We start from the raw sequence: 114,005 nt of genomic DNA, 5'->3' as shown, positions 1-114,005 counted from the left end.
GGTGCTCCGCGACCGCTCGGACGTGGTCGCGTACGCGGCGTACCGGATGCCCGCCACCTTCGAGGCGGTACGGTCCGCCCTCGACGCGCTCCGCGAGGCCGCCCCCGACTGGGCGCCCGCCACGCACACCGACGTCGGCGGCGGCACCGGGGCGGCGAGCTGGGCCGTCGCGGGGGAGTGGGAGGGCCACCGCACCACCGTCCTGGACTGGGCCGAGCCCGCGCTCGCCCTCGGCCGTGAACTGGCCGCCGCCTCCGGAGCGCCCGCCCTGCGCACGGCGGACTGGCGGCGGGCCCGCATCGGCGAGGACCTCGATCTCGCCCCGGCGGACCTGGTCACGATCTCCTACGTGCTCAACGAGCTGACCGGCCCGGCCCGCACCGCCCTCGTCGACGCCGCCGCCCGGGCCGGACAGGCCATCGTGGTCGTCGAGGCCGGCACCCCCGGCGGCTACGCCCGGATCATCGAGGCCCGCGAACGCCTGATCGCCGCCGGGCTCACCGTCGCCGCGCCCTGCCCGCACAGCGCCGCCTGCCCCATCGAGCCGGGCACCGACTGGTGCCACTTCTCGGCCCGGGTCAGCCGCTCCTCGCTGCACCGGCAGGTGAAGGGCGGCTCACTGGCGTACGAGGACGAGAAGTTCAGCTACGTCGTCGCCACCCGGTTCGCGCCGCTGCCCGCGGCGGCCCGGGTCGTCCGCAGGCCCCAGATCCGCAAGGGGCAGGTGCTCCTCGACCTCTGCACCCGCGACGAGGGCCTGCGCCGGGACACGGTCACCAAGCGGCACGGGGCCCTGTACCGCGCCGCCCGGGACACCGACTGGGGCGACCCCTGGCCGCCCCCGGAGGACGCCGACTAGCCGCGCAGCTCCTGCGTGCAGCACTTCACGCTGCCCCCGCCCTTCAGCAGCTCGCTCAGGTCCATCGGCACCGGCTCGAAGCCGCGTGCCCGGAGCGGATCGAACAGCCCCGTCGCGGCCTGTGGCAGCAGGACGTGGAGCCCGTCGCTCACGGCGTTCAGGCCGAGCGCCGCCGCGTCCGCCTCCCCGGCGATCAGCGCGTCCGGGAAGAGCCGCGCCAGGACCGCCCGGCTGCCCGGCGAGAACGCCTGCGGGTAGTACATGACCTCGTCGGCCGCGTCGTCCAGCACGCACAGGGCCGTGTCCAGGTGGTAGTAGCGCGGGTCCACGAGGTCGAGGCCGATCACGGGCCGCCCGAAGAACTCCTGCGCCTCCGCGTGCGACAGCGGCGACGACCGGAAACCCCGGCCCGCCAGCACATAGGACCCGGTCACCGCGAAGTCGCCCTCGCCCTCGTTGACGTGGTCCGGCTCGTGGACCTCGGTGAAGCCGTGGCCGAGGAACCAGTCCCGGTGGGCGGCCGCCTCCCCGGACCGTTCCTGGTACGCGAAGCGGGCGCCCAGCACCCGGCCGTCGATCACCGTGGCCCCGTTCGCCGCGAAGACCATGTCCGGCAGGTCCGGGTGCGGCTCCAGCAGGTCGACGGTGTGGCCGAGGGCGCGGTAGCGGTCGCGCAGGTCCTCCCACTGGGTCTGCGCCAGCGGCAGGTCGACCGGCTTGGAGGGGTCCATCCACGGATTGATGGAATACGTCACCCTGAAGTGGGCAGGCGCACACATCAGATAGTGCCGGGGCGTGGCTGCACGAGTCATCGGGGCTCCCCACGGATCGTCGCGGCGGCTGGTGGCCGCTGCGGCCGGTGCGTCGCACGGGTGTGTGCGTGAGCCCATGGTGCGCCGTCCGGGCCCCCGGCGCTGTGGTCCGAACGGGTGGTTCGCGCGGACGTGGACCCCGGGGCCTGTCGTCACTGGTCACGACATGTGCTCTTTCGTGACAAAGCGTGTGATAGTGCCCCCCGTGCGGCATCGGCCGTCCCACCCCGCTTCCGGACTCTGGCCACCCGAGGCGCAGGATGGTGGGACCATGGGCAGGGGCAACGCAAAGGCAAGGGGATAGATGGGCGCCGATTTCGGCCGTAGTCGCGGCTCAGAGAGCAAGATTTCCCAGTGGCTGCGGCGACGACCCAAACCGCAGCAGCGCGAGGTCGACGACACCGCGCGGGAGGCGCTGCTCCTGGCCGTCGCCGAGGCCGGAATGCCGATCGCGCCCGCCGCCCACCCGGTCGGCTACCGATGTTCGTGCGAACGCATCGGCTGTCCCACCCCGGCCCGCCATCCGCTCTCCTTCGCCTGGCAGACGCAGTCCACCACCGACCGGGCCCAGATCGAGCGCTGGGCCCGCAGCCAGCCGCAGGCCAACTTCATCACCGCGACCGGCATGATCCACGACGTCCTCGACGTCCCGCTGGCGGCCGGTGAGCAGGCCCTCGAACGGCTCCTCGCGGCCGGGGTCGAGGTGGGGCCCGTGGCCCGCTCCGGCGACGACCGGATGCTGTTCTTCACCGCGACGCGCGGCACCCCGGAGGACGAGGACGAGTGGTGGCCGTGCGAGCTGGACTGCCATCCCGAGACGATGGACGAGCACCCGGGCCTGCGCTGGCACTGCCGCGGCAGCTACGTCCTGCTGCCCCCGGCCCAGCTCCCCGGTGAGCTGGACGTCGCCTGGCTGCGCGGCCCGGAGCACCCGCTGCCCGACCCGCTGACGCTCCTGGAGACCCTGACGGACGCCTGCGCGCGGTTCGTCGGCTCCGAGGGCCAGAGCGAGGTCGACCACGAATCGGTGGCCTGGCCGCTGCGCCGGTGACCGGAGGCCGTACCGCCGCTACGAGCCCTTCGCCGAGGTCAGCCCGGGCAGCCGGCTGAGCACGGTCACCCTGCCCGTGCCGGCGCCCTTCTTCGGCACGTACACCAACTGGCTGGATACCCGCTCCTTGGTCAGCGTGCTCTTCACCTCGCCGGTGAGCAGCGCCTCCACATCGGGATCGACCGCCGGGCGCAGCCCCTGCGCGGCGGTCTGCCGTTCGAAGTGCCTGCTGCTGAAGAAGACCAGCGCCCCGCCGTCCTTGGTGGCCACCCCCAGCGGGGCGTACGCGCCGCCGTCCAGCGGCTGGTCGGCGTACTGGTACGAGAACCCGGCCCGCCGGGTGTTCTGCCGCGCCTCCCGCCACTCCGAGGTCGCCGCCCCCGGCGCGAACACGTCCGGGGCGCCGCTCTGGAGGTACTGCGTGTAGCGCGTGCCGAGATCGCGCGGGGCCACGACCAGCCCCGGTCCGTCCGCCGCGACCGGGACGGCGTCCTCGGCGAGGGCGGGCAGCCGGTCCTCGGCGACGACCGACAGATAGGCGGCCTTCCAGCCCGCGTCGGGGCCGGCCTTCGTGAACGCGAGCAGCCAGCGGCCGTTCCGCCCGCCCTCGTCCGCGTCGCGGTTGGACTCCGTGTCGGCGAGGAACCAGCGCGGCCAGCCCGCCTTCTCGGGGATGACGAAACGGGCATCGGTCAGCTTCAGCGGCTGGTGCCGGGAGTTGCCGGAGGGCGCTATCCGGTGCCGGGCCTTCAGCCCCGCCTGGTTGACGGCGCCGAGCGAGCCCGTCACCACGTCCGCGTCCAGCGCCGGATCGTAGGCCTTGTCGGCAGCGTTGTACGCGGCGGTGAAGTCCTTCAGCGCCCGGGCGGCCTCAGCCCGCGTCGCCCCCGGTACGACTGCCCGCTCGCCGTGCACCGTCACGCACCCGCTCGCCGTCAGGCTCAGCACCGTCGCCACCGCGAGCCCCGTCGCCCGCCGCACCGGCCCCAGACTTCTCATCCGCTGCTTTCCGCGCCTTCTGATCCGTCGCCACTGACCGTCCGAACCCTACCGGGGACAGGAACAGCGCGAGGGCCGGGACCAGATACAGCGCCCAGACGGTGAGTTGGAGGACGGTGGGGTCCGGCTGGAAGTTGAACGTGCCCTTCAGCAGCGTCCCGTACCAGCTGTCCGGCGGAATCGTGGAGCTGATGTCGAACGCCCGGTTCTGCAGACCGCCCAGGAACTCCGCCTCCTGGAGGTCGTGCACGCCGTACGCCAGCACGCCCGCGGCGACGACCACCAGCATCCCGCCGGTCCAGGTGAAGAACTTCGCCAGGTTGATCTTCAGCGCGCCCCGGTAGAACAGCCAGCCCAGCACGACCGCCGTGACGATGCCGAGCAGCGCGCCGATCATCGGATGCCAGCCGTCGTCCGCCGCGTGCACCGCCCGCCACACGAACAGCGAGGTCTCCAGGCCCTCCCGGCCGACCGCGAGCAGCGCGGTCGCGACGAGCGCGCCGGTGCCCATGGCGAGCGCCGCGTCCAGCTTGCCGTGCAGCTCCGCCTTGAGGTGGCGGGCGGTCCGCCGCATCCAGAAGACCATCCACGTCACCAGGCCCACCGAGACGATGGAGAGCGAACCGCCCAGCGCCTCCTGGGCCTTGAACGTCATCTCCTGCGAGCCGAACTCAAGACCGGCGCCGAAGCCCAGGCTGACGACGACCGCGATCGACACGCCGATCCAGATCGGCACCAGCTTGTCGCGGTTGCCGGTCTTCACCAGGTACGCGATGAGAATGCAGACGACCAGGCTGGCCTCAAGGCCCTCACGCAGCCCGATCAGGAAGTTGCTGAACACGTCTCGGTTCCCTTTCCGCTTCGAGTCCCGTTACGAGAACAGCGCCCGGCCCCACCAGTCGTCCTTGTCGCGGACGCCCGGCGGGACGGCGAAATGCGCCGAACCCACGTGCTGGATGTACTCGTTGAGTGCGTCGTGTGCCGCCAGGCGCCGTTGCAGGGGGATGAACGCCTTGCGGGTGTCGCGCTGGTAGGCCAGGAAGAACAGCCCCGCGTCGAGCCGGCCGAGGCCGTCGGTGCCGTCCGTGAAGGAGTAGCCCCGGCGCAGGATCGTCGCCCCGTCGTTGCTGTCCGGGTGGGCGAGGCGCACGTGCGCGGTCGGCAGCATCGCCTTCAGGAACGGCTCGTCGCGCTCCTTCGACCTGCCGACCGGCGCGCCCTCGCCCTTGTCGCGGCCGAAGACGTCCTCCTGCTCCTGGAGCGGGGCGCGGTCCCAGGTCTCGATGTGCATCCGGATGCGCCGGGCCACCAGGTACGAGCCCCCGGTCATCCACGCGGGCCCGTCCCCGGCACCGGCCCACACATGGCGGTCCAGGGCGGCGGTGTCGGTGCCGGAGATGTTCCGGGTGCCGTCCTTGAAGCCCATCATGTTGCGCGGGGTCTGGGCGTCCGGCGTGGTCGAGGAGGTCTTGCCGAAGCCCAGCTGCGACCAGCGGATCGCGGCGCGGCCCATGCCGATCCTGGCGAGGTTGCGGATGGCGTGCACGGCCACCTGCGGGTCGTCCGCGCACGCCTGGACGCACAGGTCGCCGCCGCTGCGGGCCTTGTCGATGTTGTCGCCGGGGAACTTCGGCAGGTCCACCAGCGCCCCGGGCCGCTGCCCGTCGAGGCCGAACCGGTCCTTCGCGAACAGCGAGGGCCCGAAGCCGATGGTCAGCGTCAGCCGGGACGGCCTCAGCCCCAGCGCCTCGCCGGTGTCGTCCGGTGGCGCCTCGGGCAGACCCCCGTACGCCCCGTCGCCGACCGCGTGCCCGGCGGTCATCCGCTCGGCCGCCCGGGTCCACTCCTTGAGCAGCGCGACCAGTTCGGCCCGGTCCTTCGTCGTGACGTCGAACGCGGCGAAGTGCAGCCGGTCCTGGACCGCGGTGGCGATCCCGGCCTGGTGCGCGCCGTGGAAGGGCACCGCGGCGCCGCTGTCCGCGGCCGTCGCCGGGCCGTCGTCACCGGACCGGGCCGCGGCGACGCCCACCCCGGCCGCGGCGGCGCCGAGCGCGAGCCCGGCACCGCCCCAGCCCAGCAGTGCGCGGCGCGACGGGGCGGTGCCGCCGGCGGGTGTCTCGCGGGTCTCGTCGCTCATCCCGAGCCTCTTTCCGGCCGGTTACTTCGTGACCGCGGCGGCCAGCTTGGACAGCGGCTCGGCCAGTGCGTTGACCGCGTCCGACAGCTCCTTGCGGTCCGCCTTGCCGACCTTCTCGTAGGAGGTGAAGTCGTACGAGGCGGGGTCCTCGCGGTACTGCTCAAGCAGCTTGTTCAGCTCGGCGAACCGCTTGTCCAGGGTGGCGGTGAGCGCGGAGTCGTTCTTCGACGCGATCGGCTTCAGCAGCTTGTACGACTGCTCGGCGCCCTCGACGTTGGCCTTGAAGTCGACCAGGTCGGTGTGGCTGTAGCGCTCCTCCTCACCGGTGACCTTGCCGGTGGCGACCTCGTCGAGGAGTTCCTTCGCGCCGTTGGCCATCGAGGTCGGGGTGATGTCGGCGGTGCCGACGCGCTTCTGCCAGTCGGCCAGGTCCTTGTAGAGGGCCGGGGCGAGGGCCTTCTCCTCGGCGCCCAGCTTCTTGTCCTGCCACAGCGCCTTCTCCAGGCGGTGCCAGCCGGTCCACTTCTGGCCGTCCTCCAGGCCGTCCTCCCGCACGTCGACCTTCGGGTCGATGTCGCCGAAGGACTCGGCGACCGGCTCGGTGCGCTCCCAGCCGACGCGGGAGTTCGCGTACGCCTTCTTCGCGGCCTCGATGTCCCCGGCGGCGACGGCGTCCGTGAAGACCTTGACCTTCGGCAGGGTCTCGTCGGCCTGCGCCTGGACGTAGGTGCGGTAAGCGGCGACGGCCTTGTCCATCTCCGGGCTGCGCTTGGCCGCCTTGCCGCCGCTGACCTCGATCTTCTGCCGGATGCCGTGGCCCTTCATACCGGGCTTGCAGGCGATCTCGTACGAACCGGCCTTGATCTCGGCCGTGATGGTGGCCTTGGTGCCGGGGCCGATGTTCTCGCGCTCGGCGACGATGCGGTCGTCCGGGAAGAGGACGTAGACCTCGGTGACCTTGGAGCCCTTGTTCTGCACGGCCAGCTCGATGTGCCCGGCCGGGAGCTTCTTCTTCGAAACCTCGCAGGAGTCGTCCTTGGCGACCACCTGCACCGCCCCCTCGCCCTTGCCGTCGCTCTTCTCGGCGCAGCCCGTGACGGCGGTCAGAGCCGCCGCGGTGGCGGCGGCGGTGACGACGGAGAGACGAACGGCTCGCATCGGGGCTCCACTTGAGGATGAAGGAAAAAGAGGAAAAGGACCGGACAAAGCCAGGTGAGGCGGACCTAACTTAGCCGAGGCTTATCTGTCCGATACCCGCCTGTGCAGTGATTCAGCTCTCACTGGGCAGGCCCGGAAACGAGGCGATCACGAGCGACCCATGGGCGTACCTCGTATAGGTAATGTACGGGTCAAGTCCCGGTGGAGGTGTCCCCTTGGGGGCGGATACCGCCGAGCGGACGGCGACCCGGCGTCCGGGCGGATGCTTGAATGCGGGCGTGAGCGACTTCGACGTACCCGCCGGCACCGACATCCTCCGCGTGTTCTGCGGTCCCGACGGGCTGCACGGCAACGCCCTCGGTGTCGTACGCGACGGGCGCCGCTTCCCCGGCCGCGCGGACCGGCAGGCGCTCGCCGGGAAGCTCGGCTTCAGCGAGACCGTGTTCGTGGACGACCCCGAGCGTGGCCGGCTCGACATCTACACCCCGGGGCTCCGGCTGCCGTTCGCCGGGCACCCCGTCGTCGGCGCCGCCTGGCTGCTCGACGTGGAGGTCCTGGAGCTGGAGGTGGGCGACGTGTTCGCCCGCCACGACGGGGAGTTCTGCTGGATCACCGCCCGCCCGGAGTGGGCGCCGCCGCGCACCCTGAAGCAGTACGCCTCGGCCGCCGAGGTCGACGCGCTCCCGGCACCGCCGCCCGGTGAGGGCTGGCTCTACGCCTGGGCGTGGGAGGAGGAGGCGGCGGGGCGGGTCAGGGCGCGGGCGTTCCCGCGCCGGGACGACGGCATCACCGAGGACGAGGCGACGGGAGCCGCGGCCCTGTTGCTGAGCGCGCACCTCGGGCGCGCGCTCAACATCGCACAGGGCCGCGGCTCCCAGATCCTCACGGCGCCCGCGCCGGACGGCACGGTGGAGATCGGCGGCAGGGTCGTCCTGGCCCACCACGGATAACGGGGATCCTCCGGTCCGGGCAGCCGCCTGCGCGCAGGCGCCTTCCGTCAGGCGTGCTCGTCCGGGGCGGCCGAGATGCGGTCGAGCAGTTCGGTCAGCAGGGCGCGTTCGCCCGCCGTGAGGGCGCCGGTCCGGGGGAGGAGGGCCTGGAGTGCCACGGCGGCCGCGGCCGGGCCGGGGGGCGGGGAGGTGGGCGCCTCGGTGGTGATCGCGGCGATGACGGCTTCCCTGGCCAGGTGGGAGACGCTCATGTCCCGCCGGTCCTCGGGGGTGGCGATGAGCGAGAGGGTGGTGCCGCCGCCCACGGCGTGCACCAGGTGGGTGGCGCGCGCCTCGTCGATCCGCAGGCGTCCGGCCTCGGCGATCCGGTGGATGTGCGCGGCCAGGATCTCCAGCGCCGCGACGGAGGCGGGGGACGGGGTGCCCGGGCTGGGCTGGGCGTACATCAGCGTGTACAGGGCCGGGTTGGCCAGGCCGAACTCCGTGTTGAAGTTCCAGCCCCTGCGCAGGTCCTCCACCGGGTCGCCGGTGAGTTCCAGTGCGGCCTTGTCGCCGACGTGGCTCGCGAAGCCGTGGGCGGCGACCGCGTCGAGCAGCCCCTGCTTGTCGCCGAAGAGCCGGTAGATGGTGGGTGCCTGGACGCCGGCCGCGGCGCCCACGGCCCGGGTCGACACCGCCTCGCGCCCTTGCTCCGCGAGCAGCCGGGTGGCGGCGGCGATGATCCGCCGGCGGTTGCTCTCGGCGGGGGCGGGGTGCTCGGTCTCCATGGTTACCGATGATAACGGATCCGTGTTAGCGCTTTGCGTTATCGACGCTACCGTGCAATCGTTAGCGATGGAAACGGTGAGTGGCCGGCGACCGGCCGGCGCACCGGGTCCGTGTCCTCGGCCATGCCCACTTCGGAGGTTCCCGTGATCGTCGTTACCGCCCCCACCGGCCGGATCGGCCGCCAAGTGCTCGATGCGCTGCTCGACGGCGGTGAGAAGGTGCGGGTGATCGCCCGCGACCCCGCGAGGATCGCCCCGGAGGCGCGCGAGCGCGCCGAGGTGGTGCAGGGCTCCCACGGGGACCCGCGGGTGCTGAGTCAGGCATTCGAGGGGGCCGACGCCGTCCTGTGGCTGGTCCCGCCCGACCCCCGCGCCGAGGACATCCGGGAGCACTACCTCGGCTTCACCCGCCCGGCCCGCGAGGCGCTGCGGGCGAGGGGCGTGCGACGGGTCGTCGGCATCAGCAGCCTGGGCCGCGGCTACGGGGCGCATGCCGGGCAGCTGTCCGCCGCGTTCGCGATGGACGAGATGATCGAGAGCACCGGGGTCGGCTACCGCGCCCTGGCCATGCCGTTCTTCATGGAGAACCTGCTCCACCAGGCCGGCGCGCTGAGGGCCGGGGGCGTGCTGTCCGTGCCGGTCGCCCCGGACCGCGAGCTGCCGCTCGTGGCCACCCGCGACATCGCCGCGGTGGCCGCCCGCCTCCTCGCCGACGCTTCCTGGTCGGGGCAGGAGACGGTCCCGCTCATCGGCCCCGACTCCTTGACGCCCGTCGGGATGGCCCGGGTCCTGTCCGAGGTCCTGGAGCGCCCGGTCCGCTTCGAGCGGCCCGACGGCGAGGAGTACAAGGCGGCCCTGACGGGGTACGGCATGCACGATGCCTGGGCGCAGGGCCTGCTCGACATGGCCGCCGCCCAGGACGACGGCATCTACGAGCCCGAGTGGCGGGCCCTGACCGCCCCGGCCCCCACCGGCTTCCGCCAGTGGTGCCGGGAGGTGCTCCTGCCCGCCGCGGAGGCTACGGCAGCGTGAGGATGTCCGCGCCGGTCTCCGTCACCACGAGCGTGTGCTCGAACTGCGCGGTGCGCTTGCGGTCCTTCGTCACCACGGTCCAGCCGTCGTCCCACATGTCGTAGTCGTGGCTGCCGAGGGTCAGCATCGGCTCGATGGTGAACGTCATGCCGGGCCGCATCACCGTCGTCGCGTGCGGGCTGTCGTAGTGCGGCACGATCAGCCCGGAGTGGAACGAGGAGTTGATCCCGTGTCCGGTGAAGTCCCGCACCACGCCGTACCCGAAGCGCTTCGCGTACGACTCGATGACCCGCCCGATGACGTTGATCTGACGCCCCGGCTTCACGGCCTTGATCGCGCGCCGCAGCGACTCCTCGGTGCGCTCGACGAGCAGCCGCGACTCCTCGTCCACCTCGCCGCAGAGGTACGTCGCGTTGTTGTCGCCGTGCACCCCGTTGATGTACGCGGTCACGTCGAGGTTCACGATGTCGCCGTCGCGCAGCACGGTGGAGTCCGGGATGCCGTGGCAGATCACCTCGTTGAGCGACGTGCACAGCGACTTGGGGAAGCCGCGGTAGCCCAGCGTCGACGGGTAGGCGCCGTGGTCGCACATGAACTCGTGGGCGACGCGGTCGAGTTCGTCCGTGGTGACACCCGGGGCGATGTGCTTGGCGGCCTCGGCCATCGCCTGCGCGGCGATGCGTCCCGCGATGCGCATGCGCTCGATGGTGTCGGTGTCCTGCACCTCCGGACCTGTGTACGGCGTCGGAGCCGGCTTGCCCACATACTCGGGACGCCGGATGTTTCCGGGCACGGAACGGACGGGAGTGATCTCCCCTGGTACGAGCAGCGACTGGCCAGACATGCCAGCGAGTCTAACCAGCGTGTCCGGGGCACCATGGCACAGAGGAAAGGAACCGATGATGGCCCTGTTCAAGAAGCGCACGGTCGGCAAGCCGGGCGAGTGGTTCTACTGCCTGGAGCACAAGAAGGTCGAGGAAGGCCCCGACTGCCCGGCCAAGGACCGCTTCGGCCCGTACGCCTCCCGGCAGGAGGCGCAGCACGCGATGGAGACCGCCCAGGAACGGAACCTGGAGTGGGACACGGACCCCAAGTGGCACGACCGCAAGGGCCCGGACGAGGACGGCCGGGCGGGCTGACGGCCCGGTGCGGGCCCGGGGGCCCCGCGCCCCCGGCCTCAGGCCGCCGGTTCCACGTCCAGGCCGTCCGCGCGCTGGGCGCGCCTGCGCAGCGCGTCCTCGTCCGTCGCCGAGTCGTACGTGAGGAGCTTCGGGAGCGCCGCCGCCAGCAGCGCCACCGACGCGACGCAGGCCACGCCCCCGGTCCAGATCGCGGGCCGGGTCCCGGTCCAGCCCGCCATCCCGCCCGCCCGGACCTGACCGAGCTGCGGTCCGACGCTGTACGAGAGCACCTCGATGCCCGCGAGACGGCCCCGCAGCTCCTCCGGGATCGTCTGGTTCCAGATGGTCGACCGGCCGAGACCGCTGAGCATGTCGCCCGCCCCGGCGAACCCGAGGCACACCAGCACCAGCCACACGTTCCCGAACCAGCCGGCCGCCGCGATCGACAGCCCCCAGACGGCGGCGCCGAACACGACGAACAGCCCGTGCCGGCGCACCCGCGAGGTCCACCCGCTGGTCAGGCCCAGCACCAGCGAGCCGACCGAGCCCGCCGCGTACATCAGGCCCAGCGACCAGTCGGCGTCCAGCTCGTCCGCGAGGAACGGGAAGACCGTGTTGGGGAACGCGAAGAACATCGCGGCCATGTCGATCGCGTATGTCCCGAGCAGCACCGGCCGGCTCCAGGCGTAGCGGGCGCCCTCCACGATGCCGCGCAGCGACGGCTTCCGCCCCTCCTCGGCGGGCGGCGCGGGGGAGAGCCTGCGGCACATCAGCACCGAGGCGGCGAAGGTGACCACCGTGATGGAGTACGCCGTGGCGTGCCCGGCGTAGGCCACCACCAGACCGGCCAGCGACGGGCCCATGATCGCCCCGGCCTGCCAGCGCAGCGAGTTCAGCGCGGCGGCCGCCGGAAGCTGGTCGTGCGGCACGATCCGGGCCATCAGCGAGTCCAGCGCGGGCCGCTGGAGCCCGGCGAGCGCGGAGACCCCGCCCGCCACCACATACAGCGGCCACAGCATCGGGTCGGGCAGGGCCGCGTTCACCAGCAGGATCACCGCGAGCAGCCCGAGCCCGGCCTCGGTGGCCAGGATGATCTTCCGCCGGTCGGCGGCGTCGGCGAGCGCGCCCCCGTACAGACCGCACAGGACGAGCGGCACCAGCTCCACCGCGCCCATCGCGCCGACGGCGAGCGGGGAGCCGGTGAGGTCCTTGATCTGGAGCGGCAGCGCGATGAGCGCCATGAAGCTGCCGAAGTAGGTGACGATGCCCTGCACCCACAGCAACCGGAAGTCGGCCGACGACCGCCAGGGCGAGAGGTCGGGGAGGAGCGCGGCCAGCCTGGCGGCGAGGGAGGAGCGAGAGGTCACGAGGAGACATGGTCCGTCGTGATACGTGGAGCGTGCAAACGGGTTTCCCGCGGGCCGGGCCCGCTCACCAGCGCGGCGGAGGCGGTGCCGTCAGCTGGTCGGCCAGCCGGGACAGGCGGTCGCGGAACGTGCGCCGCCCGCCGCGCGGCACGGGGGCGCCGTTCTCCCCGGCGGCGGCGCTGACCAGGTGCTGGACCGTGTCCAGGTCCACGTCGTCGCCGTCCGTCACGGACAGCGCCTCATGGGCGAGCCCGCGCACCTGCGGGTCGCCGTTGTCCAGAGAGAGCACCGTCGCCCCGGCGCGCCGGGCGTCGTGCACCCGCTCCAGCAGCCCCTCGCCGGGCCGGTCCGGCGTCACCACGAGCAGCGTCTCGCCGCGCCCGGCCGCCTCGATCCGGCCGAGGCCGACCGCGAGGTGCGCCGGGTCGCCGGGCTCCACCCGGTGGCGCACCAGGGTGGGGCGGAGTTCGGGCAGCCCGGACCAGGTGGACTCGTCCACCAGATGGGCGGCGAGGTGCCAGGGCTCGTACACCTCGGTCCCCACCAGCAGCAGCCCGCCGCCGTGCGGGACCACGGAGGAGCGGAGCGCACCGGCGAACCGCCGGGCGGCGGCGGGCCACTGGGTCCTGGCGAGCACTTCACGCAGCAGCGCCACACGTACGGCATCCATGGCCCGGCATCCTGCACCATGTGGGGGCCCCGGCACCGGCGAAAGGCCGCAGCGCCATCCGTACGGGTGGCGGCCCGGCCCCACCGGCCCGGGCCGTACCTGGCAGTAGTGTCGGGGCCATGACTACGAATGACAACGGCAGCGCGCCCAAGCCCCCCGCCAAGGACCCCTGGGACCTGCCCGACGTGTCCGGCCTGACCGTCGGCGTGCTCGGCGGCACCGGACCGCAGGGACGCGGCCTGGCGTACCGCTTCGCGCGCGCCGGGCAGCAGGTGATCATCGGCTCCCGCGCCGCGGACCGCGCGGAGGCGGCGGCCGCGGAGCTGGGGAACGGCGTCCGGGGCGCGGACAACGCGACGTGCGCGCGGGAGAGCGACGTGGTGATCGTGGCGGTGCCGTGGGACGGGCACGCCAAGACGCTGGAGTCGCTGCGCGAGGAGCTGGCCGGGAAGATCGTCGTCGACTGCGTCAACCCGCTCGGCTTCGACAAGAAGGGCGCCTACGCCCTGAAGCCGGAGGAGGGGAGCGCCGCCGAGCAGGCCGCCGCCCTGCTGCCGGACTCGCGCGTCACGGCCGCCTTCCACCACCTCTCGGCGGTCCTCCTCCAGGACGAGACGATCGACGAGATCGACACCGACGTCCTCGTGCTGGGCGAGGCCCGGGCCGACACGGATGTCGTCCAGGCGCTGGCGGGCCGCATCGCGGGCATGCGCGGCATCTTCGCGGGCCGCCTGCGCAACGCCCACCAGGTCGAGTCGCTGGTCGCCAACCTGATCTCGGTCAACCGCCGCTACAAGGCGCACGCCGGACTCCGCACGACGGACGTCTGAGCCGGACCCGGACCGGCCGGGGGCATGGGGGACACTGGAGGGGACCGCGCATCACCCCCGACAGGAGCCACCCATGCCCCGCCTCGCCCTCTACGCCCTCGTCGTCTGCGTCCTGGCCCTCGCCGCGGCCGTGACGGCCTTCGTCCAGGGCAGCGTGCTCATCGGCGTCGTCTGGGTCCTGCTGGTCGGTCTGTCCTCGAACATGGCCTGGTACTACCTGCGCCGCCGCCGCGCGGAGTCCGCGGACCGGAGCGCCTAACCGGGGACCGCGCACCGCGGGTCCGCCTCCTGCCAGAAGCGGTACGCGTCCAGGCCGCAGTCGCTCCACCAGCCGTGCACGCCCAGGCCGCCCAGCAGGGCGTAGACCGCGTCGAAGAAGGCCCGGTTCAGCTCGGGCACCCACAGCAGGGCGAAGACCGCGATCAGGCCGAACGGGGCGAACGGCTCGACCGCGCGACGGGCCGAGCGCGAGAGCCACGGCTCGATGACCCCGTAGCCGTCCAGCCCCGGGACGGGCAGGAAGTTCAGGATGGCGGCCGTCACCTGGAGCAGCGCCAGGAACGCCAGCGCGTTCCGGAAGGCGGGCGGCACCCCGTCCAGGGCGTCCAGCCAGAACGGCGCGGTGCACACGACGGCGAACAGGACGTTGGTCAGCGGCCCGGCCGCCGAGATCAGACTGTGCCGCCACCGGCCGCGGATCCGGCCCCGCTCGATGAACACCGCACCACCGGGCAGCCCGATCCCGCCCATGATCACGAACAGCACCGGCAGCACGATGCTCAGCAGCGCGTGCGTGTAGGCGAGCGGGTTCAGCGTCAGGTATCCCTTGGCCCCGATGGAGATGTCGCCGCTGTGCAGCGCCGTCCTCGCGTGCGCGTACTCGTGCAGACAGAGCGACACGACCCACGCCCCGGTCACGAACAGGAACGTCGCGAACCCCGGCTGTGCCGCGAAGTCCGTCCACACCCCCCACCCGGCCACGGCCGTCACGGCGGCGATCCCGAGAAAAACCGGACTGATCCGCTGCTGCGCTGCGCTCGCCATGGGCCAGAGCGTAGCCGTCCCCCTCGGACGGAACGCCCCTGCTAGCGTCGCCCCACGTGAACGACAACGTATACGTGGGCAACGCCGGCAAGGACGCCGCACTCGACCGGGGATGGATCCTCGGGCACTTCAAGGACGCGGGCGATCCCCGGCACAGCGAGGACGTCGAGATCAAGTGGGGCGTCCACCCGGTGGGCGACGAGCGGGCGCAGTGGGTGCGCGGGGAGAGCAGGACCGCGCTGCTCGTGCTCATCAGCGGGCGGTTCCGGGTGGAGCTGCCCGGGCGCAGCGTGCTCCTGGAGGAGCAGGGCGACTACGTGGTGTGGGGCGTCGGCGTCGACCACTCCTGGGTCGCCGAGGAGGAGTCCGTGGTGCTCACCGTCCGCTGGCCGTCCGTACCGGGTTACGCGGTCGGGCCGAAGGCCGCCGCGACGCCGGAGGGCTGACCCTGACACGGGGGAAACGGTTCGCTTCCCGCCCCGGGACCGGAAAGGGTGGGGGCCATGACGAGCAGGGGCAGGGGTGGGGCGGCTGTGCGGACACCGGGGCCGGTCGCGGAGAATGGCCGCGTGCGCTACGGCATCCTCGGTCCCACCCAGGCACTCCGCGACGACGGCACGGCCCTGTCCGTCGGCGGGGCGCGGCTGCGCGCGCTGCTCACCGTGCTGGCACTGCGGCCCGGCCGGACGGTCCCGGTCGCCGTGCTCGTGGACGAGGTGTGGGACGGCGAACCGCCCGCCGACGCGGCAGGCGCGCTCCAGGCACTGGTCGGGCGGCTGCGGCGGGCCATCGGGCACGACGCCGTCGCCTCCGCGGAGAGCGGCTACCGGCTGGCCGCCGAGCCGGAGGACGTCGACCTGTTCCGCTTCGAACGGCTCGCCGGCGAAGGCGCGAGGGCCCTCGCGGAGGGCGACCCGGCCCGTACGACGGCCCTCCTGAGCGACGCCCTCGCCCTCTGGCGCGGCCCCGCCCTCGCCGACCTCCCCGACCGGCACGCCGCCGCCGCACGCTGGAACGCCCGCCGGCTCGACGCCCGCCGGGTCCGGCTCGCCGCTGAGCTGGCCCTCGGCCGGGCGGGCGACGTGCTGCCGGAGCTGACCGCGCTCTGCGGCGAACACCCCCTGGACGAACCCCTCCAGGCGCTCCGCCTGCGCGCCCTGCGCGACGCCGGACGGACCGCCCAGGCGCTCGCCGCGTACGAGGAGGTCCGCACCCTCATCGCCGACCGCCTCGGCACCGACCCCGGCCCCGAGCTGACCGCCCTGTACGCCGAGCTGCTGCGGCAGGAGCCCCCGGCCCCCGCGAAGGAGGCCGCGCCCCTGGGCAACCTCCGCGCCCGGCTCACCAGCTTCGTCGGCCGCGAGCGCGACATGGCGGCCCTGCGCGACGACCTGTCCCGGGGGCGGCTCGTCACCCTGCTCGGCCCCGGCGGCGCGGGCAAGACCCGGCTCTCGCAGGAGGTCGCCGACACCGTCGACCCCGGCACCTGGCCGGACGGCATCTGGCTCGCCGAGCTGGCCCCCGTGGACGACCCGGAGGCCGTGCCGGAGGCGGTGCTCGCCGCGCTCGGGGCCCGGGAGACCGTGCTCAGCGGGGCCGGTTCCGGGGAGTTCCGGGCCGCCGAGCGGGCCTCCGGCGACGAGCGCGCGGCCGGTGAGTCGCTGGCCCGGCTCACCGAATACTGCTCGCGCCGCCGCATGCTGCTCCTCCTCGACAACTGCGAGCACGTCATCGAGGCCGCCGCCGCCCTCGCCGACCATCTGCTCGCCCACTGCCCCCGGCTCACCGTCCTCGCGACCAGCCGGGAACCCCTCGGCGTGCCGGGCGAGGCGGTCCGGCCGGTCGACCCGCTGCCCGACCCGACCGCGCTGCGGCTGCTCGCGGAGCGCGGTGCCGCGGCCCGCCCCGGCTTCCGGGTGGACGCGGACGAGGCGACGGCGGCGGCCACCGCCGAGATCTGCCGCCGGCTGGACGGCCTGCCGCTCGCCATCGAGCTCGCCGCGGCCCGGCTGCGGATGCTCACACCGCAGCAGATCGCGGACCGGCTGGACGACCGTTTCCGCCTGCTGACCAGCGGCAGCCGGACCGTGCTGCCCCGGCAGCAGACCCTGCGCGCGGTCGTGGACTGGTCCTGGGAGCTGCTGGACGAGGACGAGCGTGTCACCCTGCGCCGCCTCGCCGTCTTCGCGGGCGGCTGCACCCTGGAGGCCGCCGAGGCGGTCTGCGCCGACCCGGCCGGCCGCTCCGGCGAGGTGGCCCTCGTCCTCGGCTCGCTCGTGGACAAGTCGCTCGTGGTCGCCGCCCCGGCGGACGACGGCCGGATGCGCTACCGGCTCCTGGAGACCGTCGGCGAGTACGCGGCGGAGCGCCTGGAGGAGTCCGGCGAGCGGGACGCCGTCGAGCACCGGCACCTGGTGTTCTACCGCGAGCTGGCCCGTACGACCGACCCGTTGCTGCGCGGCTCCGGACAGCTCGCCGCGATCCGGCTCCTGCAACGCGAGTACGAGAACCTGCGCACCGCGCTGCGCCACGCCGTCGCCGCCCGCGACGAGCAGGAGGCCCTGTGCATGGTGCTGTCCCTGTCCTGGTACTGGCAGATCCGCAACCTGCGCGGCGACGCCCTGCACTGGGCCGACGCGGCCGCCGCCCTCGGCCCCGACCCGTTCGCGGAGCCCGTACGGCCCGCGCCCTCCATCCACGAGCGCTGCACGGACGCGCCGCCGCCCATGCGCCAGGAACTGCTGGAGGAGGCGCGGCGGCAGGTGACCCTGGTCCAGCTGGTCAGCATGGACCACGCGATGGACGAGTGGACGAACGAGGCGAGCATGGCCCGGCTGCGGGCCATCGTCGCCACCTACCGGGCGGGCCAGCCGCAGACCTGCCGCAGCCCCGCCTCGCTCTGGTTCTACGCCGTAATGCTCACCGGCGGCGTCGCCGACCTGCGCCACCTGCTGGACGAAACGGTGCGCGGCGCGCGGGAGTTCGGTTACGAGTGGGAGCTGGCCGCCGCCCTCCAGATGCGGGCCAACGTGCTGGCCAACCGTCCCGACTGGGCCGGGGAGGCCCACCGGGACGCCGACGAGAGCCTGGCGGTCTTCAGCAGGCTCGGCGACGACTGGGGCATCGCCGAGGCGATCTCCTCGCGCGGCGAGGCCAACGAGAAGCAGGGCGAGTACGCGCAGGCGGCCGAGGATTTCCAGGCCGCGATCCGCTCGGCCGAGAAGCTGGGCGCCCTCTCCCAGGTCTCCGTGCTCCGCATCCGCTACGCCTCCGTGCTCACCGAGCTCGGCCGGGGCGCGGAGGGCGAGGCGATCATGCGCGAGGTGCTGGCCGACGAGCGGCAGACCGGCCACGAGGCCAGACCGGCGGCCCGGCTGTTCCTGGCGATGTGGCTGGGCCGGTGCGGCCGGACCGCCGAGGCGCGCGAGCAGTTCACCCGCCTCCAGGAGGAGTTCGCGTCCGAGACCATGGCGGTGTTCGAGGGTTTCGTCCTCGGCGGCCTGGCCTGGCTGGACAACCAGGACGGCGAGTACGCCCGCGCGCTGGAGCGGAGCCGGCGGTCCCTGAAGGGCGTACGGGACCCGCTGACGCAGATGGTCGCGCCGCAGATGGCAGTGATCAACCTGGTCATCGTGGCCTGGGCGCTCGGCGGGCTCGGCGGCGCCGAGCGGGCCGGAATCGCGGCGCGGCTGCTGGGCGCCGGCCGGGTGCACCTGCCCGAGGGCCACTTCATGAACGCGATGGAACGCGAGAACCTGGCCCGCGCCGAGGCGCTGGTCCGGGGCCGGCTCGGGGACGCCGCCTACGAGGCCGCGTACGCCGAGGGCGGCGGCCTCTCCCTGGAGGAGGCCGCCGCCCTCGTGGACGTGGTTCCCGAGCGGAACGCGTGACGTCAGGACTTCTTGCGGAACTTGGAGACCGCGAGCGGGGCCACGGCCGCCGTGATGACCACGGCCCAGCCGAGCGTCAGCCAGACCGAGTGGCCGAGCGAGGTCCCCATCATGAGGCCGCGCGCCGCGTCCGCCAGGTTCGACAGCGGGTTGTAGTCGGTGAAGGACTGGAGCCAGCCGGGCATCGTCGTCGGCGGGGCGAAGATCGAGGAACCGAACTGGAGCGGCATCATGACCAGCATGCCCATGCCCTGAACCGCCTGCGGGGTCTTCATCGCCAGGCCGAGCAGGATGAAGATCCACATGATCGCGGCGCCGAACGCGGCCGACAGGCCGATCGCCCCGAGCAGGCCGAGCACCGAGCCGTGGAGCTCCATGCCGAGGGCGAAGCCCATGCCCAGCAGGATGAGGGTGGCGACCATCATCCGGGCGAGTTCGACCACGATCTTGGCGATGAGCACCGAGGAGCGCGCGATCGGCATCGTACGGAAGCGGTCCATGACCCCCTTGCGGAAGTCGTCGTTGACACCGCTGCCGACGGCCATGGCGATGTTCATGCCCATCATCGCCATCAGGCCGGGGATCAGGTAGTTCAGGTACTCCTGCCGGCCGCCGCCCATGCTGCCGCCGACCGAGCCGCCGAAGACGTACACGAAGAGCAGCACGAAGATGACGGGCATCAGCAGCGCGTCGAACATCGACTCCGGATCCTTCTTGATCTGGAGCAGATTGCGCCGGACCAGGGCCCCGATGTGGCGCAGGTTGTTCCGCAGTCCGATGGAGCCCTCGTCGTGGAGCTTCGTGGCCGGCGCGGAGACGGACGTGTCGGTGGGGGTGGGCGTCAGGGTCGTCGTGCTCATGCCGCGACCTCCTCGGGAGTCGTGTCGGTGACGGTGGCCTTGTCGCCGGTGATGGCGAGGAACACCTCGTCCAGGCTGGGCAGCGCGGTGGCGACGTGGGCCAGCGAGAAGCCCCGGGTGCCGAGCAGCCCGATGACGGCGGTCAGCTGTTCGTCGCTGAGGATCGGTACGTAGAGCAGGCCCTCGTCCGGGACGGCCTGCGCGCCCGCGACACCGTCGAGGCCGGTCTCCCGCAGCGCCTGCGCCATCGGAGCCAGCTCGGCCGGGTCCGAGGGGCGGATCTGCAGGGTGCGGCCGCCGACCTTGGCCTTGAGCTCGTTCACACCGCCGCGGGCGATGATCCGGCCCTTGTCGATGACGGTCAGCTCGTTGGCCAGCTGTTCGGCCTCTTCCATGTACTGGGTGGTGAGGAGCACGGTCGCCCCCTCCGCGACCATGCGCTGCACCTCGTCCCAGACCTCGTTGCGGGTCCGGGGGTCGAGCCCCGTCGTGGGCTCGTCCAGATAGAGGACGGCCGGGCTGCCGATCATGGAGGCGGCCAGGTCGAGCCGGCGGCGCATCCCGCCGGAGTACTCCATCGCGGCCTTCTTCGCCGCGTCGGTGAGCGAGAAGCGCTCCAGCAGCTCGTCGGCCCGGGCCCGCGCCTTCTTGCGGGGCAGGTCGAGCAGCCGCCCGATCATGTAGAGGTTCTCCCAGCCGGACAGCTTCTCGTCGACCGAGGCGTACTGGCCGGTGAGGCCGATGGTGCGGCGGAGTGCACGGGGCTGCTTCACCACGTCGAAGCCGGCGACGACCGCGGTCCCGGCGTCGGGCGTGATGAGCGTGGAGAGGCAGCGTACGAGGGTGGTCTTGCCGGCGCCGTTGGGGCCGAGCACGCCGAGGACGGTGCCCTCGCGCACATCGAGGTCCACGCCGTCCAGGGCCTTGGTCTCGCCGTAGTGCTTGACCAGTCCCCGCACCTCTACGGCGTTCCCGCCGTTCCCACCGTTCCTGGGGGTCTTGTCGATTCGCGTCATGCCGACTATCAGACCAGCCGCCACCGACAGGCCGCCGACAGCCGGCCGACAGCTTGCTCGGCCCCGCCGACAACGGCCGACAGCCCGCCGATGGGGGAAGTCGGCGGGCTGTCGTCGTTACCGGTGGTGGTCGTTGGGGTGCGCCTGCGCCCGGCGCCCCCGCGGCCTCAGTGGAAGGTGTGCTCCGGGGCCGGGAACGTGCCGCCGACGACCTCCTCCGCGTACGCCTTCGCGGCGTCGCCGAGGATCTGCCTCAGGTCGGCGTACTGCTTGGTGAAGCGCGGGACCTTGCCGCCGGTCAGCCCGACCATGTCGGTGTAGACCAGCACCTGGGCGTCGGTCTCCGGGCCGGCGCCGATCCCGATGGTCGGGATGTGCAGGGTGCGGGTGACCTCGGCGGCCAGCTCGGCCGGTACGAGCTCCAGGACGACGGCGAACGCGCCCGCGTCCTGCACGGCCTTGGCGTCGCGCAGCATCTGCTGGGCGGCCTCCTCGCCCCGGCCCTGGACCCGGTAGCCCATGGCGTTCACGGACTGCGGGGTGAGGCCGATGTGGGCCATGACCGGGATTCCGGCGTCGACCAGCAGCTTGATCTGCTCGTGGCTGCGCTCGCCGCCCTCCAGCTTCACCGCGCCGACACCGGACTCCTTGATGAGCCGGGTGGCGTTGCGCAGGGCCTGGACCGGGCTCTCCTGGTACGCCCCGAAAGGCAGGTCGGCGACGATCAGGGCGCGCTTGGTGCCCCGGACGACGGCGGCGGACAGGATGGCGATCTCGTCCATCGTGACGGGCACGGTGGTCTCGTAGCCGAGGTGGCAGTTGCCCATGGAGTCGCCGACGAGCATGACCGGGATGCCGGCCTCGTCGAAGACGGACGCGGTCATCGCGTCGTAGGCGGTGAGCATGGGCCACTTCTCGCCGCGCGCGGTGGCGGCGGCGATGTCGTGGACGGTGACCCGGCGGTTGCTCTTGCCCCCGTACAGCGCCTTGCCGCTGTCGGAGGGGGCACCCGCGGGGGTGGCGGACTGATTCTGCGCAGCCTGAAGCGACATGGCAGGTGGCTCCTTCGTCATCTCGAGGCGCCCTGACGGCGTCCCCGGACCGCTTCCATGGTGGCATCCCGGAGCCGGTCGCGGGAAGTGGGCCGCGCGCCGGTCCCGGAGGACGGGCCGCCGGTAAAGAATTTACAATACGAGACGGTCTCGTATCGGAATGCGTCTAGGCTGCTCCTCATGTCCACACCCTCCGGCGCTCCCGCCGTGTCCCAGATACCGGAGGCGGTCCACCGCCGCCGCTGGGCGATTCTCGTGGTCCTGATGTTCAGCCTGCTCATCGTGGTGCTGGACAACTCGATCCTGAACGTCGCCGTCAAGACGATCGCCTCCCCTTCGCCCACCGGCATCGGCGCCACCCAGAGCGAGCTGGAGTGGGCGATCAACTCCTACACGCTCGTCTTCGCCGGCCTGCTCTTCACCGCCGGCCTGCTGGGCGACCGGCTGGGCCGCAAGAAGATCCTGCTCTTCGGCATCACCCTCTTCGGCATCGGCTCCGCCCTCGCCGCCCTGTCCGACTCGCCCGGCCAGCTCATCGCTTGGCGCGCCCTGATGGGCTTCGGCGCCGCCTTCGTCATGCCGGCCACGCTCGCCGTCCTGATGAACGTCTTCGAGCGCGACGAGCAGCCCAAGGCGATCGGCATCTGGGCCGGCAGCGTCGGCCTCGGCATCGCGATCGGCCCGATCACCGGCGGCCTGCTCCTCGAACACTTCTGGTGGGGCTCGATCTTCCTGGTCAACGTCCCCGTGGTGATCGTCGCCCTGGTCGCTATGGTCCTGCTGGTGCCGGACTCGAAGGACCCGCGCCCCGGACGGCTCGACCCGCTCGGCGTGGTGCTCTCCATCATCGGCCTGGTGCTGCTCGTGTACGGCATCATCCGGGGCGGCGAGCTCGCCGACTTCACCGACTTCTCCGTCCTCCTCCCCGTCGTCGGCGGCCTCGCCGTCCTGGTGGTCTTCGTCCTCCACGAGAAGCGCAGCGCCAGCCCGGCGATCGACATCTCGTACTTCAGGAAGCCCGCGTTCTCCGCCGCCGTCGCAGCGATCGCGCTGGTCTTCTTCGCGCTGATGGGCGTCACCTTCTTCTCCGCCTTCTACATGCAGAGCGTCCGCGGCTGGAGCGCCCTCCAGTCCGGGCTGCTGATCCTGCCGCTGGCCGTGGCCCAGATGATCTTCGCGCCCCGCGCCCGGATCGTCGTCGCCCGCTTCGGCGCCCGCGCCGTCTGCACGGCGGGCATGCTGGCCGTCGCCCTCGGCCTGGCCGCCTTCGCCCTCTTCGACGCCGACACGCCCGTCTGGCTGATGTGCGTCGTCTTCTTCGTCCAGGGCACCGGCATGGCCCACGTCATGCCCCCGGTGACCGTCGCGGTGATGCAGGCCCTGCCGCGCGAGAAGGCCGGCTCCGGCTCGGCCGTCAACAACACCTTCCGCCAGGTCGGCGGCGCGCTCGGGATCGCCGTGCTCGGCTCGGTGCTGTCCACCGTCTACCGGGGCGACATCGAGAACCACCTCGGCGCGCTGCCCTCCGGAGCCCGGGACGCGGCGGGGGAGTCCATCGAGGCCACGCTCGCCATCGCGGAGAAGCTGGGCCCCAAGGGTGCCCCGCTGGTCACCGCCGCGCACGACGCCTTCATGAGCGCCATGCACATCACGGCCCTCGGCTCGGCCGCCGTGGCCCTCGTCGGCACGCTCGTCGTGGCCCTGTGGCTGCCGGGCCGCGAGCCGGACGCGCCCCGGCCCGTACGCGAGGAGGAGCGCCCCGCCACGGCGGGCGCCGAACGATGACGTCCGGCTGAGCCGTCCGGGTGAGCCGGGCCGTGTCACGCGGCCCGGCTCACCCGCGGGGCCCGGCCCCCTGCCGCGTCGGCGAGAATCGGAGGCGGCGAAAGGTGGTTTCACGTGCAGGCTCAGGCACCGGACGAGCGGTCCGGCGAGGTTCCCGGCCCCCCGGGAACCGGGGACGACTCCGAGCCGCGCCGGGGAAGGCCGCGCAGCGCCGCCGCCGAGGCGGCCATCCTGGACGCCGTCGTGGAGCTCCTGGAGGCCGGTGAACCCCTCGCCGCGCTCTCCATCGAGCGCATCGCCCGCACCGCCGGGGTCGGCAAGGCCACCATCTACCGGCGCTGGGCCGGCAAGGAGGAGCTCTTCGTCGACGTGCTCCGCGCCATCGAGCCCCCGGAACCCGAGGTCTCCGGCACCGGCGGCCTGGCCGACCTGCGCGTCCTGCTGGAGTCGATGCGCAGACGCGGCCTCGCCCAGCGCTCCTCCGTACTGCTGCACAACGTGTTCGCGCAGATGAAGAGCCACCCCAAGCTCTGGCACGAGTACCAGTGCACCGTGATAGCCCCCCGCCGCCTCGCCATGGTCGCCGCCGTCCGGCGCGCCGTCGAGGCCGGCGAACTGCGGGACGACACGGACGTGGAGCTGATGGACGACCTGTTCCTCGGCCCCATGCTCGTACGCACCATCCACCGGCCCGACGCGCCGCTGCCCGAGGATCTCGCCGACCGCATCATCGCCCTGGTGATGGAGGGCCTGGCACCCCGGCGCGGACGGATGTGATCGTTACGTCACAGAGCACCGCCATTCGCCGCTCCTCCGGAACTGCCCGAACCGCCTCCCACGTCCTTGTGGCAGTACGACCGCCACAGGCGGCAGGAAAGGCATCGCGTATCCCCTAGGGTCGGGGACGCGGCGATGTGTACGGCAAGGCAGTGAGGACAGCGCGATGGTGCAGGCGTACAGGGCGGACACGGGGAACGGTGTGGGACCGCAGCGCTCCGGCTCCCGCTTCCGGGACCTGCGCGACAGATTCGCCCGGCGCCTGAGGGACCGGGGCACCTGGCGGCGCGGGATCGTGCTGGCCTGCTGCTCGCTCCTGCTGACCCTCGTGATGGCCTTCCACGCCCGGATCCCCAACACCATCGGGAACCTGGGCAGCCTCTCCGAGACGTTCCTGCCCTGGATCGGCGTGTTCTTCCCGGTGCTGCTCGTGCTCGGCCTGCTCCGCCGCTCGGGCACCGCGCTGGTGGCGCTGCTGCTGCCGGTCGTGGTCTGGCTCAACATCTTCGGCGGCCTGTTCACGGACAAGTCGGGCGCCGGCGGCGATCTCACCGTCGCCACGCACAACGTCAACGCGGACAACCCCGACCCGGCCGCCACCGCCGACCAGGTCGCGGGCTCCGGCGCGGATGTCGTCGCCCTCCAGGAGCTGCCCGCCGGCAAGGTGGCGGCCTACGAGAAGGCGCTCGCCGGCCGCTTCCGGTACCACTCGGTGCAGGGCACCGTGGGCCTCTGGAGCAAGTACCCGCTGAGCGACACCCGTCCCGTGGACCTCAAGATGGGCTGGGTCCGTGCGATGCGGACCACCGTCGCGACGCCGGAGGGCCCCCTCGCGGTCTACGTGGCGCACCTGCCGTCCGTACGCGTCAAGCTCCACGCCGGTTTCACCGCCAACCAGCGCGACCAGAGCGCCGACGCCCTCGGCAAGGCCATCTCGCACGAACCGCTCGCCCGCGTCGCCCTCCTCGGCGACCTCAACGGCACGATGAACGACCGCGCGCTCAAGGCGGTCACCTCGCAGATGCGCTCCACCCAGGGCGCGGCCGGCGACGGCTTCGGGTTCAGCTGGCCGGCGAAGTTCCCGATGGCGCGGATCGACCAGATCATGGTCAAGGGCGTCGAGCCGATGTCCTCCTGGACGCTCCCGGCCACCGGCAGCGACCATCTCCCGATCGCCGCCCGCGTCAAACTCTGACGCAACAAGCCGTTTACCGGATGGCACCACTTCTCTGAGAGACTTTGTTTCGTACGGGAACAAGGTCGCCGGCGACGGAGCCGGTCCGCCGCCGTGCGCCCCGCCGACCGGCGGACCGCGCGGGCGTGCGTACGACCACGTCCCCTCCTGCTCCCTCCGCGTGTCCGCAGACCCCGACCGGGTCCCGCCGGGCTGCGGCGGGGGCCCTGAAGCGGAAAGGTCTCTCCTCATGCCCCTGGCCCTGCTCGCGCTGGCCGTGAGCGCCTTCGGCATCGGCACCACCGAGTTCGTGATGATGGGCCTGCTGCCCGACGTCGCGGACGACCTCGGCACCTCCGTCCCCACCGCCGGCTACCTCGTGTCGGCGTACGCGATCGGTGTGGTGATCGGCGCCCCGCTGCTCACCGCCGTCGGCTCCCGCGTCCCGCGCAAGCGGATGCTCCTGCTCCTGATGGCCCTCTTCACCGTCGGCAACCTCGCCTCCGCGCTCGCCCCAGGCTTCGGCTGGCTGATCGCGGGCCGCCTCCTGGCCGGTCTGCCGCACGGCGCGTTCTTCGGCGTCGGGGCCGTCGTCGCCTCCCGCCTCGTGCCCGAGGGGCGCCGGGCGCGGGCCGTCGCGACGATGTTCCTCGGACTGACGGTCGCCAACATCGTCGGCGTACCCGCCGCGACCCTGCTCGGCCAGCACCTCGGCTGGCGGGCCACGTTCCTGGTCGTCGCGGCCATCGGCGTCTGCGCGATGGCGGCCCTGGCCCGGCTGGTCCCGCAGATCCCCGTCGAGGCCCGGCAGAACGTGCGCCACGAGCTGCGGGCGCTCGGCAACCGGCAGGTCCTGCTCGGCCTCCTCACCGCCGTCTTCGGCTTCGCCGGCGTGTTCGCCGTCTACTCCTACCTCTCGGCGATGACCACGAAGGCCATGGGCTTCGGCGAGTCCGCGGTGACGCCGGTGCTCGCGCTCTTCGGCATCGGCATGACGCTGGGCGCGCTGGCGGCGGGCCCGCTCACGGACCGGGCCCTGCGCCCGACGCTGTACGGCTCGCTGGGCGCCCTCGCCGTCGTCCTGGCGGTCTTCCCGCTGGCGGCCCAGGTGAAGTGGGCGGCCCTGCTGATGGTGGTGCTGCTGGGCGCGGTGGGCTTCATGACGACCACGCCGCTCCAGATCCTGGTGATGAACAAGGCGAAGGACGCCCCCACCCTGGCGTCGGCCTCCAACCACTCCGCGTTCAACCTGGCCAACGCGGGCGGCGCGTGGCTGGGCGGCGCGGCGATCGCGGCGGGCTGGGGCTGGACGTCCCCCGCGCTGGTGGGCGCGGTGCTGGCCCTGGCGGGCCTGGCGATCGCGGTCACGGCGGGCGCGTTGGACCGCGAGGGCGGCGCGTCGAAGGTGGTGGCGAAATCAGCCCGTCCCGCGCTTGAGGACAGGACCCCGGCCGGAACGGGCCGCAACTGACCAGCGGCGACCGGCCAAAACGTGCCGGTCCGGCGCCTGGGGACAGGACTCCGGCCGGAACGGGCCGCAACTGACCAGCGGCGACCGGCCAAAACAAGCCCGTCCGGGGCTGGGGGACAAACCCCCAGCCCCGGACGGGCTCACGTATCGGAGATCCGCGGGCTTCAGACCGCCTCGCGCCACCGATTCGTGATCGGCAGCCGGCGGTCCTTCCCGAACCCCTTCGGCGAGATCTTCGTCCCCGGCGGATACTGCCGCCGCTTGTACTCCGCCGTATCCACCATCCGCAGCGTCTTCGCCACCAGCGCCCGGTCGAACCCGGCCGCGACGATCGCTTCGAGCCCCTGGTCCCGGTCCACGTACAGCTCAAGGATGCGGTCGAGCACGTCGTAGTCCGGCAGCGAGTCCGTGTCCACCTGGCCCGGCCGCAGCTCGGCGCTCGGCGGCTTCGTGATGGACGCCTCCGGGATCGGCGGGGTCTGCCCGCGCTCCTCGGCGGCCCGGTTGCGCCACTTCGCGAGCCGGAACACCGAGGTCTTGTACACGTCCTTGATCGGCCCGTACGCCCCGACGGAGTCCCCGTACAGCGTGGAGTACCCGACGGCCAGCTCCGACTTGTTGCCGGGGGCCAGCACGATCTGGCCCTCCTGGTTGGAGATGGCCATCAGCATCGTGCCGCGCAGCCGCGACTGGAGGTTCTCCTCGGCGAGCCCGGTGAGCCCCAGCGAACCCATGTACGCGTCGAACATCGGCTCGATCGGCACGGTCCGGAAGTTGAGCCCGGTGCGCCGCGCCAGCTCGGCGGCGTCGCCCTTGGAGTGGTCCGAGGAGTACTTGGACGGCATCGAGACCCCGTACACCTGCTGCGCGCCCAGCGCGTCGCAGGCGATCGCGGCGACGAGTGCCGAGTCGATGCCACCGGAGAGGCCGATGAGCACGCTGTTGAAGCCGTTCTTCGCGGCGTAGGCGCGCAGGCCGACCACGAGGGCCGTGTACAGCTCCTCGTCGTCGTCCAGCCGGTCCGCGTAACCCCCGGCCAGCTCCGCCTCGTACGGCGGCAGCGGCTCCTCGGAGAGGACCACGTGGTCGATCCGCAGCCCGTCGGCGACCACGCCGGACGGCGCCTCGGCCGGGGCGGCGGGCAGCTCCAGGTCCAGGATCACGCTGCCCTCGGCGAACTGCGGGGCGCGGGCGATGACCTCGCCCTCCCGGTCGACCACGATCGAGTCACCGTCGAAGACCAGCTCGTCCTGGCCGCCGATCATCGCGAGGTAGGCGGTCGTGCAGCCGGCCTCACGGGCCCGCTTGCGGACCAGTTCCAGCCGGGTGTCGTCCTTGTCCCGCTCGTACGGCGAGGCGTTGACCGACAGCAGCAGTCCGGCCCCGGCGGCGCGCGCGGCCGGGACGCGGCCGCCGTCCTGCCACAGGTCCTCGCAGATCGCGAGGGCGATGTCGACGCCGTGCACCCGTACGACCGGCATCGAGTCGCCCGGCACGAAGTACCGGAACTCGTCGAAGACGCCGTAGTTCGGCAGGTGGTGTTTGGCGAAGTTCAGGGCGATCCCGCCGCGGTGCAGCACCGCGGCCGCGTTGCGCGGGGACCCGGCGGGCTGGCCGTAGCGCTCCGCCGCGAACTCCGAGCGGTCGAGGTATCCGACGAGGACCGGGATCTCCCCGAAGCCCTCCGCGTCGAGGCGGGCGGCGAGCGCGCGCAGCGCCGCACGCGACGCCTCGACGAAGGACGACCGCAGGGCCAGGTCCTCGACGGGGTAGCCGGTCAGCACCATCTCGGGGAACGCCACGAAATGGGCGCCCTGTTCGGCGGAGTGCCGGGTCCAGTGGACGATCGCCTCGGCGTTGCCGGCGAGGTCGCCGACGGTCGAGTCGATCTGATTCAGTGCGAGGCGTAGTTGAGGCACGCGCCCCACTCTAATCGTCTGACTGACGCGATGTCCCGGCGGGCCGTGCGAAAGGGCGATGCGCGGGACCGGTCAGCCGGCGGCGGTCCGCGCGTAGACCTGCTCCGCCCAGTCGGCGATCTGGTCGTCGGACAGGTGCCGGGCGAGATCCGCCTCGCTGATCATGCCGACCAGCTTCTTGTTCTCGACGACGGGGAGCCGGCGGATCTGATGACTCCGCATCTCCTCCAGCACCGCTTCCACGTCCGCGTCCGCGTCGATCCAGCGGGGCGTGCCCTGGGCGAGGTCGCCCGCGGTGACCTTGGACGGGTCCCGGCCCTCCGCCACACAGCCGACCACGATGTCGCGGTCCGTGAGGATGCCGATCATCCGGTCCTTCTCGCCGTCGGCCGAGATGGGCAGCGCGCCGACGTGGTGCTCGCGCATCATCTGGGCGGCGCGGTCGAGCGTCTCGTGCGCCGGAATCCAGGTGGCGCCGGTGTGCATGATGTCCTTGGCGGTGGTCATGGGGGATTCCTCCTGCGTACCGAGGGGCAGCCGTACGTACATCCCCGAGCGGACCCATCGTCATGGGTCCGTTCGGGGGACGCGACCGCTATAGCCCATTCGGGTGTATTTGCGGTACGGGGGAACTTTCGGGGCGCTCCGTATCGAAGTCCCCGCTCACGAGCCGTCGAGGCCGCCCGTGCAGGCGGCGCCCGGCTCGGGGGTCTGCGGCCCCTGCACGTAGTGCGCGAAGAACTGCGCCACGCGCGGGTCGTCCGCGCCGTCGACGGTGACCTGCTTGCCCCAGGCGCTCAGCATGATGGCCCCGGCCTGGTCCTTGTAGGGGCTCATGAGCGAGTACGGCGTCCTGGAGACCCGGTCGGCGAGCTTCTGGACGTCGGCGGCGGGGGCGTCGTCGGTGTACGTCACCCAGACCGAGCCGTGCTCCAGGGCGTGCACGGCGTTCACGTCCGGGATCGCCTTCTTGTAGACCTCGCCGTCGCAGTTCATCCAGGCCGGGTTGTGGTCCCCGCCGACCGGGGGCTTCATCGGGTAGTCGACGGCGTCGGTCACATGGTTGCGGGTGAGCTTCTTCGCGTCCCAGGACTTCTCGCCCTTGATCGGCCCGGTGGCCAGGTTCTCGTCCGTCTCCCCGGCGGAGGGCGTGCCGCCCTTCCCGTCGGCGGTCATCGAACTGTCCGTGCCGTCGGAGTCCGACTTGTCGAGGATCGTGTACGAACCGAAGGCGACGAGCCCCGCGACGACGACGGCGCCGAGGCTCACGGCCAGGATCCGGTTGCGCCGGTCCCGCGCGCGGTCGGCGTTGCGCATCTGCTCTATTCGGGCCCTGCGGTCGTAGCTCATGTCGTGTGTGGTCCTTCTGCGAAGGGGGACGGGGACCGGGCGGCTCGGGGTGGGCGACGGGGCGGTTTCCGCCCGTGCACACCACGGGCGCCGATCGTAGTGGGTGGCCGAGTGCTCCAAGTCACGTCGGGTGCGTAATCTGGGGGAAATCCGGGGTCGCGATACTGGAGTCTCTCCCCAACCCCGGGAGGTGGAGCACGGACCGTTTGAACTGCGAGGATGTGGCCATGGACAAGCAGCAGGAATTCGTCCTCAGGACCCTTGAGGAGCGCGACATCCGGTTCGTACGGCTGTGGTTCACCGATGTCCTCGGGTACCTGAAGTCCGTGGCGGTCGCCCCGGCCGAGCTGGAACAGGCCTTTGACGAGGGCATCGGCTTCGACGGCTCAGCGATCGAGGGGTTCGCGCGGGTCTACGAGTCGGACATGATCGCCAAGCCGGATCCGGGGACGTTCCAGATCCTTCCGTGGCGCGCGGAGGCGCCGGGCACGGCCCGGATGTTCTGCGACATCCTGATGCCTGACGGCTCACCGTCCTTCGCGGACCCGCGTTTCGTGCTCAAGCGCATCCTGGCCAAGACCTCGGACCTGGGCTTCACCTTCTACACCCACCCGGAGATCGAGTTCTTCCTGCTGAAGGACAAGCCGGTCGACGGGACCCGGCCCACCCCGGCCGACAGCTCCGGCTATTTCGACCACACCCCGCAGAACGTCGGCATGGACTTCCGCCGCCAGGCGATCACGATGCTCGAATCCATGGGCATCTCGGTCGAGTTCAGCCACCACGAGGGCGCGCCGGGCCAGCAGGAGATCGACCTGCGGTACGCGGACGCGCTGTCGACGGCCGACAACATCATGACGTTCCGCCTGGTCATGAAGCAGGTGGCGCTGGAGCAGGGCGTGCAGGCGACGTTCATGCCGAAGCCGTTCTCGGAGTACCCCGGCTCGGGCATGCACACCCACCTCTCCCTCTTCGAGGGCGACCGCAACGCGTTCTACGAGTCGGGCGCGGAGTACCAGCTGTCCAAGGTCGGCCGCTCCTTCATCGCGGGCCTCCTCCGCCACGCCGCCGAGATCTCCGCCGTCACCAACCAGTGGGTCAACTCCTACAAGCGCATCTGGGGCGGCTCCTCCCGCGCCGCGGGCGCCGGCGGCGAGGCCCCCTCGTACATCTGCTGGGGCCACAACAACCGCTCCGCGCTGATCCGCGTCCCGATGTACAAGCCCGGCAAGACCGGCTCGGCCCGCGTCGAGGTCCGCTCCATCGATTCCGGCGCCAACCCGTACCTGACGTACGCGGTCCTCCTCGCCGCGGGCCTCAAGGGCATCGAGGAGGGCTACGAACTCCCCGCCGGTGCCGACGACGACGTCTGGGCCCTCTCCGACTCGGAACGCCGCGCGATGGGCATCGAACCGCTCCCGCAGAACCTGGGCGAGGCGATCTCCCTGATGGAGAAGAGCGAACTGGTCGCGGAGACCCTGGGCGAGCACGTCTTCGACTTCTTCCTGCGCAACAAGAAGCGGGAGTGGGAGGAGTACCGCAGCGAGGTCACCGCCTTCGAGCTGAAGGCGCTGCTGCCGGTGCTGTAGGTCTCCGTACGCTGTTCCGGGCCGACGGCGGCACACCGTGGGCCCGGATCGCGGACGGCCCGCTGCGGCTGCGCCGCGCTATCCGCGCAGTTGCCCCGTGACCTGCGTGATCTCCTCAGCGCCCAGCGGGTACGGGCTGCCGTAGAGCAGCGGACCGGTAACGACTGCGGGGCCGGTGACGGGCGCCGCGCCGTGGTCGGCGGCGAGCCGACTCGCCACGGGGTTGGGCGGGCCGGAGCGCGCCACGCCGGGACCGGACTCGGCGTACCAGAGGGTCAGCTCCTCGCCGAGTCTGGTGGAGCGTATGTGCTCCGAACCGAGGAGACGAGAGACCTCCTGTACGAGATCCATTCCGTACGACGCGGTCTTCACCTGCTGGATGCCCCTGTCGGACACGAGCAGCAGGCCGGAGGTCGCCTTGTTCCGCTTGAAGAGTCCCATCCCGTCACTCTATGGACGCGGCCACATCACCTGCCACCCTTTCTCCACCCCGGCTCACCGCGGCCAACTCCTCTACCGGTCTTGAGGTTTGCCGCCGATGGCCCGGGGGCCCGCCCGCACCGTCACCCGCCAGCGCTCCCCGCCACGGCGACGAAGCGGGCGATCTCCTCGGCGCCACCACGCGGGAGTTCGGCCAGGGCCTCCGCGTGCAGGCCCGCCAGGACCGTACGCAGTTCTGACGCCAGGCCCGGCAGCAGGGACCAGACCGTCGGAGCGACGGCAACTGTGGTGAGCAGCAGGTCGCCCTCGTAGAAGCAGGCGTCGAGCAGCGGGTCCTCCAGGAGCAGGCGCACGGCGAGCGGGACGACGTACGGCAGCGCCACCTGCTGGGACACGAGCGTGCGCAGGTCCGCCGCCCCCAGTTCGCGCAGCGGTACGCGCCGCAGCGCGTGCACCGTGCGCACCAGGCGGGTCGTGGCGGAGGGCGGATCCGGCCAGCGCGGCGGATCCAGCTCATCGAGCGTGCGGTCGAGGTGCAGGAGAGGGCCCATGGCGTTCATTGTCGGCCTCGCGCCACGTGTGCCGTCCGGTGTGAGGGCGGTGGCGATCGAGTGACACCCCGATTGAGGCCGAGCGGCGGCCATCGGTCCTAGTCGCCGTCGGGTGGCTCGGTGAAATCCCTGGTCAAGGCTGTGGGGTTGCTGGCAGCGGCCGGTGGTGTCCGTCGGGTGGCTCTCGCGTCGGGGGCTACGGTGACGCCCAGGTCGCGCCTCATCGCCTCTCGCGTAACGCCTATGAGAGACCAGAGCCCATGCTGCGCTTCGGCGGCCGAGCGCATGGTCTCGCCCGGGCGGGGGCTTCCCTGTTCCAGGCGCTTGATCTGTCCATAGGCCCCGTTCAGCGCCTCGTTCAGTTCGTGAGCCGGAACGATCACCGCGTCGGGGGCGATCATCAGAGCTTCGGACCATCGGTCACGGTAGGCGTCCTTGGTGCCTTCCAGCGCCGATACGTCCTCCTGCCCGACGGTGTGATCCCGCATGACGTACAGGTGGCGGCTGAGCGCCGTGGTGAACTGCCTTGCGTCCCGGTGCAGTTGTGTGTAACAGCTCCGACGTATCTCACGATTCTCGCGAGCTTCCTGGATGGCATGGGCCATCTCCAACTCACGCCTCTTGGCGCGGTCGGCGCCCCGCTGGGTGAGCAGTGCGCCCCCGAGTGTTCCCGCTACACCGGTGATCGCGATCAGTACCGCCCCCACGTCCATTCGGTCACCCTAGACGGAGTCACTTGGCCGCGCTGGGAGACGAGCGTGCGGTCGAGGTGCGGCAGATGGCCCATGGCGATCATTGTCGGTCGCGCCGCATGTGTGCCATCCGGCGCCGCAGCGGGAACCCGGACACCCGTGCGAGCCGTCCCTACCGTAGACGTCGGTGTGACCGTGAGGATGTGTATGTCGCGAGGTTGGAAGGTCATTGCGGCTCTGCTGGCCGTCGGGGGTGTTGCCGAGGCGGTGCGCAGGCGGCGGAGGGCGGGCTGGGTGGGGCGGGCGAACAGGGAGCTCGACGTCCGGGACCGGGTGTTGCGCGGGGAGGATTCCGGGGCCCTCGACCTTCGGTTCGAAGCCCATCGGCTGCGCGAACTGGGCGACACGGCAGGCGCGTTGGAGGTCCACGGGCGGTTGCTGGCCGGCCGGGCGGAGGCGCTGGGCGGGGATCACCCGGATGTGCTCGTCACGCGCTTCAACCATGCCGGGCATCGATGGGAGGCCGGGGACAGGGCCGGTGCTCTGATGGCGTACGAACAGGTCCTGGCCGACATGGTGCGGGTGCTGGGGGAGGACGATCCCAGTACGCGAGTGACCCGGAACGTGCTGGCGAGCCGGAAGAAGGAAGTGGAGGACACCACGTGACCACGCTGTGGCGCCCCACGGGCCCCGAGGAGCTGGAGCTGGTGCGCGAGCTGAACTGGCGCGCCTGGCCCCCTCGGCTTCCCGAGCAGCCGATCTTCTACCCGGTCCTCAACGAGGACTACGCGATCCGGATCGCCAGGGACTGGAACGTCAAGCACAGCGGCGTCGGTTACGTGACCCGCTTCGAGGTCGAGACCGAGTTCCTGAGCCGGTATCCCGTTCAGCAGGCGGGTGGGCGGACCATCCTGGAACTATGGGTCCCGGCCGAGGAGCTGGACGAGTTCAACGCGCACATCGTGGGCGAGATCCAAGTGACCCACGAGTTCCGCTGAGAAAGGGAAAGTTGTGCAGCAGATCGAGCGCGTCGCTCCCCGGCGGCGGATCGCCCTGTTGGGCGGGGGGTTTTCCACCGACGGTGACGGAGTGCTCGACGACTGGCTGCTCGGGCAGGCGGACGGGGCGCGGGTGTGCTTCGTTCCCACTGCCAGTGGGGACGCCGATGTGTACGTCGAGCGGTTCCTGAAGGCGTTTCAGGGGCGGGGCACCCACGAGGCGAGCGTGCTCTCCCTGTTTCAGCGGGAGTTGGACGATCGTGCGCTGCGGGAGTTCCTGCTCGCGCAGGACGTCGTGTACGTCGGCGGCGGCAACACCGCCAATCTGCTCGCCGTCTGGCGGGTGCACGGCGTGGACCGGCTCATGAGGGAGGCGTACGAGCGCGGCGTGCTGCTGTGCGGGATCAGCGCGGGCGCCAATTGCTGGGCCGAAGGCTCGCACACCGACTCGTTCGGGCCGTTGACGTATCTCCCCGACGGGCTGGGGCTGTTGCCCGGGTCCGTCTGCCCCCACTACGACAGCGAACCGGGGCGCCGCCCCTCGTATCGGGCTGCCGTCGCGAGCGGGGCGTTGCCCGGTGGGTGGGCCGTGGAGGACGGGGCCGGGGTGCTGTTCGCCGACGGGCGGGTGGACGAGGTCGTGGCGCGTCGGGAAGGGGCGCGGGTGTACCGCGTCGAGGCCGATGGGCGTGGAGGCGTACGGGAGCAGGCCCTGGCCTGTCGGCTGCTCGGGGCATCCGCGTAAGCCTGGACCACCCTCCTTACGTACCCGACAATGGGCGGAACCAGGGGGAACGGGGGAGGCACACCATGCAGGCGGTTCTCATTGTGTTCGGGCTGCTCCTGAGCACCATCGTGCTCCTGATCGTGAGGGTGAGCCTGCGCCAGCGGCGGCGTACGCACAACTTCGACGGCCAGGAGATCGAGCGGCACCACAGTGCGGAGATACGCCACATCCGCGCCGCGAACCGGTCGAACGCGGTCCACAACGGCTTCGTCAACGGCGGCAACGAGTACCGGCCCGGGCGGGGCTGAGACCTGAGGTAGTCTTTCGCATCCCCGCACGGGGACATGACCAAGGAGGTGGGACCCATTACCGCTGTTTCGACCCGGGTGCTCCCCTCCCGCGAACGCGTGGCCGACCGGACCTGAACCGGCCGCGGAGCACCCTCGGCGTTCATCCGAAAGGCTCCGCACCATGCCGGTCCCGCTGTCACCGTCCGCCCTCTCCTCGCTCGCCGCCACCCTGCGCGCCGCCGGATGCGTCTTCGCCGAGGACGAGGCCGGGCTCATCGCCGCCACCGCCGCCCGCCCCGCCGACATCGAAGCCATGGCCGCACGGCGCGCCGCCGGGCAGCCCCTGGAACACGTCCTCGGCTGGGCCGGGTTCGCCGGGCTGAGGATCGCCGTCGACCCCGGCGTCTTCGTTCCCCGCCGCCGCACCGAGTTCCTGATCGAGCGGGCCGTCGCCCTCGCCCCGGACCCGGCCGTCGTGGTCGACCTGTGCTGCGGCTCCGGCGCGCTCGGCGCCGCGCTCGCCGCCGCCCTGGACCGGGTCGAGCTGCACGCCGCCGATGTCGAGCCCGCCGCCGTACGCTGCGCCCGGCGCAACATCGGGGACCGGGGGCGCGTCCACGAGGGCGACCTCTTCGCGCCCCTGCCCGGCGGCCTGCGCGGGCGCGTCGACGTGCTCCTCGCCAACGTGCCGTACGTACCGACCGGTGACGTCGCCCTCCTCCCCGCCGAGGCCCGCGACCACGAACCGCTCGTCGCGCTCGACGGGGGCGGTGACGGCCTCGACGTCCTGCGCCGGGTCGCCGCCGAGGCGCCCCGCTGGCTCGCCCCGGGCGGCAGCCTCCTGGCCGAGACGAGCGAGCGGCAGGCGGAGACCGCCGCGGGGGTCCTGGCGGACAGCGGGCTCGTGACCCGCGTCGACTCCTGCGAGGAGCGGTACGCGACCGTCCTCACCGGGACGCTCCCCGCACGCCGCGCCCGTACCGCCTAAACTCCGAAGGCTGGGAGCTGATCGGGCGGCGAGCGGGAGAGCGCGGGATGACCATGGTGCCGGGGCGCAGGAGCAGTACGTTCACCCGACTGCTGCGGCACGGTTTCACCGACCCGTCCGCCGCCGAGCGGCTGCTCGACCTGCCGGACCTCTCGTCCGTACGCACCGACTCCGTGCTCCTCGACGCGCTCGGGGCCACCGCCGACCCCGACCTCGCCCTGCGCGGCCTCGTCCGGCTGGTCGAGGCGGAGGCGGCGGGGGAGCGGCAGATCCTGCTCGACACCCTCGTCACCGCCAAGCCCCTGCGGGACCGGCTGCTCGGGGTGCTCGGCGCGTCCGAGGCGCTGGGCGACCACCTGGCCCGGCACCCGCGCGACTGGCAGGCCCTCGTCACGTACGAGGCCGCCGACCTGCACCCCGGGGTCGCCGAGTTCGAGCGGGAGCTCGCCGCGGCGGACGGGCCGGACGCCCTGCGCGTCGGCTACCGGCGCTGCCTGCTGTCCATCGCGGCGCGGGACGTCTGCGGCACCACCGATGTCGCCGAGACCGCCGCCGAGCTGGCCGACCTCGCCACCGCGACCCTGCGCGCCGCCCTCCGTATCGCCTCGGCCGCTGCCCCCGACGACGCCGCGCAGTGCAGGCTCGCAGTCATCGCGATGGGGAAGTGCGGCGGCCACGAGCTGAACTACGTCTCCGACGTGGACGTCATCTTCGTCGCCGAGCCCGCCGACGGCGCCGAGGAGAGCAGGGCGATGCAGGCCGCGACCCGGCTCGCCTCGCACCTCATGCGGATCTGCTCCGACACCACCGTCGAGGGCACCATCTGGCCCGTCGACGCCAACCTCCGCCCCGAGGGCCGCAACGGCCCCCTCGTCCGCACGCTCTCCTCGCACCTCGCGTACTACCAGCGCTGGGCCAAGACCTGGGAGTTCCAGGCGCTGCTGAAGGCGCGGCCGGTGGCCGGGGACCGGGCGCTCGGCGAGGAGTACGTGGAGGCCGTCTCGCCGCTCGTCTGGCAGGCCGCGGACCGGGAGAACTTCGTCCCCGACGTCCAGAAGATGCGCCGCCGCGTCGTCGACACCATCCCCGCCGACCGCGTCGACCGGGAGCTGAAGCTCGGCCCCGGCGGGCTGCGGGACGTCGAGTTCGCCGTACAGCTCCTCCAGCTCGTGCACGGCCGCAGCGACCCCGCGCTGCGCAGCGGATCGACCCTGGAGGCGCTGGGAGCGCTCGCCGAGGGCGGTTACGTGGGGCGCGTCGACGCCGTACAGCTGGACGACGCCTACCGCTTCCTGCGCGCCATGGAGCACCGCATCCAGCTCTACCGGCTGCGCCGCACCCATCTCGTCCCCGACGAGGAGCCCGACCTGCGGCGCCTCGGCCGCTCCCTGGGGCTGCGCACCGACCCCATCGCCGAGCTCAACCAGGCGTGGCGGCGGCACGCCTCCGTGGTGCGGCGGCTCCACGAGAAGCTGTTCTACCGGCCACTGCTCGACGCCGTGGCCCAGCTCGCACCCGGCGAGTCCCGGCTCAGCACGAAGGCCGCCACCGCGCGGCTCGTCGCCCTCGGTTACGAGGACCCGGCCGCCGCCCTCCGCCACCTGGAGGCCCTGTCGTCCGGGGTCTCCCGCAAGGCCGCCATCCAGCGCACCCTGCTGCCCGTGCTCCTCGGCTGGTTCGCGGACTCCGCCGACCCGGACGCCGGGCTCCTCGGCTTCCGCAAGGTGTCCGACGCGCTCGGCAAGACCCCGTGGTATCTCCGCCTCCTGCGCGACGAGGGGGCCGCCGCCGAGAACCTCGCCCGGGTCCTCTCGGCGGGCCGGCTCGCCCCGGACCTGCTGATGCGCGCCCCCGAGGCCGTCTCCATCCTCGGCGACCCGCACGGCCTCGCCCCGCGCAGCCGGGCCCACCTGGAGCAGGAGGTGCTGGCCGCCGTCGGCCGCGCGGACGACGCGGAGACCGCCGTCGCGGTCGTACGCGGAGTGCGCAGGCGCGAGCTGTTCCGGACGACCGCCGCCGACCTCATCGGCTCGTACGGTACGGAGGACAGCCCCGCCGAGCCCGACCCCGGCGCCCTCGTGGACCGGGTCGGCAGCGCCGTCACGGACCTGAACGCCGTCACCATCGCCGGTGCGCTGCGCGCCGCCGTCCGCGCGGAGTGGGGCGACACCCTGCCGACGCGGTTCGCCGTCATCGGCATGGGGCGGTTCGGCGGGCACGAGCTGGGATACGGCTCCGACGCGGACGTCCTCTTCGTCCACGAGCCGCGGCAGGGCGTGGACGAGCAGGAGGCGGGCCGGGCGGCGAACCGCGTGGTCGCCGAGATGCGGCGTCTCCTTCAGCTGCCCACCGCGGACCCGCCGCTCATCATCGACGCGGACCTGCGCCCCGAGGGCAAGAACGGGCCGCTCGTGCGCACCCTGAAGTCGTACGACGCGTACTACCGGCGCTGGTCCCTCGGCTGGGAGAGCCAGGCCCTGCTGCGGGCCGAGCCCATGGCCGGGGACCTGGACCTGGGCGCGGAGTTCGTGGAGCTGATCGACCCCCTGCGGTATCCGGCGGACGGGCTGGGCGACGACGCGGTCCGCGAGATCCGGCGCCTCAAGGCCCGGATGGAGTCGGAGCGGCTGCCGCGCGGGGCGGACCCGACGCTCCACACGAAGCTGGGGCGCGGCGGGCTCAGCGACGTCGAGTGGACGGTCCAGCTGATGCAGATGCGCCACGGCCACGAGGTCCCCGGCCTGCGGACCACCCGCACCCGCGCCGCGCTGGCCGCGGCGCGCGCGGCGGACCTGATCCCCGAGGACGACGCCCAGACCCTGGACGAGGCGTGGGTCCTGGCGACCCGCGTCCGCAACGCGGTCATGCTCGTACGGAGCCGCCCCGGCGACACCTTCCCCTCGGTCCCCCGCGAACTCACCGCCGTGGGGCGGTACCTGGGGTACGAGGAGGGACACGTGGGCGACATGCTGGACGACTACCGCCGCGTCACGCGGCGGGCGCGGGGGGTCGTGGAGGAGCGGTTCTACGGGGGGTGAGCCTCTTGCGGGGCGCTGCCCCGCACCCCGCTCCTCAATCGCCGGAGGGGCTTGAACTGCTAGTGCCGGGTTGCCGCCGGTTCGCGGTGGGGCTGCGCCCCCAGCGCGCTGAGGCGAGGGCGCTTTTTCGTCTTCGGCGGGATGCGCCTCGGGAGCCGGTGCGGCAGCGCCCCGTACCACGCGTACGACACCGCGTAACCGAACGCCAGGCACGCGACGCCCCCCACCGCGTCCAGCCAGAAGTGGTTCGCCGTCGACACGATGACCATCAGGGTGACCGCGGGGTACAGCAGGCCCAGGATGCGGGCCCAGGGGGCGGAGGCCAGGGCGAAGACGGTGAGGCCGCACCAGAGCGACCAGCCGATGTGCATCGACGGCATCGCCGCGTACTGGTTGGACATGTTCTTGAAGTTGCCCGACGCCATCGAACCCCAGGTCTGGTGGACCAGGACCGTGTCGATGAAGTGCCCGCCGTTCATCAGGCGGGGCGGCGCCAGCGGGTACAGGTAGTAGCCGAGGAGTGCGACGGCCGTGGTCGCGAACAGGGCCAGCCTGGCTGCCGCGTACCGGCCGGGATGCCGGCGGAACAACCATACGAGCACACTGATCGTGACGATGAAGTGCAGCGTCGCGTAGTAGTAGTTCATCGAGACGATGAGCCATGTCACCGAGTTCACCGCGTGGTTGACCGACTGCTCGACCGCGATGCCGAGGAAGCGTTCGACCGACCACAGCCAGTCCGCGTTGGCGAGGGCGGCGGACTTCTGCTCCGGGACCGCGTTGCGCACCAGCGAGTACACCCAGTAACTCACCGCGACGAGCAGGATTTCGAACCAGAGGCGGGGCCGCCGGGGCGACCGTGGGGAGCGCAGCCGGGACACGACGTGATCGAGTGGTCTGTCGAGCGCTCTGCCGATCCCGTGTGTGCGACCGGACTGCTTCGTGTTCGCCTCGGGAGCCGCCTCGTTCACGATGGGTGACGGGGTGGCCTCCGTGCGGCCTTCCTGTCGTTTCACGCTCAATTCACCCATAGGCACAGAGTCTGCCAGATTTGCCTTCTCTGCCCGATGATCCTCCGGCGGAGCGCGAGTTGCACGTCCGGAGGGGGTGCGGCCCCGGGCGCGCGACGGGCCGGTTACGCCCCCGCGTGGGATGCTGGAAGAGTGGCCGGGGCGGGTGCGGCCGTGTCCTGGCCGGGGCCCGCCGCGGTGGAGCCGCGTACGACCAGTTCCGGCATGAAGACGAACTCGCTGTGCGGGGCGGGCGTGCCGCCGATCTCCTCCAGGAGCGTGCGCACCGCGGCCTGGCCCATCGCCGTCACCGGCTGGCGGATCGTGGTCAGCGGCGGATCGGTGAACGCTATGAGCGGCGAGTCGTCGTAGCCCACGACCGACAGTTCGCGCGGGACCTCGCGGGAGAGCCGGCGGGCGGCCCTGATCGCGCCGAGCGCCATCATGTCGCTCGCGCACACCACCGCCGTGCAGCCCCGCTCCATCAGCGCGGAGGCGGCGGCCTGGCCGCCCTCCAGTGTGTAGAGGGAGTGCTGGATCAGCTCCTCGACCTCGTCCGCCGTGAGGTTCAACTGCTCGCGCATCGTGGCGTGGAAGCCCTCGATCTTGCGGAGTACCGGCACGAAGCGCTTCGGGCCGACCGCGAGTCCGATCCGGGTGTGGCCGAGCGACACCAGGTGCGTCACCGCCAGCCGCATGGCGGCCCGGTCGTCCGGCGAGATGAAAGGTGCCTGCACCTTGGGCGAGAAGCCGTTCACCAGGACGAAGGGGACGCCCTGGGCGCGCAATTGCTCGTAGCGCCCCATGTCGGCCGAGGTGTCGGCGTGCAGCCCGGAGACGAAGATGATCCCGGAGACGCCCCGGTCGACCAGCATCTCGGTCAGCTCGTCCTCGGTCGAGCCGCCCGGGGTCTGGGTCGCCAGGACCGGGGTGTAGCCCTGCCTCGTCAGCGCCTGCCCGATGACCTGGGCGAGCGCCGGGAAGATCGGGTTCTCCAGCTCGGGCGTGATCAGGCCGACGAGCCCCGCGCTGCGCCTGCGCAGCCGTACGGGCCGTTCGTAGCCGAGTACGTCGAGCGCGGCGAGGACGGATTCGCGGGTGGCAGCGGCTACCCCGGGCTTGCCGTTCAGTACGCGGCTGACCGTCGCTTCGCTGACCCCCGCCTGAGTTGCGATATCGGCAAGCCGTGCGGTCATGGCAATGGACTGTACCGGGAGCGGGTCGGATTGCCCACCATGCACTGGAATCGGGCGGGACCGGCTGCCTTGCGGCGCGCTGAGCGGCGCCCCGCCGCATCCGGCGGCAACATCTTGCAAGCTCTTGCGGGCCCCGTTTGCCGGATGCGGTCAGATCGTCGCACTGCGGAATCGGGGCCGGTCGGCCTGGTGTGCCAGGGGTCGGGCAGTTTCGTCAAGTGGCTTGACGGCAACCTTGAGGACACGCCAATGTAACGATCGCCGGAGCTTGCAGAAATCTTCCGCAAAGTCTTTCGGTCGTCTTTCATCCTTGTTACGTTCACGTCGACCCGGCGCCGCGACGGAGCGGTACGGCAGTTGAAGGAGTTCAGATGCGACGTGGCATAACGGCCACCGCCCTGGTCGCGGCCCTGGCGCTCGCGGCGACCGCCTGCGGCAGCGACGACAAGTCCGACAGCGGTTCCAAGAGCTCGGGCGAGCTCTCCGGCACCGTGACGTGGTGGGACACCTCCACCGCGGGCAGTGAGGACAAGGTCTTCAAGAAGATCGCCGAGGGCTTCGAGAAGCTGCACCCGAAGGTCGACGTCAAGTACGTCAACGTGCCCTTCGGCGATGCGCAGAACAAGTTCAAGAACGCGGCGCAGGCCGGCTCCGGCGCCCCCGACGTGATCCGCTCCGAGGTCGCCTGGACCCCCGAGTTCGCGGACCTCGGCTACCTGGCCCCGCTGGACGGCACCCCCGCGCTGCAGAAGCAGGACGACTTCCTGAAGCAGGCCGCCGCGTCCACCAAGTACAACGGCAAGACGTACGCGGTGCCGCAGGTCATCGACTCCATGGGTGTCTTCTACAACAAGAAGATGTTCAAGGAGGCCGGCGTCGAGGTCCCCACCACCGTCGACGAGCTGAAGACCGTCTCCAAGAAGATCAAGGCGAAGACCGGCAAGACCGGCTTCTACCTGCGCGGCGACGACGCCTACTGGTTCCTGTCCTTCCTGTACGGCGAGGGCGGTGACATGGTCAGCGCGGCCGACAAGAAGGTCACCATCGACGACGCCGCCGGCGTCAAGGCCATGAAGGTCGTCAAGGACCTGGTCGACTCGGGCGCCGCCAAGACGGACGCCACGGACGGCTGGGAGAACATGCAGGCGTCGTTCAAGAACGGCGACGTCGCGATGATGATCAACGGCCCGTGGGCCGTCGCCGACACCTACACCGGCAAGGAGTTCAAGGACAAGGCCAACCTGGGCGTCGCCCCGGTCCCGGCCGGCTCCGCCGCGCAGGGTGCCCCGCAGGGCGGTCACAACCTGGCCGTCTACGCCGGTTCCAAGAACCTGGACGCCTCCTACGCCTTTGTCGACTACATGACCTCCGTCAAGACGCAGGCCCAGGTCACCAAGGAGCTGAACCTCCTGCCGACCCGTACCTCCGCCTACGCCGAGGAGCCGGTCGTCAACAACGAGATCGTCGGCTTCTTCAAGCCGGTCGTCGAGAGCGCCGTCGAGCGCCCGTGGATCCCGGAGACCGGCAGCCTCTTCGCGCCGCTCGTCACCGAGTACACCAAGGTCCTCACCGGTCAGACGACCCCGGAGAAGGCGGTCAAGGCGACCGGCGACTCCTACCGCAAGCTCCTCAAGGGCTGGAAGTAACTCAGGAAGGCAGGCCGGCTGATGGCTGTCCACACCAGCCAGTCGGTGGTGAAGGCCGCGGGCGACGACGTCGCCCGCGGCCGGAGCCGCGGAACTGGTAACCCCCCGCCGCCGGGACGGATACGGCGGGCCCTGTCGACGCACTGGTACGCCTGGACGATGGTGGCCCCGGTCGTCGTCGTGATCGGCGTGATCATCGGTTATCCCCTGGTCCGCGGCATCTACCTGTCGCTGACCGACGCCAACGAGCGCAACGTCGCGCGGTCCATCGGTGTCAATCACCTGCCCGCCACGTACAAGTTCGTCGGCCTGGACAACTACGCCGACGCGCTCACCGGCAACCAGTTCCTCGGCACACTCGGGTGGACCCTGGTGTGGACGGTCTCCTGCGTGGCCATCACCTTCGGCCTCGGCATGGCCCTGGCGAACATCCTCAACCGGAAGATCGCCGGCCGCTCCGCCTACCGGATGGCGCTCATCCTGCCCTGGGCCATCCCCGGCTTCGTCTCCGTCTTCGCCTGGCGCTTCCTCTACAACCAGGACCGCGGGCTGCTCAACAAGATCCTCGCCGGCGGCGGCATCGACGGCATCGACTGGCTGGGCGACCCGACCATCGCGAAGATCTCCGTCATCGTCGTCAACGTGTGGCTCGGCGTGCCGTTCATGATGGTCGCCCTGCTCGGCGGCCTCCAGTCCATCCCCAGCGAGCAGTACGAGGCCGCGGAGATGGACGGCGCCACCGCCTGGCAGCGCTTCCGCCACGTCACGCTGCCCGGACTGCGGCCGGTCTCCACGACCGTCATCCTGCTCTCCACCATCTGGACCTTCAACATGTTCCCGGTGATCTTCCTGCTCACCCGCGGCGGACCCGGCGAAGCCACCCAGATCCTGGTCACCCAGGCGTACAAGTTCTCCTTCGAGATCAGCCCGCGCGACTTCGCGCAGTCCTCCACGTGGGGCGTGCTGATCCTCGTACTCCTGCTGATCTTCGCCGCGGTCTACCGGCGAGTCCTGCGCACCCAGGGAGACGACTGGTGACCACCGCACCCACCCCCACCGCGCGGCACTCCGCGCCGCGACCGGCCAAGGTCCGGCTGCGCGGCGAGCGCTCGCCGCTGGCCTCCACCGCACTGCACCTGACGCTGATCGTCGCGTCCGTGATCGCCGTCTTCCCCGTGCTGTGGGTCCTGCTCACCTCGCTGAAGCCCGCCGAGTTCGCCACCACCACGGACTTCTTCAAGGAAACGACGTTCGAGAACTACACGAACCTCATCAAGGACACGAAGTTCCTGACCTGGTTCGGCAACTCGCTGATCGTCGCGGGCCTCACCACGCTCATCGGCGTCATCGTCTCGGCCTCCACCGGCTACGCCGTCAGCCGCTTCCGGTTCCCCGGCAAGCGCGGGCTGATGTGGACGCTGCTGATCACCCAGATGTTCCCGGTCGCCGTCCTCATCGTGCCGATCTACAACATCATGGCGGGCATGGGGCTGCTCAATAAGCCCGCCGGTCTCGTCATCACGTACCTGACCATCTCGGTGCCGTTCTGCGCCTGGATGATGAAGGGCTTCTTCGACACCATCCCGCGCGAGATCGACGAGTCCGGGCAGGTCGACGGACTCACCCCGTTCGGCACGTTCTGGCGGCTCATCCTGCCGCTGGCCAAGCCGGGCCTCGCGGTCACCGCGTTCTACTCCTTCATCACCGCCTGGGGCGAGGTGGCGTACGCCTCCGCCTTCATGGTCGGCGAGGACAACCTCACCCTCGCGGGCGGCCTCCAGCTGTTCGTCAACCAGTACGGCGCCCAATGGGGCCCGATGACCGCCGCGTCCGTACTGATCGCGATACCGGCGGCCCTGGTGTTCCTGTTCGCGCAGAAGCACCTCGTCACCGGCATGTCCGCCGGAGCCGTCAAGGGCTGAGCCCGCCCGTACGACCCGCACGCACCAGTCACGGTGGCGCCGGAATCCCGACCCGGTCCCGGCGCCACCCCCACCCAGAGACCCCAGGGACGACATGACCCAGCACCTCGCTGCCCCCTCCACCGGCACGTCCGACGACGCCGCCGGCCACCGCACCGGCTGGTGGCAGGACGCGGTGATCTACCAGGTCTATCCGCGCAGCTTCGCCGACGGCAACGGTGACGGCATGGGCGATCTCGCAGGCGTACGCGGCAGACTCCCGTACCTCAAGGAGCTCGGCGTCGACGCGGTCTGGCTCAGCCCGTTCTACGCGTCCCCGCAGGCCGACGCCGGGTACGACGTCGCCGACTACCGGGCCATCGACCCGATGTTCGGCAGCCTGCTCGACGCCGACGCGCTGATCCGCGACGCCCACGACCTGGGTCTGCGGATCATTGTCGACCTGGTGCCCAACCACTCCTCCGACCAGCACGAGTGGTTCAAGCGCGCGCTCGCCGAGGGCCCCGGCTCCGCCCTGCGCGACCGCTACCACTTCCGCCCCGGCAAGGGCGCCGACGGCGAACTCCCGCCCAACGACTGGGAGTCCATCTTCGGCGGCCCCGCCTGGACCCGCACGACCGACCCGGACGGCACCCCCGGCGAGTGGTACCTCCACCTCTTCGCCCCCGAGCAGCCCGACTTCAACTGGGAGCACCCCGCGGTCGCCGACGAGTTCCGCTCGATCCTGCGCTTCTGGCTCGACATGGGCGTCGACGGCTTCCGCGTGGACGTCGCGCACGGCCTGGTCAAGGCCGAGGGGCTGCCCGACCTGGGCACCCACGACCAGCTGAAGCTGCTCGGAAACGATGTCATGCCGTTCTTCGACCAGGACGGGGTGCACGAGATCTACCGCAGCTGGCGCACCATCCTCGACGAGTACCCGGGTGACCGCATCGCCGTCGCCGAGGCGTGGACGCCGACCGTCGAGCGCACCGCCAACTACGTGCGCCCCGACGAGATGCACCAGGCGTTCAACTTCCAGTACCTGGCGACCGCCTGGGACGCCGCCGCGCTCCGCGAGGTCATCGACACCTCGCTCGACGCCATGCGCCCGGTCGGCGCCCCGACCACCTGGGTGCTGTCCAACCACGACGTCACCCGGCACGCCACCCGGTTCGCCAACCCCGCGGGCCTCGGCACCCAGATCCGCACCCCCGGCGACCGCGAGCTCGGCCTGCGGCGGGCCCGCGCGGCGAGCCTGCTGATGCTGGCGCTGCCCGGCTCCGCCTACGTCTACCAGGGCGAGGAGCTCGGCCTGCCCGACGTCACCGACCTGCCCGACGAGGCCCGCCAGGACCCCTCGTTCTTCCGGGCCGACGGCCAGGACGGCTTCCGCGACGGCTGCCGCGTCCCGATCCCGTGGACCCGTGAGGGCTCCTCGTACGGCTTCGGCGCGGGCGGCAGCTGGCTTCCCCAGCCCGCCGGCTGGGGCGGGCTGAGCGTCGAGGCGCAGACCGGTGCGGCCGGCTCGACCCTGGAGCTGTACCGGGCCGCCATCGCCGCCCGCCGGGCGCACCCCGGTCTCGGCGCGGGCTCCGAGGTGCGCTGGCTGGACGCCCCGGAGGGGCTGCTCGCCTTCGCGCGCCCCGGGTTCGTCTGCACCGTCAACACCACGGGCGCCCCGGTCCGCATCCCCGTACCGGGCACGGCCCTGCTGTCCAGCGCGCCGGTCGCCACCGACGGCGACACGGTCGAGCTGCCCGCCGACACCACGGTGTGGTGGACGGTGTGACGACCGTCCCCCTGCCGAGGGGCCCCGGCGCGGGCGGTTCGCTCAGGCTGTCGGACATCGCCGGCCAGGCGGCCGTCAGCGAGGCGACCGTCAGCCGGGTGCTCAACGGCAAGCCGGGCGTCGCGGACACCACGCGTCAGCGGGTGCTCGCGGCGCTCGACATCCTGGGCTACGAACGGCCCGTGCGGCTGCGGCAGCGCAGCGCCGGGCTGATCGGGCTGATCACCCCCGAGCTGACCAACCCGATCTTCCCGGCGTTCGCCCAGTCCGTGGAGCAGGTCCTCGCCGGGCACGGCTACACGCCGGTGCTCTGCACCCAGCTGCCGGGCGGCGCCACCGAGGACGAGCTGGTCGAGCAGCTGGTCGAGCGGGGCGTCGGCGGCATCGTCTTCCTGTCCGGGCTGCACGCCGACACCTCGGCCGACCCGGCGCGCTACGCCGCACTGACCGAGCGCGGGGTGCCGTTCGTCCTGATCAACGGCTACAACGAGCGGATCAGCGCCCCCTTCGTCTCGCCCGACGACACCGCCGCCGTGCGGATGGCCGTGAGCCATCTCGCCGAACTCGGCCACCGCCGGGTGGGCCTGGCCATAGGGCCGCAGCGCTATGTGCCCTCGCGCCGGAAGCGGGACGGCTTCGTGGACGCCGCGGTCTCCGTGCTCGGCCTGGACCGCGCGGACGCCGAACTCCTGGTCTGCTCCACGCTGTTCAGCGTCGAGGGCGGCCAGGTCGCGGCGGGCGCGCTGCTCGACCGGGGGTGCACCGGGATCGTCTGCGGCAGCGACCTCATGGCGCTGGGTGTCGTCCGCGCGGCCCGGGACCGCGGGCTCGACGTGCCGCGCGACGTGTCCGTGGTGGGCTTCGACGACTCGCAGCTCATCGCGTTCACCGACCCGCCGCTGACCACGGTGCGCCAGCCGGTGCAGGCGATGGCGGCGGCCGCGGTGGGCGCGCTGCTGGAGGAGATCGGCGGCAGCCCCGTGCAGCGCACGGAGTACGTGTTCCAGCCGGAGCTGGTGGTCCGGGGCTCGACGGCGGCGCTGCGCAGCGCGTGAGCGGGCAGACGAAGGGGCCGGGTCCGGAGGGGGGACCCGGCCCTGTGGCTTTTCGTGTGGAACACGCCCTAGGCGTACCGGGGAGCCGCGGCGGCGCCCTGCCTGCGCAGCATCAGGACCATGCCGGTCGTGATGGCGAGGCCCACGAGGGCGAGGACGGAGCCCTTCACGACGGGCCCGAGCCAGCCGTAGTCGGCGGTGTAGGCGGCCTCGGCGTCCTCGGCGAGCCGGACGCCGCCGATCCGGGCGGGCATGGGGTCACCGCGGCGGACGTCGACCGCGTCCCTCAGCTCGACGTCCGGCGCCGTGACGGAGCCGTCGTCGCTGATGAAGGTGCCGATCCAGCCGCACGACTCCTTGCCGCACGTCCGGTCGGTGGGCGCCAGCGAGCCGACGGGCCCGTCGCGCAGGGCGGCCCGGCCCTCGATGCCCTCGACGGCCAGGCCGAGGCCGCCGCCGAGCGAGACGAGGAGCACGAAGAAGGCGGCGACACGCACGAAGACGCGTCCTCGCCTGGTCATGGGACGGCCGGTGCGCATGGGCACCGATCCTAGGGTCTGACTCGCTGTCGCCCCTTTTGCCTTGAGGACCGCGGGGCCCGGTCACGCCGGGGCGGGCCGACACAGGAGAGGCACCGGAGGTCGGCCCGGATTGGGCCGGCGGGGAGGTGTGACCGCCGGTGCCTCTCATGTTCCTGACCGGCCCGGCCGGCCGGGCGCGTGGGGCCCGGGGTAACGGGACCCCCGGCCGACCGGACCGGAGTCGGGAGAAACGTAACAGGGCTGCAATGTCTTGCGTAAGACCTTGCAGGAAGAAATCTGCGGTATTTCGTGGATGTGAGCGGGTGGTGTCCAAAGGGTTGACCGGGACCTGCCGGGCTCGTACGGTCTCGCTGCGGCAAGGTTTGCATTCTTGCAGCAAGAACCTTCAGAAGCCTTGAGGGCAGGGCGCGTTGCCGATGAGGCTCCGGACCGTCACCCGCATTTCCCCCACAGCAGGAGGAAAACATGGCCAGCAGACCCCTGTCTGCCGCGCTCGCCCTCGTCGCGGGAGCCGCCGCCCTCGTGGTCCCCGCCACGACGGCCCAGGCGTCCGCCCCGGGCACCAAGGACGTCACCGCCGTCCTCTTCGAGTGGAAGTTCGACTCCGTCGCCAAGGCGTGTACGGACACCCTCGGCCCCGCCGGATACGGCTTCGTGCAGGTCTCGCCGCCCCAGGAACACATCCAGGGCGGCCAGTGGTGGACCTCGTACCAGCCGGTCAGCTACAAGATCGCCGGGCGGCTCGGCGACCGCACGTCCTTCGCCAACATGGTCAGCACCTGCCACAGCGCGGGCGTCAAGGTCGTCGCGGACTCGGTCATCAACCACATGACCAGCGGTTCGGGCACCGGCACGGGCGGCACCTCGTACACGAAGTACAACTACCCCGGGCTGTACTCCTCGTACGACATGGACGACTGCACCTCCGAGATCAACAACTACGGCAACCGCGCCAACGTCCAGAACTGCGAGCTGGTCGGGCTCGCCGATCTGGACACCGGCGAGGACTACGTCCGCGGCAAGATCGCCGGCTACCTCAACGACCTGCTCTCGCTGGGCGTCGACGGATTCCGCATCGACGCCGCCAAGCACATGCCCGCAGGCGACCTCGCCAACATCAAGTCCCGGCTGACCAACCCCAACGCCTACTGGAAGCAGGAGGCGATCTACGGGGCCGGTGAGGCCGTCTCGCCCGACGAGTACGCCGGGAACGGCGACGTCCAGGAGTTCCGCTACGCCCGCGGCCTCAAGCAGGTCTTCAACAACGAGAACCTCGCCAACCTGAAGAACTTCGGGGAGGGCTGGGGCTTCATGTCCTCCTCGAAGGCCGCGGTGTTCGTCGACAACCACGACACCGAGCGCAACGGCGAGACGCTGAACTACAAGGACGGCGCCAACTACACGCTCGCCAGCGTGTTCATGCTGGCCTGGCCCTACGGCTCGCCCGACGTCCACTCCGGCTACGAGTGGTCCGACAAGGACGCCGGCCCGCCCAACGGCGGCACGGTGAACGCCTGCTACAGCGACGGCTGGAAGTGCCAGCACGCCTGGCGCGAGATCTCCTCCATGGTCGGCTTCCGCAACACCGCGCGCGGTGAGGCCGTCACCAACTGGTGGGACAACGGCGGCGACCAGATCGCCTTCGGGCGCGGCTCCAAGGCGTACGTGGCGATCAACCACGAGGGCTCCTCGCTGACGCGTACGTTCCAGACCTCGCTGCCCGCCGGCGACTACTGCGACGTGCAGTCCGGCAAGGGCGTCACGGTCAACGGCTCCGGCCAGTTCACCGCGACTCTCGGCGCCAACACCGCGCTCGCCCTGCACACCGGCGCCCGCACCTGCGGCGGCGGTTCCACCGGCCCGACCGACCCCGGCACGGAGACCGGCACCTCCGGCGCCTCCTTCGGCGTCAACGCCACCACCCAGCTCGGCCAGAACATCTACGTCACCGGCAACCAGTCCGCCCTCGGCAACTGGAACACCGGCAGCGCGCTGAAGCTGGACCCGGCGGCCTACCCGGTCTGGAAGCTCGACGTGAACATGCCCGCGGGCACCACGTTCGAGTACAAGTACATCCGCAAGGACGCGAGCGGCAACGTGACCTGGGAGAGCGGTGCCAACCGCACGGCCACGGTGCCGTCCTCCGGCAGGGTCACGCTGACCACGGACGTCTGGCGCGGCTGACCGGCCCCAGCGGCTGACCCGCCGGCCCCCAGCGGCCGGCCTCCACCCCCCACCCGCCGGGCGGGCCGTCCCCCAGCGGCCCGTCCGGCCCCGCACACCCCCGTAACCCCGCTAGGAGAGCCCGAGTGAAACGTCCGTACCCGCGCGTGCCCGCACGCAGAACGGCGACCGCCGTCGTCGCGGCCGCCCTGTGCGCGGCCCTGGTGCCCGCGCTGCCCGCCGCCGCGGCCCGGCCGCCCGCCGCGCCCTCGGACGCCAAGCTGGCCGCCCAGGCCACCCGGCACGACCTGACCCGCGAGCAGTTCTACTTCGTGATGCCCGACCGGTTCGCCAACGGGGACACGGGCAACGACCGGGGCGGGCTCACCGGTTCGCGCCTGGAGACCGGCTACGACCCCACCGACAAGGGGTTCTACCAGGGCGGCGACCTCAAGGGGCTGACCGACCGGCTCGACTACATCAAGGGGCTCGGCACCACCGCCATCTGGCTGGCGCCCATCTTCAAGAACCGGCCCGTGCAGGGCACCGGCAAGGACGCGTCGGCCGGCTACCACGGCTACTGGATCACCGACTTCACCCAGGTCGACCCGCACTTCGGCACCAACGCCGACCTGGCGAAGCTGATCGACAAGGCCCACCGCAAGGGCATGAAGGTCTTCTTCGACGTCATCACCAACCACACCGCGGACACCGTCGACTACGCCGAGAAGACCTACGGCTACAAGTCCAAGGGCGCCTACCCCTACCTCGACCGCGACGGGCGCCCCTTCGACGACGCCGCCGGCATGGCGAAGGTGGACGCCGACTCCTTCCCGTACAAGCCGGTGAGCGGCGGCGGCAAGACGCCGTCCTGGCTCAACGACCCGACGATGTACCACAACCGGGGGGACTCGACCTACGCCGGCGAGTCCACCACCTACGGCGACTTCTCCGGGCTCGACGACCTGTGGACCGAGCGGCCCGAGGTCGTCTCCGGCATGGAGAAGATCTACGAGAAGTGGGTCCGGGACTTCGACATCGACGGGTTCCGGATCGACACCGTGAAACACGTCGACATGGACTTCTGGACCCAGTGGGCCACCGCGCTCGACGCCTACGCGGCGAAGCACGGGCGCAAGGACTTCTTCATGTTCGGCGAGGTCTACTCCTCGGACACCGCCGTCACCTCGCCGTACGTCACCCAGGGCCGTCTGGACGCCACGCTCGACTTCCCCTTCCAGGAGGCGGCCCGCCAGTACGCCTCGCAGGGCGCCCCGGCCTCGAAGCTCGCCGCCGTCTTCGGCGACGACTACCGGTACACCACCGACAAGGCCAACGCCTACGAGCAGGTGACCTTCCTCGGCAACCACGACATGGGCCGCATCGGCACGTTCCTGAAGCAGGACAACCCCGGCGCCGGTGACGCGGAGCTGGTGAAGCGTGCCGAGCTCGCCAACGAGCTGATGTTCCTCGGCCGGGGCAACCCCGTCGTCTACTACGGCGACGAGCAGGGCTTCACCGGCGCGGGCGGCGACAAGGACGCCCGCCAGACGATGTTCGCCTCGAAGACCGCCGACTACCTGGACGACGACGAGCTGGGCACCGACCGCACGCACGCCTCCGACGCGTACGACGAGAACCACCCGCTCTACCGCACCATCGCCGCCCTCTCGAAGCTGACCCGGGACAACCCGGCGCTCCGCGACGGCGTCCAGACCGAGCGGTACGCCGAGGGCCCGGTGTACGCCTTCTCGCGCACGGACGCGAAGCGCGGCACCGAGTACGTCGTCGCCACCAACAACGGCACCTCCGCGAAGACGGTCGAGCTGCCCACCGGGTCCGCCCGCATGGACTTCCGCACGCTGTACGGCGGTACCGGTACGGTCCGCAGCGGCGCCGACAAGACCGTGAAGGTCACCGTCCCGGCCCTGTCGAGCATCGTGCTCCGCGCGGCCGAGCCCCTCGCCGCCCCGGCGACCAGGCCCTCCGTCACCCTGAAGGCCCCCGCCGCGGGCGCCACCGGCACCGTCGAGCTCACCGCCGACGTGGACGGCGGCTCGCTCAACCGAGTCGTCTTCGCCGCCCAGACCGGCAACGGCAGGTGGACCACCCTCGGCACCGCCGACCACGCCCCGTACAAGGTCACCCAGACGCTGAGCGACCGGACCGCCGCCGGAACACCGCTGCGCTACAAGGCCGTCGTGGTGGACCGCGCCGGCCGCACCGCGAGCGCCACCGCCTCCTCCACCGCCGGACAGGCGCCCGCCCCCGCCAAGCCCGTCGCCGTCGAGCGGGACTACGCGGTCGTCCACTACAAGCGCGCCGACGGCGACTACGACGGCTGGGAGGCCGAGTCCGGCGGGGCCACCGCCGCGTTCGCAGGGCGCGACGCGTACGGCGCGTTCGCCTGGATCGAGGTGCCCGAGGGCGCCGCCACCGTCCCGTACACCGTAGGGAAGTCCGGGACCGCCGACGGACCCGAGCGCACCGTGGACCTCGCGAAGACCGGTGAGGTGTGGATCGCGCAGGGCGAGGACGGCCAGGCCGACACCGCGCCGGACGGGGCCTACCCGGAGCAGGACACCACCAAGGCCGTCCTGCACTACTACCGGGCCGACGGCGACTACGACGGCTGGGGTCTGCACACCTGGACCGGCGCCAAGGAGCCCACGGACTGGGCCAAGCCGCTCCAGCCCGTGAAGAAGGACGCCTCCGGGCTCACCTTCGAGGTCCCGCTCACCGACGGGGCCACCTCGCTCAGCTACATCCTGCACCGGGGCGACGAGAAGGACCTCCCCAGCGACCAGTCCCTCGACCTCGCCACGTACGGCCACGAAGTGTGGATGCTCGGCGGCCGGGGCGGCTACCTGCTCCCGCAGGCCGGAGGCGTGCCGACGCCCGACCTGACCAAGGCCGAGGCGCAGTGGATCGACGCCGGCACGGTCGTCTGGAAGGTGAAGGCCACCGAGGCCACCAGCCAGCAGCTCGTGTACGCGCAGAAGGGCGGCATCACCGTCGAGGACGGCGCCCTCAGCGACGAGGGCCAGTGGCTCCGCCTCACCCCCTCCGCGCTGACCGACGCCCAGAAGGCGAAGTACCCGCACCTCAAGGACTACCCCGCCTTCACCGTCGACGCCCGGGACCGCGACCGCGTCCGCGACGCCCTGCGCGGCCAGCTCATCGCCACCCAGCGCGCCGCCAACGGGGCCCTGCTCGCCGCCACCGGGGTGCAGAGCGCCGGAGTCCTGGACGACCTCTACGGCGCGAAGGCGAGCGGAGCCGCGCTCGGCCCGGTCTTCCGCCACGGCACCCCCACCCTCTCGGTGTGGGCGCCCACCGCCCGTACCGTCGCCCTCGAACTCGACGGGAAGACCGTCCCCATGCGGCGCGACGACCGCACCGGCGTCTGGTCCGTCACCGGGAAGAAGAACTGGACCGGCAAGCCCTACCGGTACGTCGTGAACGTCTGGGCGCCCACCGTCCAGAAGCTCGTCACCAACAAGGTCACCGACCCCTACTCCACCGCCCTGACCACCGACTCCGCCCGCAGCCTCGTCGTCGACCTGGAGGACCGCGAGCTCGCCCCCAAGGGCTGGGACACGCTCCGCAAGCCCGCCGCCGTGCCGCTGCGCGACGCGCAGATCCAGGAGATCCAGATCCGCGACTTCTCCATCGCGGACCCCACCTCGAAGCACCCCGGCGAGTACCTGGCCTTCACCGACACCCGCTCCGACGGGATGAAGCACCTCAAGCGGCTCGCGGACTCCGGCACCAGCTACGTCCATCTGCTGCCCGCCTTCGACATCGGGACCGTTCCCGAGAGGAAGAAGGACCAGCAGAAGCCCGCCTGCGACCTGTCCGTCTACGCCCCCGACTCCGCCGAACAGCAGGCGTGCGTGGCGAAGGCCGCCGCGAAGGACGGCTTCAACTGGGGCTACGACCCGCTGCACTACACCGTCCCCGAGGGCAGCTACGCCTCCGACCCGGACGGCACGAAGCGCACCGTCGAATTCCGGCAGATGGTCCAGGGCCTCAACGGCGCCGGGCTGCGGACCGTCATGGACGTCGTCTACAACCACACCGTCGCCTCCGGCCAGGACGACAAGTCCGTCCTCGACCGGATCGTGCCCGGCTACTACCAGCGGCTCCTGGAGGACGGCACCGTCGCCACCTCCACCTGCTGCGCCAACACCGCCCCCGAGAACACCATGATGGGCAAGCTCGTCGTGGACTCGGTGGTCACCTGGGCCAAGGAGTACAAGGTCGACGGCTTCCGCTTCGACCTGATGGGCCACCACCCCAAGGCCAACATCCTGGCCGTCCGCAAGGCCCTCGACGCGCTGACCGTCGCCAAGGACGGCGTGGACGGCAAGAAGATCATCCTGTACGGGGAGGGCTGGAACTTCGGTGAGATCGCCGACGACGCCCGCTTCGTCCAGGCCACCCAGAAGAACATGGCCGGCACCGGCATCGCCACCTTCTCCGACCGGGCCCGGGACGCCGTACGCGGCGGCTCCCCGTTCGACGAGGACCCCGGCGTGCAGGGCTTCGCCACCGGCCTCTACACCGACCCCAACACCTCCGCCGCCAACGGCACGCGGGCCGAGCAGAAGGCCCGCCTGCTGCACTACCAGGACCTGATCAAGGTCGGCCTCACCGGCAACCTCGCCGACTACACCTTCACCGACACCTCCGGGAACACGGTCAAGGGCTCCGGCGTCGACTACAACGGCGCCCCGGCCGGATACGCCGCCGAACCCGGTGACGCCCTCGCCTACGCCGACGCCCACGACAACGAGTCCCTGTACGACGCGCTCGCGTTCAAGCTCCCGGCCGGCACCCCGGCCGCGGACCGGGCCCGGATGCAGGTCCTGGCCATGGCGACGGCGACCCTCTCCCAGGGCCCGGCGCTCTCCCAGGCCGGCACGGACCTGCTGCGCTCCAAGTCGCTGGACCGCAACTCCTTCGACAGCGGCGACTGGTTCAACGCCCTGCACTGGGACTGCCGGGCCGGCAACGGCTTCGGGCGCGGACTGCCGCCGGCCGCCGACAACGAGGCCAAGTGGCCCTACGCGAAGCCCCTGCTGACCAACGCCACGGTCACCCCGGGCTGCGCACAGATCAACGGCGCCTCGGCCGCGTACCAGGACCTGCTCACCATCCGCACCACGGAGGAGGACTTCGACCTGGCGAGCGCCGCGCAGGTGCGGTCCCGGCTCACCTTCCCGCTGTCCGGCAAGGACGAGACCCCCGGCGTGATCACGATGCGCCTCGGCAAGCTCGTCGTCGTCTTCAACGCGGCCCCCGGCACCACCACCCAGAAGGTCGCCGCGCTGGCCGGTGAGGACTACGCCCTGCACCCCGTTCAGGCGAAGGGCGCGGATTCTACCGTCAAGAAGTCCTCGTACGAGCGGAGTTCGGGCAGCTTCACCGTTCCGGGACGCACGGTGGCGGTGTTCACCCTGCGCTGACCGTTACGGGACTACCGTGTGGGCAGCCGCCCGGGGGTGTCGCAGGGCGTGCTCCGAAAGTAACGCCGTCCGCCCGCCCGGCAGGCGGGACTTTCGGAGCACGCCCTACCTCCGGGCATGCCTTTCACTCCACCTGTGCAGCGACGGTGACGATGGCCAGCAACCTCCCCGAGGAGACCACCAGCTTTGTCGGACGGACGGCCGAGCTCACCGGGCTCGAACACGCCCTCGCCACCGGCCGGCTGACCACCCTCACCGGCACCGGAGGCGTCGGCAAGACCCGGCTCGCCCTCCGCGCCGCCCGTCGTGCCGCCCCCGGCTACCGCGACGGCGTCCGGTGGGCCGACCTCGCCCCCCTGCACGACGACGAACTCCTCCTCGCCACCGTCTCCGACGCGGTCGGCCTCAGCGACCACACCCTGCGCCCGCCCATCGACGTGCTGTGCGAATGGCTCGCCGACAAGCAGCTCCTGCTCGTCCTGGACTCCTGCGAGCACCTGCTCCCCGCCTGCGCCCACCTCCTCGGCGAGATCCTCACCACCTCGCCCGGGCTCACCGTCCTCGCCACCAGCCGCCAGCCCCTGGACCTGCGGGGCGAACAGCTCGTGGAGGTCGACCCGCTGCCCGTCGACGGGTCCGCCGACGCGCTCACGCTCTTCCGGGAACGCGCCACGGCCGCCGCCCCCGCCACCCCCTTCCGGGAACCGGGCACCGCCGAGGCCGCCGCCGACATCTGCCGCCGCCTCGACGGCATCCCGCTCGCCATCGAGCTCGCCGCGGCGGCGGTCGGGCGGCAGAGCGTCCAGGAGATCGCCCAGCGCCTCGGCTCCCGGCTCGACGTCTTCGCCGACGCCACGCTCCGCCCGGTCCGCCACCGCACCCTGCGCACCGCCATCGGCTGGTCCCACGAGCTGTGCACCCCGCTCGAACGGCTCCTCTGGGCCCGGCTCACCGTGCTGCGTGGCGACTTCGAGGAGGACACCGCCGTCACCGTCTGCGCCGGCGGCCCCCTCACCGAGGACGGCGTCCGCGCCGCCCTGCGCGGCCTGGCCGCCAAATCCGTCGTCACCCGCGAGGGCACCCGCCACCGCATGCTCGACACCCTGCGCGAGTACGGCCGGATGTGGCTCGCGGAGCTCGGCGAGGAACGGGAGGCCGCCGACCGGCACGCCGCCTGCTTCCTGAGCCTGGCCCGCAACGCCCACGCCGGGTGGACCGGCGACGACCAGATCCTCTGGTACCACCGCATCGCCGACGCGCACGCCGACCTGTGCGCCGCGCTGGACCACCTCCTCGCCCACGACCCCGCCGCCGCCCAGGAGATGGCCGGCCGGATCGGCTTCTTCTGGTGCTGCTGCGGCCACCTCCCGCAGACCCGGGGCTACGCCCAGCGCGCCCTGGACACCGGACCGGCCGAAGGCCCCCACCGCACCCGGGTGCTGTGGGTGCTCGGGATCTGCGTGCTGCTCCAGGGCGACTACCCGGCCGCCGAACGCATCGGCCGCGAGTGCGTCCGCGAGGCCGCCGCCGACGGCACCGACGAGGGCATCCTCGCCGCCGCCTATCTGCGCGGACTCACCCACCTGATGACCGGCGAACCCGAGAAGGGCCTCCGCGAGGCGCGACGGGTGCTGCGGAGCACCGCGTCCGGGACCAGGCTCGAAGCGGCCTACCGGCTGCGCTGCCACCTCATCACCGTCTTCGCCCTCACCGGGCTCGGCCGCCTGGAGGAGGCCGCGTCGGCCGCCGTCGTGCTGCGGGCGGCCTGCGACGCCCAGGACGAGTGCTGGACCCGGTCCTACGTGGACTACCAACTCGCGCTGATCGCCCTGCTCCAGGGCCGCGCCGAACCCTCCGCCGCGCACGCCCGGGCCATGCTCGCCGGCAAGCACCGGCTCCGCGACCGCTTCGGCATCGCGCTCGGCCTGGACATCCTGGCCGCCGCCATCGCCGCCCAGGGCGAGGGGGCCAGGGCCGCCCGCGTCTACGGCACCGGACAGGTCTACTGGCGCATGGTCGGCCACCCCCAGCGCGGCACCCCCGAGCTGGGCCCGGTCCGCGAGACGTGCGAACGGCGCGCCCGGGAGGCGGTCGGCGACGCGGCCTACCGGCGCGCCTTCGAGCAGGGCAGGGCGGACAGCGCGGAGGCGGGTCTCGCCCTGGCACTCCACGGCGAACTGCTCACATAGTGAATCCTTGTTGTGCGCCTTCCCCGGTACGGGAAGGCTGGGCGGCGTCCGTCCACGCCCCGACCGCCCCGGAGACCGCCATGCCGCAGATCACCGTCGACTACTCCGCCGAGCTCGGCGACGCCTTCGACCGCCCCGCGTTCGCCCTCGCGTTGCACCCGGTCGTCGCCGAGACCGTCGACACCAGGATCGCCGCCTGCAAGACCCGCTTCCGGCGGGCCGAGGAGACCGTGGTCGCGGACGCGCCAGGCGGCGACGCGCTCGTGCACGTGGACATCTCGCTGCTGCCCGGCCGCACCCCCGAGACCAAGGCCCGGCTCACCGAGGCCGTCCTGGAGCTCCTGCGCGCCCACCTCGGCGCGGTCACAGGTCCGACGCTGCACCTCTCGGCGGAGGCCCGGGACCTCGACCCCTCCTACCGCAAGGTCTGATCCGGCCCGGGGTGCAACCCGGCGGGCGGTCCGCGGCACTTACCGGGTGAGACCGTCTCCGGAAGGAACCACCCTGTGCTGAAGTACAGCCGCCGCTCACTGCTCCACGTCGCCGTGGCCACGGCCGCCCTGACCGTCGCCCTGTCCGCGCCCGTGCCCGCCTCCGCGCTGGACGGGGCCGGGCGCACCTGGTCGGACGAGGCGACCCCGTACACCGACGCCACACTCCTCGACGTCGCGAACGTGGGGCTGGGGAGGACCTGGGCGGCCGGGTTCACCATCCACAACGAGGGCCAGGTGACGCGCTTCCGGCCCGTCGTGGCAGAACGTGCCGAGCCCGGCGCGGCGTGGACGCCCGTGCCCGCGGCGACCGCGGCCGCCGGTGAGGTCAGCAGCCGGATCAACGCCATGGACGCGAACGGCGGCCGTGACGTGTGGCTCGTCGGCGACGACTCCGCCGCCCTGGACGGAAAGGTGTACACCCAGCACTTCGACGGCAAGCGCTGGCAGGTCGTGGCGGCGGAGCTGCCGGAGAAGTCGGACGCCGGTTCGCTGCTGGACGTGGACGCCTGTGCGGGCGGCGCCTGGGCCGCCGGGAACGCGCAGATCGAGGTCTCCCGCACCTGGAACGAGGCGAAGGGGACCTGGAACATCCAGTACCGGACCGCCGGAATCGTCCGCCACTTCGACGGAACGGCCTGGCGTGACGTACCGCTTCCCGAACTGCCCAGCGAGTACTGGTACCTGAACGGCATACAGGCGGTGGCAGACGACGACATCTGGGCGGCCGGTTACGACGGTGACAGCGGCCGTCCGCTGCTGCTGCACTACGACGGCGCCTCCTGGCAGCGGGCGGACGCCCCCGGCGTCACGGACATCCCCGGGCAGGCCCAGAAGTTCGCGGTGACCGGGGACGGCGCGTTGTGGCTGGTGGGCGAGGACTGGTCGCCCGAGGACGGGACGACGCGCGCCCTGGTCGCCCGCCACGACGCCACCGGCTGGCACAAGCTCGCCGTGCCGGACGTGCCCGCACGGCTCTTCGGCGTCACCGCACGCTCCGGGGGCGGGATCGCCGTCGTCGGCCAGACCCTCGGTGAGCGGAGGGACGCACTGGCGTGGGCGTGGCAGCCCACGGGCCGGGACCGCTGGAAGGACCTCGCGCTCCCGCAGCCCGCGGCGACGGACCCGGCCGAGAACGTGGCGAGCGCGGTGACCGGCGGCCGGGCGGGGCTCACGGTGGTCGGCACCTCGACCACCGCGGGCGCGGAACCCCAGCCCTTCGTGTCCGTACGACGCTGAAGGCCCCGGGGGCGGCGCCCGCGCCGCCCCCTACGGCAGCCGCTGCGCCGGCACCGCCGGAACGGCCGGCGCCAGCGCGGAGAGCCGGGTCAGCAGGTCACCGAACGGCCCGTCGGCCGGCTCCTGCGCCAGCACCCGCAGCACGATCCCCGCCATCTCCTCGTCGTACGCCGCGCTCACAGCGGCCAGCGCGGCGAAGTCGTGGACGAGCTGCAGCTCCAGCTCGGCCCGGGGCACCCGCCGCCCGTCCAGCCAGAGGAGCGCCGTCGACTCGGCGAGCGACACCCAGGACCGTACGACCAACTCCAGTCGGGCCGGGGGCTCCCCGACGTCCAGATGGGCCAGGATCTGTTCGCAGGCGGCCTGGCGCACCCCGTCGATCATGGCGTTCGCCGTGGACGAGCCCACCGCCGGACCGCCCCGCATCAGCGCGGCGAACCCGGGCCCGTGCTCCTCCACGAAGTCGAAGAACCGGCCCATCACCCGCAGCAGCCGTGCGCCGAGCGGCCCTTCGCGCGGCTCCAGGAACCTCGCCGCCAGCTCGTCGGCTGCCAGGCTCAGCGCCGCCTCGTACAGGCTCTGTTTGCCCGGGAAGTAGTGGTAGACCAGGGGCCGCGAGATCCCGGCCGCCGCCGCGATCTCGTCGATCGACACCTCGTCCGGCGCCCGGTGGCTGAACAACTCCAGCGCGACGCCGATCAGCTGCTGCCTGCGCTCCTCGACGCCCATCCTGCGCCGCACCCCGGTCGTCATGCCCTCCAGCGTACCGACCGGTGGGTCCGGGCCGGATCAGAGGTCCAGCACCAGCCGGCCGCCGCCCCGGCACCGGGAGACGCAGATCAGCATGGAGTCCGCGCGCTCCGCGTCCGTCAGCAGCTCGTCGCGGTGCTCCACCTCGCCCGCCAGGACGCGCTGTTGGCACGTACCGCAGAAGCCCTGCTCGCAGGAGTACGTGACATGCGGCAGTGCGGCCCGCACGGCGGCCAGCACCGACTGGTCCGCCGCGACCGGCACCGTGAGCCCCGAGCGGCGCAGCTCCACCTCGAACGGGGCCGCACCGCCCGGGCTGGGGGCCGCCGTGAAGCGTTCCAGGTGCAGGGTGCAGCCGGGTGGCAGGGCGGCGGCGACCGCGTCCATCAGGGGCTGCGGGCCGCAGCAGTGGACCGCCGTGCCGTCGGCCGCGTCCGCGAGGGCAGCGGCGAGATCCGGGTGCCCCGCCTCGTCCTGCGGGACGACCGTGACCCGGCCGCCGCCCGCGCCCAGCTTCTCGACCTCCTCCAGGAACGGCATCGTGTCCCGGCTCCGGCCCCCGTACACCAGCCGCCAGTCGGCGCCCTCGGCGGCCAGCCGGCGGACCATCGGCAGGACCGGGGTGATGCCGATGCCACCGGCGATCAGGAGATGGGCGGGGGCGGCGGCGAGCGGGAAGCGGTTGCGCGGGCCGCGCACCTCGATCTCGGCGCCCTCGTGGAGCGCCGTGTGCACCTCGCGGGAGCCGCCGCGCCCGTCCGCCACGAGCCGGGCGGCCACGGTGTACGAGCCGGTGTCGGCGGGGTCCCCGCACAGCGAGTACTGCCGGATCAGGCCGGAGGGCAGCACCAGGTCCAGATGGGCGCCGGGCTCCCAGGCGGGCAGCTCCGGCCCCTCCAGGCGGAGTTGGACGACGCCCTCGGCGGGGCTGGTCCGCTCGGTGACCAGCAGCCGCCGCCCGGTGGTCGAACGGCGCGTGTTCCGGCCGGACACGGGCTGCTCCAGCGCGGGCATCGGCCACAGCGGGGACGTGGCGATGCGCCGGCGCATCGCCCGCCGGGCGAGCAGCACGGCTCCGGCCGCCACGGCGACCGTACGCAGGCGGGGGAGGGGCAGGGAACGCGGCATGGTCAACGGGCTTCCGTCGTACGGGCCTCGGCCGCGACTGCGGCGGGCGAGCGGGTGAGGTAGTCGACGGCCTGGGCCGTGCTGCCCTCCTGCGAGGGGTGGTACGTACGGCTCAGATAGCGCGGGACGGAGCGCAGGATCGCCGGGGTGCTGGGCAGGGTGCCGTGCCGGCCGCTGCGGTAGAACTGCCCGAAGGACGCCTTGCCGTCCAGCAGGCTCGGGTCGTTCTCCATGAAGAACCGGGTGCCGCGCTGCCAGAGGAAGAGCAGCGCGGAGAACGCCGTCGCCCAGGTCCGCACCCGCCGCCGGTAGCCGCCGTCGACGTGCATGAACACGTCGAAGGCGACCGAGCGGTGCTCGACCTCCTCGGCGCCGTGCCAGCGCAGCAGGTCCAGCATGGTCGGGTCGGCCCCGCGCCGGTCCAGCTCCTCGGCGTTGAGTATCCAGTCGCCCAGGAACGCCGTGTAGTGCTCGATCGCCGCGATCGTCGCCACCCGCTCCTTCAGCCACCAGGTGCGCGCCCGGCCCGGCGGCAGCGTCCGGTCGCCGAGCAGCTTCTCGAAGAGCCAGTCGACCTGCGCGGTGTACGGCGTCGGGTCGAGCCCCAGCTCCTTGAGGTGCGGCAGCACGTCGTCATGGGCCTGGGAATGCATCGCCTCCTGGCCGATGAAGCCGATGACGTCCTGGCGCAGCTCCTCGTCGTGGATGTACGGGAGCACCTGGCGGTAGACGTGGATGAACCAGCGCTCCCCGGCGGGCAGCAGGAGGTGGAGCACATTGATGGTGTGCGTGGTGAACGGATCGCCCGGCACCCAGTGCAAGGGCGTCCGGTCCCAGGCGAAACTGACCCGGCGGGCCTTGAGGGAGGTCCGCTCCGACGCGACCGCCGCAGGCTGCTGCGTGTTAGACATGTTGTCAAAATACTGAGCGGTAGGCCCGGGGAACAGGGGTGTGCACCGGATTCCCGGGCCCGTCCGCGCCGGACCGGCCGCTCAGTGCAGCGCGTCGACCCGGCTGCCGTCCTTCAGCCGTCCGTGGAGCCGCGGCCGGCTGCCCTCGGCCGCGGGGACCGCGAGCAGCCGCCCCCGGGCGGCGCCCGTCACCCCGCCCGACGTGGACAGCGACGCGAACTGCTCGCTGCCCGCCGCCAGGACGTACCACCGCCCGCCCGGCGACTGCCAGAGCACGCCCGCCAGCACCCTGGGCGTCCGCGCCCCGCACTCCGGCGCGTCCTCACCCCGCGCCGCGACCGCGCCCGGCGCCTCCGGGCGGGCCGACGGGGCCTGGAACTGCGCGATGACCCTGCTCCCGGCCCCGCGCCAGGTCTCCGCCCGGGTGCACAGCCAGCGCGCCGTGCCCCCGCCCTCGGGCAGCGGCTGCCGGGCGTACGCCCAGGAGTTGACCGACCGCACCCCGTGCGACCGGACCGTCCGCAGCAGACACGCGGTGCGCGCCCAGCCCTCCCGCCCGGCCCGCCCCGTGACGTCGTGCGGGCTGCCCGGGGCGCCCGAGGTGAGCCGGGCCGGGGCGAGCTCGCCCAGGTCCGTGACCAGCCGCACCGATGAGCCCCCGGTCAGCTCGACGGCCTCCCAGGACCGGCAGCCGGAGCCCGCCGCCGGGTCGGCCAGCGGGCCGGTCACCCCGTCCGGGGAGCGGTCCAGCGGCCGGGCCGCCCGGTCCGGCGCGAGCAGGTCCCGCACTCGGGCCCCCCGCACCCAGGGGGCCGTCAGATACCGCACCCCGTCCCCGTTCCTGGCCACCACCAGCGCGCCCGACGACGCCTCGTCCGCCCCGTCCACCCGCGCGAAGTCGAGGGCGGCGCCCAGCGCGGGGTCGGCGTTGCGCGGCTCGGCGTACCGCACGACGCGCAGCCCGTCGTGGAACAGCACCACCGCGGAATCCCCCACCTCACCCGCGAACAGCAGCTGCGGAGCGCCCATCGGCGGGCCCGTGGGCGTGTCCGGCGTCGCCGACGTCCGGACCCCGGCGCCCGGCCGGGCCCACACCGCGAGGGCGCGCCGCAGCAGCCGGGTGTCCTGGGTGCGGTCGCCGCGCGTGGGCCAGGAGGTGAAGTCCGTACGCGCGGAGTGGCGCCAGTACGTCGCGGGCACCCGGCGCAACGCCCCCGGTTCCAGGGCCGCTTCGGACGCGGGATTGCGCGCGTACACCGGGGCGGTCAGCCCGACCTGCCCCCAGCCCCCGCCGGGCAGCCCGAGCAGCGCCCCGCACACCAGGAGCGCGGCACCGGCCGCGAGCGCGGTGCGGGCGCGTCTGCGGCGGCCCGGCAGATCGGGCGGCCGGGCCTGGAGCGAGCAGGGGTCGAACTCCGGGGAGCCCAGCAGTCCGTGCCCGGCCCGCACCCCGTCCGCCTCGGTCAGGGCCGCGTGCGGATCGGCGACCCCGGCGGCGGCCAGCTCCCGCCGGACCTCCCCGTCCGCGAGCCCCTCCAGGCCGCGCAGGACGAACGCGGCCCGGGCGGGGGCGGTGAGGGCCGCCAGCTCCCGCTCCAGGGCGAGTTCACCGGCGCCGCCCGGGTGCGGGAGCAGGCGCAGCCCCCACGCCGACGGCAGGACGGGCGGCAGGGTGGCGCGGTGCGGCCAGTACCGGAGGCGCCGGGCACGCCCCGCCGCCAGTGCCCGGCGCAGCACCTGGCGCCGCACGTAGGTGTACGCGGGGTCGGCGGATCCGTCGCGGCCGGGGCGGCGGGGGAGGGGGACGCTCGCCGCACCGGCGCGGTGGGCGGCCTGGAGGGAGCGCTGGGCGAGGGCGTGGGCGGCGAACACCCGCCGGGCGCGGCTCCGCTGGGGCGGCAGCAGGAGATAGCCGATCCGCACCAGCCGCGGGTAGTGCTCGACCAGCGCGGCCTCGGCCTGTTCCGCGTCGACCGGGGCGACGGCCTGCGGTAGCTCTGACGGTGGGCGCACATTCAGCTGAACGAGCGAATGGTGCGATGGTCACTCCGGGACCCTCCGCCGGGGCCCCGCGGCCGTCAGGCGAACCGGGCCAGCGGGCCGTCGACCGGCGCGCCCGTCATCCGGTTGGCGAAGGTCGACAGGGTGTAGGTGGCGATGCCGAGGGTCACCTCCAGGGCGTTGCGCGCGGTGTAGCCGTGGGCGGTGAACGCCTCGATCGCCGCCTCGTCCACGGCTCCGTTCGCGGCGAGGACGGCCAGGGTGAACCGCCGCATGGCTTCGAGCCGTTCGTCCGGGAGCGGGGTGCCCTCGCGCAGGGCGGCGACGAGGGCGGGCTCGGCGTCCAGGGCGGTGAGTATGCCGGTGTGCATCGCCACGCAGACGTGGCAGCCGTTCCGGGTGGCCATGGCCATGCTCAGGACCTCGCGCGAGAGCTTGTCCAGGGTGGTGGACTCGAAGAGGGCGTTCATCTTCAGGAAGCCGCTCAGCACCTCGGGCGAGGCGGCCATCCGTCCGGCGGCGGCCGGCAGGAAGCCCTGCTTCCGCGCGATGGCCGACAGCCCGGGGCGGGCGGCGGCGGGGGCGGATTCCAGGGTGTGGTCGGGGAAGGCGGTCGCGGGCATGGTGGGACCTCTCGGGTAAACTCGACAACGTGATTGACGATAAAAACGTAAACCAGGTTGTCGAGTTTGGCAATGCCGGGCATCCGGGCGGACGTGGAGAAGTGCGCCCCGAGGAGGCCGGCAGGGGATTCGAGCTGCCCCTGCTGCTGTTCGCCGGCTTCCGTACGGTCATCGACGCGCTCCACCGCGAACTGGCCGAGCGGGGCCACCCCGATATGCGGCCCGCGTACGGCTACGCCCTCCAAGCCGTCGGGGTCGAGGGGGCGACCGCCAGCGAGATCGGCCGCCGCCTCGGCGTCTCCAAGCAGGCCGCGGGCAAGACCGTCGACAGGCTCGAAAGCCTCGGCTACGTGGAGCGCGCAGACGATCCGGCCGACGGGCGCCGCAAGCTGGTCCTGCTGACCGCGCGGGGCGTCGACGTGCTCCGGCGGTCCGCCGAGGGCTTCGACCGGCTGCGCGCCGAGTGGGTCCGGGCCCTCGGTGCCGAACGGGTCCGCGCCCTGGAGGACGACCTGCGCACGATGGCCCCGGACGGCGCTTTCCGGCTCGACGTGGCGGCCTGGTTCAACGGCTGAGCGCGTCCCGGCGACTTGGACTTCCGTCACCAGACATAGGACGTATGGAGTCCGTGCCCTTTCCGCGCGCCCCTCTCTGCGGCAGCATGCACGCGTCGGCACCCGAGAGATCCGACCACTCGCTGGTCGTGAAGGAGAGGGAACCATGGCACGACGCACCCATGTGCTCAGCGCGCTCGCGCTGGCGGCCGCCGCCGCGCTCATCCCCGTGACCGCCGCCGCGCAGCAGGCCGCGCCCGGGCCGTCCGCAGCCGGGCAGGCGTGCCGGGAGCCCGTGAAACCCGCCTCGCAGATGACGGTGGAGGACTGCGACAGCCCTGAGCGGATCATCGAGAAGGCCGCGAACATCGTTCCCACCGCCGGGCAACTCGCTTGGCAGCAGCGGGAGGTCACCGCCTTCACGCACTTCGGCATGAACACCTTCACCGGCCGCGAGTGGGGCTCCGGCACCGAGGACGAGAAGCTCTTCGCGCCCGCCGCCATCGACGCCGACCAGTGGATGCGCGCCTACAAGGCCGCCGGTGCCGAACAGGTCATGCTCACCGTCAAGCACCACGACGGCTTCGTCCTCTACCCGAGCCGCTACACCGACCACTCGGTGGCCCTCAGCCCCGGCAGCCCCGATGTCGTCGCCGCCTACGTGAAGGCCGCCCGCAAGGCCGGGCTGAGGGTCGGCTTCTACCTCTCGCCCTCCGACGGCGCCGAACTCCCGCACGCCTGGCACGCCGAGTGGGTCGAGAAGATCCGCGCCAAGGAGGCCGCCGGCCAGTCGCTCTCCCTGCCCGAGCGGATGGCCCTGGAGGACGGCGACCGCGCCCCGGCCGGCCGGGGCCGCTTCGGCAACGGAAGCCCCGTCACCCCGCGCACCATCCCCACCCTCGTCCCCGGCGACGACCGCGCCGCCCGGGTGAAGAGCGGCAGGCTGCCCAGTTTCCAGGTCCGGGCCGACGACTACGACGCGTACTACCTCAACCAGCTCTACGAGATCTTCACTCAGTACGGCCCCGTCGAGGAGCTGTGGCTCGACGGAGCCAACCCCTGGTCCGGCTCCGGCGTCACGCAGAAGTACGACGTCAAGCAGTGGTTCGACATGGTCAAGGCGCTCTCGCCGGACACCGTCGTCTTCCAGGGCCCCCAGGGCGTGCGCTGGGTCGGCAACGAGAACGGCACCGCCCGTGAGACCGAGTGGAGCGTCACCCCGCACACCACCGACCCCTGGACCGGGCTCGGCTCGCTGCCCAACGACTCGACCGACCCCGACATCGGCTCCCGCGCCAGGCTCCTCGACCCGGCGGTGAACCACCTCCAGTGGTACCCGGCCGAGGCGGACGTCTCCAACCGGCCCGGCTGGTTCTACCACGAGAACGAACAGCCCAAGACCGCAGCCCAGTTGATGAACCTCTACGAGAAGAGCGTCGGCCGCAACGCCTCGCTCCTGCTCAACGTCCCGCCCGCCCCCGACGGCCGTATCGCCGCCGAGGACGTCACACAGCTGACCGCCTTCGGCGCCGATGTGCGCCGGATCTACGGCACCGACGCACGGGCGCACGGCCCGGGCCCGTACACCTTCGACCGCGTCGCCGTCCGCGAGGACATCCGGCACGGCCAGCGGGTGGAGAGGTTCGCCGTCGAGGCCCGGGTGAACGGCGCCTGGCAGCGGATCGCCGAGGGCACCACCATCGGCCACGAACGCATCCTGCCGCTGCCCGAGGCCGTCACCGCCACGGCGGTCCGCGTCAGGGTGCTGGAATCCCGCGCGAAGCCGCACCTGGGCGCCACCACCCTGCACCTGACCGGCAGGGGCTAACCCCGGTCCAGATACGCCAGCACGGCCAGAACGCGGCGGTTGTCGTCGTCGGACGGCGGCAGGCCCAGCTTCCCGAAGATGTTCGAGGTGTGCTTGGCCACCGCCCGCTCCGTGATCACCATCTGCGAGGCGATCGCCGCGTTCGACCGGCCCTGGGCCATCAGCTCCATGACCTCCCGCTCGCGCGGCGTCAGGCCGCCCATCGGCTTGTCCTGCGAACGCCGCGTCAGGAGCTGCGAGATGACCTGCGGGTCCATCGCCGTACCGCCCGCCGCGACCCGGCGCACCGCGTCGATGAACTGGTCCGCGTCGAAGACCCGGTCCTTGAGCAGATACCCGATCCCGCCGTTGCCGTCCGCCAGCAGCTCACGCGCGTACAACTGCTCGACGTGCTGCGAGAGAACGAGGACGGGCAGCCCCGGCCTAGCCCGCCGGGCCGCCAGCGCGCACTGCAGGCCCTCGTCCGTGTGGGACGGCGGGAGCCGGACGTCGACCACGGCGACGTCCGGCTCCAACTCGGCGAGAGCCTTGGTGAGTTCGGGCCCGGTCTCGACAGCGGCCGCGATCTCGAAGTCGTACGCCTCCAGCATCCGCACCAGGCCGTCGCGCAGCAGGAAGAGATCTTCGGCTAGGACAACTCGCAAGGGATCTCCATGGTCACCATGGTGGGACCGCCCGCGGGGCTGCTGACGGCCATGATGCCGTCGAATGTACCGAGCCGCCGTTCGATTCCGCTCAGCCCCGAGCCCGCCCCCACCGAGGCACCGCCCCTGCCGTCGTCCGTGACCGAGAACCTGAGCGCCCCGTCGGTGTGGTGCAGGTCCACCCAGATCCGCCCGGCCCCCGAGTGCTTCGCCGCGTTCGTCAGCGCCTCGCTGATCGCGAAGTACGCCGCCGACTCGACCGGCGCCTCCGCCCGGCCACCCAGCTCCACGTCCACGTCGCACGGGATCGGCAGCCGCAGCGCCAGCGCCTTCACGGCGTCCCCGAGACCCCGTTCCGCGAGGACCGGCGGGTGGATGCCCCGGACCAGGTCGCGCAGCTCGGTCAGCGCCTCGGCCGAGGACTCCCGGGCCATCGCCAGGAGCTTCTTCGCCTGCGCCGGGTCCTTCTCGATCAGCGCCTCGACGGTGCCGAGGTTCATCCCCATCGCGACCAGCCGGGCCTGCGCCCCGTCGTGCAGATCGCGCTCGATGCGCCGCAGCTCGGAGGCGGCCGTGTCCACCGCCTCGTGCCGGGTCTCGGTCAACCGGTCGATGCGCAGCGCGAGTTCCTGCTCCTGGGTGGGGGCGAGCACCGACCGGGCGAGCACGAAGTGGGCCCGCAGCAGCCGCTCGCTCACCAGCACCCCGAAGGCGAACAGCACCACACCGAGCGCCGCGGCCAGCAGCCCCGTCGCCTGGCTGTCGACCGGGACGAACGCGTACCAGTACCGGTCGTCCGTGAAGACCCGCCACAGGCCCGCCGCCAGCACGAACCCCTCCACCGGGTAGACCATCAGCGCCGCCGCCAGGATCGCCACGGTGTAGCCGGCCGTCATGTCGACCACCATCCACCGCATGTCCCGCCAGGTCGCCGGGTCCTTCAGCATCAGCGTCGTCCGCTCGACCTGCCCGGTGAACCCGCTCCGCACATCCTTCGGGAACGGCCGGTACGGGACCGGGATGCGCACGTCCGACCAGGTGATCGCGAGCAGCCTCCGCTGGTTGGCGTGCTTGCGGACCGCCTCCAGGATGTACGGCGTGGTCACCAGGCCGATGCCCAGCGGGATCATGGTGATGGAGACCAGCGCCAGTACGAACAGCGTGCACGACCCCGCGAGGGCGGCGAACGACACCACCAGCCCGCGCCACCCGGCCAGCAGCGCCGCCCCGATCCGTCCCCGTATCGCGTCCATCCCGGTCCCTCGTTCCCTCGCCGGGCCCTTTGCCGGCCCCGTGTCGCAGACAGTCTGACCCGGCGCGCCCCGCGCACATCAGCCGGTTCCCCACCCGGTGGGGGTGTACCCAGCACCACCCCCGCCACCTCGCCCTACGTGCCGCGTGACCGGGGGTTTCACCGGCTGGGGCGCCAGGTCTCGCGTTCCTAGATTCGAGGGGCATCGTCGGACTTCCACCAACAGGGGGCGAACCCGCCATGAGGCGTAACCTCGCGGCACGTATCGGTGTGTGGAGCGCACACCACCGCAAGACGGCCGTTCTCGGCTGGCTGCTCTTCGTCGTACTCGCCGCGGGCATCGGCGGCGCCTCGGGCATGGTCGAGATGACCGACGCCGAGAACGGTGCGGGGGACTCGGCCCGCGCCGAGCAGATCCTCTCCGACGCGGGACTCGGCCACCGGGCCGGCGAACTCGTCATGGTGTCGTCCGCCGAGCCCGACGGCTGGCGCACTGCCGCCCGCGAGCTGACCGCCGCCGTCCGGGACACCGGCGAGGTCACCGGTCTCGCGGACCCGGTCGCCTCCGAGGACCGCAAGGACGCGCTCATCACCTTCGAGATGAAGGGCGACGCGGACACCGCCCCCGACCGGGTGCAGCCCGTGCTGGACGCGGTCGCCGGTGTCGAGAAGGGGCACCCGGACGTCACCGTGAGCCAGTTCGGGGACGCCAGCGCCGGCAAGTGGCTCGGCGACCTGCTCGCGGACGACTTCAAGAAGGCCGAGTTCACCGCCGTACCGCTGGCCCTCGGCATCCTGCTGGTCGCCTTCGGCGCCGTCGTCGCCGCCCTGCTGCCCGTCGGGCTCGCGCTCACCGCGTGCATGGCCGCCTTCGGCCTGCTCTCGCTCGCCAGCCACCAGCTCCACCTGTTCCAGACCACGTACTCCGTGATGTTCCTGATGGGCTTCGCCGTCGGCGTCGACTACTGCCTGTTCTACCTGCGCCGCGAACGCGACGAGCGGGCCGCCGGACGCGACGCCGATACCGCCCTGCGCATCGCCGCCGCCACCAGTGGCCGGGCCGTCCTGGTCTCCGGCGTCACCGTCATGGTCGCCATGGCCGGCATGTTCCTGTCCGGGCTGATGCTCTTCAAGGGCTTCGCCCTCGCCACGATCACCGTCGTGTGCATCGCCGTGCTGGGCTCCGTCACCGTGCTGCCCGCCCTGCTGTCCTGGCTCGGCGACCGCGTCGAGGCCGGCCGGGTGCCGCTGCTGAACCGGCGCGGCAAGCGGGGCGACAAGCAGAGCGGCCGCATCGCGGGCCGGGTGCTGCGCCCCGTCCTCGCCCGCCCGAAGTTCTTCGCCGCCGCGTCCGTCGCCGTCCTGCTGGTGCTCGCCGCGCCCGCGATCGGCATGAAGACCGAATCCCTGGGCCTGGAGAAGCAGTTCGGCTCCGACTCCACGCTGTCCGTCGCCTACCGCCACATCAGCGAGACCTTCCCCGGCGGCCCCGCCCCGGCCCAGGTCGTCGTGGAGGCCGACGACATCACCGCACCGGCCGTCCGCACGGCCCTCGCCGGCTTCGACCACGTCAGCGTGCACCGGGCGCAGAACATCGCCGAGTTCGAGATCCCGCTGCCCGGCGGCGAGAAGGACCTCACCGCCCTGCGCGAGGACCGGCTGCCCGCCGCCTTCGACTCCACCGGCGCCCGCGCCTACGTCACCGGCGAGGTGGCCGGGTCCGTCGACTTCAACGACCAGCTGAAGCGCGGGATCGCCCCCGTCTTCCTCTTCATCACCGCCGTGACGTTCCTGCTGATGCTGTTCTGCTTCCGGTCGTACGTGATCGCCGTGACGTCCATCGTCCTCAACCTGCTCTCCGTGGCCGCCGCCTACGGGGTGATGACCGCGGTCTTCCAGCACGGCTGGGGCGCCGGGCTGATCGGCTCGGAGGGCGTCGGCGCCGTCGAGTCCTGGATGCCGCTGTTCGTCCTCGTCGTCCTGTTCGGGCTCTCGATGGACTACCACGTCTTCGTGGTCTCCCGGATCCGCGAGGCGCACGGCCGGGGGATCGGCAACCGGGCCGCGATCGACGAAGGCATCCGCCGCACCGCCGGGGCGGTGACCGGCGCGGCCGTGATCATGGTGGCCGTGTTCTCGGTCTTCGCGACCCTCTCCATGCAGGACATGCAGCAGATGGGCGTCGGCCTCGCGGTCGCGGTCCTGCTGGACGCCACGCTCGTACGGATGGTGCTGCTGCCCTCCGTGATGGCGCTGCTCGGCGAGCGCAACTGGCGCACCCCGCGCGGCCTCGGCCGGCTGCCGGGCCTGGACCGCGGCGAGCCCGCACTGGACCCGGAGCCCGCTCCGGCGCCGGTCGGGCCGGGACTGCGCTGAGCCGGGCGTACGAGGGCGGGCCCCGGCACCGGTGAGCACTCACCGGTACCGGGGCCCGCCCCTTTCGCCGTGTGTCAGGGCGTGTACTTGTACCCCACCCGGCGCACGGTCTGGATCGAGCGGCGGTGCTCGGCGCCCAGCTTGCGGCGCAGCCGGGCGATGTGGACGTCGACGGTGCGGCCGTCGCCGACGTGCCCGTAACCCCAGACCGTGGTCACCAGCTGGTCGCGGGTGTGGACGCGGTGGGGGTGGGCCACCAGATGGGCCAGGAGCTCGAACTCCAGGTAGGTGAGGTCCAGCGGCCGCCCGTTCACGGAGGCGGAGCGCTGTACGGAGTCGATGGCCACCGGACCCGCCGCCGTCTCCGGGGCCGGCTCCGGCACCGCGTACCGCGCCGCGGCGGCGTCGAAGACGGGCTGCTGGTCGGCGGGCACGAGCACCAGGTAGCCGACCATCGGCGGGCGGCCCGGCAGGCTGGGCAGGGTGTGCTGGGGTGCGGGCAGCCAGGTCGCACCCGGCGTCAGGAGCGCCGAGACGTCGGCCTGCTGGACGACCTCGTCGGGGGCGACGGCGCGCAGCCGGTGCCGGTTGGGGGAGTGGGGACGGACGGGAGCGGTCGCAGCGGCCACCGCCGGAGCCGCGGTGGCAGCGGCGGCGGAGAAGGTACGGGTGTTCGCCATGAGGGGTCAGCTCTTTCGCGCGAGGGAGTCGTCGGTGGACGGACTTGCTGCGTGCGCGCGGACCGAAGGCCGGGTGAGGGCTCTACTGGGCCGGCGCGGTCAGCGCGCGGCAACACACCCGGTCGAAGTCGTGGTGCTGACGGGAGGGCCAGAACGGCTCGAGGTCGCTGCGACCTGTCGAGGTGTGCGGGAAGCTGGCCATGCCCCCATTGAAGCAGAGAACACGGCCCGGGAGCAGACCTCTCTCACCCGTCGATACGGGCCCTTTGCGTTACGTTCCTCACTCCGGCCCGATCCAGAGGGAAAAGCTCTAACCCACCAGTCGCTTGCGCCAGTCCAGGCCCGTCACGTTGATCGCCTTGCCCGGCGAACCGTCCCACTCCACTGTCAGCCCGGCCTCGCCCAGCGCGGCCACCACCTCGCGGCCCACCGCGGCGGTCGTCTCCGGGGAATCGTCGAACCCGCCGTAATACAGCGCGAGGCCGTGCCCCGCCGCCGCGCTCTCCGTGCCCTGGCCGTGGAAGAAGACGAAGCCCCGGGCGTCCTCGCGCCCGGCCGCCCAGATCTCGCTCATGCCGCAGGGGCGGCAGCAGGTGAAGTTCTCCCGGGCCGTGATGCCACCCCGGTCGAGCCGGGCGAACGCCCGCTCCAGCCGGTCCGGGTCCGTCACCTCGTCCGCCCAGCGCCGCTGCTCCTCGACCCGCTCCAGCCAGAGCCGCTCCACCAACTCCCGCGCCTGGTCCCGGGACACCGGCCGCACCCCGTCCTTCACGAGGTAGTCCTCGGCCGCCTCGGTGAGCGTCAGCACGGTCTCGTAACCGCCGCGCAGCAGCTCCCGGACCCGGGGCTCCAGCTGCTCCCGGATCTCCTCGGCGAGCTCCGGCACGGGCTCCGGCTCCGGGATTCCGGCGCTCTCCCAGTCGGTGCCCGCGTCCCAGCCGGGCTCCTCGCGCGCCCAGCGCGTCATCAGCGCGAGGACCCGCTCGGGGTCGCCGATGACGGTGCGGACATGGCTCGTCGCCGTGCCCGTACGGTGCTCCAACTCGTAGTCCCCGCCCGTCTCGTGCCACACCTGGATGAAGGTGCCCGGGATGTCCGGTATCCGCTGGACCACCAGGAAGTTGTCCCCGCGCCCGCCGATGCGGTGCACGAGGTCCCCGAGCTCCTGGGCGGAAACACGGGTGGGGGTCTGCTGGTTCTCGGTCTCGACCTTGACGCTGAGCATGGAAGCAGCCTGGCACACGGCACTGACAGCGAAGGGCGCCCACCGCACGTGCGGTGGGCGCCCTTCCCGTGACCGGAACGGATCAGACCTGGCCGGCCTTCTCCAGGGCCGTGCAGCAGGTGTCCACGATCAGCCGCGTGACGACGTACGGGTCGACGTTGGCGTTCGGGCGGCGGTCCTCGATGTAGCCCTTGCGGTCCTGCTCGACCTGCCACGGGATGCGCACCGAGGCACCGCGGTCGGAGACGCCGTAGCTGTACTCGTTCCACGGGGCGGTCTCGTGCAGACCGGTCAGCCGGTCGTCGATGCCCGCGCCGTAGTTCTTGACGTGGTCCATCGGCTTCGAACCCTCGCCCAGTGACTCGCAGGCCGTGATGATCGCGTCGTAGCCCTCGCGCATCGCCTTCGTGGAGAAGTTGGTGTGCGCGCCCGCGCCGTTCCAGTCCCCCTTGACCGGCTTCGGGTCGAGGGTCGCGGACACGTTGAAGTCCTCGGCGGTGCGGTAGAGCAGCCAGCGGGCGATCCACAGCTGGTCGGAGACCTCCAGCGGGGACAGCGGGCCCACCTGGAACTCCCACTGGCCCGGCATGACCTCGGCGTTGATGCCGGAGATGCCCAGGCCCGCCTTCAGGCAGTTGTCGAGGTGCTTCTCCACGATCTCCCGGCCGAAGATCTCGTCCGAGCCGACGCCGCAGTAGTAGCCGCCCTGCGCGGCCGGGAAGCCGCCCTCGGGGAAGCCGAGCGGCCGGTGGCCGTCGAAGAAGGTGTACTCCTGCTCGATGCCGAAGATCGCCTCCTGCCCGGCGAACTGCTCGGCGACCGGGCGCAGCAGCGCCCGCGTGTTCGACGCGTGCGGGGTCATGTCGATGTCGAAGACCTCGCACAGGACCAGGATGTCGTCGCCGCCGCGGATCGGGTCCGGGCAGCTGAAGACCGGCTTCAGCACCCGGTCCGAGGCGTGGCCCTCGGCCTGGTTGGTGCTCGACCCGTCGAAGCCCCAGATCGGCAGCGAGGCCACGTCGGAGGACGGGCTGCCGGACATGATCTTCGTCTTGGAGCGGAGCTTGGCGGTCGGCTCGGTGCCGTCGATCCAGATGTACTCAGCCTTGAACGTCACGGAAGCCATCCTTTGCGGGTGCTGCGGTCTATGCGCCGCAGCTTCGCAAGCCGCGATTTCCCGACCGTTGCCCTCGTGTGAACCCCGTGTTACCGAGGTTTCCCCCGGCTCCCGCCGGACGCCGCGGTCATCCTTCGATGAACTGGTAGTCGCTGACGATGCGGCCGTCGGCGCCGAGCACGAGGATCTCCAGCCCGACACCGGCTGCCTCGCCCCCGTCCCGGGGCGCCATCTCCCAGTGGAACTTGACGACGTCGTGGAGCCGGTCGGCGTTGCCGCGCGACCGGAGGACGAACGTGCCCGGCGCGACGAACTCCTCGTGGGCGCGCGACACCCGGAAGTCCAGCGCGTCGTACCCGCGCGCCTCCAGCAGGAGGCCGTCGAAGCCCAGCCCTTCGGCGGCCTCCCGGATCTCCTGGGGAGGCCGCAGGACGTGGACCGCGTCGGCGGACCACAGCGCGCGGACCGCGGCGCGGCGGCGCTCCGCGTCGGCTCGTTCCACACGGCGACGTAACGGTCGGTGAGGTCGTGGACGTCGATGTCGGCCATGGCTGATCCCCTGGGTGCGAAGGTCCGGTGTGCGGCAACGACCTTCCCGCGCCGGGTGAAGCCTGGCGATTCCCCGCGGGGAATCGCGGATCAGCAGACGATCGCGGTACACAAGGGGGGTGATCAGTGAACCGACCGGAGGCGGTCTCGCGACGGCGTTACGCGCGTGGCGCACCCGGCGGCGCGTCAGCCAGCTGGAACTGGCCACGCGCGCCGGAACCACGCAGCGGCACGTCAGCTTCATCGAGAGCGGGCGCTCGGCCCCCGGGCGATCGATGATCATCCGGCTCGCCGAATCCCTGGAGGTGCCGATCCGGGAGCGCAACGACCTGCTCCTCGCGGCCGGATTCGCACCGGTCTACCCGCGGACCCGCCTGGACGACCCCCGGCTCGAACCGATCCGCACCGCCCTCGCACGCATCCTGGACGGCCACCTGCCCTACCCGGCGGTCGTCGTGGACCGGCACGGCGACCTCGCCTCGGCCAACGCCGCCTTCCGCACCCTCACCGCAGGGGTGGCCCCCCACCTGCTCGAACCGCCGGTCAGCGTCCCCCGGGTCCTGCTGCACCCCCAGGGCCTCGCGCCCCGCGTCGTCAACCTCGACACGTGGGCGTGGCACATCATCGACCGCGTCCGCGCCGAGAGCGCGCGCAACCCGGACGACCGGCTCCGGAGCCTGGCAGCCGAGCTCACCGGACTCGCCCCGCCCCGCCCGCGCGACTCCCCGGACCACCTCGGCTTCGCCGTGCCCCTGCGCCTGAGGCACCCCGATCCGGCCGACGACCGGGAACTGACGCTCATCACCACGCTCACCCACTTCGGCACCGCCGTCGACGTCACCGTCGCGGAACTGCGCCTGGAGGCATTCCTGCCGGCCGACCGGGAGACCGGCGCCCTGCTGGCCGAACTCCACCGGACCCGGAGCGCCCCCTCCCCGGGAACCGCCTGTTCAGGCGTGGCGGCCCCCGAGGCACCACCCGGCACACTGGACCCATGACGACACCTGACACCCCCCTGCGCATCGGCCTCGCCGGCACCGGACCCTGGGCCCGCAACACCCAGGCCCCCGCCCTCGCCGCACACCCCGGCGTCGTGCTCAGCGGGGTGTGGGGCCGCCGGGCCGAGGCCGCCGGGGAGCTGGCCGCCGCGCACGGTGCCCCGGCGTTCTCCGGTGACGCCGGGCTCGACGAGCTGTTCGCCACGAGCGACGCCGTCGCCTTCGCGCTGCCGCCCGACGTGCAGGCCCCGCTCGCCGCCCGTGCCGCCGCGGCCGGCTGCCACCTGATCCTGGACAAGCCGGTCGCCACCACGGTCGCCGGGGCCCGCGAGGTCGCCGAGGCCGCCGAGCGGGCCCGGGTCGCCTCCGTCGTGTTCTGCACGCTCAGGTTCGCCCCGCGGCCCGCCGCCTGGGTCGCCGAACAGGCCGCGCTGGGCGACTGGTTCACCGCCCGCGCCGAGTGGATCGGCGCGCTCTGGGCCCCCGGCACGGACAGCGAGTACGCCGCGTCCCCCTGGCGCCGCGAGCGGGGCGGCCTCTGGGACGTCGGCCCGCACGCCCTCTCGGTCCTGCTCCCGGTCCTGGGCGACGTCACCGAGCTGACCGCGGCCCGGGGTCCCGCCGACGCCCACCACCTCGTCCTGCGCCACGCCTCGGGGGCGTCCAGCACGGTCACCCTGGCCCTGGGCGCGCCGGTGGCCGCCGCCGGGGTGGAGGTCGTCCTCCGGGGCGGTCACGGCGTCGCCGAGCTGCCGAGGTGGGACGGCGCGGTGGACGCCTTCGCGGCGGCGGTCGACGCGCTGATCACCTCGGTACGCACCGGCGAACCCCACCCCTGCGACGTACGCTTCGGCCTCCGCCTGACGGAGCTCCTGGCGGAGGCGGAGTCCCAGGTCCGGGACGGGAAGTAGCCGCCGGACGGGGCGGGGTCAGCGGCCGGACCCCGCCCCGCCGCCCCCTTCCTCCGACACCGCCGCCAGGAATCCCTCCAGGAACCGCCGCACCGCAGCGACCTCCCCCGCGTCGAACTCCCGCAGCAGCGCCACCGCGCTTCCGATGGCCGGGCCGAACGCCGCCCAGCCCAGCTCCACCGCCCGCGGCGTCACCCGCAGCAGCACCCGCCGCCGGTCCCGCTCGTCCCGTGTCCGCGTCAGATGCCCCAGCCGTTCCAGCCGGTCGATGAGCGACGTGGTGCCCGCCGAGTTGAGTCCCAGCTCCGTCCCCAGCCGCCCGGCGGTGACCCCGGACCCCTCGCGCTCCGCGTCGAGCAGGCACACCAGGGCGCGCACATCCGTCGGATGCATCCCGTGCCGGGCCGCGAACTCCGCCTGGCGCAGCCCGAACGCGGACGTCACCTTCCGCAGCAGATGGACGATCTCCAACTCCGGCCCCTGCTCGGTCATCTCCGGCACCTCCCGCTATTGTCTCGCTCAGCGAGATAATATCCAGGCGTACGGAGTCCAGGGAGCGCCCATGACACCCACCCCGCCCGCGACGACCGCCGACGCGGCCTTCCTCGCCGCCTACGACGCGACCGTCGCGGCCACCTGGCCGCACGGCACCACGCCGACCACGGTTCCCACCCCGTACGGCACCACCCACCTCAACAGCTACGGCCCCGAGGACGCGCCGCCCCTGGTCCTGCTGCCCGGCGGCGGCGCCACCTCCACCGCCTGGTACGCCCAGGCCGCCGCCCTCGGCCGGACCCACCGCGTCCACGCCGCCGACCTGATCGGCGAGCCGGGCCGCAGTACGGCGGGGGAGCGGTCCGTCCGCAGCGTCGAAGACCTCTGCGACTGGGTCGACGCCCTGCTCGACGGCCTCGGCGCCAACGGACCGGCCGCCCTCGCCGGCCACTCGTACGGCGGCTGGATCGCCCTGCACTACGCGCTGCACGCGCCGGACCGGCTCCGGAAGCTGATCCTTCTCGACCCCACCGGCTGCTTCAGCGGATTCCGCCCCGGCTACCTGCTCCACGCCCTGCCGATGCTGCTACGCCCGAACGCCGCCCGCGTCCGCGCCTTCCTGGACTGGGAGACCGGCGGCGCCGCGCTCGAACCGCACTGGCTGCGGCTGCGGGAGGCGGCGGCCGGTTTCCCCGCGGCCCGGCCGGTCACCGGCCCCCGCCCCCGGCCGGAGGCGCTGCGCGCCCTCGCCGTACCGACGCTGATCCTGCTCGCCGGTGACAGCCGCGCCCACGACGCCGGCAAGGTGGCCGCCGCCGCGCACCGGCTGCTGCCGCGGGCGGAGACGGCCGTCCTCCCGGACGTCTCCCACCACGCGCTGCCCCTGCACACCCCGACGGCCCCCGAACTCAACCGCAGGATGGGCGAGTTCCTCGCCTAGCCCTTACGTCCCAGCGCGTCCCGCACCGCCTCGTCCGACCGGCCCACGACCGCCGTGCCGTCCTCCGCCGTGATGATCGGCCGCTGGATCAGCTTCGGGTGCTCGGCGAGCGCGGTGATCCAGCGCTCCCGGGCCCCCGCCTCACGCGGCCAGTCCTTCAGGCCCAGCTCCTTCGCGTCCGCCTCCTGGGTCCGCGTGATGTCCCACGGTTCGAGTCCGAGCCGGTCGAGCACCGCCCGGATCTCGTCCGGCGACGGCACGTCCTCCAGGTAACGGCGGACCGTGTAGTCGGCCCCTTCCGCGTCGAGCAGCTGCACCGCGCTGCGGCACTTGGAACACGCGGGATTGATCCAGATCTCCATGGGGCCAAAGGTACGGGACGGACCTCGCAGGAGGGGCCGAAAACCCCTCTGGCCAGGGGCGATTGTCAGTGCGGACCGGTAGAATGGGAGTCAGTTCGTGAGGGTTTCCGAAGAGTTCCGCCACCGTGCCAGGAGGTAGCCCATGGCCGTTGCCGCAGCCACGACCAAGCCGCTCGACAAGCCCCTGCACCAGCCCCTGACCAAGAAGCCGCTCCCCGCCGGCCGCCCCCGTGAGTGGTACGTCTCGCACAACCGCCGCCTGAAGGCGATGCGCCTCGCGATCGCCCTGCTCGACACCGGCGTCTACCTCCCGTCCAGCGCGAACAACGCCCGCATACGCGCGACCGCCGCGCGCCTCGGCATCCACCCGCCGTCCGAGATCACCTGCCGCATGGTCCGCGCGCTCATCCGCTACGGCCGCTGACCGCAGACCGACGCGGGGCGGGTCCCGGAAGCAGTCCTTCCGGGGCCCGCCCTCTCAGTACCCGTCGCAGGTCGCCGTCGCGTACGCACCCGAGGCCGAGTCCGTACGCCGCGTGCCGTCGTCCACGATCACCGAGCACGAGACGTCCCCGCCGCCCCGGCCCACGCTCACCACGAACGAGCCGCCGCTCATGAAGCCCTTCGTGTCCAGCTCCCCGGCCCACGGCAGCGACCGCAGCGCCAGCCGCCCGGTCGACAGTTCCTCACCCCGCCAGGTGCTGTACGTCAGCACCACGTCGCGGGCGTTCCCCGTCACCTCGTACCGGATGTGCACCTTCCGGGAGCCCTCCGACCGGAGGACGTCCGACAGCACCGCCATGACCGCCCCCGCGGCGAGCGCCAGCAGCACGGCGACGAGCAGCAGCACCCACGGCCACATCCGCCGCCGGGGAGGCGGTGGGACCGGACCGCCGGGCGGAACCTGCTCACTCATCCCCCCAGCCTCCGCGCTCCGGCCCCGCACCGCGACCCCTCGGGGTCCGTCCGGCTACAGATACGACCGGGAGATCAGTTCCGTCGCGTGCGCGGCCGGTCCTTGCGTACGAGCCGGTGGGAGACCCCCGCGCCATGCACGGGACGGCTGCCCGGCGGTGGGCCGGGCCCCGCCGGACAGCCGTCCCGTGCATGGCGCGGAGCCGGTCCGGTGTTCACGGGCACGACCCTGCGCGGGCAGGGCGGGAAGGTACAGTGGTTCGGGCACCCTGCGGCGCGCGTACGCGCGCACGGGCTCCGCACACGGTGTGCGGGCCGGGGGGCGCCCCGAATTCCGGTGGACAGAGAGCGAGCGAGCGGATGCGCATGACGACGCCCCGCACCGCCGCCTGCCCGCCGTGACCCCTCACCCCTGAGCCTCCGGGCCCGTCCGCACGCGCCGATGCGCCGGACCCGCCCCTGGACCCCGCGCGTACCCACGCGCCCGCCGCACCCCGCATTCCCCGCTGTCTACCCCCGCACGCCCTCTGCCACGGGCGCGCCCGACCGACAGGTATGCCCTCTTGTCCTCTGCACCGCCCTCGACCGCGCCCGCCCCCGCATTCCGGCTGCGCGCCCTCAAACCCGACTGGATCTCCGACCCCAAGGTGTGGCGTACGGAGGTACTCGCCGGGCTGGTCGTCGCCCTCGCTCTGATCCCGGAGGCCATCTCCTTCTCGATCATCGCCGGGGTGGACCCCGCGATCGGCCTCTTCGCCGCCTTCACGATGGCGGTCACGATCTCGATCGTCGGCGGACGCCGCGCGATGATCTCCGCCGCGACCGGCGCGGTCGCCCTGGTGATCGCGCCGGTCAACCGTGAACACGGCTTCGGCTACCTGGTCGCCACCGTGATCCTGGCGGGCCTCTTCCAGATCGCGCTGGGCGCCCTGGGCGTCGCCAAGCTGATGCGGTTCGTACCGCGCTCCGTGATGACCGGCTTCGTCAACGCCCTGGCGATCCTGATCTTCATCGCCCAGGTGCCCGAGATGCACGACGTGCCCTGGGCGGTCTACCCGCTGATCGGCGGCGGGCTGCTCCTGATGGTCTTCTTCCCGAAGGTCACCCGGGTGATCCCGGCGCCCCTGGTCTCCATCGTGATCCTGACCGTCATCACCGTGGCGGCCGGCATCGCTGTCCCGACCGTGGGCGACAAGGGCGACCTGCCCTCCTCGCTCCCCGTGCCCGGCCTGCCCGACGTGCCGTTCACCCTGGACACGCTGACGACCATCGCCCCGTACGCCCTGGCGATGGCGCTGGTCGGCCTCATGGAATCCCTCATGACCGCCCAGCTGGTCGACGACATCACGGACACCCGCTCCAACAAGACCCGCGAATCGGTCGGCCAGGGCATCGCCAACATCGTCACCGGATTCTTCGGCGGCATGGGCGGCTGCGCCATGATCGGCCAGACGATGATCAACGTCCGCGTGTCCGGAGCCCGCACCCGCCTCTCCACGTTCCTCGCAGGCTCGTTCCTGATGGTTCTCTGCATCGTCTTCGGCCCGGTCGTCTCCGACATCCCGATGGCGGCGCTGGTCGCCGTGATGGTGATGGTCTCCTTCGCCACGTTCGACTGGCACTCCATCGCCCCGAAGACCCTGCGCCGCATGCCGGTGGGCGAGACGGTGGTCATGGTCATCACCGTCGCCATCGTCGTCGCCACGTCCAACCTGGCGATCGGCGTCGTCGTCGGCTCGGTCACGGCGATGGTGATCTTCGCCCGCCGCGTCGCGCACCTGGCCGACGTCACCGCGGTCGTGGACCCGGACGGCGGCCAGGTCGTCTACTCCGTCACCGGCGAACTCTTCTTCGCCTCCTCCAACGACCTGGTCACCCGCTTCGCGTACGCCACCGACCCCGACAAGGTCGTCATCGACCTCACCGCCACCCACATCTGGGACGCCTCGTCGGTCGCGGCGCTGGACGCCATCGAGACGAAGTACGCCCAGCGCGGCAAGACGGTCGAGATCGTGGGCCTCAACCAGCCGAGCGCGGCCCTGCACCGCACGCTGAGCGGCGAGCTGACGGGCGGGCACTGAGGGGCGGCGCGAGTCAGTGCGTGTCAACAGTGCTTCGGCTCCGCGCTGTTCGGGCGCTACCCTACTGGTGCCGGTCCGGGACGCTCCGGACAGTCATTGGGGGAGGCGAGTGTGGCCCGTATCGTCGGCGTGCACGGCATCGGCTGGTCCTGGAAGTCGCGCGACGAAATGCACGAAATCTGGCACGGTGCGCTGAGCACCGGGCTGCGTAACATCCGGTACGCGGACGTCGGAGCGGTGACGTTCGAGGCGGCCTTCTACGGGCACCTCTACAACGGCGGGTCAGGAAAGTCCGGCGGTGACGCGTTCTACACCGCCGCCGACGTGGAGGACGGATTCGAGTACGAGCTGCTGGAGGCCATGGCCCGGGAGGCTGACCCGGCGGCCTTCGAAGAGGAGCCCGCGGAGCCGGCTTCCAAGGGTCGCGTCCTCCGCAGCGCGCAGGCATGCCTCGACATCCTGGAGAGGACGCCGTACCTCGGAGGGATGACGGCGTCGCTCTTCATCAGCCAGATCAAGCAGGTGCACCGGTATTTCGAGGATCCTGCCCTGGCGCAGGGAATCCGGAGCGAGCTGGAGACGGCGGTCCAGGAGGACACGCGGGTGGTCCTCGCCCACTCACTGGGGAGCGTGGCCGCCTACGAGGTTCTCTGGAATCTCAAGGACATCCGGATCGACACGCTGGTCACCATGGGCTCTCCGCTCGGGTTGAAGTCCATCCGGCGCCGCCTGGCGCGTTCGTCCGCCGCGGAACCGGGGCGCCCGCCGTCCGTGCGCCGCTGGGTGAACGTGGCCGCCGAGCAGGATGTCGTCGCTCTCCGCAAGCGCATCAAGACCCTCTACGGCGGAGACGTCGAGGACCGCGTCGTCACCAACCCTCTGCGCCGCATGCATGACTGCACGCTCTACCTCACCAACCTGGAGACCGCTCACGCAGTGAAGGCAGCTCTTGGGTGAGCGGTGGTTCTTCCTGGCGGGGGAGGGCGAGTACGGCAAGGACACCGGCCTTGAGCGGCTCGAACATGTGCCGCACGAGCTGAAGTTGATGCGTCGCTCGCTCCAGGACCTGGGGATGCGAGAGATTCCCCGGCCGGGGGGAGCCGTCGAGGAGCGGGGCCTCCACGAGGTGTGCACGGACCTCGCCGCGTGGCTGAAGGCGGTGAGCAAGCGCGCGGAGGAGCCGCCACTGTCGCTGTTCATCTACTGCACGGGGCATGGCGAGCGGATCGGCGAATCCACCTGGGGTCTGGCCAAGGCGACGTACGCGGAGGGGGTGGCAGACGGTCTCCTCATGCCGACGGACGTCATGAACACCCTGTACGGCAACAGCGGTGTCGGGCAAGAACGCTTCAAGCAGGCCGTCATGGTCCTCGACGCCTGCTACTCCGAATCCGGCGCGAGCGGCGCCATGGCGGCTGTGCGGGAACAGTCCGCCAAGGGGCGCGTCGAGTACGACGCCTGGGTGATCGCCACCGCGCGGAAGGCCCAGAAGGCCCAGCAGCTGGCCTTCGCCCGCGCCTTCGCCAAGACGCTGTCCCGAAGCACAGGCTCCCAGGAGTTCATCGAGCCGTCTGTGCTCGTGGAGCGGCTCAACACGCACTTGCCGACGGCCGCCCAGGAGGTCTGGGTACACGCGGCCGGTCGCGGGAGCTGCCGTGCACTGCCCGATCCGGCATACATGCCACGGACCCCGCCCGACTGGCTCAACCGGGAACTCGACGAGTGGTCCCACTTGGCACGCGGCCGAAAGGACCGGCGCCATGGGGGCTGGTACTTCGCGGGCCGACGCAAGGAACAGCAGGAACTGCGCGAGTTCATCGCCGGCGGCGGACCGCCTCTCATCCTCCGAGGCGCCGCCGGAGTCGGCAAGAGCGCGCTCCTCGGGCACCTGGCGGTGTGCGGAAAGTCCGAGTGGCGGCGGCTGCTGCCGCCCGTTGCGCGGCGGGGTCTCGTTCTCCCGGACGACTCGGTCCATGCGCTCGTGTCCGCCCAGGACGCCGACGTGACCGACCTGGCACGACGGATCTCCAAGGCACTCGGCCTCGACTTGGGCAACACCCCGACTCCGGACGAGCTGTGCGAGGCTCTGGAGAGTCTGCCTCCCCGGACCGTACTGGTAGACGACCTCCACCTGGCGGATACGCCCGCCGCCGTGGTCACGGAGCTGCTCGACCTCCTGGCCGAGTACGCGCGTACCACGTTCATCGCCTCGGCCGGCCACGACCACGCCGTCGATGCGTTGTGGCAGAACCTCCAGCTCAGGGTGATGCAGCTCGGCACCGACGACGCGGGCGTGCGCGCCTACGCCCGCGCACGGGGCGCCGGCCCGGCCGCCGCCGACTGTCATGGTCACTTCGGGGCGGCGGTCCACGCCGTTGACGACTTCCGTGCACCCGCACCCGGCCGCGACGCTGGGGCGGCGGCGCGGCAAGCGGCGGGCAAGCAGCTGACGCGTTTTCACCTGAGCCTGCTCGCCTCCCGTGGCTGCCCGGACGACTGGTGCCGCGCGATGCTGGAGCCGGTGCGGGCCGCAGCGGCCTGCGGGCACGAGACCGGGCTGACGGCCGAGCAGTGGGCGGCGCTCGCCACGGCGGCAGACCGCGAGGGCAGGACGTACAGCCCAGAGGAGGCGAAGGAGGCCGCGGAGCTGCTGGGAACCGCGGTGACGGACACCGGCAGGGGCAAGGGCGCCGGTTCATCCGCCGCACACCCGGCATGGCGCCTCGCCACTCCCGTAGCACCGGATTCGCTTGAGCCGAAGTTCGCCGAGGCGGTGCGCGACTGCCTGCCCGTCCACACGTCCGGAGCCGAGGCGGGAGGAACGCCCGTGGCCGATGGGCGCGGAATCGACTGGGCTGCGGACCCGGCGCTGACCGCACTGTTCGCGGCTGCGGCCCGCCCCTTCGAGCGGGAGTTCGCCACCGAACTGTCCTCGCCGGACTTCTGGGCGGCGCTTCCCGGCGTCCCCCTTGCCCGAGAACTGCTTGCCGGAGGATCACCGCGCGGCGTTGCCGAGGGTATTCGGACCCAGTCACCCGAACTGCCCCAGGCGGAGAGGATGTTTCAGGTGAAACTGAGCCTCCTCAGGGCGGGTGAGGAAGCTCGCGGCTTGGACCTGCGTGGCGCAGGCGCTGGCCTCGATGTCCTCTGGGCCACCCGCAAAGACGGAGTGGCCGCACCCGACCTCTTGGCGGTCGCATCCGGCGCGTCCGGCGACAGCTACGTGGTGACCACCCACGGCGATGCCTCGATAAAACTGTGGAGCCTGGCAGACGGCACGCTGCTGGAGTCGGTCGAGCAGCCCGAGGAAGTCGGCATCGCTGCGCATCTGACGCTCGCCGTCGTCGCCGGCAAGCCCGTCGTCGCGTTCGTCGCGGACGGCGCGGGAATGCTGTGGCGGCCGCTGACGAGCCGAAGGCCCGAGCCGCTGCCCGCCCTGGACGGGGTGACGGCGTTCTCGCTGCACGCCGACGGCCTGCTGGCCATAGGCAGGGGCGCGCGGGTCGAAGTTGTCCATCTGGAGGAAACCAGGCAGATCTGGTCCTTCCTCGTGCAGCGATCGGCCCGCGTCACTCAGGTCCACTTGGGCGGCGGGGCGGGCGATCGACGGCTTGTAGCCACTACCGAGTTCGGCACTGTGACTGCGCGCATCTCGAGCTCAGGGGTGGCACCGGTACGGAGCCAACCGCTGATCATGCCTTTCGCGCAGCACGCCGTGGTGTCGCCGACCGGCCTCACTGTCGGCATGCTCGACCGCAGTGGGGGGCTGTTCGTGTGGGGCGAGAGTCAGGGTGTGCAGCGTCTCGACATCCCCGCCGCGCGGGACGCAACGCTAGCGTTCGCCGTCGGGGACCGCCTGGCGGCAGCGGCCGGTGGCGGTCGGAAGCCCTGGTTGTGCGTCTTGCCGGTTTCATCGGACGGTGCACGGCCGGCCTTCCGGTTCCCGTTGCCGGACCAGCCCGTCGCGCTCGCCTTCGATGGGGATGCGTCACACCTGGTGGTGGCCGACCTACGCGGAGTGTTCTGCCTCGACGTTCGCCCTGATCCGCCCCGACCGGACACGACCCGGCCCGCTCCGACGACCGACGGCAGTGAGGAGGCAAGATGACGGAGCTGCACCCCGTCTCAGCACGTGAAGGTGTCATCGGCGCGATGCTCGCCCTCGACGACATCCTGACCAAGCGCGCGGGATCCGCCCCGTGCACGCCCCTGGACGTTCTGCTCGGGCAACTCCGTGTCCGAGGCGTCCGGCCCTTGCTGGAGCAAGCGCAGCGGATGGAGCTGAATGGCGCGGCACTGGGCATCCCGGACCGGTTCGTGACCGGCTCCGATCGCACCAGCCTCGAACGGCTCGTTGCGATGGTCTGGGGACTGGAGGCATGCGAAGGCCCGTACGCCGAGGTGGTCGCGCACATCCAGAGCGTCGAGGGCCTGGAGGGTGATCTCGTCAGCCTCTACGAGCATGCCAGCGCACCGGACAGCGGCCCGCGTCTGCCCGGGCAGCGCTGGTCTGAGGACGGCCCGTCCGAGGGCGGCACCCCCAAGGCGACCGTCACCCTCGAGTACCTTGACGTCACCGTCCTCCGTCCGGAGACCGATCCGGATCTGCCGCCCACAGCCTGGGCGACCCGGCTCGCTCTGGAAAGCAGGGACGGCGAGGTCGCCGGCCACGACGACGAGGTCCGCGATCTGGTCGGCAGCACCAGGAGGTGGCGGTCCGTTACTCCGGCCACCCACAGGGCCTTCGCGGGAGCCGCCGAGCCCGTACGGACCCTGCTTTTCCAGCTGGGGCGCGACGACGAACTCACGGGGGATCTGAAGCCGAAGCTGGCAGCCCCGGGCCTTCTTCCACCGAGCCACATCGACGACACCGCCGTGGCTCTGCCCGCCGCCCTGCGCCTTCTGGCACGGACACTCGCCGCCCCCGAACTGCCCTACCCCGCGCCCGGCACGTCGGCCGCCGGCACGAACTCCCTTTCCGGGACGGGCACGACGACGCAGTTCCGGCCCATGGACCCCGTCGAGGCATCCCGGCGCGCCCATGCCTGCGGCGGCACGCTCGTCCATCCTGGCCGCGGCGGCTGGTTCCGTACCGCCGCCGGGGACGGTACGCCGACACTCGCGGTGGCGGACCGCGGTCTCACCCTCGCGGGCGCGGCCGGCGCCTACTGGGGACCGGCCTGGGACGAATGGACGAGGAGCTGGCACAAGAGCGAGCTGAAGGCCAATGATTGGAGCCTTCTCGACTGGTCGCAGACCCAGCCCGCCAAACAGTCGCTCCCCGACATCCACACAGATCAGGCCGACAGACTGGTAGCGGTCTTCCAGGACCCGGAGCGCAAAGTGGCCGTGCTCGGAGGGCCGCCCCGCTCCGGGAAGACCTGCATCGCCCGCTGTACGGCGCGCTCCCTGGCCGAGGCCGGGCGGCGCGTGATCGTTCTGGTCCCCGGCGACCAGGCGTTCCCGACCGGTGATGTCTTGGCCGAGGTCGTACGGCACGCCCTCGGCAGCCTCGAACCCCTGGAACAGCAGGAGACCGGCTGCCCCGTCGTCATCCTCGATGCCATCCGGCCGATGGGCGAGACCGATGTCGACCGCATGCTGCCCGCTGTGTCGGCGGAGCTCGGGGTCAGCATGCTCGCCTGCCTGGAGTACGACATCAACTCGTTCCACGATTGGCAGGCGGCGAACCTGACCGTCTTCCCCTCTATCGTCCGCCCAGCCGCCCTCCTCGACCTTGCCGCCCGCGCCCAGGAGATCCACGGGGACCAGGTCGCCGCCAACCCGCGCTTCGTCGATGCCCTGGCACGCCGCTTCCCCCACGACCTCGCTGGATTCACCAGGGGCCTGTGCGACTACCGCGGCGGGAACGACAGGCCCGAACGTCTTGAGGAAGAGCTGCGGCAGATCTTCAAGGACAGGCTGGGGGCCGATGCGCAGGACACGGCCGCCGTCGTCGCGGCCGTGTCACTGCTCGGGGGAAGCGCACGGATCCCCGAGGCCGAGCGCACCGGTCTCGACGAGGTCGGTGTCGCTTCGGACGGTGCCTCCGACCGGCTCCGTTTCCCCAGCCCCACCGACTGCCGCACGATCCTGGACGCCTATACGGAAGTGGCATACCCCGACGAGGCGCTCCGGCCACGCCGCCAGGAACTCGTCGCCGAGCTCGTGGCCAAGGAACTCTTCCGCGACCTTGAAGACACCCGCAGCGGGCTGCTGCCCATGCTCCGAGGCGCGCGCCTCTACGACGAGCGGGTTTGCCGCAGCCTCGCGGAGAGACTGCTGCTTCCCGAGCACGAGGACGACTTCGCCAGGTGGCGGCGCAACGCCTCACTCGTCGGCATCGCGCTGGTGCTGCTCGCGATGGACTCCTCCCTCAGCGAGAAGGTGATCGACAAACTCCTCAAGGTCCTCGTAACGCGGCTGCAGGAGACGTCGCTCGGCAGAGCCCGCTCTCTGCTGGCTGTAGTCCGTGCCATCCACCGGCACCGGCACCGTTTCGGGGACAAACAGTTCGACAGCCTTACCAAGGGGATGGTCGAGAGCTTCAAAGGGCTTCTAGAGGGCAGCCCAAGGCACAACGACGGTCTGTACAGCGTGCTGGCGCAGCTCAGCCGCTTTCATCATCCGCTCCTCGACGAGCTCGTGGCCGAGCGCGGAATGGAGGTCCTCACCCGGCTCAACCCCAACAGGGCCCTCGACTACCGCACAGTCAGCCGGGTCGAACGCCTGGTGCGCCGCGCCGCCATCGACATCGGCGTGCCGGAGTACGCCTCCTGGGTTCAGAACGAGGCAGAGGTACGCAAACTCCTCGAGCATGACCCCGACCCCAGCCGGGGGATCGCGCTCTACCTCTCGAACCTGGTCCTGCGGCTGCGCTACGACCGCGACTACGAGGACTGGGCCACTGTCCTCGCCCGGCACGACGTGCGTACCGGCATCCGGCAGGCGCTGCGCCACACGGACGCGGTGGACCTGCGGTTCGCGCTGGAGGAGGCCCGGGAGTACCGGGTCGCCTTCGCCACCAAGATGCTCAACAAGGACGACACCTTCGGCACGGCCATCCACAAAGCCCTGCGCACCGCGACCCCGACGGACGCCGCCCTTCTGCTTCGGACGACCAGTGAGATCCACGACCACACCGCCCGCCAAGCGCTGTACGGAGACGGCTCGGAGCGGCCAGACGCCGGTCTCGCGCGCTCTCTCGCCCGGCAGGTGGCGGGCCATCAGGACGTCAAGGGTGCTGGTCTGCTCCTGTCGGCGACGGCACGCGTCGATGAACTGTTCCTGACCGAGAAGAAGGGCTTCGGACAATACCTCGCCGAGGCGCTCGGCCTGGACTGGGTCAGCGCTCGACTGGAGGAAGACCCGAGGATTTCCATCCAGTACCACCTGATCAAAGGCATCTGGGAGGCCAACGCCCCCTTCCGGGAGGAGTGCCTCGACCTATTCGTGGACGTCGTCGCCAGGGCGCTGAACCGCTCGATGCGGTCCTGGGGCCCGCAGGCCGCCCTGTTGCTCGGGCAGGACGAGGAATTCGGAGCGGCCTTCCTGGAAAAACTGGGCCGGCAGGTGCCGGACTGGAAGATCTTCGACGGTATGAAGGACGCGCCGGTCGCGGACGCCCGGCGCTTCTTCCACCAGCTCGGCCGTGCCATGTATCAGGGGTTGGCGAGCAGGTACGTCAACGAGCACGACGCGGTCGGCTTCAACGAACGGATGGCCTCCGCCTCCCCCTCGTCGGCGGCGCAGTGTGCCCGGGAGACGGCCCGGACCCTTGTCGACGGGGGCGTTCCGGCGGCGGACGCCGGGTTGTGGGTGCTGCGGAAGGACGGCACCGAGACCCCCGACTCGGTGGGCCGGCGTTGGGGCGCACAGATCGGTCGCGGATCCAGTACGAACCAGGTGACCGAAGTGATCAATGTGCTGGCCGGGCTGGACCGCGCCACCGCCGACGCGACTGTCGGCTACCTGAAGGACAAACAGGTATCCCGGCGCAAGCGCATGCACAGTCTGCTGCGGGACAAGGTGCGCCAAGCCGTGTACAGCGACCCCGTCGAGGCGGCACGGCTGCTGACGGCGGTGGAGGGAGTGTCCGTCGGCGCCGGCGCGGAGCTGATGCGCGACCTGCAGAATGAAGACGGAGCCTGGAACGCCTTCGCGAGCGAAGTTGCCCATATCCAACACCCCACCCAGCAGTACCAGGTCGTTCGTCAATTGGTGGAGCTCGGGCTGAGGTCGGGGGGCAGGCACTCCAAGTGGGTGGACAAACTCCGTGACCGGTATCAGGCGACGGTGGCGCAGGTGACGGGCCCGGCCGCACTCGGCGACGTCCTGCGCACGGCTTTGATCTGGGATGCCGACTGGGCTTGTCGGCTGGCCGCCGACGTCCCGGGACAGCGGCTGGCCAGAAGGCTGAGCTACGCGCGGGTGAAGGACCTGATGTACACGCCCTCGTTGCTGTCGCTGCTGGTGATGACGAAGGCTGACGAGCCCGCCCGGTTCCTGTTCGATGAACTGGAGCGTCTCCAGCCCGAATCACTGGTGAAGCGTCTGAGCGCGCATTCCATCGATGTGCTGCTGGACGTCGCGCTCAGGGTGCGGCCGGACTTCGCCCAGCGTCTGGCACCGGCCGTGGCAGGGGCGATCGGCAGCCAGATCCGGCGTGAAGTGGTGCTCGACGAGGCTGAGCACTGGAACGAGATCGGCTGGATGGCGCGCTCCTTGCACCTCATGGGCAAGGAACAGATGCTCTCCCGCCAAGTACCGAAACGCATGCCGAGCCCGTTCTACCCGGATGCCACCACCTGGGGCGTGATGTGGCTTCCACGTCAGCAGTGGACCCAGGAGGCCCTCGGCAATGTGGTCGGCCACATCACGAAGCCATCCGTCTCCGGTGCCCACTCGGCCTTCGTCGCCTATACCTACGCGTCGACCCAGGGGCGTACCACCGAGCTACGGGGCCCGGACGGGGCCTGGCCGGGCCTCGACCGGTGCAGCGCCCGGGCACTCCACGCCCTGCAGGTGATGGCCGCGCGGGATCACGCTCTGCGTACTGCCCTGCTTGCTCAGCAGACCTTGCTGGTGGCGCAGTTGGACCGGCCGACGTCTGGCACCGACGCCTATGCGAACTCGGCACGTGCGTGGTTCGACGCTCGCCGCCACATTGCTCGCCGGGCCTGAGAGGGCGGCTCGCACGGGATGAGGCCGCCACCTCCCGAAGGGAGTGACGGCCTCACCCGATGGCGCTGCCCTGTTGAAGGTCTGACCTTTACAGGTCGAAGTACAGCTCGAACTCGTGCGGGTGCGGGCGCAGCTGGATCGGGGCGATCTCGTGCGTGCGCTTGTAGTCGATCCACGTCTCGATCAGGTCGGACGTGAAGACGCCGCCGGCCTGGAGGTACTCGTTGTCCGCCTCAAGGGCGTCCAGGACGGCCGGGAGGGACGTCGGGACCTGCTGGACGTTGGCGTGCTCCTCGGGGGCCAGCTCGTACAGGTCCTTGTCGATCGGCTCCGCGGGCTCGATCTTGTTCTTGATGCCGTCCAGGCCGGCCATCAGGAGCGCCGAGAAGGCCAGGTACGGGTTGGACGACGGGTCCGGGGCGCGGAACTCGACGCGCTTCGCCTTCGGGTTGGAGCCCGTGATCGGGATGCGCATCGCGGCGGAGCGGTTGCGCTGCGAGTACACCATGTTGACCGGGGCCTCGAAGCCGGGCACCAGGCGGTGGTAGGAGTTCACCGTCGGGTTGGTGAAGGCCAGCAGCGACGGGGCGTGCTTGAGGATGCCGCCGATGTAGTAGCGGGCGGTGTCCGACAGGCCCGCGTAGCCCTGCTCGTCGTAGAACAGCGGGTCGCCGCCGGCCCACAGGGACTGGTGGACGTGCATGCCCGAGCCGTTGTCGCCGAAGATCGGCTTCGGCATGAAGGTCGCGGTCTTGCCGTTGCGCCAGGCGACGTTCTTCACGATGTACTTGAAGAGCATCAGGTCGTCGGCCGCGGCGAGCAGCGTGTTGAACTTGTAGTTGATCTCCGCCTGGCCGCCGGTGCCGACCTCGTGGTGCTGGCGCTCGATCTCCAGGCCGCTCTTCTGCAGCTCCAGGGACATCTCGGCGCGCAGGTCCGCGAAGTGGTCGACCGGGGAGACCGGGAAGTAGCCGCCCTTGTAGCGGACCTTGTAACCGCGGTTGTTCTCGACCGCACCGGTGTTCCAGGCGCCGGCCTCGGAGTCGATGTGGTAGAAGCTCTCGTTCGCCGACGTCTGGAAGCGGACGTTGTCGAAGACGTAGAACTCGGCCTCGGGACCGAAGTACGCGGTGTCGGCGATGCCGGTGGAGGCCAGGTACGCCTCCGCCTTCTTGGCCACGTTGCGCGGGTCACGGCTGTACTGCTCGCCGGTGATCGGGTCGTGGATGAAGAAGTTGATGTTGACGGTCTTGTCGCGGCGGAAGGGGTCGACACGGGCGGTCGACAGGTCCGCGCGGAGCGACATGTCGGACTCGTGGATGGCCTGGAAGCCGCGGATCGACGAGCCGTCGAAGGCAAGCTCGTCGGCCGGGTTGAAGGTCGCCGCCGGGACGGTGACGTGCTGCATCACGCCGGGCAGGTCACAGAACCGGACATCGATGAACTTGACGTCATTGTCGGCGATGAACTTCTTCGCGTCGTCGGCGTTCTGGAACATCCAACTCCTCCTACTCCCGGCCCGGGAGGGGACGGGGTTGCAGCTCGTTGTGGCCAGTGCGGTGGCACACGCTGGACCCGACCATAGGCAGACGGGATTTCTCAAGCATGACCCATTTGTTTCGCCGAAGTTAACCGGCGCGGGTGCGGGGAGCGGTCGTACGGGCCCCGGACCGCCCCTTTGGCGTGGCCTTACGGGCCTCACGGCTATATCAAAAGGGCGTCCGAGGAGTGGGACGACGCGGGGGACGGCACCCGCGGGGGAAGGCGCGCGGCCGGGCGCAGTACCGTGGTCGGGTGGACAATAGGCAAGCAATCGGATCGTGGCTCTCCGGGCCGCGTGCGGCCGCCGAGGACATGGGCGCCGACTTCGGCTACCGGGGCAAGCGGCTCGGCCTCCCCGAGCAGGGACCCGGGGCCATCGCCCCGCTCGGCAGGCGCTTCGGGGCCCTCTTCATCGACTGGGCCCTGTGCCTCCTGATCGCATACGGACTGTTCGCTCGCGGTGACCAGCAGGCGTCCGGGAACTGGGCGCTCGGCATCTTCCTCGTCATGAGCGTGCTCACCGTCGGCACGATCGGCTGCACCCCCGGCAAGCGCCTCATGGGCACCCGGGTCGTCGCCGAGGAGGGTGGACGCCTCGGCCTCGTCCGGGTCCTCATCCGCAGCGTCCTGCTCTGCCTGGCGATCCCGGCCCTCGTCTGGGACCGCGACGGTCGCGGCCTCCACGACCGCCTGTCCCGCGCGGTCCAGATCCGCGTCTGAGACGTAGCGCACGCGAGACGTAGAGAACGTGAAGAGGGCGGGCCGTGAACCCGGTGGTTCACGGCCCGCCCTCTTCACGTTCCGTACGCGTCAGCGCATCTTGCCGCCGCGCGGCATCCGCATGCCCTTCGGCATGGGGCCCTTCGGGAGCGGCATGTTGCTCATCAGGTCGCCCATCGCGCGGAGCCGGTCGTTGGCGGCCGTCACCTGGGGGCCGGTCAGGACGCGGGGCAGCTTCAGCATCTTGGTGCGGACCTTCTTCAGGGGCACCTGGCCCTCGCCGTTGCCGACGATGATGTCGTGGACGGGGACGTCCACCACGATGCGGGCCATCTTCTTCTTCTCGGCCGCGAGCAGGCCCTTCACCCGGTTCGGGTTGCCCTCCGCGACCAGCACGATGCCCGCCTTGCCGACGGCGCGGTGCACGACGTCCTGGTTGCGGTTCATCGCGACCGCCGGGGTCGTCGTCCAGCCCCGGCCCACGCGGTCCAGGACCGCGGCCGCAGCGCCCGGCTGGCCCTCCATCTGTCCGAAGGCGGCGCGCTCGGCGCGGCGTCCGAAGATGATCGCCATCGCGAGGAGCGCGAGCACGAAGCCCAGGATGCCCAGGTAGATCGGGTGATCGATCAGAAAACCGATCGCGAGGATGACACCGAAGGTGACGATTCCCACACCCGCGACCACAAGACCGATCTTGGAGTCGGTCCGCTTGGTCATCTTGTAGGTCAGAGCGATCTGCTTGAGCCGCCCCGCGTTCTCGGCGCTGTCCGCGCCTTCAGTGGTGTTTGCCTTCCTCGCCATGCAATGAAGTTTACGTGGCCTTCGAACGACGGGCGGCCACGGCCTCCCGTTCCGGCACGTAGCCGGACTCGGCCCGGTCCATCGCCCGGCGGCGGTCCTCCAGGACGGCCGTCCAGGCGTTGCGGCGGGCGGTGCGCTGGCCGCTGCCGAGCAGCAGCGACTCCACGGCGCGGAGGGTGTTGGTGACGGTCGGGATGACGGTGGCGCGTACCGGTGCGGCCTGCATCGTGGCAAGTCCCCTCGGGAACGAAGGTCGTGTGCTGCGCGGACTGGAGACGGACGGCGGTGGTGTCACCGCGCTGCGCGTGCGTCCAGGGTCACCGTTCGGTGTTACCAGCGCGTGACCGGTCGGTCAAACACCAATGAAACCTCGATACGGGCCCCGCGCACGCCGACGCGGTCCGTCCGCGCCCCGGGCCTCTCGGACCTGCGGGGAGCGGGCGGACCGCGCCGGGTGGAGCATGGGTTATGCGGATGCCACCGGGGCCTTGGCCTCGCGCCGGTCCATCGCCTGCTGGAAGAGGCGGCCCGCGCGGTACGAGGAGCGGACGAGCGGTCCGGACATGACGCCGGAGTACCCGATCGCGTCGGCCTCGTCCTTGAGCTCCACGAACTCGTGCGGCTTCACCCAGCGCTCGACCGGGTGGTGGCGCACCGACGGCCGCAGGTACTGCGTGATCGTGATGAGCTCGCAGCCCGCGTCGTACAGGTCCTGAAGCGCCTCGCTGACCTCTTCGCGGGTCTCGCCCATGCCGAGGATCAGGTTCGACTTGGTCACCAGGCCGGCCTCACGGGCGCGGGTGATGACCTCCAGGGACCGCTCGTAGCGGAAGCCCGGGCGGATGCGCTTGAAGATGCGCGGCACCGTCTCCACGTTGTGCGCGAGCACCTCGGGGCGTGCCGAGAAGACCTCCGCGAGCTGGGCGGGCTCGGCGTTGAAGTCGGGGATCAGCAGCTCGACCTTGGTGCGGCCGGCCTCCCGGTCCGCCGTCTGCGCGTGGATCTGGCGCACGGTCTCCGCGTACAGCCAGGAGCCGCCGTCCTCCAGGTCGTCGCGGGCGACGCCGGTGATCGTGGCGTAGTTCAGGTCCATCGTGACGACGGACTCGCCGACGCGGCGGGGTTCGTCCCGGTCCAGCGCCTGCGGCTTGCCCGTGTCGATCTGGCAGAAGTCACAGCGCCGGGTGCACTGGTCACCGCCGATGAGGAACGTGGCCTCGCGGTCCTCCCAGCACTCGAAGATGTTGGGGCAGCCGGCCTCCTGGCACACCGTGTGCAGACCCTCGCTCTTGACGAGTTTCTGCAACTGGTTGTACTCGGGGCCCATCTTCGCCCGGGTCTTGATCCACTCGGGCTTGCGCTCGATGGGGGTCTGGCTGTTTCGGACCTCAAGGCGCAGCATCTTGCGCCCGTCGGGTGCGACAGACACTCCGGCACTCCCCTTTGCTTTCACTGCATTGGATTCTTCGGCGAACACCAGGGTACGCCCGTAGTTCATTCGGTTGTACGTCTGCCCAACCTGGGGCAGGCGGGGCCTATTCCCGGAAGCGTGTTCCGTGGGTCACGCCGTGGCCACGGCGTCGGCGGTGCGCTCGATCGTACGGGGAGCGAGTTCGGCGTTCTCCAGGATGTCCCGGAGGTGCTTCTCCACGACGGGCAGGACCTCGTCGATGGTGATGTCGCGGCCCAGCTCGTAGCTGAGCGAGGTGACCCCGGCGTCCCGGATGCCGCAGGGCACGATGCGGTCGAACCAGGTGTTGTCGGGGTTCACGTTGAACGAGAACCCGTGCATGGTGACGCCCTTGGCGACGCGGATGCCGATCGCCGCGAGCTTGCGGTCCTCGCGGCGCTGGCCGGCGTTGGACGGGGCGTACTCCGGACCGTTGAGCCGGGGGTCGAACTCCTCGTCGGCCAGGCGCGGGTCGAAGTCGAGCGTCAGGCCGCCGGGCGCGGGGCGCTGTTCGACCGGGTCGCCCAGGACCCAGACGCCGCTGCGGCCCTCGACGCGGCTGGTCTCGACGCCGAACTCGGCGGCGGTGCGGATCAGCGCCTCCTCCAGACGGCGCACATGGGCGACGACGTCCACGGGGCGCGGGAGCTTCTGGATCGGGTAGCCGACGAGCTGGCCCGGGCCGTGCCAGGTGATCTTGCCGCCTCGGTCCACGTCGATGACGGGGGTGCCGTCGAGGGGGCGCTCGCTGTCCTCCGTGCGCCTGCCCGCGGTGTAGACGGGCGGGTGTTCCAGGAGCAGGCAGGTGTCCGGGACGGTGTCCTCGAACCGTGCCGCGTGCACCTCGCGCTGCTTCTGCCACGCCTCCTGGTAGTCGACGGCGTTCTCGCCGAATCCCATGCGGACGAACCGGAGCTCACTCACGGCAGCAGCCTTTCTCCTCGCGGTGCCGTGGGCGGGGGGTGTCCCCGAACCGCGTCACCCTGCACGAATCGCGCTCAGGGCCTTTCGTCCGGATCGGGCCGGGCTCGCGGGCTCCCTGATCCGGCCTGATCCGCACGAAAGGCCCTAGCCACTGTACGACCGGCATCTGCGCGCGGGCCCGGCAGGTCTTCCCGTCAGCGCCGCCCACAATCCTCACACGATCGGATGAATGTGGAGCGAAGGGTGCTGGGGCCGCCCCGCGGACAGTTAAATTCGCGCCGTTCGTCAGAGGGCTGCCCGGCCCCGAAGGCAGGAGACCCTAGAGCTGATGTCGGAACGACCTCCGCAGCGCACGCCCAACCGCCGGCTCGCCTCGCTCATCACCGAGGCCGGGTTCTCCAACGCCGGCCTCGCCCGCCGGGTGGACCAGCTCGGCCTCGAACACGGACTCGACCTGCGGTACGACAAGACCTCCGTGACCCGCTGGCTGCGCGGCCAGCAGCCCCGGGGCACCACCCCCGCGCTGATCGCCGAGGTCTTCACCCGGCGCCTCGGCCGCCGGCTCTCCGCGCAGGACCTCGGCCTCGACGCCTGCGCCCCGGTCTACGCGGGCCTGGAGTTCGCCGCCACGCCCGCCGAGGCGGTCGACATCGTCAGCGGGCTCTGGCGCAAGGACTCCGGCAGCCACGCCGAGCTGCGGAAGATCGCGTTCACCCCGGCCGGTCTCGTCGTGCCCAGCCGGGACTGGCTGATCGGCCGGGCCGACGAATGGGTCGGCCGCCCCGCGCCCGGCGGGGCCGCCAGGGCCGGCGCCGCACGGGCGGCCGGTGCCCAGCTGCCCGCCGGGGCCCTGAGCGCCGTGCCCGAGCAGGGCGGGCGGCACAGTGTGCGGGGGCCGGTGCCCTCGCGGCCCGGCGGGGTGCCCGCACCGCCCGGCGCCCCGGCCGGCGGCGCGACGGGCAGTCCCGGGGTGCCCCGGCAGCGGCAGACCGAGCGGGGCTCCGGGCTCCGGGTCGGCGAGGGGGACGTGGCCGCGCTGCGCTCGGTGGCCGAGCTCTTCCGTACGCTCGACCACGCCTACGGCGGCGGGCACGCCCGGCAGGCCCTCGTGCGGTATCTGGAGCACGAGACGGAGCCGATGCTGCGCGGCACGTACGGAGAGGCCACCGGCCGGCGGCTGTTCGCGGCCGCCGCCGACCTGACGAGGCTGGCCGGCTGGACCTCGTACGACATCGCGGCGCACGGGCTCGCCCAGCGCTACTTCGTGCAGGCGCTCCGTCTCTCCCAGGCCGCTGCCGACCGGGCCTACGGCAGCTATGTGCTGATCACCATGAGCCGCCAGGCGGTCTATCTCACCCACGGCCGGGAAGCGGTCCAGCTGGCCCGGGTGGCGCAGCAGGGCATCGGCTCGGCCGCACCCCACGCCGTCATGGCCCTGCTGCACGCGGTGGAGGCGCGCGGGCACGCCGTGCTCGGGGACTCCAAGGCGTGCACGGCCTCCCTCGCCCGGGCGGAACGCGCGCTGGAGGCGGCCCGCCCCGGCGACGAGGTGCCGCACTGGGCGCGCCACTTCGACGAGGCGCAGCTCGCCGACGAGTTCGGACACTGCCACCGGGACCTCCAGCAGTACCGCTCCGCCGCGCAGTACGCGGAGCGCGCGCTCCAGCTGCGCGCCCCCGCGTACGCCCGGAGCAGGCTGTTCTGCCGGGTGGTGCTGGCGTCCGCCCGGCTCGGGCTCGGCGAGCTGGACCAGGCGTGCCGGCTGGGCGCGGAGGCCGCCCAGCAGGCGGCGGAGATGCGCTCGGCACGGGCCACGGAGTACGTACGGGACTTCGAACGGCGACTGGAGCCCTACCGGGACGCCGCCGCCGTGCGCGGCTACCGGGAGCGGGTAGCCGCGCTGGGCTGAGCCGTCCGGACCTCGCCTCAGGCCGCCTCGGGCAGTGCGGTGTCCCCGGCGGCAGGGCGGACGCCGAGGTCGCGGAGGATCGAGGCGGCGGCGCGGGCGCCCGAGGCCAGGGCGCCCTGGACCGTGCCGGTGTCGCGGTGGTCGCCGCACACATAGAGGCCGGCGAGGACCCGGACCGGGCGGTGCGGGTCGTGCGGGGCGGGCATCGCGGGGACGGCTTCGGGGTCGTGGTGGGCGGCCAGCAGCTCCCAGTGGTCGGTGGGCACGCCGTAGAGCGCGGCGAGGTGGGCGCGGACCGTGCGGTCCAGGTCGTCGGGCGGGGTGCCGAGGACCGTCGAGCTGATCAGGGTCCGGCCGAGCGGGGCGCGGGCCGGGTCGACCTCGCTCATCACGGCGGTGTGGGACACGGGGCCCGAGCGGTCGGCGTCCAGGAGGAGCGAGGCCCCGGTGGGCGGGGGAGCGGGCGCGGTGTGGTGGAGCACCGTCACGGGGTGGAAGGACGGCAGCCGCAGGCCGGGCAGCAGCTCGGCGGCGGCGCTCGCCCCGGTGGCCACGAGCAGCGAGCGGCAGCCCAGCTCGCCGTGTTCCTTGGTGCGTACGGAGGTGATGTCGGCGGAAGTGACGTGCACCCCGGTGCGTACGGTGCCCGGCGGCAGGGAAGCGGCGAGGAGCGCCGGCAGCTTACCCGCCCCGCCCTCCGGTACACACAGCCGTCCGCTCGCGTACGTCCGCAGGGCGAGGTCGGCGCACCGGCTGGACGTGGTGAGGTCCGGGTCGCTCAGCAGTGCGGTGAGCAGGGGGCGTACGAAGCCGTTCAGCGTACGGGAGGAGAGCCGGCCGGCCAGGGCGTCGAGCGCGGCGCGTTCGGGCCGGGCGAGGAGGCGGGCCGGCGGTGTGGCGGCGAGGCGGGTCAGGGCCACGCCGAGCCGGGCGTGGTCGATCGCGCCGCCCATCGCCCCGGTGAGGGCGCCTGTGAGCGGCGGCCGGGGGGCGTGCGCGAGGGCGCGCGCCGCTTTGAGCGCGCCCCGTGCGCCCCGTGGGCTGCGTGCGCCCGGCACGCGGCGGGGCTCGCCGGTCCGGTGGCGGCGGCCCTCGCTGTGCACGAGGACCCCGGGATCGAAGGGGCGCAGGACGAGCCCGTCGAGCCCCGGTGTGGTGCGGAGCTCCGGATACGCGGTGTTGAGCAGCGGGCCGATCCGGTCGAGGCGGAACCCGTCCACCTCGTCGGTGGCCATCCGGCCGCCGACGCCGGGGCCGGCCTCCAGGACGCTGACACTGACCCCGGCGCTGGTCAGTCGGTGGGCCGCCGACAGGCCGGCGATTCCGGCCCCGATGATGACGACGTCCGCGTGGTGTGCCGTGCTGAGCACGTGCCCTCCCCGGTTCGGCGCAAGTGGTGGGGGGCTCATGCCCTCAACCGCCCACCGGAATGCGTGAGTTCGTCAGGAGGCTAGGAGAGTGGCCCGATCGTGCGCAGTCGCGCGCGGACCGGAGCACCGATGCACGGGGTCGCACGCCCGTCCGAAAAAAACCGGGCTGCCCGGACGGTCCGTCAGCGCAGGGCGGCGCGGATGGCCGCGTCGACGGACGGGAAGGCGAACGAGAAGCCGGAGCCCAGCAGTCGCGCGGGCAGCACCCGCTGACTGCCCAGCACGTCCCCGGCGAACTCGCCGAGTGCGAGCCGCAGGGCCGGCGCGGGCGCCGTGAAGAGGGTCGGCCGCCGCAGCACCCGCCCCATCGCGGCGGTCACCTCGGCGTTGGTGACGGGCGTCGGGGCGGTCAGGTTCACCGGACCGGACAGCTCCGGGGTGTCCAGGATGTGCCTCAGCGCCGCGATGTGGTCGTGCAGCGCGATGAAGCTCCAGTACTGTCGCCCGTCGCCCATCCGGCCGCCGAGACCCGCCCGGAACAGCGGGAAGAGCCGTCCCCAGGCACCGCCCTCGCGGGCGACCACCAGACCGGTGCGGGCGTGCACCGTGCGCACCCCCGCCTCCTCGGCCGCCGCCGTGGCCTCCTCCCACTCCACGCAGACCGACGGCAGGAACCCGTCCCCGGGCGGCGCCTCCTCGTCCACCGGGCGGTCCCCGGTGTCCCCGTAGAAGCCGATCGCGGAGCCGGACAGCAGCACGGCGGGCGGGGTGTCGAGCGAGGCGACGGCGTCCGCGATCGCGGCGGTGCCCAGCACCCGGCTGTCCCGGATCTCCTTCTTGTACGCCTCGGTCCAGCGGTGGTCGCCGACCCCCGCCCCGGCGAGATGGACGACCGCGTCGCAGCCCACGAGCCCGGCCACGTCCACGTGACCCCGCTTCGGGTCCCACTCCACCTCGTCGCCGTCCCGGGCCGGGTGGCGCACCAGGCGGACCACCTCGTGCCCGTCGGCCCGCAGCGAGCGCACCAGCGCCGCTCCGATGAGTCCGGTCGATCCGCTGACGGCGATACGGGAGTGCGGCATGGCGTCCATCCTGCCCCACCGGAGCCGCCGTACACGGCCGTGGCACAGTGGCGCCCATGACCGATTCAACGGCATCCACCGCACCCGTCGTCCGCCCCGCCGTTCTCGCCGACGACTCCGCGCTCGGCGAGCTGGACCGCGCCACCTGGTCGACGCTGCACGCGGTGCAGCCGCGCCCGCAGCCCCCGTACGAGCCGTTCTTCGACGAGCGGCACACGCCCCAGGGGATCCTGGTGGCGGAGGCCGTGAACGAGGCCGGGGAGCGGGTGCCGGCCGGCTACATACGCGTCGTGCCGCCGACCCCGCTGGCCTGCAACGCGCACGTCCGCCAGATCCAGGGCCTCGCCGTCGCCCACTGGGCGCGCGGCCGGGGCGTCGGGCGCGCCCTGATCCGCGCGGCCTGCGCCACGGCACGCGGCGAGGGGGCGAACCGGATCACCCTGCGGGTCCTCGGCCACAACGCGCCCGCCCGCGCGCTGTACGAGGCGGAGGGCTTCACCGTCGAGGGCGTGCTGCGGGGCGAGTTCTTCCTGGGCGGGACCTACGTGGACGACGTGATGATGGGCCGCCCGCTCACCCCGTGACGGGCGGGCTCAGCCGCCGAACCGCTCCCAGAGCGCGGGCAGCCGGGCCGCCAGGGCCGCTTCGTCGTCCGGGTCCAGCGGTGTGCCCTCCGGCTCGCCGGCCTGCGGCGGCAGTCCGAGGTCGGGTGCGACGACGCCGGTGAGCTGTTCGTACGCTTCGTCGGCCGCGTACCCCAGCTCCTCGCCGTCGCCGTCCAGCTCCTCGTCGAAGGAGTCGAGCAGCTCGGCGAGGGCGTCCGGGTCGTGCACGGCGCCCTCGAAGACCTCCCGGCCCCGGCCGATCAGCCAGCAGCGGAAGTAGTCGAAGGCGTCGTCGTCCGCGCCGCCCAGCAGGATGGCGGCGGCGCCCCACAGGTCCCAGCGGTAGGCGCGGTTGAAGCGGGCCTCGAAGTGCCGGGCGAAGTCCAGCACCGCTTCGGGGTCGAGCAGCACCAGCTTGTCGACCAGCAGGTCGGCGTGGTCCTCGGGGTCGCCGTCGGCGGCCTCGCGGGTGCTGTCGATCAGCTCCCAGAACTCGGTCTCGTCCATCACGGGTCCAGCATCTGCCCTGAGGGCGGCCGACGCACGCCCAGACATCGATACGAAGCCGTCAGGGCGTGCCCCCGTAGAGCGCGTGCAGCCGGGCGGCGGCGGTCGCGAACCTCTCCCGCAGCACGGCCGGGGCCAGCACCTCCAACTCCGGTCCGAGGCCCAGCAGCTGGCCGTAGGCGACGTCCAGGGACTCCACCGGCAGGGTGACCGTGACCCGGCCGTCCGCACCGGGCGGCCCCGCCGCCTCCAGCGCCTCCGCGGCGGCGGCCCGGTCCACGATGTGCGGCAGCCGGTGCGCGGCCGCCTCCGAGAGCCGTAGCGTCACCTCCGTACGCAGCAGCGAGCGGGCGAACGCGGCCGACCGCTCGTCCCAGAAAGCGGGCAGTTCGAAACCCTCGTCCCTGACGAAAGGGGTGTCCGAAACGGTGGCCGCGGTGAACCGGTCGATGCGGTACACCCGCATGTCGTCGCCCGCGCGGGCGCACAGATACCAGACGCCCGCCTTCAGGACGAGCCCGTACGGGGCCAGCTCCCGTTCGGCGTCGGAGTCCCGGCCGGCCCGCCGGTACCGGGCCAGGAGCAGCCGGTCGCGCCATACGGCCTCTGCCACGGCGGGCAGCAGCTCCGGCGTGACCGGCTCCTGGTACCAGCCGGGCGCGTCCAGGTGGAAGCGCCGCCCCGCCCCGGCCGGGGCGTCCCGCAGCGCGGGCGTCAGGGCCGCCGACACCTTCAGCCGGGCGGCCGAAGCGGCGTCCGCGAGCCCCATCTCGCGCAGCGCGGAGGGCAGCCCGGACAGGAACAGCGCCTCCGCCTCGTCACGGGCGAGCCCGGTCAGCCCGGTGCGGTACCCGCCGACGAGCCGGTAGCCGCCGGCCCGGCCCCGCTCCGCGTACACCGGGACACCGGCCTCGGAGAGGGCCTGCGCGTCCCGGGTGACGGTCCGCTCGGACACCTCCAGCTCCCGGGACAGCTCGGCGGCGGTCATGCCGGGGCGGGCCTGGAGGAGCAGGACCATTCGGATCAGCCGGGCAGCACGCATGCGGCCATTGTGGACAGAGAACGGGCCCGTCCGGCGCCTGAGGACAAGACCTCAAGCCGGACGGGCCCGATCAGGTGGTCAGAGACCGTACCGGTCCCGGGCCTCCTTGACGGCGGTCGCCGGCACCTCGCCGCGCCGGGCCAGCTGGGCCAGCGTGGCGACCACGACGGACTGGGCGTCGACGCCGAAGTGGCGGCGGGCCGCGTCACGCGTGTCGGAGAGGCCGAAGCCGTCCGTGCCGAGCGAGGTCCAGTCCTGCTCGACCCACTGGCTGATCTGGTCCGGAACCCCGCGCATCCAGTCGCTGACCGCGACGACCGGACCCGGGGCGCCCTCCAGCGCCTGCGTCACGTACGGCACCCGCTGCTCGCCGCGGAGCAGCGCCTCGTCGCACTCCAGCGCCTCGCGGCGCAGCTCGCCCCAGGAGGTCGCGGACCAGACGTCGGCCGTGACACCCCAGTCGGCGGCCAGGAGCTCCTGGGCCTCCAGGGCCCAGTGGATCGCCGTGCCGGAGGCCAGCAGCTGGGCGCGCGGGCCGTTCGCCGCGGCGGGCGTGCCCTCCTTGAAGCGGTACAGGCCCTTGACGATGCCCTCCTCGACGCCTTCCGGCATCGCGGGCTGCGGCTTCGGCTCGTTGTAGACCGTCAGGTAGTAGAAGACGTCCTCCGCGTCGGGGCCGTACATCCGGCGCAGACCGTCCTTGACGATCACCGCGATCTCGTACGCGAACGCCGGGTCGTAGTTGAGCGACGCCGGGTTCGTGGCGGCGATCAGGTGCGAGTGGCCGTCCGCGTGCTGGAGGCCCTCGCCCGTCAGGGTCGTACGGCCGGCGGTCGCGCCGACGATGAAGCCCTTGCCGAGTTGGTCGGCGAGCTGCCAGAACTGGTCGCCCGTCCGCTGCCAGCCGAACATCGAGTAGAAGATGTAGAACGGGATCATCGTCTCGCCGTGCGTCGCGTACGACGTGGCGGCGGCGATGAAGTCGGCCATGGCGCCGGCCTCGGTGATCCCCTCGTTGAGGATCTGGCCGTCCTTGGCCTCCTTGTAGTACATCAGCTGGTCGCGGTCGACCGGCTCGTACGTCTGGCCCAGCGGCGAGTAGATACCGGCCGAGGGGAACAGCGACTCCATGCCGAAGGTGCGGGCCTCGTCCGGGACGATCGGCACCCAGCGCCTGCCGGTCTGCTTGTCCCGCATCAGGTCCTTGACCAGGCGGACGAAGGCCATGGTGGTGGCCATCTCCTGCTTGCCGGAGCCCTTCTTGAGCGCGGCGAACGCGCGCTCCTCGGGCTGCGGCAGCGCCACCGCGTGCACCCGGCGGGCCGGGGCGGGGCCGCCGAGGGCGGCGCGGCGCTCCTGGAGGTAGCGGACCTCGGGGGAGTCGGCGCCCGGGTGGCCGTAGGGCACCAGGCCGTCGGCGAAGGCGCTGTCCGGGATCGGGAGGCCGAGCAGCTCGCGCATGCCCTTGAACTCGTCGATCGACAGCTTCTTCATCTGGTGGTTGGCGTTCTTGGACTCGAAGCCCTTGCCGAGCGTGTAGCCCTTCACCGTCTGGGCGAGGATCACGGTCGGCGCGCCCTTGTGCTCGACGGCGGCGCGGTAGGCCGCGTACACCTTGCGGGCCTCGTGGCCGCCGCGCGAGGTGTAGAAACACTCGGCGATCTTCGCGTCGGTGAGCAGTTTCGCCAGCTCGGCGAGGGCGGGCTCGGCGCCGAAGAAGTGCTCGCGGATGTACGCGACGTCGCGGGTGGCGTACGTCTGGAACTGCGCGTCCGGGACCTCGCGGAGGCGGCGCACCAGCGCGCCCGTGGTGTCGAGCTGGAACAGCTCGTCCCAGGCGTTGCCCCAGAGCGTCTTGATGACGTTCCAGCCGGCGCCCCGGAAGGCGCCCTCCAGCTCCTGCACGACGCGGAAGTTGGCACGTACCGGACCGTCGAGGCGCTGCAGGTTGCAGTTGATGACGAAGGTCAGGTTGTCGAGCTTCTCGCGGGCCGCCAGCGCGAGGGCGGCGGTCGACTCGGGCTCGTCCATCTCGCCGTCGCCCAGGAAGGCCCAGACGTGCGAGTTCGACGTGTCCTTGATGTTGCGGTTGGCGAGGTAGCGGTTGAAGCGCGCCTGGTAGATCGCCGAGAGCGGGCCGAGACCCATGGAGACGGTGGGGAACTCCCACAGCCAGGGCAGCCGCCGCGGGTGCGGGTAGGACGGCAGGCCGTCGCCGCCCGCCTCCTGGCGGAAGTTGTCGAGCTGCTGCTCGCTGAGCCGGCCGTCGAGGAAGGCGCGGGCGTAGATGCCGGGGGAGGCGTGGCCCTGCACGTACAGCTGGTCGCCGGAGCCGTCCCCCTCCTTGCCGCGGAAGAAGTGGTTGAAGCCGGTCTCGTACAGCCAGGCCGCCGAGGCGAAGGTGGCGATGTGGCCGCCGACGCCGTAGCGCGCGCCCCGGGTGACCATCGCGGCCGCGTTCCAGCGGTTCCACGCGGTGATCTTCGACTCCATCTCCAGGTCACCGTCGAAGTCGGGCTCCGCGGCGGTCGGGATGGAGTTGACGTAATCGGTCTCCAGCAGCTTGGGCAGCGCGAGACCGGCGCCCTCGGCATGCTGGAGCGAGCGCCGCATCAGGTACGCGGCACGGTGCGGGCCCGCGGCCTTGGTGACGGCATCCAGGGAGGCCGCCCATTCAGCGGTCTCCTCCGGGTCGCGGTCCGGGAGCTGGTCGAGCTCGCTCGGAAGCTTTCCAACGGGGTCGGTCATGATCGCCGCCTTCCGGTGAGGAGGGGGGTGGAGAAGTCCCTGACTGGCAGGACAGGGCGATGGGGCCGGTGGGCCCGCGGAGTGAACTGTAAGTCGCCGATCGATGATCGATCAAAGGATGAACGGCAAAACTTCTCGATATGAAGAAAGTGGCATGCGGTGCCACGAAATGGGGCACCGAGTGACGGGATTTACCCGTCAAAACGGGCGCTGACCTGCACGGACGAGCGGCAGGGGTCACACCTGCGCGGCACCTCAGGCGCGCGGCGCGCACCCCAGGACATGCGCCTTGACCAGAGTCCCGATGTCCGGGTCCTTGCGCAGGAACGCGTCGATGAGGGCCTCGTGCTCCTCCGCGTACGACTTCTGGACCGTCCCCAGCCAGCGGATCGACAGGGCCGTGAACACCTCGATGCCCAGCCCCTCCCAGGTGTGCAGCAGCACCGCGTTCCCCGCGGCCCGCACCATCTCGCGGTGGAAGCCGACCGTGTGCCGGACCTGGGCCTCGCCGTCCGCCAGCCGGTCCGCCTCGTACAGCGCCGCCACGTGCGGGGCGAGCAGCGAGCAGTCCTCGCCGAGCCCGGGGGCCGCCAGCTCGGCCGCGATCTGCTCCAGGCCCGCCCGTACGGGGTAGCTCTCCTCCAGGTCCGCCGCGGTGAGGTTCCGGACCCGGACGCCCTTGTTGGGCGCCGACTCGATCAGCCGCAGCGTCTCCAGCTCCCGCAGCGCCTCGCGCACGGGCGTCTGGCTGACCTCCAGCTCGGTCGCGATGCGCCGCTCCACGATCCGCTCGCCCGGCTTCCAGCGCCCGCTCACGATCCCCTCCACGATGTGCTCGCGGATCTGTTCGCGCAGCGAGTGGACGACGGGCGGGGTCATGACGGGCTCCTTCGGACAGACCGGTACGCCGCACCGGGCACGGTGGCCGGGGCGACCGGTGGTGTCTAGACAATACGGCGGCGCCCCCGCCCGGGAGTGTCCCGGACGGGGGCGCCGATCGTGAGGCTGGTTACAGGCCGAGCTCGACCTCGAACTCGCCGGCCTCCAGGATCGCCTTGACCGCGGTCAGGTAGCGGGCGGCGTCCGCGCCGTCCACCAGACGGTGGTCGTAGGAGAGCGACAGGTACGTCATGTCGCGGACACCGATCACGGTGCCCTCCTCGGTCTCGATGACCGCGGGACGCTTCACGGTGGCGCCGATGCCCAGGATGGCTGCCTGGTTCGGCGGCACGATGACGGTGTCGAACAGCGCGCCGCGCGAGCCGGTGTTGCTGATGGTGAAGGTGGCGCCGGACATGTCGTCCGGGGTCAGGCCGCCGCCGCGGGCCTTGCCGGCCAGCTCGGCGGTCTTCTTCGAGATGCCGGCGATGTTGAGGTCGCCCGCGCCCTTGATGACCGGGGTCATCAGGCCCTTCTCGGCGTCCACGGCGATGCCGATGTTCTCCGAGTCGAAGTACGTGATGGTGCCTTCGTCCTCGTTGATCCGGGCGTTGATGACCGGGTGGGCCTTCAGCGCCTGGGCGGCGGCCTTCACGTAGAACGGCATCGGGGAGAGCTTGACGCCCTCGCGGGCCGCGAAGCCGTCCTTCGCCTTGGCGCGCAGCTTCATCAGCTTGGTGACGTCGACCTCGACGACCGAGGTCAGCTGGGCCTGCGAGTGCAGCGCCTTCATCATGTTGTCGCCGATGACCTTGCGCATGCGGGTCATCTTGACGGTCTGGCCGCGCAGCGGGCTGGCCTCCAGCTTCGGCGCCTTGGAGGAGGCGGCCGGAGCGGCGGCGGCGGCGGGCGCCGGTGCGGCGGCGGCCTTGGCGGCCTCCGCGGCGGCGACGACATCCTGCTTGCGGATGCGGCCACCGACGCCGGTGCCCTTGACCGAGCCCAGGTCGACGCCGTTCTCGGCGGCGAGCTTGCGGACCAGCGGCGTGACGTACGCGCCGTCGTCACCGGAGGTCGCGGCCGGGGCGGCGGCCGGAGCCGGAGCCTGGGCGGCCGGGGCCGGGGCGGCCGGAGCCGGGGCGGGAGCCGCCGGAGCCGGAGCCGGAGCCGGAGCAGCGGGAGCCGGAGCCGGAGCCGGGGCGGCCGGGGCCGGAGCGGGCGCGGCGGGGGCCGGAGCCGGCGCGGGGGCCGGAGCCTCCTGGGCCGGGGCGGGCTGAGCCGGAGCCGGGGCCTGGGCCGGAGCGGCACCGGGCGCACCGATGACGGCGAGCTTGGCGCCGACCTCGGCGGTCTCGTCCTCGCCGACCACGATCTCCAGCAGCACACCGGCGACCGGGGCGGGGATCTCGGTGTCGACCTTGTCCGTGGAGACCTCAAGCAGCGGCTCGTCCTCCGCGACCTCCTCGCCGACCTCCTTCAGCCAGCGGGTGACGGTGCCCTCGGTGACGCTCTCGCCGAGCGCCGGCAGGGTGACGTCGGTGCCGGAGGCACCGCCGGCCGGGGCGGCGGCCGGAGCCTCGGCCGCGGGGGCCGGGGCGGCGGGGGCCTCGGCCGCGGGGGCCTCGGCGGGAGCCGCGGCCGGCTCGGCGGCCGGAGCGGCCGCGGGGGCCGGGGCGCCCGAGCCGTCGTCGATGATGGCCAGCTCGGCGCCGACCTCGACGGTCTCGTCCTCGGCGACCTTGATGGACGACAGGACGCCGGAGGCGGGGGCGGGGATCTCGGTGTCGACCTTGTCGGTCGAGACCTCGAGCAGCGGCTCGTCGGCCTCGACGCGCTCGCCCTCGGCCTTCAGCCAGCGGGTGACAGTGCCCTCGGTGACGCTCTCGCCGAGCGCCGGAAGGGTTACGGAAACCGACATGGTTTCAGTTGCTCCTTACGAAAATGCGGAAGTGGTCGGTCGTCGCGCCCGGTCGACGGTCAGTCGTGGGAGTGAAGCGGCTTGCCGGCGAGCGCCAGGTGCGCCTCGCCCATCGCCTCGTTCTGCGTCGGGTGGGCGTGGATGAGCTGGGCCACCTCGGCCGGCAGCGCCTCCCAGTTGTAGATCAGCTGGGCTTCGCCGACCTGCTCGCCCATACGGTCACCGACCATGTGGACGCCGACCACGGCACCGTCCTTGACCTGGACGAGCTTGATCTCGCCCGCGGTCTTGAGGATCTTGCTCTTGCCGTTGCCCGCGAGGTTGTACTTCAGCGCGACGACCTTGTCCGCGCCGTAGAGCTCCTTGGCCTTGGCCTCGGTGATGCCGACGGAGGCGACCTCCGGGTGGCAGTACGTGACGCGGGGGACACCGTCGTAGTCGATCGGGACGGTCTTGAGCCCGGCCAGCCGCTCCGCGACGAGGATGCCCTCGGCGAAGCCGACGTGCGCCAGCTGGAGCGTCGGGACCAGGTCGCCCACGGCCGAGATCGTCGGAACGTTGGTGCGCATGTACTCGTCCACCAGGACGTAGCCGCGGTCCATGGCGACCCCGGCCTCCTCGTAACCGAGGCCCTGCGAGACCGGGCCGCGGCCGATCGCGACCAGCAGCACCTCCGCCTCGAAGGTCTTGCCGTCGGCGAGGGTCACGCGGACGCCGTCCTGCGTGTACTCGGCGCTCTGGAAGAACGTGCCGAGGTTGAACTTGATGCCGCGCTTGCGGAAGGCGCGCTCAAGAAGCTTCGAGCTGTTCTCGTCCTCGACCGGGACGAGGTGCTTCAGGCCCTCGACGATCGTCACGTCGGAGCCGAAGGAGGTCCACGCCGAGGCGAACTCGACGCCGATGACGCCGCCGCCCAGCACGATCGCGGACTTCGGGACGCGGTCCAGCTTCAGCGCGTGGTCCGAGGAGATGATGCGGTTGCCGTCGATCTCCAGGCCCGGCAGCGACTTCGGCACGGAGCCGGTCGCCAGGAGCACGTGGCGGCCCTGGATGCGCTGGCCGTTCACGTCCACCGAGGTGGGGGAGGAGAGCCGGCCCTCACCCTCGATGTAGTGCACCTTGCGGGAGGCGACGAGACCCTGGAGGCCCTTGTACAGGCCGGAGATCACGTCGTCCTTGTACTTGTGGACGGCCGCCATGTCGATGCCCTCGAAGGTGGCCTTGACGCCGAACTGGGCGGACTCGCGGGCCTGGTCCGCGATCTCGCCGGCGTGCAGCAGGGCCTTCGTGGGGATGCAGCCGTTGTGCAGGCAGGTGCCGCCGACCTTGCCCTTCTCGATCAGAGCGACGTCCAGGCCCAGCTGCGCTCCGCGCAGGGCCGCGGCGTACCCGCCGCTACCACCGCCGAGGATCACTAGGTCGAAAACGGTGCTGGCGTCGTTCGCCACGTCACGTCCTCCATGCATGTGCGCCGTACGCCGGGCCCCGTCCTCGGGGTGTTACCGGCCGGTCGGCTGGTGTGCGGCCGCTTTGTCTTCGGCCCTGTGGTGGGGGCCCTGTCCTGCCGAGAACCCATCTTCGCACTTGTTGACGGTGGGCGGGACGCGGGGCCCGTGTCCGGGACGGACGATCGTCCCTCCCGGTGGCTTACCGCCGGGTACGGAACCGGGGATTTCGTCCAGAGCGAAACACCCGTTCCGGCGGCGGTGCCATGGGGCAAACACCTACGGCCCCGGACGTATGCCCGGGGCCGTGCGGGGTGAGCCGCGGCCCGGTCAGCCGAGGTCGCCGGCGGCGGTGCGCTCCGCCAGCTTCACCAGCGTGCGGACGGCCGAGCCGGTGCCGCCCTTGGGCGTGTAGCCGTACGGGGCCCCCTCGTGGAAGGCGGGGCCCGCGATGTCCAGGTGCGCCCAGGCGATGCCCTCGCCCACGAACTCCTTCAGGAACAGACCGGCCACCAGGCCGCCGCCCATCCGCTCGCCCATGTTGGCGATGTCGGCGGTCGAGGAGTCCATGCCCTTGCGCAGGTCGGCCGGGAGCGGCATCGGCCAGGACGCCTCGCCGACCTCCTCCGCGATCTCGTGGATCGAGGTACGGAAGGCGTCGTCGTTGGACATGATGCCGAAGGTGCGGTTGCCCAGGGCCAGCACCATCGCGCCGGTCAGGGTCGCCACGTCGACGATCGCGTCCGGGTTCTCCTCCGAGGCGCGGGTCAGCGCGTCGGCCATGACGAGCCGGCCCTCGGCGTCGGTGTTCAGGACCTCGACGGTCTTGCCGCTGTACATGCGCAGGACGTCACCCGGGCGGGTGGCGCTGCCCGACGGCATGTTCTCGGCGAGCGCCAGCCAGGCGGTGACGTTGACGCGCAGGCCCAGACGGGCGGCCGAGACGACGGTCGCGAACACGGCGGCGGCGCCGGCCATGTCGCACTTCATCGTCTCGTTGTGACCGGCCGGCTTCAGCGAGATGCCGCCCGAGTCGTAGGTGATGCCCTTGCCGACGAGGGCCAGGGTCTTCTCCGCCTTAGGGTGCGTGTAGGCGAGCTTCACCAGGCGCGGGCCGCGCTCCGCGCCCTGGCCGACGCCCAGGATGCCGCCGTAGCCGCCCTTGACGAGCGCCTTCTCGTCCAGCACCTGCACCTTGATGCCGTGCTCCTTGCCGGCGGCGGTGGCCACGGCGGCGAAGGACTCGGGGTACAGGTCGTTGGGCGGGGTGTTGACCAGGTCGCGGGCGCGGTTGATCTCCTCGGCGAGGGCGATCGCGCGCTCGGCGGCGGCCTTGAACGCCTTGTCGCGGGGCTTGGCACCGAGCACGGCGACCTCGGCCAGCGCCTGCTTCGCGCCGGCGGGCTTCGCGTCCTTGGGCGCCAGCTTGTTCTCACCGGCCTGGTAGGCGGTGAAGGCGTACGCGCCGAGCAGGGCGCCCTCCGCGATGGCCTCGGCGTCCTCGACGGAGCCGATGGGCAGCGCGAAGCCGGCCTTCTTCGAACCGGCCAGCGAGCGGGCGGCGGCACCGGCCGCCCGGCGCAGCGTCTCGGCGTCGTACGCGCCGTCCTTCTCCGGGGCCTTGCCGAGACCGGCCGCGATGACGACGGGGGCCTTCAGGCCCTCGGGGGCGGGGACCTTCGTCAGCTCGCCCTCGGCACCCGAGGCGCCCAGGGTCGCCAGGACGGCGGCGAGCTTGCCGCCGAACGCCTTGTCCACGGCCTCGGCGCCCGGTGCGAGGACCAGGTCTCCGGGCTTGGATCCAGCGCCCTTGGCGACGCCCACGACGAGGGCGTCGGCGCGCAGCGTCGCCGCACCGGCAGTGCTGAGAGTGAGAGCAGTCACGGTGGTGAAATCTCGCTTCCGTTGAGTTCTTTTCGGTCGAGTGGGTGGGCCGACCGTGCCCGGCGCATCGTAGACGCGGCCGCAATGTGCCGGGAATGAGCCTACGCGCGCCTTTGCTGCCCGCTCACGGCGGCGGGCCGTAGCCGTCGTACGGTGGTGGGCCCGGGCGGACCGACCCGGTGGAACGGGCTCCGGGCGCATGGGCGTTGGCAGGGGCCGGGGGACATGGGAGAACGATGCGCGACCGGACGGCCGCACGGGTGAGCGGGGCGCGAGGCGCCCTCGCCGCCACCGCACTGATGCTGATGACAGCGCTCACGGGCTGCTCCTCGGAGCCGGAACGGGCCCCGGCGGGGAAGGGAACCGGCTCCGCGCCCCCGCGCTGGCAGCCGGCGCCCGGCACGGACTGGCAGTGGCAGCTGTCCGGCAAGCTCGACACCTCGGTGGACGCCCCGGTGTACGACATCGACGGCTTCGACCGGACGGCGGCCGAGGTCGCCGCGCTGCACCGGAAGGGCCGCAAGGTCATCTGCTACCTGTCCACCGGGGCCTGGGAGGACTTCCGCCCGGACGCGGCCCGTTTCCCCACCGCCGTCCTCGGGAAGGGCAACGGCTGGAAGGGCGAGCGCTGGTTCGACATCCGGCGCACCGAGGTCCTGGAACCGCTGATGGAGACCCGGATCGCGATGTGCGCGAAGAAGGGGTTCGACGCGGTCGAACCGGACAACATGGACGGCTACCGCAACAAGAGCGGCTTCCCTCTCACCGCCGCCGACCAGCTGCGCTACAACCGCCTGATCGCCCGCCTGGTGCACCGCCACGGCATGTCCGTCGGCCTCAAGAACGACCTCCCGCAGATCCCGGAGCTGGTCGGGGACTTCGACTTCGCGGTCAACGAGCAGTGCGCGCAGTACGAGGAGTGCGAGGAACTGACCCCGTTCGTGGAGGCGGGCAAGGCCGTCTTCCACGTGGAGTACGAGCTGCCGGCGGCGGAGTTCTGCGCACAGTCCCGGAAGCTGAGGCTCAGTTCGCTGCGCAAGGAGTACGAGCTGGACGCCGGGCGCGAGACCTGCGCGGAGGGCTGACGGGCCCCTCAGCCCAGCGCCAGGCACACCAGCGTCACCGTCGCCGCCGTCTCCGCCAGTGCCCCGAACACGTCTCCGGTCACCCCGCCGAACCGCCGCACGCAGTGGCGCAGCAACACCCCGGCCGCCACCGGTGCGACCACCGCGGCCAGGGCGTACCGCGGCGCCCCGTACCCGCCCAGCAGCGCCCCGGCCCCCGCGCACCCCGCCACCACCACGAGTCCCACCGCCGCCGCTGCGGCCGCCGGGACCGTACCGGCGACGGCCGCGCCCAGGCCCTCCGGGCGGGCCGCCGGGACGCCGCGCCGGGAGGCCAGGGTGAGCGCGAGCCGGGCGACGACCGCGGCGGCGGCGGCCGCCACCGCGCCCTGCGCCCAGCTCTCCGCGTACAGCCGCTGAAGGGCCGCCACCTGGGCCAGCAGCACGAAGAGCAGGGTGATCACGCCGAACGGGCCGATGTCCGACTGCTTC

96 protein-coding genes (2 of these 96 cut by a window edge) are annotated in these 114,005 nt (G+C 72.0%); 45 read left to right on the top strand and 51 right to left on the bottom strand.

Translation table 11 applies throughout. From position 1 onward, the window contains the following. Positions 1-859 carry the 3' portion of a small ribosomal subunit Rsm22 family protein gene (locus ACZ6C6_RS02460; protein ID WP_469198263.1) on the top strand. Its footprint begins 140 nt before the window's first position, so only the last 859 of its 999 coding nucleotides appear in the window; its start codon lies off the left edge, out of view; the stop codon is at positions 857-859. Here ACZ6C6_RS02460 and ddaH read toward each other — a convergent pair. Then, a complete protein-coding gene (ddaH, locus tag ACZ6C6_RS02455; protein WP_469198261.1) occupies positions 856-1,671 on the bottom strand; it encodes a dimethylargininase in 816 nt (271 codons plus the stop codon). The genes ACZ6C6_RS02460 and ddaH overlap by 4 nt on opposite strands. Positions 1,672-1,975: 304 nt before the next feature. Here ddaH and ACZ6C6_RS02450 point away from each other — a divergent pair, with 304 nt between their 5' ends. Continuing rightward, the gene (locus tag ACZ6C6_RS02450) at positions 1,976-2,722 is read left to right on the top strand and encodes a bifunctional DNA primase/polymerase (RefSeq protein WP_365679571.1); all 747 of its coding nucleotides are present in this window, start codon (positions 1,976-1,978) and stop codon (positions 2,720-2,722) included. Positions 2,723-2,740: 18 nt separating this feature from the next. Here the strand turns inward: ACZ6C6_RS02450 and ACZ6C6_RS02445 are convergent, their stop codons facing one another. From ACZ6C6_RS02445 to efeO, 4 genes are read right to left on the bottom strand one after another with little or no spacing between them, the layout of a single operon-like run. Continuing rightward, entirely contained in the window at positions 2,741-3,712 is a 972-nt protein-coding gene (locus tag ACZ6C6_RS02445; protein WP_469199293.1) for an SCO2278 family lipoprotein, read from the bottom strand. Continuing rightward, complete coding sequence (gene efeU, locus ACZ6C6_RS02440) at positions 3,594-4,562, bottom strand: iron uptake transporter permease EfeU (RefSeq protein ID WP_469198259.1); 969 nt, start codon at positions 4,560-4,562, stop codon at positions 3,594-3,596. Before efeU ends, ACZ6C6_RS02445 begins: the two co-directional genes overlap by 119 nt. Before the next feature lie 30 nt (positions 4,563-4,592). After that, complete coding sequence (gene efeB, locus ACZ6C6_RS02435; protein WP_469198257.1) at positions 4,593-5,858, bottom strand: iron uptake transporter deferrochelatase/peroxidase subunit; 1,266 nt, start codon at positions 5,856-5,858, stop codon at positions 4,593-4,595. Between the two features lie 21 nt (positions 5,859-5,879). Beyond that, complete coding sequence (efeO, locus tag ACZ6C6_RS02430; protein WP_469198255.1) at positions 5,880-7,016, bottom strand: iron uptake system protein EfeO; 1,137 nt, start codon at positions 7,014-7,016, stop codon at positions 5,880-5,882. Between the two features lie 278 nt (positions 7,017-7,294). Here efeO and ACZ6C6_RS02425 point away from each other — a divergent pair, with 278 nt between their 5' ends. After that, entirely contained in the window at positions 7,295-7,966 is a 672-nt protein-coding gene (locus tag ACZ6C6_RS02425; RefSeq protein WP_469198253.1) for a PhzF family phenazine biosynthesis protein, read from the top strand. A 47-nt stretch (positions 7,967-8,013) separates the two neighbouring features. Here ACZ6C6_RS02425 and ACZ6C6_RS02420 read toward each other — a convergent pair whose 3' ends face one another. After that, entirely contained in the window at positions 8,014-8,733 is a 720-nt protein-coding gene (locus tag ACZ6C6_RS02420; RefSeq protein WP_469198251.1) for a TetR/AcrR family transcriptional regulator, read from the bottom strand. A gap of 144 nt (positions 8,734-8,877) precedes the next feature. Between ACZ6C6_RS02420 and ACZ6C6_RS02415 the strand changes: the two genes are divergently transcribed. Further along, entirely contained in the window at positions 8,878-9,765 is an 888-nt protein-coding gene (locus ACZ6C6_RS02415) for an NAD(P)H-binding protein (RefSeq protein ID WP_469198249.1), read from the top strand. Here the strand turns inward: ACZ6C6_RS02415 and map are convergent. Continuing rightward, entirely contained in the window at positions 9,752-10,609 is an 858-nt protein-coding gene (gene map, locus ACZ6C6_RS02410) for a type I methionyl aminopeptidase (protein WP_469198247.1), read from the bottom strand. The genes ACZ6C6_RS02415 and map overlap by 14 nt on opposite strands. A gap of 58 nt (positions 10,610-10,667) precedes the next feature. On the opposite strand from map, the gene ACZ6C6_RS02405 reads away from it, so the two are divergent. Beyond that, positions 10,668-10,904 carry a hypothetical protein gene (locus ACZ6C6_RS02405; RefSeq protein WP_469199291.1) on the top strand — a complete coding sequence of 79 codons (237 nt, stop codon included), beginning with the start codon at positions 10,668-10,670 and terminating at the stop codon, positions 10,902-10,904. Between the two features lie 38 nt (positions 10,905-10,942). Here the strand turns inward: ACZ6C6_RS02405 and ACZ6C6_RS02400 are convergent, their stop codons facing one another. After that, positions 10,943-12,253 (bottom strand): MFS transporter, encoded by a 1,311-nt coding sequence (locus ACZ6C6_RS02400; RefSeq protein ID WP_469198245.1) that lies wholly within the window; start codon positions 12,251-12,253, stop codon positions 10,943-10,945. Positions 12,254-12,317: 64 nt separating this feature from the next. After that, positions 12,318-12,923, bottom strand: coding sequence for a hypothetical protein (locus ACZ6C6_RS02395; protein ID WP_330311793.1), 606 nt, complete (start codon positions 12,921-12,923; stop codon positions 12,318-12,320). Positions 12,924-13,042: 119 nt separating this feature from the next. On the opposite strand from ACZ6C6_RS02395, the gene npdG reads away from it, so the two are divergent. Continuing rightward, positions 13,043-13,753 carry an NADPH-dependent F420 reductase gene (gene npdG, locus ACZ6C6_RS02390; RefSeq protein ID WP_469198243.1) on the top strand — a complete coding sequence of 237 codons (711 nt, stop codon included), beginning with the start codon at positions 13,043-13,045 and terminating at the stop codon, positions 13,751-13,753. 73 nt (positions 13,754-13,826) lie between these two features. Continuing rightward, on the top strand, positions 13,827-14,012 hold the full coding sequence (locus tag ACZ6C6_RS02385) for a hypothetical protein (RefSeq protein WP_469198241.1): 186 nt from the start codon (positions 13,827-13,829) through the stop codon (positions 14,010-14,012). On the opposite strand, the gene ACZ6C6_RS02380 is transcribed toward ACZ6C6_RS02385, so the two are convergent. Next, positions 14,009-14,797: a site-2 protease family protein gene (locus ACZ6C6_RS02380; RefSeq protein WP_469198239.1), complete on the bottom strand. Its 789-nt coding sequence runs from the start codon at positions 14,795-14,797 to the stop codon at positions 14,009-14,011. The two genes, ACZ6C6_RS02385 and ACZ6C6_RS02380, sit on opposite strands and share 4 nt — an antisense overlap. 56 nt (positions 14,798-14,853) lie before the next feature. Between ACZ6C6_RS02380 and ACZ6C6_RS02375 the strand changes: the two genes are divergently transcribed. Next, positions 14,854-15,243 carry a cupin domain-containing protein gene (locus ACZ6C6_RS02375; RefSeq protein ID WP_469198237.1) on the top strand — a complete coding sequence of 130 codons (390 nt, stop codon included), beginning with the start codon at positions 14,854-14,856 and terminating at the stop codon, positions 15,241-15,243. Between the two features lie 123 nt (positions 15,244-15,366). Further along, positions 15,367-18,687 (top strand): BTAD domain-containing putative transcriptional regulator, encoded by a 3,321-nt coding sequence (locus ACZ6C6_RS02370; protein ID WP_469198235.1) that lies wholly within the window; start codon positions 15,367-15,369, stop codon positions 18,685-18,687. A gap of 2 nt (positions 18,688-18,689) precedes the next feature. Here ACZ6C6_RS02370 and ACZ6C6_RS02365 read toward each other — a convergent pair whose 3' ends face one another. The 3 genes from ACZ6C6_RS02365 to panB form a co-directional block, all read right to left on the bottom strand. Beyond that, positions 18,690-19,547: an ABC transporter permease gene (locus ACZ6C6_RS02365; protein WP_469198233.1), complete on the bottom strand. Its 858-nt coding sequence runs from the start codon at positions 19,545-19,547 to the stop codon at positions 18,690-18,692. Then, positions 19,544-20,563, bottom strand: a complete 1,020-nt coding sequence (locus ACZ6C6_RS02360) for an ATP-binding cassette domain-containing protein (RefSeq protein ID WP_469198231.1) — start codon at positions 20,561-20,563, stop codon at positions 19,544-19,546. The genes ACZ6C6_RS02365 and ACZ6C6_RS02360 overlap by 4 nt, the downstream gene beginning before the upstream one ends. Before the next feature lie 167 nt (positions 20,564-20,730). Then, entirely contained in the window at positions 20,731-21,615 is an 885-nt protein-coding gene (gene panB, locus ACZ6C6_RS02355) for a 3-methyl-2-oxobutanoate hydroxymethyltransferase (protein ID WP_469198229.1), read from the bottom strand. A gap of 180 nt (positions 21,616-21,795) precedes the next feature. On the opposite strand from panB, the gene ACZ6C6_RS02350 reads away from it, so the two are divergent. From ACZ6C6_RS02350 to ACZ6C6_RS02335, 4 genes are all read left to right on the top strand, one after another. Beyond that, on the top strand, positions 21,796-23,400 hold the full coding sequence (locus ACZ6C6_RS02350; RefSeq protein ID WP_469198227.1) for an MFS transporter: 1,605 nt from the start codon (positions 21,796-21,798) through the stop codon (positions 23,398-23,400). Between the two features lie 114 nt (positions 23,401-23,514). After that, positions 23,515-24,177, top strand: coding sequence for a TetR/AcrR family transcriptional regulator (locus tag ACZ6C6_RS02345; protein WP_469198225.1), 663 nt, complete (start codon positions 23,515-23,517; stop codon positions 24,175-24,177). Between the two features lie 166 nt (positions 24,178-24,343). Then, a complete protein-coding gene (locus tag ACZ6C6_RS02340; protein ID WP_469198223.1) occupies positions 24,344-25,372 on the top strand; it encodes an endonuclease/exonuclease/phosphatase family protein in 1,029 nt (342 codons plus the stop codon). A gap of 229 nt (positions 25,373-25,601) precedes the next feature. After that, positions 25,602-26,822, top strand: a complete 1,221-nt coding sequence (locus ACZ6C6_RS02335) for an MFS transporter (RefSeq protein WP_469198221.1) — start codon at positions 25,602-25,604, stop codon at positions 26,820-26,822. A 164-nt stretch (positions 26,823-26,986) separates the two neighbouring features. Here ACZ6C6_RS02335 and ACZ6C6_RS02330 read toward each other — a convergent pair whose 3' ends face one another. The 3 genes from ACZ6C6_RS02330 to ACZ6C6_RS02320 form a co-directional block, all read right to left on the bottom strand. After that, positions 26,987-28,741: an NAD+ synthase gene (locus ACZ6C6_RS02330; protein ID WP_469198219.1), complete on the bottom strand. Its 1,755-nt coding sequence runs from the start codon at positions 28,739-28,741 to the stop codon at positions 26,987-26,989. Positions 28,742-28,813: 72 nt separating this feature from the next. Beyond that, a complete protein-coding gene (locus ACZ6C6_RS02325; RefSeq protein ID WP_469198217.1) occupies positions 28,814-29,248 on the bottom strand; it encodes a CBS domain-containing protein in 435 nt (144 codons plus the stop codon). Positions 29,249-29,404: 156 nt separating this feature from the next. After that, positions 29,405-30,091 carry a DUF3105 domain-containing protein gene (locus tag ACZ6C6_RS02320; protein ID WP_469198215.1) on the bottom strand — a complete coding sequence of 229 codons (687 nt, stop codon included), beginning with the start codon at positions 30,089-30,091 and terminating at the stop codon, positions 29,405-29,407. A 227-nt stretch (positions 30,092-30,318) separates the two neighbouring features. Here ACZ6C6_RS02320 and glnA (ACZ6C6_RS02315) point away from each other — a divergent pair, with 227 nt between their 5' ends. Continuing rightward, complete coding sequence (gene glnA, locus ACZ6C6_RS02315) at positions 30,319-31,680, top strand: type I glutamate--ammonia ligase (protein ID WP_365679520.1); 1,362 nt, start codon at positions 30,319-30,321, stop codon at positions 31,678-31,680. 78 nt (positions 31,681-31,758) lie between these two features. Here the strand turns inward: glnA (ACZ6C6_RS02315) and ACZ6C6_RS02310 are convergent, their stop codons facing one another. The 3 genes from ACZ6C6_RS02310 to ACZ6C6_RS02300 all read right to left on the bottom strand — a co-directional run bounded on the left by ACZ6C6_RS02310 (position 31,759) and on the right by ACZ6C6_RS02300 (position 33,385). Continuing rightward, positions 31,759-32,121 carry a hypothetical protein gene (locus ACZ6C6_RS02310; protein ID WP_469198213.1) on the bottom strand — a complete coding sequence of 121 codons (363 nt, stop codon included), beginning with the start codon at positions 32,119-32,121 and terminating at the stop codon, positions 31,759-31,761. Positions 32,122-32,243: 122 nt separating this feature from the next. Further along, a complete protein-coding gene (locus ACZ6C6_RS02305; RefSeq protein WP_469198211.1) occupies positions 32,244-32,672 on the bottom strand; it encodes a contact-dependent growth inhibition system immunity protein in 429 nt (142 codons plus the stop codon). A gap of 98 nt (positions 32,673-32,770) precedes the next feature. Then, positions 32,771-33,385, bottom strand: a complete 615-nt coding sequence (locus tag ACZ6C6_RS02300; RefSeq protein WP_469198209.1) for a hypothetical protein — start codon at positions 33,383-33,385, stop codon at positions 32,771-32,773. Between the two features lie 273 nt (positions 33,386-33,658). On the opposite strand from ACZ6C6_RS02300, the gene ACZ6C6_RS02295 reads away from it, so the two are divergent. From ACZ6C6_RS02295 to ACZ6C6_RS02270, 6 genes are all read left to right on the top strand, one after another. Next, on the top strand, positions 33,659-34,030 hold the full coding sequence (locus tag ACZ6C6_RS02295; protein WP_469198207.1) for a tetratricopeptide repeat protein: 372 nt from the start codon (positions 33,659-33,661) through the stop codon (positions 34,028-34,030). After that, on the top strand, positions 34,027-34,362 hold the full coding sequence (locus ACZ6C6_RS02290) for a hypothetical protein (protein WP_469198205.1): 336 nt from the start codon (positions 34,027-34,029) through the stop codon (positions 34,360-34,362). The genes ACZ6C6_RS02295 and ACZ6C6_RS02290 overlap by 4 nt, the downstream gene beginning before the upstream one ends. Before the next feature lie 13 nt (positions 34,363-34,375). Beyond that, positions 34,376-35,107 (top strand): Type 1 glutamine amidotransferase-like domain-containing protein, encoded by a 732-nt coding sequence (locus ACZ6C6_RS02285; protein ID WP_469198203.1) that lies wholly within the window; start codon positions 34,376-34,378, stop codon positions 35,105-35,107. A gap of 65 nt (positions 35,108-35,172) precedes the next feature. After that, on the top strand, positions 35,173-35,397 hold the full coding sequence (locus tag ACZ6C6_RS02280; RefSeq protein ID WP_469198201.1) for a hypothetical protein: 225 nt from the start codon (positions 35,173-35,175) through the stop codon (positions 35,395-35,397). 163 nt (positions 35,398-35,560) lie between these two features. After that, positions 35,561-36,367: a putative protein N(5)-glutamine methyltransferase gene (locus tag ACZ6C6_RS02275; protein WP_469198199.1), complete on the top strand. Its 807-nt coding sequence runs from the start codon at positions 35,561-35,563 to the stop codon at positions 36,365-36,367. Positions 36,368-36,414: 47 nt separating this feature from the next. Beyond that, positions 36,415-39,405 (top strand): bifunctional [glutamine synthetase] adenylyltransferase/[glutamine synthetase]-adenylyl-L-tyrosine phosphorylase, encoded by a 2,991-nt coding sequence (locus ACZ6C6_RS02270; protein WP_469198197.1) that lies wholly within the window; start codon positions 36,415-36,417, stop codon positions 39,403-39,405. A gap of 59 nt (positions 39,406-39,464) precedes the next feature. Here the strand turns inward: ACZ6C6_RS02270 and ACZ6C6_RS02265 are convergent, their stop codons facing one another. Both ACZ6C6_RS02265 and ACZ6C6_RS02260 read right to left on the bottom strand, forming a co-directional pair. Then, positions 39,465-40,376: a phosphatase PAP2 family protein gene (locus ACZ6C6_RS02265; RefSeq protein ID WP_469199289.1), complete on the bottom strand. Its 912-nt coding sequence runs from the start codon at positions 40,374-40,376 to the stop codon at positions 39,465-39,467. A gap of 164 nt (positions 40,377-40,540) precedes the next feature. Further along, entirely contained in the window at positions 40,541-41,611 is a 1,071-nt protein-coding gene (locus ACZ6C6_RS02260; protein WP_469198195.1) for a LacI family DNA-binding transcriptional regulator, read from the bottom strand. Between the two features lie 371 nt (positions 41,612-41,982). Between ACZ6C6_RS02260 and ACZ6C6_RS02255 the strand changes: the two genes are divergently transcribed. From ACZ6C6_RS02255 to ACZ6C6_RS02235, 5 genes are all read left to right on the top strand, one after another. After that, a complete protein-coding gene (locus ACZ6C6_RS02255) occupies positions 41,983-43,257 on the top strand; it encodes an extracellular solute-binding protein (RefSeq protein ID WP_469198193.1) in 1,275 nt (424 codons plus the stop codon). Positions 43,258-43,278: 21 nt separating this feature from the next. Beyond that, positions 43,279-44,295 (top strand): carbohydrate ABC transporter permease, encoded by a 1,017-nt coding sequence (locus ACZ6C6_RS02250; RefSeq protein WP_365679494.1) that lies wholly within the window; start codon positions 43,279-43,281, stop codon positions 44,293-44,295. Further along, positions 44,292-45,179 (top strand): sugar ABC transporter permease, encoded by an 888-nt coding sequence (locus ACZ6C6_RS02245; protein ID WP_469198191.1) that lies wholly within the window; start codon positions 44,292-44,294, stop codon positions 45,177-45,179. Before ACZ6C6_RS02250 ends, ACZ6C6_RS02245 begins: the two co-directional genes overlap by 4 nt. Positions 45,180-45,273: 94 nt before the next feature. Beyond that, positions 45,274-46,950 (top strand): glycoside hydrolase family 13 protein, encoded by a 1,677-nt coding sequence (locus ACZ6C6_RS02240; protein WP_469198189.1) that lies wholly within the window; start codon positions 45,274-45,276, stop codon positions 46,948-46,950. Next, positions 46,935-48,005 carry a LacI family DNA-binding transcriptional regulator gene (locus ACZ6C6_RS02235; RefSeq protein WP_469198187.1) on the top strand — a complete coding sequence of 357 codons (1,071 nt, stop codon included), beginning with the start codon at positions 46,935-46,937 and terminating at the stop codon, positions 48,003-48,005. The genes ACZ6C6_RS02240 and ACZ6C6_RS02235 overlap by 16 nt, the downstream gene beginning before the upstream one ends. A 68-nt stretch (positions 48,006-48,073) precedes the next feature. Here ACZ6C6_RS02235 and ACZ6C6_RS02230 read toward each other — a convergent pair whose 3' ends face one another. Continuing rightward, positions 48,074-48,544: a hypothetical protein gene (locus ACZ6C6_RS02230; protein WP_469198185.1), complete on the bottom strand. Its 471-nt coding sequence runs from the start codon at positions 48,542-48,544 to the stop codon at positions 48,074-48,076. Positions 48,545-49,012: 468 nt separating this feature from the next. Here ACZ6C6_RS02230 and ACZ6C6_RS02225 point away from each other — a divergent pair, with 468 nt between their 5' ends. The 5 genes from ACZ6C6_RS02225 (at position 49,013) to ACZ6C6_RS02205 (ending at position 60,100) form a co-directional block, all read left to right on the top strand. Then, positions 49,013-50,731, top strand: coding sequence for a carbohydrate-binding module family 20 domain-containing protein (locus ACZ6C6_RS02225; protein WP_469198184.1), 1,719 nt, complete (start codon positions 49,013-49,015; stop codon positions 50,729-50,731). A gap of 125 nt (positions 50,732-50,856) precedes the next feature. Further along, positions 50,857-56,181: a pullulanase-type alpha-1,6-glucosidase gene (pulA, locus tag ACZ6C6_RS02220; RefSeq protein ID WP_469198182.1), complete on the top strand. Its 5,325-nt coding sequence runs from the start codon at positions 50,857-50,859 to the stop codon at positions 56,179-56,181. A gap of 152 nt (positions 56,182-56,333) precedes the next feature. Further along, a complete protein-coding gene (locus ACZ6C6_RS02215) occupies positions 56,334-58,370 on the top strand; it encodes an ATP-binding protein (RefSeq protein WP_469198180.1) in 2,037 nt (678 codons plus the stop codon). 80 nt (positions 58,371-58,450) lie between these two features. Continuing rightward, positions 58,451-58,801 carry a 5-carboxymethyl-2-hydroxymuconate Delta-isomerase gene (locus ACZ6C6_RS02210; RefSeq protein WP_469198178.1) on the top strand — a complete coding sequence of 117 codons (351 nt, stop codon included), beginning with the start codon at positions 58,451-58,453 and terminating at the stop codon, positions 58,799-58,801. 75 nt (positions 58,802-58,876) lie between these two features. Further along, positions 58,877-60,100 carry a hypothetical protein gene (locus tag ACZ6C6_RS02205; protein ID WP_469198176.1) on the top strand — a complete coding sequence of 408 codons (1,224 nt, stop codon included), beginning with the start codon at positions 58,877-58,879 and terminating at the stop codon, positions 60,098-60,100. Between the two features lie 30 nt (positions 60,101-60,130). Here the strand turns inward: ACZ6C6_RS02205 and ACZ6C6_RS02200 are convergent, their stop codons facing one another. The 5 genes from ACZ6C6_RS02200 to ACZ6C6_RS02180 all read right to left on the bottom strand — a co-directional run bounded on the left by ACZ6C6_RS02200 (position 60,131) and on the right by ACZ6C6_RS02180 (position 65,513). Further along, entirely contained in the window at positions 60,131-60,853 is a 723-nt protein-coding gene (locus tag ACZ6C6_RS02200; RefSeq protein ID WP_469198174.1) for a TetR/AcrR family transcriptional regulator, read from the bottom strand. Between the two features lie 36 nt (positions 60,854-60,889). Then, positions 60,890-61,978, bottom strand: a complete 1,089-nt coding sequence (locus tag ACZ6C6_RS02195; protein WP_469198168.1) for a PDR/VanB family oxidoreductase — start codon at positions 61,976-61,978, stop codon at positions 60,890-60,892. A gap of 2 nt (positions 61,979-61,980) precedes the next feature. Then, a complete protein-coding gene (locus tag ACZ6C6_RS02190; RefSeq protein WP_469198166.1) occupies positions 61,981-62,889 on the bottom strand; it encodes a metal-dependent hydrolase in 909 nt (302 codons plus the stop codon). A gap of 81 nt (positions 62,890-62,970) precedes the next feature. Beyond that, positions 62,971-64,902 (bottom strand): hypothetical protein, encoded by a 1,932-nt coding sequence (locus tag ACZ6C6_RS02185; protein WP_469198164.1) that lies wholly within the window; start codon positions 64,900-64,902, stop codon positions 62,971-62,973. A 65-nt stretch (positions 64,903-64,967) separates the two neighbouring features. Then, positions 64,968-65,513 (bottom strand): carboxymuconolactone decarboxylase family protein, encoded by a 546-nt coding sequence (locus ACZ6C6_RS02180; protein WP_469198162.1) that lies wholly within the window; start codon positions 65,511-65,513, stop codon positions 64,968-64,970. Between the two features lie 101 nt (positions 65,514-65,614). Between ACZ6C6_RS02180 and ACZ6C6_RS02175 the strand changes: the two genes are divergently transcribed. Then, on the top strand, positions 65,615-66,088 hold the full coding sequence (locus ACZ6C6_RS02175; protein ID WP_469198160.1) for a MarR family winged helix-turn-helix transcriptional regulator: 474 nt from the start codon (positions 65,615-65,617) through the stop codon (positions 66,086-66,088). 145 nt (positions 66,089-66,233) lie between these two features. Further along, positions 66,234-67,895, top strand: a complete 1,662-nt coding sequence (locus ACZ6C6_RS02170; RefSeq protein WP_469198158.1) for an alpha-L-fucosidase — start codon at positions 66,234-66,236, stop codon at positions 67,893-67,895. Here the strand turns inward: ACZ6C6_RS02170 and ACZ6C6_RS02165 are convergent. Next, positions 67,892-68,539 (bottom strand): LuxR C-terminal-related transcriptional regulator, encoded by a 648-nt coding sequence (locus ACZ6C6_RS02165; protein ID WP_026171579.1) that lies wholly within the window; start codon positions 68,537-68,539, stop codon positions 67,892-67,894. The genes ACZ6C6_RS02170 and ACZ6C6_RS02165 overlap by 4 nt on opposite strands. Then, positions 68,524-69,792, bottom strand: coding sequence for a sensor histidine kinase (locus ACZ6C6_RS02160; protein WP_469198156.1), 1,269 nt, complete (start codon positions 69,790-69,792; stop codon positions 68,524-68,526). The genes ACZ6C6_RS02165 and ACZ6C6_RS02160 overlap by 16 nt, the downstream gene beginning before the upstream one ends. Before the next feature lie 239 nt (positions 69,793-70,031). Between ACZ6C6_RS02160 and ACZ6C6_RS02155 the strand changes: the two genes are divergently transcribed. Further along, positions 70,032-72,167 (top strand): MMPL family transporter, encoded by a 2,136-nt coding sequence (locus ACZ6C6_RS02155; protein ID WP_469198154.1) that lies wholly within the window; start codon positions 70,032-70,034, stop codon positions 72,165-72,167. 74 nt (positions 72,168-72,241) lie between these two features. Here ACZ6C6_RS02155 and ACZ6C6_RS02150 read toward each other — a convergent pair whose 3' ends face one another. The 4 genes from ACZ6C6_RS02150 to ACZ6C6_RS02135 form a co-directional block, all read right to left on the bottom strand. Continuing rightward, positions 72,242-72,847, bottom strand: a complete 606-nt coding sequence (locus ACZ6C6_RS02150) for a winged helix-turn-helix domain-containing protein (protein ID WP_469198153.1) — start codon at positions 72,845-72,847, stop codon at positions 72,242-72,244. A gap of 310 nt (positions 72,848-73,157) precedes the next feature. Beyond that, a complete protein-coding gene (locus ACZ6C6_RS02145; protein WP_469198151.1) occupies positions 73,158-74,072 on the bottom strand; it encodes a DUF6891 domain-containing protein in 915 nt (304 codons plus the stop codon). 82 nt (positions 74,073-74,154) lie between these two features. Continuing rightward, positions 74,155-75,189 carry a glutamine synthetase gene (gene glnII / locus ACZ6C6_RS02140; RefSeq protein ID WP_469198149.1) on the bottom strand — a complete coding sequence of 345 codons (1,035 nt, stop codon included), beginning with the start codon at positions 75,187-75,189 and terminating at the stop codon, positions 74,155-74,157. A 127-nt stretch (positions 75,190-75,316) separates the two neighbouring features. Next, positions 75,317-75,691, bottom strand: a complete 375-nt coding sequence (locus tag ACZ6C6_RS02135) for a hypothetical protein (RefSeq protein WP_469198147.1) — start codon at positions 75,689-75,691, stop codon at positions 75,317-75,319. A gap of 166 nt (positions 75,692-75,857) precedes the next feature. Between ACZ6C6_RS02135 and ACZ6C6_RS02130 the strand changes: the two genes are divergently transcribed. Both ACZ6C6_RS02130 and ACZ6C6_RS02125 read left to right on the top strand, forming a co-directional pair. Beyond that, positions 75,858-76,736, top strand: coding sequence for a helix-turn-helix domain-containing protein (locus ACZ6C6_RS02130; protein ID WP_469198145.1), 879 nt, complete (start codon positions 75,858-75,860; stop codon positions 76,734-76,736). Beyond that, on the top strand, positions 76,733-77,647 hold the full coding sequence (locus ACZ6C6_RS02125; RefSeq protein ID WP_469198143.1) for a Gfo/Idh/MocA family protein: 915 nt from the start codon (positions 76,733-76,735) through the stop codon (positions 77,645-77,647). Before ACZ6C6_RS02130 ends, ACZ6C6_RS02125 begins: the two co-directional genes overlap by 4 nt. Positions 77,648-77,665: 18 nt before the next feature. On the opposite strand, the gene ACZ6C6_RS02120 is transcribed toward ACZ6C6_RS02125, so the two are convergent. Beyond that, on the bottom strand, positions 77,666-78,139 hold the full coding sequence (locus ACZ6C6_RS02120; RefSeq protein WP_469198141.1) for a MarR family transcriptional regulator: 474 nt from the start codon (positions 78,137-78,139) through the stop codon (positions 77,666-77,668). A 70-nt stretch (positions 78,140-78,209) separates the two neighbouring features. On the opposite strand from ACZ6C6_RS02120, the gene ACZ6C6_RS02115 reads away from it, so the two are divergent. Beyond that, positions 78,210-79,082, top strand: a complete 873-nt coding sequence (locus ACZ6C6_RS02115) for an alpha/beta fold hydrolase (RefSeq protein ID WP_469198139.1) — start codon at positions 78,210-78,212, stop codon at positions 79,080-79,082. Here ACZ6C6_RS02115 and ACZ6C6_RS02110 read toward each other — a convergent pair. Next, on the bottom strand, positions 79,079-79,444 hold the full coding sequence (locus ACZ6C6_RS02110) for an arsenate reductase family protein (protein WP_469198137.1): 366 nt from the start codon (positions 79,442-79,444) through the stop codon (positions 79,079-79,081). The two genes, ACZ6C6_RS02115 and ACZ6C6_RS02110, sit on opposite strands and share 4 nt — an antisense overlap. Positions 79,445-79,586: 142 nt before the next feature. On the opposite strand from ACZ6C6_RS02110, the gene ACZ6C6_RS02105 reads away from it, so the two are divergent. Beyond that, a complete protein-coding gene (locus tag ACZ6C6_RS02105; RefSeq protein ID WP_469198135.1) occupies positions 79,587-79,868 on the top strand; it encodes a hypothetical protein in 282 nt (93 codons plus the stop codon). 54 nt (positions 79,869-79,922) lie between these two features. On the opposite strand, the gene ACZ6C6_RS02100 is transcribed toward ACZ6C6_RS02105, so the two are convergent. Next, the gene (locus ACZ6C6_RS02100) at positions 79,923-80,360 is read right to left on the bottom strand and encodes a hypothetical protein (RefSeq protein WP_469198134.1); all 438 of its coding nucleotides are present in this window, start codon (positions 80,358-80,360) and stop codon (positions 79,923-79,925) included. A gap of 562 nt (positions 80,361-80,922) precedes the next feature. Here ACZ6C6_RS02100 and ACZ6C6_RS02095 point away from each other — a divergent pair. From ACZ6C6_RS02095 to ACZ6C6_RS02080, 4 genes are all read left to right on the top strand, one after another. Beyond that, positions 80,923-82,440, top strand: a complete 1,518-nt coding sequence (locus tag ACZ6C6_RS02095) for a SulP family inorganic anion transporter (RefSeq protein WP_469198132.1) — start codon at positions 80,923-80,925, stop codon at positions 82,438-82,440. A gap of 111 nt (positions 82,441-82,551) precedes the next feature. Next, positions 82,552-83,397: a hypothetical protein gene (locus ACZ6C6_RS02090; protein ID WP_469198130.1), complete on the top strand. Its 846-nt coding sequence runs from the start codon at positions 82,552-82,554 to the stop codon at positions 83,395-83,397. Further along, the gene (locus ACZ6C6_RS02085; protein WP_469198128.1) at positions 83,390-86,548 is read left to right on the top strand and encodes a hypothetical protein; all 3,159 of its coding nucleotides are present in this window, start codon (positions 83,390-83,392) and stop codon (positions 86,546-86,548) included. Before ACZ6C6_RS02090 ends, ACZ6C6_RS02085 begins: the two co-directional genes overlap by 8 nt. Next, a complete protein-coding gene (locus ACZ6C6_RS02080; RefSeq protein WP_469198126.1) occupies positions 86,545-91,623 on the top strand; it encodes a hypothetical protein in 5,079 nt (1,692 codons plus the stop codon). The genes ACZ6C6_RS02085 and ACZ6C6_RS02080 overlap by 4 nt, the downstream gene beginning before the upstream one ends. Positions 91,624-91,711: 88 nt before the next feature. On the opposite strand, the gene glnA (ACZ6C6_RS02075) is transcribed toward ACZ6C6_RS02080, so the two are convergent. Next, positions 91,712-93,121 carry a type I glutamate--ammonia ligase gene (gene glnA / locus ACZ6C6_RS02075; protein ID WP_469198124.1) on the bottom strand — a complete coding sequence of 470 codons (1,410 nt, stop codon included), beginning with the start codon at positions 93,119-93,121 and terminating at the stop codon, positions 91,712-91,714. Between the two features lie 296 nt (positions 93,122-93,417). On the opposite strand from glnA (ACZ6C6_RS02075), the gene ACZ6C6_RS02070 reads away from it, so the two are divergent. Beyond that, positions 93,418-93,885 (top strand): RDD family protein, encoded by a 468-nt coding sequence (locus ACZ6C6_RS02070; protein WP_469198122.1) that lies wholly within the window; start codon positions 93,418-93,420, stop codon positions 93,883-93,885. A gap of 90 nt (positions 93,886-93,975) precedes the next feature. Here the strand turns inward: ACZ6C6_RS02070 and ACZ6C6_RS02065 are convergent, their stop codons facing one another. The 4 genes from ACZ6C6_RS02065 to lipB all read right to left on the bottom strand — a co-directional run bounded on the left by ACZ6C6_RS02065 (position 93,976) and on the right by lipB (position 97,060). Continuing rightward, on the bottom strand, positions 93,976-94,686 hold the full coding sequence (locus ACZ6C6_RS02065) for a DUF4191 domain-containing protein (protein ID WP_469198120.1): 711 nt from the start codon (positions 94,684-94,686) through the stop codon (positions 93,976-93,978). A 10-nt stretch (positions 94,687-94,696) separates the two neighbouring features. After that, positions 94,697-94,912, bottom strand: a complete 216-nt coding sequence (locus tag ACZ6C6_RS02060) for an SCO2195 family GlnR-regulated protein (RefSeq protein ID WP_469198117.1) — start codon at positions 94,910-94,912, stop codon at positions 94,697-94,699. A 240-nt stretch (positions 94,913-95,152) separates the two neighbouring features. Then, the gene (lipA, locus tag ACZ6C6_RS02055; protein WP_469199287.1) at positions 95,153-96,088 is read right to left on the bottom strand and encodes a lipoyl synthase; all 936 of its coding nucleotides are present in this window, start codon (positions 96,086-96,088) and stop codon (positions 95,153-95,155) included. A gap of 159 nt (positions 96,089-96,247) precedes the next feature. Next, a complete protein-coding gene (gene lipB, locus ACZ6C6_RS02050; RefSeq protein ID WP_469198115.1) occupies positions 96,248-97,060 on the bottom strand; it encodes a lipoyl(octanoyl) transferase LipB in 813 nt (270 codons plus the stop codon). Between the two features lie 328 nt (positions 97,061-97,388). Between lipB and ACZ6C6_RS02045 the strand changes: the two genes are divergently transcribed. Further along, a complete protein-coding gene (locus ACZ6C6_RS02045) occupies positions 97,389-98,969 on the top strand; it encodes a regulator (protein WP_469198113.1) in 1,581 nt (526 codons plus the stop codon). A 17-nt stretch (positions 98,970-98,986) separates the two neighbouring features. On the opposite strand, the gene ACZ6C6_RS02040 is transcribed toward ACZ6C6_RS02045, so the two are convergent. Next, the gene (locus ACZ6C6_RS02040) at positions 98,987-100,339 is read right to left on the bottom strand and encodes an NAD(P)/FAD-dependent oxidoreductase (protein WP_469198111.1); all 1,353 of its coding nucleotides are present in this window, start codon (positions 100,337-100,339) and stop codon (positions 98,987-98,989) included. Positions 100,340-100,521: 182 nt separating this feature from the next. Then, complete coding sequence (locus ACZ6C6_RS02035; RefSeq protein WP_469198109.1) at positions 100,522-101,421, bottom strand: TIGR01777 family oxidoreductase; 900 nt, start codon at positions 101,419-101,421, stop codon at positions 100,522-100,524. A gap of 56 nt (positions 101,422-101,477) precedes the next feature. Between ACZ6C6_RS02035 and ACZ6C6_RS02030 the strand changes: the two genes are divergently transcribed. Further along, on the top strand, positions 101,478-102,005 hold the full coding sequence (locus ACZ6C6_RS02030) for a GNAT family N-acetyltransferase (protein ID WP_469198107.1): 528 nt from the start codon (positions 101,478-101,480) through the stop codon (positions 102,003-102,005). A gap of 9 nt (positions 102,006-102,014) precedes the next feature. On the opposite strand, the gene ACZ6C6_RS02025 is transcribed toward ACZ6C6_RS02030, so the two are convergent. The 7 genes from ACZ6C6_RS02025 to ACZ6C6_RS01995 all read right to left on the bottom strand — a co-directional run bounded on the left by ACZ6C6_RS02025 (position 102,015) and on the right by ACZ6C6_RS01995 (position 112,449). After that, complete coding sequence (locus tag ACZ6C6_RS02025; RefSeq protein ID WP_469199285.1) at positions 102,015-102,533, bottom strand: DUF4240 domain-containing protein; 519 nt, start codon at positions 102,531-102,533, stop codon at positions 102,015-102,017. Between the two features lie 61 nt (positions 102,534-102,594). Next, positions 102,595-103,575: a helix-turn-helix transcriptional regulator gene (locus ACZ6C6_RS02020; RefSeq protein ID WP_469198105.1), complete on the bottom strand. Its 981-nt coding sequence runs from the start codon at positions 103,573-103,575 to the stop codon at positions 102,595-102,597. Positions 103,576-103,653: 78 nt separating this feature from the next. After that, entirely contained in the window at positions 103,654-106,323 is a 2,670-nt protein-coding gene (aceE, locus tag ACZ6C6_RS02015) for a pyruvate dehydrogenase (acetyl-transferring), homodimeric type (protein ID WP_469198103.1), read from the bottom strand. Between the two features lie 255 nt (positions 106,324-106,578). After that, positions 106,579-107,202: a GntR family transcriptional regulator gene (locus ACZ6C6_RS02010; RefSeq protein WP_018103556.1), complete on the bottom strand. Its 624-nt coding sequence runs from the start codon at positions 107,200-107,202 to the stop codon at positions 106,579-106,581. Between the two features lie 130 nt (positions 107,203-107,332). After that, positions 107,333-109,120 (bottom strand): 2-oxoglutarate dehydrogenase, E2 component, dihydrolipoamide succinyltransferase, encoded by a 1,788-nt coding sequence (gene sucB, locus ACZ6C6_RS02005; protein ID WP_469198101.1) that lies wholly within the window; start codon positions 109,118-109,120, stop codon positions 107,333-107,335. A gap of 59 nt (positions 109,121-109,179) precedes the next feature. Next, on the bottom strand, positions 109,180-110,568 hold the full coding sequence (gene lpdA, locus ACZ6C6_RS02000; protein ID WP_365685293.1) for a dihydrolipoyl dehydrogenase: 1,389 nt from the start codon (positions 110,566-110,568) through the stop codon (positions 109,180-109,182). Between the two features lie 327 nt (positions 110,569-110,895). Beyond that, on the bottom strand, positions 110,896-112,449 hold the full coding sequence (locus tag ACZ6C6_RS01995; RefSeq protein WP_469198099.1) for a leucyl aminopeptidase: 1,554 nt from the start codon (positions 112,447-112,449) through the stop codon (positions 110,896-110,898). 236 nt (positions 112,450-112,685) lie between these two features. On the opposite strand from ACZ6C6_RS01995, the gene ACZ6C6_RS01990 reads away from it, so the two are divergent. Further along, complete coding sequence (locus tag ACZ6C6_RS01990) at positions 112,686-113,534, top strand: endo alpha-1,4 polygalactosaminidase (RefSeq protein ID WP_469198097.1); 849 nt, start codon at positions 112,686-112,688, stop codon at positions 113,532-113,534. 8 nt (positions 113,535-113,542) lie between these two features. On the opposite strand, the gene ACZ6C6_RS01985 is transcribed toward ACZ6C6_RS01990, so the two are convergent. Further along, positions 113,543-114,005, bottom strand: partial view of an adenosylcobinamide-GDP ribazoletransferase gene (locus ACZ6C6_RS01985; RefSeq protein ID WP_469198094.1) — the 3' portion only. The gene runs 317 nt beyond the window's last position; 463 of the gene's 780 nt are visible here — the last part of the coding sequence; its start codon lies beyond the right edge, outside the window; it ends in the stop codon at positions 113,543-113,545.

This window comes from Streptomyces sp. NPDC041814, assembly GCF_055590565.1.
The sequence above is the reverse complement of the archived record's forward strand: the minus strand, read 5'-3'. Positions and strand labels throughout refer to the sequence as shown.

What these genes read in the sequence shown, in the direction of transcription:
- ACZ6C6_RS02045 (WP_469198113.1), top strand. Translation starts at nt 97,389, where the DNA reads ATGTCGGAACGACCTCCGCAGCGCACGCCCAACCGCCGGCTCGCCTCG.
- glnA (WP_469198124.1), bottom strand. Translation starts at nt 93,121, where the DNA reads ATGTTCCAGAACGCCGACGACGCGAAGAAGTTCATCGCCGACAATGAC.
- ACZ6C6_RS02240 (WP_469198189.1), top strand. Translation starts at nt 45,274, where the DNA reads ATGACCCAGCACCTCGCTGCCCCCTCCACCGGCACGTCCGACGACGCC.
- ACZ6C6_RS02100 (WP_469198134.1), bottom strand. Translation starts at nt 80,360, where the DNA reads ATGAGTGAGCAGGTTCCGCCCGGCGGTCCGGTCCCACCGCCTCCCCGG.
- map (WP_469198247.1), bottom strand. Translation starts at nt 10,609, where the DNA reads ATGTCTGGCCAGTCGCTGCTCGTACCAGGGGAGATCACTCCCGTCCGT.
- ACZ6C6_RS02030 (WP_469198107.1), top strand. Translation starts at nt 101,478, where the DNA reads ATGACCGATTCAACGGCATCCACCGCACCCGTCGTCCGCCCCGCCGTT.
- ACZ6C6_RS02200 (WP_469198174.1), bottom strand. Translation starts at nt 60,853, where the DNA reads ATGACGACCGGGGTGCGGCGCAGGATGGGCGTCGAGGAGCGCAGGCAG.
- ACZ6C6_RS02125 (WP_469198143.1), top strand. Translation starts at nt 76,733, where the DNA reads ATGACGACACCTGACACCCCCCTGCGCATCGGCCTCGCCGGCACCGGA.
- ACZ6C6_RS02110 (WP_469198137.1), bottom strand. Translation starts at nt 79,444, where the DNA reads ATGGAGATCTGGATCAATCCCGCGTGTTCCAAGTGCCGCAGCGCGGTG.
- ACZ6C6_RS02180 (WP_469198162.1), bottom strand. Translation starts at nt 65,513, where the DNA reads ATGCCCGCGACCGCCTTCCCCGACCACACCCTGGAATCCGCCCCCGCC.
- ACZ6C6_RS01990 (WP_469198097.1), top strand. Translation starts at nt 112,686, where the DNA reads ATGCGCGACCGGACGGCCGCACGGGTGAGCGGGGCGCGAGGCGCCCTC.
- ACZ6C6_RS02065 (WP_469198120.1), bottom strand. Translation starts at nt 94,686, where the DNA reads ATGGCGAGGAAGGCAAACACCACTGAAGGCGCGGACAGCGCCGAGAAC.
- ACZ6C6_RS02080 (WP_469198126.1), top strand. Translation starts at nt 86,545, where the DNA reads ATGACGGAGCTGCACCCCGTCTCAGCACGTGAAGGTGTCATCGGCGCG.
- ACZ6C6_RS02215 (WP_469198180.1), top strand. Translation starts at nt 56,334, where the DNA reads ATGGCCAGCAACCTCCCCGAGGAGACCACCAGCTTTGTCGGACGGACG.
- ACZ6C6_RS02120 (WP_469198141.1), bottom strand. Translation starts at nt 78,139, where the DNA reads ATGACCGAGCAGGGGCCGGAGTTGGAGATCGTCCATCTGCTGCGGAAG.
- ACZ6C6_RS02105 (WP_469198135.1), top strand. Translation starts at nt 79,587, where the DNA reads ATGGCCGTTGCCGCAGCCACGACCAAGCCGCTCGACAAGCCCCTGCAC.
- ACZ6C6_RS02275 (WP_469198199.1), top strand. Translation starts at nt 35,561, where the DNA reads ATGCCGGTCCCGCTGTCACCGTCCGCCCTCTCCTCGCTCGCCGCCACC.
- ACZ6C6_RS02260 (WP_469198195.1), bottom strand. Translation starts at nt 41,611, where the DNA reads ATGACCGCACGGCTTGCCGATATCGCAACTCAGGCGGGGGTCAGCGAA.
- ACZ6C6_RS02155 (WP_469198154.1), top strand. Translation starts at nt 70,032, where the DNA reads ATGAGGCGTAACCTCGCGGCACGTATCGGTGTGTGGAGCGCACACCAC.
- ACZ6C6_RS02300 (WP_469198209.1), bottom strand. Translation starts at nt 33,385, where the DNA reads ATGGACGTGGGGGCGGTACTGATCGCGATCACCGGTGTAGCGGGAACA.
- ACZ6C6_RS02305 (WP_469198211.1), bottom strand. Translation starts at nt 32,672, where the DNA reads ATGGGCCCTCTCCTGCACCTCGACCGCACGCTCGATGAGCTGGATCCG.
- ACZ6C6_RS02420 (WP_469198251.1), bottom strand. Translation starts at nt 8,733, where the DNA reads ATGGAGACCGAGCACCCCGCCCCCGCCGAGAGCAACCGCCGGCGGATC.
- ACZ6C6_RS02360 (WP_469198231.1), bottom strand. Translation starts at nt 20,563, where the DNA reads ATGACGCGAATCGACAAGACCCCCAGGAACGGTGGGAACGGCGGGAAC.
- panB (WP_469198229.1), bottom strand. Translation starts at nt 21,615, where the DNA reads ATGTCGCTTCAGGCTGCGCAGAATCAGTCCGCCACCCCCGCGGGTGCC.
- ACZ6C6_RS02395 (WP_330311793.1), bottom strand. Translation starts at nt 12,923, where the DNA reads ATGGATGCCGTACGTGTGGCGCTGCTGCGTGAAGTGCTCGCCAGGACC.
- ACZ6C6_RS02225 (WP_469198184.1), top strand. Translation starts at nt 49,013, where the DNA reads ATGGCCAGCAGACCCCTGTCTGCCGCGCTCGCCCTCGTCGCGGGAGCC.
- ACZ6C6_RS02325 (WP_469198217.1), bottom strand. Translation starts at nt 29,248, where the DNA reads ATGACCACCGCCAAGGACATCATGCACACCGGCGCCACCTGGATTCCG.
- ACZ6C6_RS02385 (WP_469198241.1), top strand. Translation starts at nt 13,827, where the DNA reads ATGCCCCGCCTCGCCCTCTACGCCCTCGTCGTCTGCGTCCTGGCCCTC.
- ACZ6C6_RS02145 (WP_469198151.1), bottom strand. Translation starts at nt 74,072, where the DNA reads ATGCTCAGCGTCAAGGTCGAGACCGAGAACCAGCAGACCCCCACCCGT.
- ACZ6C6_RS02025 (WP_469199285.1), bottom strand. Translation starts at nt 102,533, where the DNA reads ATGGACGAGACCGAGTTCTGGGAGCTGATCGACAGCACCCGCGAGGCC.
- ACZ6C6_RS02255 (WP_469198193.1), top strand. Translation starts at nt 41,983, where the DNA reads ATGCGACGTGGCATAACGGCCACCGCCCTGGTCGCGGCCCTGGCGCTC.
- ACZ6C6_RS02405 (WP_469199291.1), top strand. Translation starts at nt 10,668, where the DNA reads ATGGCCCTGTTCAAGAAGCGCACGGTCGGCAAGCCGGGCGAGTGGTTC.
- ACZ6C6_RS02350 (WP_469198227.1), top strand. Translation starts at nt 21,796, where the DNA reads ATGTCCACACCCTCCGGCGCTCCCGCCGTGTCCCAGATACCGGAGGCG.
- ACZ6C6_RS02280 (WP_469198201.1), top strand. Translation starts at nt 35,173, where the DNA reads ATGCAGGCGGTTCTCATTGTGTTCGGGCTGCTCCTGAGCACCATCGTG.
- efeB (WP_469198257.1), bottom strand. Translation starts at nt 5,858, where the DNA reads ATGAGCGACGAGACCCGCGAGACACCCGCCGGCGGCACCGCCCCGTCG.
- efeO (WP_469198255.1), bottom strand. Translation starts at nt 7,016, where the DNA reads ATGCGAGCCGTTCGTCTCTCCGTCGTCACCGCCGCCGCCACCGCGGCG.
- ACZ6C6_RS02035 (WP_469198109.1), bottom strand. Translation starts at nt 101,421, where the DNA reads ATGCCGCACTCCCGTATCGCCGTCAGCGGATCGACCGGACTCATCGGA.
- ACZ6C6_RS02335 (WP_469198221.1), top strand. Translation starts at nt 25,602, where the DNA reads ATGCCCCTGGCCCTGCTCGCGCTGGCCGTGAGCGCCTTCGGCATCGGC.
- ACZ6C6_RS02380 (WP_469198239.1), bottom strand. Translation starts at nt 14,797, where the DNA reads ATGGCGAGCGCAGCGCAGCAGCGGATCAGTCCGGTTTTTCTCGGGATC.
- ACZ6C6_RS02150 (WP_469198153.1), bottom strand. Translation starts at nt 72,847, where the DNA reads ATGGCGAACACCCGTACCTTCTCCGCCGCCGCTGCCACCGCGGCTCCG.
- ACZ6C6_RS02210 (WP_469198178.1), top strand. Translation starts at nt 58,451, where the DNA reads ATGCCGCAGATCACCGTCGACTACTCCGCCGAGCTCGGCGACGCCTTC.
- ACZ6C6_RS02310 (WP_469198213.1), bottom strand. Translation starts at nt 32,121, where the DNA reads ATGGGACTCTTCAAGCGGAACAAGGCGACCTCCGGCCTGCTGCTCGTG.
- ACZ6C6_RS02160 (WP_469198156.1), bottom strand. Translation starts at nt 69,792, where the DNA reads ATGGACGCGATACGGGGACGGATCGGGGCGGCGCTGCTGGCCGGGTGG.
- ACZ6C6_RS02010 (WP_018103556.1), bottom strand. Translation starts at nt 107,202, where the DNA reads ATGACCCCGCCCGTCGTCCACTCGCTGCGCGAACAGATCCGCGAGCAC.
- ACZ6C6_RS02340 (WP_469198223.1), top strand. Translation starts at nt 24,344, where the DNA reads ATGGTGCAGGCGTACAGGGCGGACACGGGGAACGGTGTGGGACCGCAG.
- ACZ6C6_RS02450 (WP_365679571.1), top strand. Translation starts at nt 1,976, where the DNA reads ATGGGCGCCGATTTCGGCCGTAGTCGCGGCTCAGAGAGCAAGATTTCC.
- ddaH (WP_469198261.1), bottom strand. Translation starts at nt 1,671, where the DNA reads ATGACTCGTGCAGCCACGCCCCGGCACTATCTGATGTGTGCGCCTGCC.
- ACZ6C6_RS02250 (WP_365679494.1), top strand. Translation starts at nt 43,279, where the DNA reads ATGGCTGTCCACACCAGCCAGTCGGTGGTGAAGGCCGCGGGCGACGAC.
- ACZ6C6_RS02270 (WP_469198197.1), top strand. Translation starts at nt 36,415, where the DNA reads ATGACCATGGTGCCGGGGCGCAGGAGCAGTACGTTCACCCGACTGCTG.
- ACZ6C6_RS02195 (WP_469198168.1), bottom strand. Translation starts at nt 61,978, where the DNA reads ATGCCGCGTTCCCTGCCCCTCCCCCGCCTGCGTACGGTCGCCGTGGCG.
- ACZ6C6_RS02060 (WP_469198117.1), bottom strand. Translation starts at nt 94,912, where the DNA reads ATGCAGGCCGCACCGGTACGCGCCACCGTCATCCCGACCGTCACCAAC.
- ACZ6C6_RS02020 (WP_469198105.1), bottom strand. Translation starts at nt 103,575, where the DNA reads ATGCGTGCTGCCCGGCTGATCCGAATGGTCCTGCTCCTCCAGGCCCGC.
- lipA (WP_469199287.1), bottom strand. Translation starts at nt 96,088, where the DNA reads ATGCTGCGCCTTGAGGTCCGAAACAGCCAGACCCCCATCGAGCGCAAG.
- sucB (WP_469198101.1), bottom strand. Translation starts at nt 109,120, where the DNA reads ATGTCGGTTTCCGTAACCCTTCCGGCGCTCGGCGAGAGCGTCACCGAG.
- ACZ6C6_RS02190 (WP_469198166.1), bottom strand. Translation starts at nt 62,889, where the DNA reads ATGTCTAACACGCAGCAGCCTGCGGCGGTCGCGTCGGAGCGGACCTCC.
- ACZ6C6_RS02115 (WP_469198139.1), top strand. Translation starts at nt 78,210, where the DNA reads ATGACACCCACCCCGCCCGCGACGACCGCCGACGCGGCCTTCCTCGCC.
- ACZ6C6_RS02230 (WP_469198185.1), bottom strand. Translation starts at nt 48,544, where the DNA reads ATGCGCACCGGCCGTCCCATGACCAGGCGAGGACGCGTCTTCGTGCGT.
- ACZ6C6_RS02320 (WP_469198215.1), bottom strand. Translation starts at nt 30,091, where the DNA reads ATGAGCTACGACCGCAGGGCCCGAATAGAGCAGATGCGCAACGCCGAC.
- ACZ6C6_RS02170 (WP_469198158.1), top strand. Translation starts at nt 66,234, where the DNA reads ATGGCACGACGCACCCATGTGCTCAGCGCGCTCGCGCTGGCGGCCGCC.
- npdG (WP_469198243.1), top strand. Translation starts at nt 13,043, where the DNA reads ATGACTACGAATGACAACGGCAGCGCGCCCAAGCCCCCCGCCAAGGAC.
- ACZ6C6_RS02365 (WP_469198233.1), bottom strand. Translation starts at nt 19,547, where the DNA reads ATGAGCACGACGACCCTGACGCCCACCCCCACCGACACGTCCGTCTCC.
- glnA (WP_365679520.1), top strand. Translation starts at nt 30,319, where the DNA reads ATGGACAAGCAGCAGGAATTCGTCCTCAGGACCCTTGAGGAGCGCGAC.
- aceE (WP_469198103.1), bottom strand. Translation starts at nt 106,323, where the DNA reads ATGACCGACCCCGTTGGAAAGCTTCCGAGCGAGCTCGACCAGCTCCCG.